95 protein-coding genes and 3 riboswitches (2 of these 98 running past the window's edge) are annotated in these 115,343 nt (G+C 65.0%); of the genes, 59 read left to right on the forward strand and 36 right to left on the reverse strand.

Annotated features, from left to right (window positions below):
- Together N551_RS0124995 and N551_RS0125000 are read left to right on the forward strand one after the other, a co-directional pair.
- Nucleotides 1-12,419, forward strand: the 3' portion of a protein-coding gene (locus N551_RS0124995; protein ID WP_027569225.1) for a leukotoxin LktA family filamentous adhesin. It extends 3,910 nt beyond the left edge of the window; only the last 12,419 of its 16,329 coding nucleotides appear in the window; its start codon lies off the left edge, out of view; the stop codon is at nt 12,417-12,419.
- An 11-nt stretch (nt 12,420-12,430) separates the two neighbouring features.
- Nucleotides 12,431-14,125, forward strand: coding sequence for a ShlB/FhaC/HecB family hemolysin secretion/activation protein (locus N551_RS0125000; RefSeq protein WP_027569226.1), 1,695 nt, complete (start codon nt 12,431-12,433; stop codon nt 14,123-14,125).
- A 128-nt stretch (nt 14,126-14,253) separates the two neighbouring features.
- Here N551_RS0125000 and bluB read toward each other — a convergent pair whose 3' ends face one another.
- Genes bluB through cobU form a run of 3 tightly spaced genes read right to left on the reverse strand, consistent with a single transcriptional unit; the run spans nt 14,254 to nt 16,173 of the window.
- Nucleotides 14,254-14,886 carry a 5,6-dimethylbenzimidazole synthase gene (gene bluB, locus N551_RS0125005; RefSeq protein ID WP_027569227.1) on the reverse strand — a complete coding sequence of 211 codons (633 nt, stop codon included), beginning with the start codon at nt 14,884-14,886 and terminating at the stop codon, nt 14,254-14,256.
- A gap of 4 nt (nt 14,887-14,890) precedes the next feature.
- The gene (gene cobS / locus N551_RS0125010; protein WP_027569228.1) at nt 14,891-15,673 is read right to left on the reverse strand and encodes an adenosylcobinamide-GDP ribazoletransferase; all 783 of its coding nucleotides are present in this window, start codon (nt 15,671-15,673) and stop codon (nt 14,891-14,893) included.
- The gene (gene cobU / locus N551_RS0125015) at nt 15,670-16,173 is read right to left on the reverse strand and encodes a bifunctional adenosylcobinamide kinase/adenosylcobinamide-phosphate guanylyltransferase (RefSeq protein WP_027569229.1); all 504 of its coding nucleotides are present in this window, start codon (nt 16,171-16,173) and stop codon (nt 15,670-15,672) included. Before cobU ends, cobS begins: the two co-directional genes overlap by 4 nt.
- 121 nt (nt 16,174-16,294) lie before the next feature.
- Here cobU and cbiB point away from each other — a divergent pair, with 121 nt between their 5' ends.
- Both cbiB and cobD read left to right on the forward strand, forming a co-directional pair.
- Nucleotides 16,295-17,236 (forward strand): adenosylcobinamide-phosphate synthase CbiB, encoded by a 942-nt coding sequence (gene cbiB, locus N551_RS0125020; protein ID WP_027569230.1) that lies wholly within the window; start codon nt 16,295-16,297, stop codon nt 17,234-17,236.
- Between the two features lie 11 nt (nt 17,237-17,247).
- Nucleotides 17,248-18,210 (forward strand): threonine-phosphate decarboxylase CobD, encoded by a 963-nt coding sequence (gene cobD / locus N551_RS0125025; protein WP_027569231.1) that lies wholly within the window; start codon nt 17,248-17,250, stop codon nt 18,208-18,210.
- Here cobD and N551_RS0125030 read toward each other — a convergent pair.
- Complete coding sequence (locus N551_RS0125030; RefSeq protein ID WP_027569232.1) at nt 18,199-19,647, reverse strand: cobyric acid synthase; 1,449 nt, start codon at nt 19,645-19,647, stop codon at nt 18,199-18,201. The two genes, cobD and N551_RS0125030, sit on opposite strands and share 12 nt — an antisense overlap.
- Before the next feature lie 9 nt (nt 19,648-19,656).
- A complete protein-coding gene (gene cobO / locus N551_RS0125035) occupies nt 19,657-20,292 on the reverse strand; it encodes a cob(I)yrinic acid a,c-diamide adenosyltransferase (protein WP_027569233.1) in 636 nt (211 codons plus the stop codon).
- A 40-nt stretch (nt 20,293-20,332) separates the two neighbouring features.
- Nucleotides 20,333-20,551: riboswitch (cobalamin riboswitch) on the forward strand.
- A 94-nt stretch (nt 20,552-20,645) separates the two neighbouring features.
- On the opposite strand from cobO, the gene N551_RS0125040 reads away from it, so the two are divergent.
- From N551_RS0125040 to cobJ, 7 genes are read left to right on the forward strand one after another with little or no spacing between them, the layout of a single operon-like run.
- Nucleotides 20,646-21,029, forward strand: coding sequence for a DUF1636 domain-containing protein (locus tag N551_RS0125040; RefSeq protein ID WP_027569234.1), 384 nt, complete (start codon nt 20,646-20,648; stop codon nt 21,027-21,029).
- Entirely contained in the window at nt 21,026-22,060 is a 1,035-nt protein-coding gene (cobW, locus tag N551_RS0125045; protein WP_027569235.1) for a cobalamin biosynthesis protein CobW, read from the forward strand. Before N551_RS0125040 ends, cobW begins: the two co-directional genes overlap by 4 nt.
- Nucleotides 22,060-25,308, forward strand: a complete 3,249-nt coding sequence (cobN, locus tag N551_RS0125050; RefSeq protein WP_027569236.1) for a cobaltochelatase subunit CobN — start codon at nt 22,060-22,062, stop codon at nt 25,306-25,308. Before cobW ends, cobN begins: the two co-directional genes overlap by 1 nt.
- Nucleotides 25,305-26,468 (forward strand): precorrin-3B synthase, encoded by a 1,164-nt coding sequence (cobG, locus tag N551_RS0125055; RefSeq protein WP_027569237.1) that lies wholly within the window; start codon nt 25,305-25,307, stop codon nt 26,466-26,468. Before cobN ends, cobG begins: the two co-directional genes overlap by 4 nt.
- On the forward strand, nt 26,468-27,097 hold the full coding sequence (locus N551_RS0125060) for a precorrin-8X methylmutase (protein WP_027569238.1): 630 nt from the start codon (nt 26,468-26,470) through the stop codon (nt 27,095-27,097). The genes cobG and N551_RS0125060 overlap by 1 nt, the downstream gene beginning before the upstream one ends.
- Nucleotides 27,098-27,829: a precorrin-2 C(20)-methyltransferase gene (locus tag N551_RS0125065; RefSeq protein WP_027569239.1), complete on the forward strand. Its 732-nt coding sequence runs from the start codon at nt 27,098-27,100 to the stop codon at nt 27,827-27,829.
- Nucleotides 27,826-28,560, forward strand: a complete 735-nt coding sequence (cobJ, locus tag N551_RS0125070; protein ID WP_027569240.1) for a precorrin-3B C(17)-methyltransferase — start codon at nt 27,826-27,828, stop codon at nt 28,558-28,560. Before N551_RS0125065 ends, cobJ begins: the two co-directional genes overlap by 4 nt.
- On the opposite strand, the gene N551_RS0125075 is transcribed toward cobJ, so the two are convergent.
- Entirely contained in the window at nt 28,536-29,282 is a 747-nt protein-coding gene (locus N551_RS0125075; protein WP_027569241.1) for a cobalt-precorrin-6A reductase, read from the reverse strand. The genes cobJ and N551_RS0125075 overlap by 25 nt on opposite strands.
- Between N551_RS0125075 and N551_RS0125080 the strand changes: the two genes are divergently transcribed.
- From N551_RS0125080 to cobT, 8 genes are all read left to right on the forward strand, one after another.
- On the forward strand, nt 29,281-30,462 hold the full coding sequence (locus N551_RS0125080) for a bifunctional cobalt-precorrin-7 (C(5))-methyltransferase/cobalt-precorrin-6B (C(15))-methyltransferase (RefSeq protein WP_027569242.1): 1,182 nt from the start codon (nt 29,281-29,283) through the stop codon (nt 30,460-30,462). The genes N551_RS0125075 and N551_RS0125080 overlap by 2 nt on opposite strands.
- Nucleotides 30,459-30,827: a cobalamin biosynthesis protein gene (locus tag N551_RS0125085; protein WP_027569243.1), complete on the forward strand. Its 369-nt coding sequence runs from the start codon at nt 30,459-30,461 to the stop codon at nt 30,825-30,827. The genes N551_RS0125080 and N551_RS0125085 overlap by 4 nt, the downstream gene beginning before the upstream one ends.
- Nucleotides 30,824-31,606, forward strand: coding sequence for a precorrin-4 C(11)-methyltransferase (cobM, locus tag N551_RS0125090; protein WP_027569244.1), 783 nt, complete (start codon nt 30,824-30,826; stop codon nt 31,604-31,606). The genes N551_RS0125085 and cobM overlap by 4 nt, the downstream gene beginning before the upstream one ends.
- Nucleotides 31,606-32,916, forward strand: a complete 1,311-nt coding sequence (locus N551_RS0125095; RefSeq protein ID WP_027569245.1) for a cobyrinate a,c-diamide synthase — start codon at nt 31,606-31,608, stop codon at nt 32,914-32,916. The genes cobM and N551_RS0125095 overlap by 1 nt, the downstream gene beginning before the upstream one ends.
- Nucleotides 32,913-33,644 carry a uroporphyrinogen-III C-methyltransferase gene (gene cobA, locus N551_RS0125100; RefSeq protein ID WP_027569246.1) on the forward strand — a complete coding sequence of 244 codons (732 nt, stop codon included), beginning with the start codon at nt 32,913-32,915 and terminating at the stop codon, nt 33,642-33,644. The genes N551_RS0125095 and cobA overlap by 4 nt, the downstream gene beginning before the upstream one ends.
- 45 nt (nt 33,645-33,689) lie before the next feature.
- Nucleotides 33,690-33,910: riboswitch (cobalamin riboswitch) on the forward strand.
- 36 nt (nt 33,911-33,946) lie between these two features.
- Nucleotides 33,947-34,624, forward strand: a complete 678-nt coding sequence (locus tag N551_RS0125105) for an energy-coupling factor ABC transporter permease (RefSeq protein WP_027569247.1) — start codon at nt 33,947-33,949, stop codon at nt 34,622-34,624.
- Between the two features lie 44 nt (nt 34,625-34,668).
- Nucleotides 34,669-35,418: a precorrin-6A synthase (deacetylating) gene (gene cobF, locus N551_RS0125110; protein ID WP_027569248.1), complete on the forward strand. Its 750-nt coding sequence runs from the start codon at nt 34,669-34,671 to the stop codon at nt 35,416-35,418.
- Between the two features lie 15 nt (nt 35,419-35,433).
- On the forward strand, nt 35,434-36,486 hold the full coding sequence (cobT, locus tag N551_RS0125115; RefSeq protein ID WP_027569249.1) for a nicotinate-nucleotide--dimethylbenzimidazole phosphoribosyltransferase: 1,053 nt from the start codon (nt 35,434-35,436) through the stop codon (nt 36,484-36,486).
- Here cobT and N551_RS0125120 read toward each other — a convergent pair whose 3' ends face one another.
- The gene (locus N551_RS0125120; protein WP_027569250.1) at nt 36,487-37,059 is read right to left on the reverse strand and encodes a histidine phosphatase family protein; all 573 of its coding nucleotides are present in this window, start codon (nt 37,057-37,059) and stop codon (nt 36,487-36,489) included.
- Nucleotides 37,060-37,131: 72 nt separating this feature from the next.
- A riboswitch (cobalamin riboswitch) is annotated at nt 37,132-37,334 on the forward strand.
- Between the two features lie 116 nt (nt 37,335-37,450).
- On the opposite strand from N551_RS0125120, the gene N551_RS39005 reads away from it, so the two are divergent.
- From N551_RS39005 to N551_RS0125155, 7 genes are all read left to right on the forward strand, one after another.
- A complete protein-coding gene (locus tag N551_RS39005; RefSeq protein ID WP_027569251.1) occupies nt 37,451-39,823 on the forward strand; it encodes a TonB-dependent siderophore receptor in 2,373 nt (790 codons plus the stop codon).
- A gap of 11 nt (nt 39,824-39,834) precedes the next feature.
- Nucleotides 39,835-41,262 carry a PepSY domain-containing protein gene (locus N551_RS0125130; protein WP_027569252.1) on the forward strand — a complete coding sequence of 476 codons (1,428 nt, stop codon included), beginning with the start codon at nt 39,835-39,837 and terminating at the stop codon, nt 41,260-41,262.
- A gap of 460 nt (nt 41,263-41,722) precedes the next feature.
- Nucleotides 41,723-43,732: a hydantoinase/oxoprolinase family protein gene (locus N551_RS0125135; protein ID WP_027569253.1), complete on the forward strand. Its 2,010-nt coding sequence runs from the start codon at nt 41,723-41,725 to the stop codon at nt 43,730-43,732.
- Nucleotides 43,729-45,309, forward strand: a complete 1,581-nt coding sequence (locus N551_RS0125140; RefSeq protein ID WP_027569254.1) for a hydantoinase B/oxoprolinase family protein — start codon at nt 43,729-43,731, stop codon at nt 45,307-45,309. The genes N551_RS0125135 and N551_RS0125140 overlap by 4 nt, the downstream gene beginning before the upstream one ends.
- Before the next feature lie 10 nt (nt 45,310-45,319).
- The gene (locus tag N551_RS0125145; protein WP_027569255.1) at nt 45,320-46,615 is read left to right on the forward strand and encodes an aminotransferase class III-fold pyridoxal phosphate-dependent enzyme; all 1,296 of its coding nucleotides are present in this window, start codon (nt 45,320-45,322) and stop codon (nt 46,613-46,615) included.
- Between the two features lie 136 nt (nt 46,616-46,751).
- Nucleotides 46,752-47,684, forward strand: a complete 933-nt coding sequence (locus tag N551_RS0125150; RefSeq protein WP_027569256.1) for an N-carbamoyl-D-amino-acid hydrolase — start codon at nt 46,752-46,754, stop codon at nt 47,682-47,684.
- A gap of 5 nt (nt 47,685-47,689) precedes the next feature.
- Nucleotides 47,690-48,358 (forward strand): flavin reductase family protein, encoded by a 669-nt coding sequence (locus tag N551_RS0125155; protein ID WP_027569257.1) that lies wholly within the window; start codon nt 47,690-47,692, stop codon nt 48,356-48,358.
- On the opposite strand, the gene N551_RS0125160 is transcribed toward N551_RS0125155, so the two are convergent.
- Nucleotides 48,355-49,017 carry an aspartate/glutamate racemase family protein gene (locus tag N551_RS0125160; protein WP_027569258.1) on the reverse strand — a complete coding sequence of 221 codons (663 nt, stop codon included), beginning with the start codon at nt 49,015-49,017 and terminating at the stop codon, nt 48,355-48,357. The genes N551_RS0125155 and N551_RS0125160 overlap by 4 nt on opposite strands.
- A 56-nt stretch (nt 49,018-49,073) precedes the next feature.
- Between N551_RS0125160 and hydA the strand changes: the two genes are divergently transcribed.
- The 13 genes from hydA to N551_RS0125225 all read left to right on the forward strand — a co-directional run bounded on the left by hydA (nt 49,074) and on the right by N551_RS0125225 (nt 64,651).
- A complete protein-coding gene (gene hydA / locus N551_RS0125165; protein WP_027569259.1) occupies nt 49,074-50,543 on the forward strand; it encodes a dihydropyrimidinase in 1,470 nt (489 codons plus the stop codon).
- Nucleotides 50,544-50,559: 16 nt separating this feature from the next.
- Complete coding sequence (locus tag N551_RS0125170; protein ID WP_027569260.1) at nt 50,560-51,534, forward strand: NAD(P)-dependent oxidoreductase; 975 nt, start codon at nt 50,560-50,562, stop codon at nt 51,532-51,534.
- Between the two features lies 1 nt (nt 51,535).
- Nucleotides 51,536-52,285, forward strand: coding sequence for an SDR family oxidoreductase (locus tag N551_RS0125175; RefSeq protein ID WP_027569261.1), 750 nt, complete (start codon nt 51,536-51,538; stop codon nt 52,283-52,285).
- On the forward strand, nt 52,282-53,718 hold the full coding sequence (locus N551_RS0125180; RefSeq protein ID WP_027569262.1) for an NAD(P)-binding domain-containing protein: 1,437 nt from the start codon (nt 52,282-52,284) through the stop codon (nt 53,716-53,718). Before N551_RS0125175 ends, N551_RS0125180 begins: the two co-directional genes overlap by 4 nt.
- A 120-nt stretch (nt 53,719-53,838) precedes the next feature.
- Entirely contained in the window at nt 53,839-55,458 is a 1,620-nt protein-coding gene (locus N551_RS0125185) for an ABC transporter substrate-binding protein (RefSeq protein WP_027569263.1), read from the forward strand.
- A gap of 25 nt (nt 55,459-55,483) precedes the next feature.
- Nucleotides 55,484-56,518, forward strand: coding sequence for an ABC transporter permease (locus N551_RS0125190; protein ID WP_027569264.1), 1,035 nt, complete (start codon nt 55,484-55,486; stop codon nt 56,516-56,518).
- On the forward strand, nt 56,515-57,363 hold the full coding sequence (locus tag N551_RS0125195; RefSeq protein ID WP_027569265.1) for an ABC transporter permease: 849 nt from the start codon (nt 56,515-56,517) through the stop codon (nt 57,361-57,363). Before N551_RS0125190 ends, N551_RS0125195 begins: the two co-directional genes overlap by 4 nt.
- The gene (gene nikE / locus N551_RS0125200; RefSeq protein ID WP_027569266.1) at nt 57,360-59,030 is read left to right on the forward strand and encodes an ABC transporter ATP-binding protein; all 1,671 of its coding nucleotides are present in this window, start codon (nt 57,360-57,362) and stop codon (nt 59,028-59,030) included. The genes N551_RS0125195 and nikE overlap by 4 nt, the downstream gene beginning before the upstream one ends.
- Nucleotides 59,031-59,171: 141 nt before the next feature.
- On the forward strand, nt 59,172-60,773 hold the full coding sequence (locus N551_RS0125205) for an ABC transporter substrate-binding protein (protein ID WP_027569267.1): 1,602 nt from the start codon (nt 59,172-59,174) through the stop codon (nt 60,771-60,773).
- A gap of 18 nt (nt 60,774-60,791) precedes the next feature.
- Entirely contained in the window at nt 60,792-61,733 is a 942-nt protein-coding gene (locus N551_RS0125210; RefSeq protein WP_027569268.1) for an ABC transporter permease, read from the forward strand.
- Nucleotides 61,730-62,653: an ABC transporter permease gene (locus tag N551_RS0125215; protein WP_027569269.1), complete on the forward strand. Its 924-nt coding sequence runs from the start codon at nt 61,730-61,732 to the stop codon at nt 62,651-62,653. The genes N551_RS0125210 and N551_RS0125215 overlap by 4 nt, the downstream gene beginning before the upstream one ends.
- Before the next feature lie 19 nt (nt 62,654-62,672).
- Nucleotides 62,673-63,662: an ABC transporter ATP-binding protein gene (locus N551_RS0125220; protein ID WP_027517118.1), complete on the forward strand. Its 990-nt coding sequence runs from the start codon at nt 62,673-62,675 to the stop codon at nt 63,660-63,662.
- Nucleotides 63,659-64,651: an ABC transporter ATP-binding protein gene (locus N551_RS0125225; RefSeq protein ID WP_027569270.1), complete on the forward strand. Its 993-nt coding sequence runs from the start codon at nt 63,659-63,661 to the stop codon at nt 64,649-64,651. Before N551_RS0125220 ends, N551_RS0125225 begins: the two co-directional genes overlap by 4 nt.
- Nucleotides 64,652-64,830: 179 nt before the next feature.
- Here the strand turns inward: N551_RS0125225 and N551_RS0125230 are convergent, their stop codons facing one another.
- The 11 genes from N551_RS0125230 to N551_RS0125280 all read right to left on the reverse strand — a co-directional run bounded on the left by N551_RS0125230 (nt 64,831) and on the right by N551_RS0125280 (nt 75,704).
- Nucleotides 64,831-65,118, reverse strand: coding sequence for a YciI family protein (locus N551_RS0125230; RefSeq protein WP_027569271.1), 288 nt, complete (start codon nt 65,116-65,118; stop codon nt 64,831-64,833).
- A 79-nt stretch (nt 65,119-65,197) separates the two neighbouring features.
- Nucleotides 65,198-66,172, reverse strand: coding sequence for a sugar ABC transporter substrate-binding protein (locus N551_RS0125235; RefSeq protein WP_027517121.1), 975 nt, complete (start codon nt 66,170-66,172; stop codon nt 65,198-65,200).
- Between the two features lie 42 nt (nt 66,173-66,214).
- Complete coding sequence (locus N551_RS0125240; protein ID WP_027569272.1) at nt 66,215-67,192, reverse strand: ABC transporter permease; 978 nt, start codon at nt 67,190-67,192, stop codon at nt 66,215-66,217.
- Nucleotides 67,189-68,139 carry an ABC transporter permease gene (locus N551_RS0125245; protein ID WP_027569273.1) on the reverse strand — a complete coding sequence of 317 codons (951 nt, stop codon included), beginning with the start codon at nt 68,137-68,139 and terminating at the stop codon, nt 67,189-67,191. The genes N551_RS0125240 and N551_RS0125245 overlap by 4 nt, the downstream gene beginning before the upstream one ends.
- On the reverse strand, nt 68,132-69,658 hold the full coding sequence (locus N551_RS0125250; protein ID WP_027569274.1) for a sugar ABC transporter ATP-binding protein: 1,527 nt from the start codon (nt 69,656-69,658) through the stop codon (nt 68,132-68,134). Before N551_RS0125250 ends, N551_RS0125245 begins: the two co-directional genes overlap by 8 nt.
- On the reverse strand, nt 69,655-71,049 hold the full coding sequence (locus tag N551_RS0125255; RefSeq protein ID WP_027569275.1) for an FAD-linked oxidase C-terminal domain-containing protein: 1,395 nt from the start codon (nt 71,047-71,049) through the stop codon (nt 69,655-69,657). The genes N551_RS0125250 and N551_RS0125255 overlap by 4 nt, the downstream gene beginning before the upstream one ends.
- 55 nt (nt 71,050-71,104) lie before the next feature.
- Nucleotides 71,105-71,989: an intradiol ring-cleavage dioxygenase gene (locus N551_RS0125260; RefSeq protein ID WP_027569276.1), complete on the reverse strand. Its 885-nt coding sequence runs from the start codon at nt 71,987-71,989 to the stop codon at nt 71,105-71,107.
- 14 nt (nt 71,990-72,003) lie between these two features.
- A complete protein-coding gene (locus tag N551_RS0125265) occupies nt 72,004-72,906 on the reverse strand; it encodes an NAD(P)-dependent oxidoreductase (RefSeq protein ID WP_027569277.1) in 903 nt (300 codons plus the stop codon).
- Between the two features lie 20 nt (nt 72,907-72,926).
- Complete coding sequence (locus tag N551_RS0125270) at nt 72,927-74,300, reverse strand: amidohydrolase family protein (RefSeq protein ID WP_027569278.1); 1,374 nt, start codon at nt 74,298-74,300, stop codon at nt 72,927-72,929.
- A gap of 4 nt (nt 74,301-74,304) precedes the next feature.
- The gene (locus N551_RS0125275) at nt 74,305-75,384 is read right to left on the reverse strand and encodes a maleylacetate reductase (protein WP_027569279.1); all 1,080 of its coding nucleotides are present in this window, start codon (nt 75,382-75,384) and stop codon (nt 74,305-74,307) included.
- Complete coding sequence (locus tag N551_RS0125280; protein WP_027569280.1) at nt 75,381-75,704, reverse strand: Dabb family protein; 324 nt, start codon at nt 75,702-75,704, stop codon at nt 75,381-75,383. Before N551_RS0125280 ends, N551_RS0125275 begins: the two co-directional genes overlap by 4 nt.
- A gap of 108 nt (nt 75,705-75,812) precedes the next feature.
- Between N551_RS0125280 and N551_RS0125285 the strand changes: the two genes are divergently transcribed.
- Nucleotides 75,813-76,736 carry a LysR family transcriptional regulator gene (locus tag N551_RS0125285; protein ID WP_027569281.1) on the forward strand — a complete coding sequence of 308 codons (924 nt, stop codon included), beginning with the start codon at nt 75,813-75,815 and terminating at the stop codon, nt 76,734-76,736.
- A gap of 27 nt (nt 76,737-76,763) precedes the next feature.
- On the opposite strand, the gene N551_RS0125290 is transcribed toward N551_RS0125285, so the two are convergent.
- The gene (locus N551_RS0125290; RefSeq protein ID WP_027569282.1) at nt 76,764-78,299 is read right to left on the reverse strand and encodes a hypothetical protein; all 1,536 of its coding nucleotides are present in this window, start codon (nt 78,297-78,299) and stop codon (nt 76,764-76,766) included.
- A 30-nt stretch (nt 78,300-78,329) separates the two neighbouring features.
- The gene (locus tag N551_RS0125295) at nt 78,330-79,505 is read right to left on the reverse strand and encodes a glycosyltransferase family 4 protein (RefSeq protein WP_027569283.1); all 1,176 of its coding nucleotides are present in this window, start codon (nt 79,503-79,505) and stop codon (nt 78,330-78,332) included.
- A gap of 282 nt (nt 79,506-79,787) precedes the next feature.
- Between N551_RS0125295 and N551_RS0125300 the strand changes: the two genes are divergently transcribed.
- Nucleotides 79,788-81,881 carry a GumC family protein gene (locus N551_RS0125300; RefSeq protein WP_027569284.1) on the forward strand — a complete coding sequence of 698 codons (2,094 nt, stop codon included), beginning with the start codon at nt 79,788-79,790 and terminating at the stop codon, nt 81,879-81,881.
- A gap of 54 nt (nt 81,882-81,935) precedes the next feature.
- On the opposite strand, the gene N551_RS0125305 is transcribed toward N551_RS0125300, so the two are convergent.
- The gene (locus tag N551_RS0125305) at nt 81,936-83,282 is read right to left on the reverse strand and encodes a lipopolysaccharide biosynthesis protein (protein ID WP_027569285.1); all 1,347 of its coding nucleotides are present in this window, start codon (nt 83,280-83,282) and stop codon (nt 81,936-81,938) included.
- Nucleotides 83,283-83,716: 434 nt separating this feature from the next.
- On the opposite strand from N551_RS0125305, the gene N551_RS0125310 reads away from it, so the two are divergent.
- Nucleotides 83,717-84,940 carry an NAD(P)/FAD-dependent oxidoreductase gene (locus N551_RS0125310; protein WP_027569286.1) on the forward strand — a complete coding sequence of 408 codons (1,224 nt, stop codon included), beginning with the start codon at nt 83,717-83,719 and terminating at the stop codon, nt 84,938-84,940.
- A gap of 34 nt (nt 84,941-84,974) precedes the next feature.
- Here N551_RS0125310 and N551_RS0125315 read toward each other — a convergent pair whose 3' ends face one another.
- Nucleotides 84,975-86,111 (reverse strand): GNAT family N-acetyltransferase, encoded by a 1,137-nt coding sequence (locus N551_RS0125315; RefSeq protein ID WP_027569287.1) that lies wholly within the window; start codon nt 86,109-86,111, stop codon nt 84,975-84,977.
- Nucleotides 86,112-86,331: 220 nt separating this feature from the next.
- Here N551_RS0125315 and N551_RS36235 point away from each other — a divergent pair, with 220 nt between their 5' ends.
- The 11 genes from N551_RS36235 (at nt 86,332) to N551_RS0125370 (ending at nt 97,701) form a co-directional block, all read left to right on the forward strand.
- Entirely contained in the window at nt 86,332-87,642 is a 1,311-nt protein-coding gene (locus N551_RS36235; RefSeq protein WP_035962326.1) for an O-antigen ligase family protein, read from the forward strand.
- Complete coding sequence (locus N551_RS0125325; RefSeq protein WP_027569288.1) at nt 87,639-88,664, forward strand: glycoside hydrolase family 5 protein; 1,026 nt, start codon at nt 87,639-87,641, stop codon at nt 88,662-88,664. Before N551_RS36235 ends, N551_RS0125325 begins: the two co-directional genes overlap by 4 nt.
- A gap of 956 nt (nt 88,665-89,620) precedes the next feature.
- Nucleotides 89,621-90,769, forward strand: a complete 1,149-nt coding sequence (locus N551_RS0125330) for an ABC transporter substrate-binding protein (protein WP_027569289.1) — start codon at nt 89,621-89,623, stop codon at nt 90,767-90,769.
- 211 nt (nt 90,770-90,980) lie between these two features.
- Nucleotides 90,981-91,685, forward strand: coding sequence for a GntR family transcriptional regulator (locus tag N551_RS0125335; RefSeq protein ID WP_035963101.1), 705 nt, complete (start codon nt 90,981-90,983; stop codon nt 91,683-91,685).
- Between the two features lie 51 nt (nt 91,686-91,736).
- The gene (locus N551_RS0125340; RefSeq protein WP_027569291.1) at nt 91,737-92,705 is read left to right on the forward strand and encodes an ABC transporter substrate-binding protein; all 969 of its coding nucleotides are present in this window, start codon (nt 91,737-91,739) and stop codon (nt 92,703-92,705) included.
- Between the two features lie 2 nt (nt 92,706-92,707).
- The gene (locus N551_RS0125345) at nt 92,708-93,463 is read left to right on the forward strand and encodes an ABC transporter permease (RefSeq protein ID WP_027569292.1); all 756 of its coding nucleotides are present in this window, start codon (nt 92,708-92,710) and stop codon (nt 93,461-93,463) included.
- Nucleotides 93,442-94,248, forward strand: a complete 807-nt coding sequence (locus N551_RS0125350; RefSeq protein WP_051462902.1) for an ABC transporter ATP-binding protein — start codon at nt 93,442-93,444, stop codon at nt 94,246-94,248. The genes N551_RS0125345 and N551_RS0125350 overlap by 22 nt, the downstream gene beginning before the upstream one ends.
- Nucleotides 94,249-94,255: 7 nt before the next feature.
- Nucleotides 94,256-95,077 carry an ABC transporter permease gene (locus tag N551_RS0125355; protein ID WP_027569294.1) on the forward strand — a complete coding sequence of 274 codons (822 nt, stop codon included), beginning with the start codon at nt 94,256-94,258 and terminating at the stop codon, nt 95,075-95,077.
- Between the two features lie 11 nt (nt 95,078-95,088).
- Nucleotides 95,089-95,748 carry a polysaccharide deacetylase family protein gene (locus tag N551_RS0125360; RefSeq protein WP_027569295.1) on the forward strand — a complete coding sequence of 220 codons (660 nt, stop codon included), beginning with the start codon at nt 95,089-95,091 and terminating at the stop codon, nt 95,746-95,748.
- A gap of 3 nt (nt 95,749-95,751) precedes the next feature.
- On the forward strand, nt 95,752-96,621 hold the full coding sequence (locus N551_RS0125365; protein WP_027569296.1) for a fumarylacetoacetate hydrolase family protein: 870 nt from the start codon (nt 95,752-95,754) through the stop codon (nt 96,619-96,621).
- A gap of 36 nt (nt 96,622-96,657) precedes the next feature.
- Nucleotides 96,658-97,701, forward strand: coding sequence for a 5-methyltetrahydropteroyltriglutamate--homocysteine methyltransferase (locus N551_RS0125370; RefSeq protein WP_197031191.1), 1,044 nt, complete (start codon nt 96,658-96,660; stop codon nt 97,699-97,701).
- A 50-nt stretch (nt 97,702-97,751) separates the two neighbouring features.
- Here the strand turns inward: N551_RS0125370 and N551_RS0125375 are convergent, their stop codons facing one another.
- Nucleotides 97,752-98,510 carry an SDR family NAD(P)-dependent oxidoreductase gene (locus N551_RS0125375; RefSeq protein ID WP_027569298.1) on the reverse strand — a complete coding sequence of 253 codons (759 nt, stop codon included), beginning with the start codon at nt 98,508-98,510 and terminating at the stop codon, nt 97,752-97,754.
- Between the two features lie 163 nt (nt 98,511-98,673).
- On the opposite strand from N551_RS0125375, the gene N551_RS0125380 reads away from it, so the two are divergent.
- From N551_RS0125380 to N551_RS0125405, 6 genes are read left to right on the forward strand one after another with little or no spacing between them, the layout of a single operon-like run.
- Nucleotides 98,674-99,933: an extracellular solute-binding protein gene (locus tag N551_RS0125380; RefSeq protein WP_027569299.1), complete on the forward strand. Its 1,260-nt coding sequence runs from the start codon at nt 98,674-98,676 to the stop codon at nt 99,931-99,933.
- 2 nt (nt 99,934-99,935) lie between these two features.
- Entirely contained in the window at nt 99,936-100,877 is a 942-nt protein-coding gene (locus N551_RS0125385) for a carbohydrate ABC transporter permease (RefSeq protein WP_027569300.1), read from the forward strand.
- On the forward strand, nt 100,870-101,718 hold the full coding sequence (locus N551_RS0125390; RefSeq protein WP_027569301.1) for a carbohydrate ABC transporter permease: 849 nt from the start codon (nt 100,870-100,872) through the stop codon (nt 101,716-101,718). Before N551_RS0125385 ends, N551_RS0125390 begins: the two co-directional genes overlap by 8 nt.
- Nucleotides 101,719-101,740: 22 nt before the next feature.
- Complete coding sequence (locus N551_RS0125395; protein ID WP_027569302.1) at nt 101,741-102,838, forward strand: Gfo/Idh/MocA family protein; 1,098 nt, start codon at nt 101,741-101,743, stop codon at nt 102,836-102,838.
- A gap of 10 nt (nt 102,839-102,848) precedes the next feature.
- Entirely contained in the window at nt 102,849-103,493 is a 645-nt protein-coding gene (locus N551_RS0125400; protein ID WP_027517159.1) for a ThuA domain-containing protein, read from the forward strand.
- Entirely contained in the window at nt 103,490-104,539 is a 1,050-nt protein-coding gene (locus N551_RS0125405) for a LacI family DNA-binding transcriptional regulator (protein WP_027569303.1), read from the forward strand. Before N551_RS0125400 ends, N551_RS0125405 begins: the two co-directional genes overlap by 4 nt.
- Nucleotides 104,540-104,563: 24 nt before the next feature.
- Here the strand turns inward: N551_RS0125405 and N551_RS0125410 are convergent, their stop codons facing one another.
- The 12 genes in view from N551_RS0125410 to N551_RS0125465 are tightly spaced (at most 41 nt apart) and all read right to left on the reverse strand, a layout consistent with a single transcriptional unit that may run on beyond the window.
- Nucleotides 104,564-105,190, reverse strand: a complete 627-nt coding sequence (locus N551_RS0125410; protein WP_027569304.1) for an FMN-dependent NADH-azoreductase — start codon at nt 105,188-105,190, stop codon at nt 104,564-104,566.
- 3 nt (nt 105,191-105,193) lie between these two features.
- A complete protein-coding gene (locus N551_RS0125415; protein WP_027569305.1) occupies nt 105,194-106,768 on the reverse strand; it encodes an isochorismatase family protein in 1,575 nt (524 codons plus the stop codon).
- Nucleotides 106,769-106,785: 17 nt separating this feature from the next.
- Complete coding sequence (locus N551_RS0125420; protein WP_027569306.1) at nt 106,786-107,634, reverse strand: MBL fold metallo-hydrolase; 849 nt, start codon at nt 107,632-107,634, stop codon at nt 106,786-106,788.
- A 41-nt stretch (nt 107,635-107,675) separates the two neighbouring features.
- Nucleotides 107,676-108,560 (reverse strand): amidohydrolase, encoded by an 885-nt coding sequence (locus N551_RS0125425; protein ID WP_027569307.1) that lies wholly within the window; start codon nt 108,558-108,560, stop codon nt 107,676-107,678.
- Nucleotides 108,557-109,678, reverse strand: coding sequence for a VWA domain-containing protein (locus N551_RS0125430; protein WP_027569308.1), 1,122 nt, complete (start codon nt 109,676-109,678; stop codon nt 108,557-108,559). Before N551_RS0125430 ends, N551_RS0125425 begins: the two co-directional genes overlap by 4 nt.
- Nucleotides 109,675-110,556 (reverse strand): MoxR family ATPase, encoded by an 882-nt coding sequence (locus tag N551_RS0125435; protein ID WP_027569309.1) that lies wholly within the window; start codon nt 110,554-110,556, stop codon nt 109,675-109,677. The genes N551_RS0125430 and N551_RS0125435 overlap by 4 nt, the downstream gene beginning before the upstream one ends.
- A gap of 7 nt (nt 110,557-110,563) precedes the next feature.
- The gene (locus N551_RS0125440) at nt 110,564-111,586 is read right to left on the reverse strand and encodes a xanthine dehydrogenase family protein molybdopterin-binding subunit (protein ID WP_027569310.1); all 1,023 of its coding nucleotides are present in this window, start codon (nt 111,584-111,586) and stop codon (nt 110,564-110,566) included.
- A 1-nt stretch (nt 111,587) separates the two neighbouring features.
- Nucleotides 111,588-113,183 carry a xanthine dehydrogenase family protein molybdopterin-binding subunit gene (locus N551_RS0125445; RefSeq protein ID WP_027569311.1) on the reverse strand — a complete coding sequence of 532 codons (1,596 nt, stop codon included), beginning with the start codon at nt 113,181-113,183 and terminating at the stop codon, nt 111,588-111,590.
- 11 nt (nt 113,184-113,194) lie between these two features.
- Nucleotides 113,195-113,671, reverse strand: a complete 477-nt coding sequence (locus N551_RS0125450) for a (2Fe-2S)-binding protein (RefSeq protein WP_027569312.1) — start codon at nt 113,669-113,671, stop codon at nt 113,195-113,197.
- Between the two features lie 5 nt (nt 113,672-113,676).
- Nucleotides 113,677-114,495 (reverse strand): xanthine dehydrogenase family protein subunit M, encoded by an 819-nt coding sequence (locus N551_RS0125455; RefSeq protein ID WP_027569313.1) that lies wholly within the window; start codon nt 114,493-114,495, stop codon nt 113,677-113,679.
- Complete coding sequence (locus tag N551_RS0125460; RefSeq protein ID WP_027569314.1) at nt 114,492-114,941, reverse strand: SRPBCC family protein; 450 nt, start codon at nt 114,939-114,941, stop codon at nt 114,492-114,494. The genes N551_RS0125455 and N551_RS0125460 overlap by 4 nt, the downstream gene beginning before the upstream one ends.
- A gap of 5 nt (nt 114,942-114,946) precedes the next feature.
- Nucleotides 114,947-115,343: the 3' portion of an SRPBCC family protein gene (locus N551_RS0125465; protein WP_027569315.1), read on the reverse strand. The gene runs 41 nt beyond the window's last position; 397 of the gene's 438 nt are visible here — the last part of the coding sequence; its start codon lies off the right edge, out of view; its stop codon occupies nt 114,947-114,949.

Below are 115,343 nucleotides of genomic sequence, written 5' to 3' on the forward strand. Positions count from 1 at the left end.
CGGCCAACATGTCGGGCGGGTCGTCTCAGGGAGCCGCGATCGGCGCCGCCATCGCGGCGGCGATGTCCAACAATGCCACGCTCGCCTATATCTCCGGCACCACGATGCAGAACCAGATGTCTGTGACGGTGCAGGCACTTAATGGCGGGTCGGAAACCGTCGTCGCCCTCGGCGTGGCCGGCGGAACGTCAGCTAATGCGCTCGCTCTGTCGGGATCCGTCGGCATCGTCACCGACAGTGCCAATGCCTATATCGAGAATTCGACGATCACGGGCTTCGCGACGGGGACCAACCGCGCGATCGAGGTCGATGCCTATCAGACCACGAACATCGCGATCGGCGGCGGTTCGCTCTATCTGTCGGGCGGCAAGGCCGGTGTCGGCATCGCGCTGACCTATGCGTCGATTGCCGATCCCTCGGGCGGTAATGCCACCGACGCGCATATCCGCAATACGTCGATCTCGAACTATGACAGCCTGCTGGTGCTGGCCGACAGCGCCAGCGTGATTGCGGCGGGTGCGGCCTCGGGCGGGGCAGGGAGCAACGCCAACGGACTTGCCGGGGCAATCGTCGTCGACGAGATTACGCCCACGACGACGGCGTATATCAGCAGCAGCGCGACGGTGAACATCAATGTCGGGCGCGTGACGGTGCTGGCGGACAGTGGCGCTGTGTCGGACCTCGATACGGCGCTCGGAAATCTGGTCAGGAAGTCGAACAGCGGTCATCTCGCATCGGACACGTGCACGGCCGCCGCCGGAAACGGCACGGCGAATTGCATAGATTTCAGCGCGGCGGCGCTCAACGGCGGCGCGGGTAACGGTCCGGGCGCCGGCATCGTCTCCGTTGCGGGCACCATCCAGGCCGGCAAGAACAATGTCGGCGCTTCGATGGTGTATGACACCATCGCGACGACGCATTCGGCCTATATCGCCAACGTCCGGATGTCGGCCCTCGGCACAGTCAGCGTGAATGCGGTCGACACCACGAAGATCCAGTCGGTCACGATCGGATTCGGTCTGGCGAGCGGCCAGTTTGCCGGCGTTGGCGGCATGACGATCAGCTCGATCGCCAATACTGTTTCGGCGGCTATCGGTAACAACCAGTCCGACACGACGCAATCGACCGTGACGGCCTCCAACATCTCCGTCACCGCGATCGAGAATTCCAGCATCACCGGAGCCGCCGCCGTCGCTGGCGGCTCGACGCAAGGCAGCGCCGCGGGCCTGGCGCTCGTCTACAGCAGCATTGCCAACAATGTCAGCGCCGGTGTCACCGGTTCCAAGCTGACCGCCTCGGGCAGTGTCGCCGTCAACGCGAACTCGAACGCCAGCATCTCGACAGTTGCCGTGGGTATCGCGATTTCTTCGCAGATCGGCCTTGCAGGCTCGGTCGCTACCAATCTGATGGGAACCAACGTCACCGCCAGCATTGCCGGCGGGGCCGACGTCATCGCGAACAACAACGTTGCCGTGCTAGCCGGCAATAATGACAAAGCGGGTGTTTTCGCCGGCGCCGTGTCCATCAGCAAGGGCGCGGCCGGCGGCGCGGGCTCGATGGTCACGAACAAGATCACCGGCACCACCGCGGCCTATATCAGCGGGACGACAACCAAAGTGGATGCGCGCGGAACCAGCACGAGCGACGTGCTTTCGGTCAACAGCGGCACGCTCGCGCACGCGATCGAACTCGGCGGCTTCAGCGCGCCCACCGACACCACGCCCGATCTGAGCGAGACCCAGGAGAGTGTACGCGGCCTCGCCGTCGTCGCCAGCTCGCACCAGGCCGTCGTCACCAACGTCGCCACCCTGTCTGCGGGCTCGGGCATCTCCATCATGATCAATCCGATCACCAATGTGATGAGCGGATCCACCAAGGCCTATATCGAAGGCGCGGCAATCGACACGCGGCTGGCAAATTCGACGCTGGACCCGCAGATCGACGTAGCCGCCAGCAGCTTCTCCTATTCGGGCGCGTTCGGCGCCGGCGTGGTGCCGCCAACCGGGAGCGGGGGCGGCGGTGCCACCATTCTCAGCACGACGATGTCGCGCGACACCGAGGCGTACATCACCAATGCGACCGTTGGCGGCGTGCAGTCGACGAGCGCAACAGTGGGCGCAGTCACCGTGAAAGCCAATGCCGAGCAGAACGCGTCATCGATCGCGGTCGGTTTCGGCACCGGCTCGGTCGGGCTGAACGTCTTCGTCGCAACCACCGAGGCCTATGTCGACGGCGGCTCCCTCACGGCGTCCTCGCTCAGGGTCAATGCCTACGATGCCACAGGTATCGCGTCGGCGAACGGCTCAGGCGCCTATGGCAGCCAGGCCGCGATCGGCGCGGCGTTCCTGGTTCAGGTCTCGGCGAACCGGACGGAGGCCTATGTCGGCGACGAGTTCCACTACCAGGGCAACGGTGCGGCGCACACGACCGCGGTCAATTTGAGCGGCGCGCTCGATGTCGAGGCAACGACGAAGAACCGCTTCCAGGCCTATTCGATCGGCGGGGCGCTTTCGACCGGCACGGCGGCGATCGCCGGCATGGCCAATATCGAGATCGCCAACAACACCACCATCGCGGGCGTTTACGACACCACGCTGCAGTCGCCCACGGGCGGCGCGGCTGGCGCGGTCACCATCAACGCCACCGAAGACGTCGCGATCAAGGAGATTGCCGGCGCGCTCTCGATTGCCGCCAGCGGATCCGGCGTTGGCGTTGGCGCGGCGGCCAACGTCATCGTCTTCAAGAGCCAGACCATTGCGGAAAGCCGCAACAGCAACCTCAATTCGTCCGGCGCGATCAATGTCGGGGCGCTCAGCACCAAGGAAGTGTTGTCCTACGCGGTCACCGCCGGCATCGGCGGCAGCGTCGGCATCGGCGCAACCGTCGGGGTCATCATCGTCGGCACCAACACCGCCGATCCGGATACGCAGGGCGAGCAGACCGGCCAGCTCAACCAGGGCAACAACGGCACCCTCGCGTCGGTGAACGCTGGCACCAATTCCTCGCACGGCAGCGACGCGGTCGCGAGCGGCACCTCGGGCAATCCGGGCAACGCCAACGCAACCTCGACCTACGACGTCAGCACCGTCCTGACCGGCGGCAATGACGGCGTCACCGCCCAGATCGCGGGCGGCAATGTGACCGGCACGCAGGTCAACGTCGCCGCCACCAGCGCCAACGCGACCAAGATGTTCCTGCTCGGCGCCGGCTTTGCCAAGAATGTCGGGATCGGTGCCGGCATCGGCTACACCAGCGTCAACAGCAGCGTGCTCGCCAATCTGAGCGCGATCGTTGCGGCGCCTTCCGTGACGGTCGCCGCGCGGGTCAAGGACGCCGACACCGGCCCTTATTCGGGCAAGACCGTCGACAGCGAGGCGATTGCCGGCGGTGCAGCGCTCTACTTCGGCGCGGATGCTGCCGTGGCGGTCGGCAACGTCGCCAACACCGTGACAGCCCAGCTCGGCGGCTCCGTCACCGGCACGGGCGGCACCGGCGTCGCCGTCATGGCGATGGACAGCTCGACGCAGAGCGTGACCGCGGGCGGCGGCACCGGCGGCCTTGCGGCCATCGGGGTATCGATCGCCACCACGGGACGATCCAGTTCGGTCGCGGCAAAGGTGCTGTCGAACGCGACGGTGAACAGCTCGACCCTTGCGGTTGGCGCGGGCGAGGCCGGCGCAATGTCGGCGTCCGCGACCGCGGTCGCGGGGGGCATCGTCGCCGGTGACGGCGCAGTCGCGACGGCAAAGGAAAATTCGACCGTTCTGGCCGAGATCGGTTCCAGCGCATCGATCACCACCTCCGCGACCGGCGTCGGCACGCTGGTCTCGGCATCGCTCACCCCCAATCTTTCGAGCGAGGCGATCGGCGTCGCGGTCGGCGGCGGCGCCATCGGCGTATCCGTCGCGGTATCCATGGTGACGGCCACCGTCACAGCCGATGTCGGCGACAACACCAGCTTCTCGGGCGGTGCGCTCGCCGTAACCGCGATGGCGCTGGTTCCGACGAGCGGCACGACGACCTACGCCTGGTCGCTTGCGGGCGGCGGTGGCTCGCTGATCGGCGCACAGGGCAGCTACGCCAGGGCGTCCGAGAACGCGACGGTGAGCGCGTATGGCGGCATCGGGATTACGCTTCCCAACGCCGACGTGGTCATCACGGCCCAGAACGACAGCAGCCAATACGCCCAGGCGACCGGCCTTTCGACCGGCTTCCTGGCAGTGGGTGCGACGGTCGCCCAGACGTCGTCGAGCGCGCACACTTACGCTTATCTGGGCGCCCCCGACGATATGGACGCGACCCATCTGAATCACGCCGACTACACCGGCATCCTGCAGATCACGGCGACCGGCAAGGACATCAACGTCTCCAATGCGACGGTTGGCGCGGGTGGCACTTATGCCGGCGCTGCCGCGGTCGCGACGACCAGTTCGACCGCCGTGACCAATGCGCGGTTCGACGGCGGCGCAACGGATGACACGCTGTTCTTCGGCGGCCTCAACATCCAGGCCAAGCACACCACGAACTATGCCGCCAGCGGCGATGCCTACCAGGCGTCCACGGCCGGCGTCTCCGGAGGCAGCGCGCAGAACGACGTCAACGCGACCACGACCGTCGACATTGGACCTCATCTGATCATCAACTCGGCCGGCGGCGACATGGTCGTCGTCGCCAACGACATCGTCAACCAGGCTGGTGGCGGCGCGCGGTCGGGCTCCGGTGGCGTGTTCGCGGGTGCTGCGGCACTGAGCAACACGCATGTCACCCAGACCGTCACCACCAATATCGGCGCCGGGACGGTGCTGAGCCTCAACGGCGATCCCCGGACATCGGCGGCGGTGATCAACATCGAGGCCTTCAACACGCTGAATACCAACGACACGGCGAGCCTGGCCACAGCCGCGTTCTTCGCCGGCGGCGGCGCCGAATCCAACATGACGGCGAACGCCACGCTCGCGGTCAACATCAATGCCCGCGAACTCTTCAGCGCCGGCAAGATCTATATCGGTACGGCTGCCAAGATGGCGGCGGCCAACAACGCCAATGCCAGTCTCTACGGCGCGATCGCCGGCGTCGGCGCCAGCACCAACAGCTGGGTTCATGCCAACCAGGCTGTCACCGTCGGCAACAACGCCAAGGTCGAGGCCTGGGGCCAGATCAACATTTTTGCCGGCATGTCGGGCGATACCATCATCTTCAGCAGCGTGCAGGCTACCGCGACGACGGTCGTCTACAACAACACCGCCATTCCGATCTCCACGCTTTACCGCGGCACGGCCAATGCCGACGACACCACGAGCCTGACGCTCGCCAACACCTCGAGCGTGCTCGGCGTCCAGAACATTTCCCTGGGAGCGACCCAGGGACAGGTCACGGCCTCCGGCAACGGCAGCAACTACAATCCGTATCTGGACATCTTCAGCGCCAAGAACAGCGACAACCACAGCCATACCAGCGGAACCGGCGACGTCGCACTCAATGGCCTGGTGGTAGCGGGCATCAACAACGATATCACCATTACGATCGACGTTGGTGCGGGCGCACCGACCGCGAGCACGACGAGTCCTTACTCGTCACTGCTGTCCGGCGGTTCGTCGACACCCACCCTCGAATATGTCGCCGACGTCGATCACTTCAACCCGATGATGAGCTGGAACCACCAGGTGGTCCAGTACACCATCGTCGGCGGCTTCAATCCCTACCAGAGCGTCGTCAACCAGCTCGCCACGCTGACCGGCCTGACCGAAACGCAGATCCGCTCACAGCTCGCGGCGGCGACGTCTGCGGCGCCTGCCACGATGTCGCCGTCCGGCACCGATCCGACCGGCGACTTCCAGCGCCAGATCAACGCGTTGATCCAGCAGGCACCGTATACCTCCGATGCCGCCGGCAACGCCTTCGCGTTCGGCGATATGCTGGTGTCCGCCGGCAACGTCTCGATCCTGGCGCAGAAGCTGACCGGAAACAGCGGCACGAACCCCGCAGCGCCGGCGGTCATCGCGCGCAGCTCGCCGATGATCAAGATCGAGAACAGGGGCCTCGACTTCATGGACCTGGCCAACCTCACGGTCACCAATATCACCAGAGGAAACATCACCTACCGCCAGATCGACCATGTCGACCCGGATTCGCACTCCAATGTGACCTTCACGGCCACGCCGAGCGCGACGTCGATCATCGACATCTCGGCCACCTACAACCGCCTGGATCCTTCCAGCGGGCTCGGCGTCGACCAGAACGGCAACCAGCTGACCCGCACGCCCGACATCTATTTCGACGGCGTCGTCAACAACGAGAACGGCCTGCTCAAGATCACCAACAATCTCGGCAGCATCGTCGCGTCGCAGTCGCTCAACGCCGCGACTGTCCAGATGGTGGCGCCCAACGGCTCGTTCGTCTTCCTCGGCGGCATCGGCAGCTTCTACACCTCCAACCACGATGTTCTCTCGCAATGGTCGGGTGTCGAATTCAAGCCGGGTGATAACGACACGCTGACGGCGGTGATGGCGGCGGCGACTTATCTCGGCGCCTATGGCGATTACGCGAACAGCCCGCATATCGGCGCGGGCGGCGGCCACCCGTATTCCTACTATTGCTGCGTCGACGGCAATAACGGCGTTCAGCAAACGGCGAGCAACAGCACCATCTTCACCGCGCGCATGCTGGATCTGTATTACGACGGCCTGTCGCTCTATTCGGCGATCTTCCTCCCAATGGGCCAGGGTGCGCCCGGCGCCGGTAACCCGAACGTCGGCGGCGTGCCTAACGCTGCTACGCTCGCCATCATGGAGGGCCCGACGGCTCAGACCATCTCCACCGCGCCGTGGGAGCGAAATACCTATACCGGGCAAGGCGTCTACAGCAACTCGACCTACGATTACACCACGACCTCGACAGACGCACAGGGCAACACCACCACCACCAACCACACGGCTACGTATTACTCGCCATTCAACTGCGCGGGGTGCTCTGCCTACTTCCAGGTCGTCAATATCCAGCCCGACGTGATCACGCCGAAGACCGCGTCTTCGAACTCGGCCGCGAACTCGAGCACGGGGACCAACCCGCCGGCTAACGCGCCCTTCATCTTCGGCAAGGCGATCATCATCTCGGCGGGGGTCATCAACATCAACGGCACCATCCAGAGCGGCACGAGCAGCGATTACTCGGTCGACATCGGAGGCTCCACGTTGACCGCCATCAACGACCTCAAGAGCCGCAATGCGGGCGCGGACTTTACCCAGGCCCAGGTCAACGCCCAGAACGGCAGCTATTACGACATCACGGCGTCCGCGACGACGGAGGCCGCCGGCGACATCAAGATCGGGGTGAAGTACAACGCTCTCACCGACCAGATCCTCGTGAACGGCGTGGTGCAGGGCTCGGGCGGCTACGTCTATCTGAACGGCAGGATCATCTCGACCTCGACCCAGGACGGTGTCTCCCAAGGCACGATCGCGGTCAAAGGTGGCGCCGGCTCGATCACGGTCAACAACACGACCGGTCTGCAGCTCGTCACCAACACCATCAATACCGGCGTGAGCGCGCCGAGCGTGATCGAGATCGTCGATCAGCTCAAGCAGCAGACGACCTGGTACGTCTACAATCCTTCCGCCGCGGGCGGCCAGCAGGTGTCGACGTATCAAACGAGCGGGGTCAATGCGAGCCACTACACCGACACGATGCTGACCGGCCTCAGCGGCACGGCAGGCATCCAGTACGCGACCAAGGCAAACATGTTCTACCAGTGGGTCGACACGGCGACGCTGGATCGTCCGACCAGCTCGACGCAGTTCGACTACGGATGGCACTATACGCCCAACTCGGCCACCGGGCAGAACTGGACCCGCACCATCAGCCTGGTTTCGGACGTGCAGCAGGCCCAGGGCGGCGGCGGCAGCACTGGCCCACAGACATCGAACTTCCAGGAAGTCGTCACCGCGACCGGTTCCTATCACACCGGTGGCGGCAACACCCATCCCGAGAAGTGCTGCGGCACGGACAACCAATATAACTGGTACCAGAACATCTATGATCACCTGACCTTGACGCTGACCAATACAGTCAAGGCGTCGAACCCGATCAACATCTCGTTCAGCGGCGGCGGCAACAGCACGGTTCTGGTCACTTCGAACTCCGGCATCGTCGTCAACGGTCCGATCAACAACCTCTCGGGCACGACGACGGTCAGCGCCACCGGGGCCAATTCGGCCATCACCAGCGGCACTAACGCGAACAACCCGATGATATCGGGCCGGAGCGTCATTCTCTCGGCGGATGGCGGCATCGGCACGATCGGCGCGAACGGTGTTCCCGTCCAGGTGCAGGTCTATGGCGGCAGCCTGACGGCCAGTTCGATCGACCACGACATCGCGATCGCGGCCGTCGGCTCGCTTTCGATCAACCAGGTGAAGGTGAATTCGGCAGGAAGCACGCCGCAGGGCAGCGTCTTTATCTCGGCGACCGGCGACATCAACTCGGCCTCGCCCTACGACGTCGCCAACCCCGTCGTGATCGGCAAGAACGTCGAGATCAACTCCACCGCCGGCGCGATCGGCGCGACGAGCGCCGTCATCAACGGCGCGAGCACCCTGACCAATATCAATCCGCTGGTGATCCAGGCGACGGGCACGACGCAGGCCGGCGGCACCGTCGACGGCGGGGTTCTCGACAGCGCATCGGCGACCGGCACCTACATCGTGCAGTCGAAGGGCGACCTGCGTCTCGGCACGGTCCAGTCGAGCGGCGGCCCGGTGTTCCTCGAGGCGGCCGGATCGGACGGCAACCAGGCCAGCATCCTGAACGGAAGGGCGGCGGTTGGTCTCACCCAGGCGCAGAGCCAGCATCTCCAGGACGTCTGGACCAGCCTCGACCTGCTCAGCGGCAACGCCGCGACCAATGCCGTCAACAGCTACCAGTCGATGGTGACGTCGGCCTATAACGACTACTTCCAGCTCAAGAACATCGCCTTCGCAAACGGCAGCACCTACAATCCGAGTTCGGTGGGATTGACGGTGCTGCGGGCGCAGGTGGCGGCCAAGCTCGGCATCGATCCCGCGAACGTCTCGACGACGGACATGAAGGTCGAGGCCACGACGCGGTTCATGAGGGACCAGTTCCTGCTCGGCAAGATCACGACCGACGAGCTCAAGACGTCACTGACGACATTGCTCGGCACGGCACCGACAGATCCGCTGGGGACCGTGTTCGGCAGCTCGTTGTCGTCGACGCTGTTCACGAAGCTGTTCGACGGCGTAACGACAGCCAATCAGCGCCTACCGAGCAATACGGCGCTGCAAACGGCGCTGAACACTTACAATGCGAACTACGCCTATGCGCTCGCGTCGACCGAGCGGGTCTACGGCATCATCACCGCGGGCGCGCAGTGGACGCAGAGCCAGCTCGCCTACACCGTCTCGTCGTCGGCCGTCGGCGCGGCGCCGCCGCCGATCGACGAGAACGTCGTGGCCAATGTCAGCGCCAACCAGATCATGCTCTACGCGCCGCACGGCTCGGTCGGCAATTCGGCAGCGCCTCAGACGTTCACATTCACCAGCGTCGATTCCTCGTCGCTGACGCCGGCGCAGAGGGGATTGCTCGCGACGGCCGGTCCGGGTCAGCTCACCGTCGGCGCGGTCACGGATCCGACCACCCACGTCGTGACCTATACGGTCAGCCTGTCGCAGCAGAACCTCGTCGTCGTCGACAACCCGATCGCGATCTCGGCCAAGGCGCTGACCAACATCTATCTCGGCAGCAAGAACAGCCTCACGCTCGGCGGCATCACCGCGAATGCCGGCCCGATCGCGGCCGCGCAGGCGAACGGCATCGAGGTGACCGGCCGCGGCGACGTCAAGCTCGACGCCGTGACCAGCATCACCGCCGCCGCCGGCGTGACCGGTACGCCCGTGATCTCCGGCGATATCGGCAATCTGACTCTGATCGCCGAGCACGGCAATGTCGGTGCCCCCGGCGCTGCCGGAAGCAATCCCTCGACCAACGCGAACGCGATCCAGATCGCCTTTGCCGACCCGGCCAACGACCAGCTCGACCAGGTCTCGTCGGCGCAGGGCATCTATGTGAAGCAGACCACCGGCGATCTCATCCTCGGCAACATCGCCGCCGGCAATGCAATCCAGCTCGCGGCGACCGGCAGCATCTACGCCGAGTCCGGTTTCACGGATCGTACCGCGATCCATATTCTCGGCACCGATCTCGATCTGCGCGCCGACGGCAGCATCGGCTTCAACGGCTCGACCTTCCAGCCGGTGCAGGTGAATATCTCCGGCGCCGTGACCGGCTCGGCGGTCGGCGATCTCAGCATCCTCGCGGTCACCGGCGACCTCGTGGTCGGCACCAGCGGCGCCTATGGGACGCTGACATCCGGCGGCGCACTGACGCTGAACGTTGCGCGCGGCGCGCTCACCATCAATGCCGACCTCGCCAGCGGTGGCCTGATGCAGCTCCTCGCCAACCGTGGCATGACCTTCGCGGCCGGCAACACCGCGGCGCCGGTGGTTGCGACCAGCAGCTCCGGCGGGGTGACGCTGGTGGCCGCGACGCTGTCGATGGGAGCTTACTCCGCCATCAACGCGGCCGGCGTGATCTCCGTGACCACCACCGGCGACGCGACCATCGGCCAGCTGAATTCGTCGTTGTCCTATGCGGCGGCCTCGGACGCGCCTTCGATCATCGTCACCGCTGGCGGCGTTGCCTCGCTCGGAGCGATCATCGACAATGGCGACGGCCAGACCAAATTCGTCGCGGCCGGCTCGGGCGCCGAAGTTTCGCTGAGCGCGTCCAACGGCATCGGCAACGCGGCGAGCCGGTTCATCCTCAGTGCCGCGCGGCTGTCGGCAAGCACGAGTGCCGGCGACATCTATCTGAAGTCTCTGACCGACACCGAGGCGGGCCTGCTCTCGGCGGTCAAGGGCAGTGTGGACATCCTCGGCACCGGCGGCCTGACGCTCGACCAGGTGCTGGCAGGTACGGATGCAGGCGCGAGCGGCACCTTCAGCGCCGTCGCGAACAACGGCAGCATCGTCATCGGCACCGCCGACAGCAGCGGCTCGCAGACGGTCCACGCCACCCAGAACGTGACGTTCAAGTCGCTCGCGGCCACCGGCTACAGCGGCGGCGACGTCGGCAACATCAATGTCACGGCCGACAACGGCTTCATCCTGGCGCAGACGGTGATGTCGGGCGGCGTGCCGACGCTGGGCTCGGTCTCGGCCAACGGCTCGGCAAGGCTGATCGCGGCGGGCACCAACACCGGTCATAACCTCACGGCCGCGACCGGCACCGCGGTCCTGAGCGGCACCGTGGTTCATTGGGATAGTCTCACGGCCGGCGGCACACTCGACGTCACCGCGACTGCCGGGGGGATTACCGTTGGCACCGCTATCAGCGGCGGCACACAGACCTTGCACGCCGTCAACGACATCGTCTTCAGCCAGCTCACCACGACAGGCATCCCGGGCGACGCTGGCGACCTCAACGTCAAGTCCGACACCGGCTCGCTCCGTGGCGGATCGATCTCGGCCAGCGGGGATACGCATTTCGATGTGGCCGGATCGGTCTCGCTCGACCGGGTCAGCGGCAATGTGATCAAGCTGACTTCATCGGGCGACCTGACCATTGATTGGGTCAGCGTGGTCAAGGAGCTCGATCTCGCCGCCGATACCATCAACGTCAAGGGCGAGCAGGTCCGCTCGAACCCGTCGGTTCCGCTGATCATGAACATCACCGGCCATAACGGCGGCGTCGCGACTTCGGCCAATATCTCGATCGATCCGGACAGCATCATCATCAACCAGTTCAAGGTGGTGGACGCGAACTTCTGGACTGATGCGCACGCGGTCGCGATCCTGAACGGCTATGTCCCGGGCCAGTTGATGCTGACCACGGCAACCCAGCAGGTGCTGCTCAACAACCGTACGCCGGCGCCGTCCAACTGGCCGACGTTGCAGCTCTACCAGCCGGGTGGCGTGTTCACGATGAGCCAGGTCGGGAATGCCAATGTCAGCAACGCCTATGTGGTGTTCTACACCGGCGACGTCTCGGCCACCGTTAGCAACTATGGGCCGACCCACACCTGCTGCTACGACTTCACCGGCGCCAGCATGGTGCGCAACATCCCGGTCGACGGCGAGGGCAGCGAGAACATCGAGACCTGGCTCGCGAAGAAGGACGGGGGGACGTTCTACCTGCTCGGTCTCTCCGGCAAGGCGCGGCTCGATGCGCTGCTGACGCCGCGGCCGGTCGAGACCATCGGCTCTGGTCCCGCCGTCAACATCGAGGGACTGAGCGACATGCGCAAGCTGCGCCGGCAGGGTCAGCGCGTGGGACGCGCCGGCTGGAAGGACGCGGCGATTGAGGCGGCGAAGCCGGCCATCGGCCGTCTCGCACAGGCATGGTAACGGGACCAGGGATGCGGATTTGGGAGGCAGCGTTAGGGCTTGGGCTGGCAGCGTCATGCATCGCCCCCGCGCGGGCGCAGATTCCGTCGATCAATCCCGGCGTGATCCAGAACGACGTCGACCGGCAACGCCGGCAGCTCGAACAGCAGAGCGCGCCGCCCAAGCTCAACGGGCCGGCGGTGATTGGCGGCGAGCGGGAGAAGTCCCAGCTCCTGAAGCCGGGCGGGCCGAAATTCCGCCTGCGCAAGGTCGAGTTCGACGCCTCCAAGTTCATCACGCCGGCCGAGCTCGATGAGATCGCGAAGAAGTATGTCGGCACGAACGTCGACATCGCCTCGCTGCTGCAGCTCGTCGCCGACATCAACGCCATCTATACCGAGCGCGGCATCGTCACGGGCATCGCGACGCTGCCCGAGCAGGATGCCAAGGGCGGCATCGTCCGCGTCAAGCTGACCGAAGGCCGGCTGCAGAAGACGACCATCGAGGGCAACAAACAGACCCGCACCGAATACATCCTTCAGCGCGTGAAGGAGCCCGAAGGCGAGGTCCTCGACGTTCCCAAACTCAATCGCGACGTGATCTGGTTCAACCGAACCAACGACGTGCAGATCAAGGCGCTGCTGCAGCCCGGCACGAGCTTCGGCCTGACCGATCTCCAGTTCGCCGTGATCGAGCCTCCGGTCGACACCTTGCAGCTCTTCACCGACAACCAGGGCGCGGAAAACACCGGGCGTTGGGAGGGTGGGGCCTTCTACAAGCGCCACGGCCTGTTCGGCGTCGACGACCGCCTGACCTTCTACGGCGTTCGTTCCGACGGCAATCTCAACGGCAATGTCGCCTACAGCATCCCGGTCAATCCCTGGGGCGGCCGCGCCGGCGTCAGCTATACCGAAGGCAAGATCAAGATCATCCAGGGACCGTTCGTCGCGCTCGACGTCACCGGACGCTCGAGCCAGGCCGCGGTCAATTTCAGCCAGCCGGTCTGGGTGACGCAGAACTGGCTGGTGCTGCTCAACGCCGCGGAGACCGAGGGCAAGACGGTCAGCCGCTTCGCCACCGTCGCCGTGACTCAGGATCATTACGACAAGGCCACGGCGGGCCTCTCGGTGACCAATTCCGGCAACACCTATTCGATCACGGTCTCGCCGGCGGTGAACTACATCACGTGGCAAGACCACGTGCTCGGCAATAATCGCACGTTCAACACCTATACCGGCTCGATGTTCGCGACCAGCGCCGCAGGGCCTGCAAATTTCAGCACCAATGTGCTGGCGAGCTGGCAGTACACGCAGGAAAAGCTGCTGCCGGGCGACCAGATCTTCTCGATCGGCGGTCCGACCACCGTGCGCGGTTATCCCTCCAACTCGGCGTCCGGCGACAGCGGCTATTATTTCAACGCGGAGCTGCACTACAATTGGTCGCAATGGCTCAGGGGTTTCGACACCTACATCTTCACCGACTGGGGTGCGGTGTATTCGACGTTCCCCGGGATCACCGAGTTGGGCTCGGTCGGCATCGGCTTCTCCTGGACCTACGCCTCGTTCATGACGTTCGAGGCGAATTACGCGACGCCGTTGAAGATGGCTGTCTCGACCCAGAACCATTACGAGGCCTATGGCCGCGTCATCTTCCGGCCGTTGTTGATGTTCCAGAAGCAGGAAAGTCCGGCGCCTGTCGCGGCAGTGGCCGGCAGGAGCAAGTCGTAGCTGAAGCTCTCTCCGTCGTCTTTGCGAGGAGCTCTTGCGACGAAGCAATCCAGACTGCTTCGGCGGCAAGATTCTGGATTGCTTCGCTGCGCTCGCAATGACAGGCGATGGACTGCGATGCGGTCTGATTAACGCCGCAACGTAAATTCTTCCGCGCCGCGCCGCTGCTCCCACTTCGCCTGTTCCAGCTCGGGCCGGTCGCATTCGACCTCCGGATAGCCAATGCAGAGATAGGCGATGAACTTCCAGGTGTCCGGGACGTCGAGAATGGCATGGATGCGATCTGGATGGAGGATCGATACCCAGCCAAGCCCGATGCCCTCGGCGCGCGCGGCGAGCCACATCGCGGTGATCGCCGCGACCACGGAATATTCCGTCGTCTCCGGCATTGTCGCGCGGCCGAGGCCGTGACCGACGTCGCTGGCCTTGTCCGCGAACACGGCGAGGTGGCCGGGAGCCTGTTCGAGACCCGACAGCTTCAGTGTGGCATAGCGCGCTGCGCGCTCACCGGCGTAGGCATTCAGCGCGTCGGCGTTGCACGCTTTGAAGTCGTCGATCACGGCGCGACGCCGTGCGGCGTCGTCAACGATGACGAAGCGCCAGGGCTGGCTGAGGCCGACCGAAGGCGAGAGACAGGCCGTCTCGATCAGGCGATCGACGGCGCCGTCAGGCAACGGATCACTCCGAAAGCGGCGCACGTCGCGGCGCCACACGAACAGCTCGCGCAAGTGTTGACGGAAGGTGTCGTCGAATTCGACCATCGCATCACCCTCCGATCTGGAAAGCTGCGGCAACCAGCAGGATCAGGATCTCGCCGGTCTGCTCGAATGCGCCGAGGATGTCGCCGGTCTGCCCGCCAATCTGGCGGATGGCAAGTCGCGCCAGCATCAGGCCGGCGAGGGAGAGCAGGATCAGGCTCACCAGCGCCTTGCCCGGCCCAAGCGCGAGCGTGAGCGCGAGGGTTCCAACAGCGAATGCGATCGCGATGCTGCGGCCCGGCGGTGATCCGGTGCTCGCCGACAGGCCGTCAGGTCGCGCAGGCGCGACCTGCGACATGAAGGCCGGCAAGCCCGCGCGGGCCGCTGTATGCGCAGCGCACAGCGCGAGCGCGACGGCCCACGGATTGGCGATCGCCGCGAGCGCGCTCCAGCGCAGGCCGAACGACAGGATCAGCGCGCAGACGCCATAGGTGCCGATCCGGCTGTCGCGCATGATCTCGAGCTTGCGCTCGCGCGTGCGGCCGCCGCCGAGCCCGTCGGCAGTATCGGCAAGGCCGTCCTCGTGCAGCGCGCCGGTGATGAGGGCGGTCGCGGCCAGCGCGAGCAAGGCGGCGAGGCTCGATGTCAGTCCGAACCGGCTGGAAATCGCATAAACCAAAGCGCCGGCAAGGCCGACCATTAGTCCCGCAACGGGAAGCGCCCAGGTCGCGCGCGCGATGGCGCCGTCGCCGGCTGGCTCCGACGATGCCACCGGCAGGATCGTGACAAAGGACGCCGCGATCCTGAGATCGGCGATGAGATCCCGCAGAAGCTCGGCGCGCGGCATCATTTCAGTTTCATCGGCAGGCCGGCGACGACGAACTCGGCCTCGTCGGCGACATCAGCGATGGTCTGGTTCATGATCCCGGCGGCGTCGCGAAAGCTGCGCGCCAGCGCGTTGTCGGGCACGATACCGAGGCCGACTTCATTGGTGACAAGGACGACGGGGCTCTTCAGGCGGAGCAGGGCGGCGGCGAGCTCCCTCACCTCGCGCTCCCAGTCGCGCTCCGCATGCATGAGGTTGGAGAGCCACAGCGTCAGGCAGTCGACCAGCCTTGCGCCGCCGCCATCAGTTGCGAGCAGCGACTCGACGAGATCGAGCGGCACTTCGCGTTCGATCCAGTCGGTTCCGCGGCGCGCGCGATGCATGGCAATACGCGTCTCCATTTCCGCATCGAGCGCCTCGGCCGTTGCGACATAGACCGGCTGCCCGGGAAAGGCGCGCGTGCGCGTTTCCGCACGTTTGCTCTTGCCGGACCGTGCTCCGCCGGTGATCAAAATGACGGCCATGAAGTCTCCTGTCGGCCAGCACTAATCACCAAACTTGGGCAAAGACAAAGCCGAAATCCGCCGGCCGGGGGCTTGCGCTCCGGCTGGGGTTTGCGCAACAGGGGCGGGACAGGAGGCGTGCGTGGGTTTTGCCGGTGCGATGGTCGTGGCGATGGCGGTGGATGCCCTGTTGGGCTGGCCGGCGTGGTTGTTCGCGCGGATCGGCCATCCCGTCACCTGGCTGGGCCAGCTGATCTCTGCCATCGACAGCGCCTGGAATCGGCCGTCCGATCCGCCGGCATTTCGCCGCGCCGCCGGCATCGCTGGCGCGCTCCTGGTGATCGCGCTCTCCGTCGCGCTCGGCTGGGCAGTTCAGTCCTTGCTTCCCTTGGGCTGGATCCAGATCGTGCTGGTCGGCGTCCTCGCCTGGCCGCTGGTCGCGCTGCGCTCCTTGCACGACCACGTTGCTGCCGTCGCAAATCCCATGCGGGCCGGTGACATTGCCGGCGCCCGAGACGCGGTCTCGCGCATCGTTGGCCGCGATCCCCTGACGCTCGACGAGGCCGGCATCGCGCGCGCGGCGATCGAGAGCCTCGCCGAGAATGCGTCCGACGGCATCGTCGCACCGGTGTTCTGGGGCGCGCTGTTCGGTCTGCCCGGCATTTTGGGCTACAAGGCGATCAACACGCTGGACTCCATGATCGGCCATCGCACCGAACGGCACGAAGCCTTCGGCTGGGCCGCGGCGCGCATCGACGATGTCGCCAATTTCATTCCGGCGCGGCTGACCGGATTTCTGTTCGTGCTGCTGGCGCCACGGCGATCCGAGGCGCTGTCGTGCATGACGCGGGACGCACGCCGTCATCGTTCGCCCAATGCCGGCTGGCCGGAAGCAGCCATGGCGGGTGCGCTCGGCGTGCGGCTCAGCGGTCCGCGGGTCTATCACGGCAGCACCACGAACGAGCCCTGGTTGAATGAAGGTGCGCGCGATCCGCTTGCCGCCGACATCGATCGGGGATTGACGGTTTACCGCCGCGCCATGCTGCTGCTCGCCGGCCTCCTTGCGATCCTGGCCTTCGCGTGAAAGAACAGCGCATGCGCGAGCACGGTGGAAATCTCGATCAGGCCCAGCAGCGCTTCGGCGGTCGCGCGGAAGACTGGATCGATCTGTCGACCGGGATCAACCGTCTGCCTTATCCCGTTGGCGAGGTGAGTTCGCGCGCGTGGAGCGCGTTGCCGTCGCGCGCCGAGATCGAGGCTCTGCATCGGGCGGCGCGGCACGCTTACCGCACGAGCGCGGCGGTTGTCGCGCTTGGCGGCGCACAGGCCGCAATTCAATTGCTGCCGCAACTCGCACCACCCGGCCGCGCGCGCATCCTCGCGCCGACCTACAATGAATATGCCGGGGTCCTCTCGGCCGCGGGCTGGGAGGTCCAGGAGGTCCGGGAGCTCGACGCGCTGGTCGGCGCCGACCTCGCCATTGTCGTCAATCCCAACAATCCCGACGGCCGATGTCATACGCCAAAGGGTTTGCTGGCCCTGCTGCCGCGCACCGGCCGTCTTGTCGTCGACGAGAGTTTTGCCGATGCGGCCCCGCAGCTATCGCTTGCATCCGAGGACCGGCCGGGGCTGCTGATCCTGCGCTCCTTCGGAAAGTTTTACGGCCTTGCCGGCCTGCGGCTCGGCTTCGCGCTCGGCAATTCGTCCGACATCGCCAGGATCGCATCGATGTCGGGGCCTTGGCCGGTCTCGGGAGCGGCAATCGCGATCGGTTGCCGCGCTCTGCGTGACGATGCCTGGGCCGAGGCCACGTCCGCGCGGCTCGCGCGAGACTGCGGTCGCCTCGACGGCATGGTGCAGGCGCAAGGCTGGACGGTCATTGGCGGGACGCAGCTGTTTCGTCTCTACGCGACGCCTGACGCGATTGCCGCGCAGGAGAAGCTGGCGCGTCGCCATATCTGGTCGCGCGTGTTCGCGCGAGAGCCGGCATGGCTGCGCCTCGGGCTTCCGGGCGGCGAATCCGAATGGTCGCGCCTGGCCGAGGCGCTAGCGCGCTAGCGCGAGCAGGCCTTCGACGTCGAGATGGGCTTCGATGTGATCGGCGAGCGCATCGAGCGCACTCTCGACCCTGGCGTGATAGGGCTCGTCGCCTGCGGGAATGTCGAGCTTCGCCAAGAACGCCTTGCGGAAATCATCCGACGTGAACAGGCCGTGCAGATAGCTGCCTTGCACGCGCCCGTCGCGCGAGATCGAGCCTTCCGGGTCGCCGTTCAGCCTTGCGAATGGCCGCGCGCGATCCGGACCATCGGTGCGACCCATGTGGATTTCATAAGCCTGAATCGGCTGATCCGTCGCGGCATGCACCGCCGCGACACGCGTCAGCGTCTTCTCCGAGCTCATCACCGTTTCCACATCCAGAAGCCCGAGACCCGGAGTGTCGCCGGCGGGGCCCTCGATTCCATCGGGATCGGTGACGCTGCGTCCCAGCATCTGATAGCCGCCGCAGAGGCCGAGCACGTGGCCGCCTCTGCGGTGATGCGCCAGAAGATCGATGTCCCAGCCTTGCGCGCGCAGAAAGGCGAGATCGCCGCGGGTGGATTTCGAGCCGGGGATGATGACGAGCCTGACGTCGCCGGGAATGGCCTCGCCCGGCCGCACCATCACGAGATCGACGCCAGGCTCGAGCTTGAGCGGATCGAGATCGTCGAAATTGGCGATCCGCGAGAGCGCGAGACAGGCGATCTTGCATTGGCCCGGCTTGCGCGCATCGCTCAGGCCCAGCGCATCCTCAGCCGGTAGCTCGCCGGCGCGCGCGAACCAGGGCAGCACGCCGAAGCCGCGCCATGCGGTCTTTTCTTCGATCAGCTTATAGCCGTCGTCGAACAGCGTGGGATCGCCGCGGAACTTGTTGATGACAAATCCCTGGATCATCGCGGCATCATCCGGGTCGATCACCTCCTTGATGCCGACGAGTTGCGCGATGACACCGCCGCGGTCGATGTCGCCGACCAGCACGACCGGCACGTCGGCCTTGCGCGCAAAACCCATATTGGCGATGTCGGCCTTGCGCAGGTTCACCTCGGCTGGGCTGCCGGCGCCTTCCACCAGCACGAGATCGGCGCGCGCCTTCAGCCGCTCGAAGCTCTCCAGCACCGCACCCATCAATGACGGCTTCATCGCCGCATATTCACGCGCACGCGCGGTCGCGATGCGCTTTCCCTGCACGATCACCTGCGCGCCGACATCCGTCTCGGGCTTCAGCAGCACCGGGTTCATGTCCGTGTGCGGCTCGACGCCGGCGGCGAGCGCCTGGAGCGCCTGAGCGCGGCCGATCTCGCCGCCGTCGACGGTGACGGCCGCATTGTTCGACATGTTCTGCGGCTTGAATGGGAGCACGCGCAGGCCGCGTCGTACAAAGGCGCGCGCGAGGCCGGCGACGATGAGCGACTTGCCCACGTCCGAGCCGGCCCCCTGGATCATCAATGCGCGCGCCATCGCGAGTTCTTAGAACTCGACGCCGGCTTGCGCCTTGATGCCGGAACGGAAGGGATGCTTGACCAGCGTCATCTCGGTGACGAGATCGGCGATCTCGATCAGCTCGTCCTTGGCGTTGCGTCCGGTGAGCACGACATGCGTCATCGGCGGCTTCTGCGTCGTGAGGAATTCGACGACCTCCGCGATGTCGAGATAGTCGTAGCGCAGCGCGATGTTGATCTCGTCGAGCACGACCATGCGAAGATTCTGGTCAAGGATCAGCTCTTTGGCCTTCTCCCAGCCGGCGCGGGCGGCGGCGATGTCGCGGGCGCGGTCCTGCGTCTCCCAGGTAAAACCTTCGCCCATGGCGTGGAATTGGCAGAGGTCGCCGAAATGGCCGGTGAGCATGCGGCGCTCGCCGGTATCCCAGGCACCCTTGATGAACTGCACGACCGCGCAGGGGAAGCCATGGGCGACGCAGCGGACGATCATGCCGAAAGCCGAGGAGGACTTGCCCTTGCCAGCGCCGGTGTGGACGATGATGAGGCCCTTTTCGCCGCTCTTGGTCGCCATGATCTTGTCGCGGGCGACCTTCTTCTTCGCCATTTTCGAGGCGTGACGGGCGTCGGTTTGGTCGCCCGTCTGGGTATCCGGTTCTGACGTCATCGGACGGGGTCCTTCGGCTTGACAAGAGGCGGTCGGGGGCAAATGGTGGCCCGGCGTTGGTTCCTGTCCTACGACAGGCGAAGAGGGAATGCGATAGGGTCCGAATCGGCAAGATTTGGTTCCAAAATGCAGCCGCCCCCGCGACCGTGACCGGAGAGATGCCCGAAGCCACTGATCCCCTTGGGATCGGGAAGGCGGGGATCGAAGGGGAAACCCTGCTCCGCAAGCCGGGAGACCTGCCAGCGCGGACGATTTTGGACCGGCGGACGGGGTGTTCCGCGACGGGGAAACGGGCCTTCGCAAGAACGGTTCGTGGGCCTCTTCGCTTCCCGCTGTTTATTCTGGAAGAAGCGATGACCGTCACACTTCATGTCTGCATCACCTGCCGCGCCGGCCAGACGCTTGGCGAGGGCGAGACGACGCCCGGCAAGCGCCTGCATGGTGCGATCCTCGAGGCCGGCGTGCCCGACGGCGTCAGCGTGGTTCCCGTCGAATGCCTGTCTGCATGCAACCAGGGTTGCTCGGTCGCGCTCAGCGCACCCGGCCGCTGGTCCTATGTCTATGGTCGCCTCTCGGATGCGCATGCGAGCGACGTGGTCGCGGGCGCCGCGGCCTATGCGGCCGCACCCGATGGCCTCGTGCCCTGGCGCAGCCGCCCGGAGATCTTCCGCAAGCAATCGCTTGCTCGCATTCCCCCCATTCCCCCCTTGGCCGTCGTGCCGGAGGCCGCCGAATGAATTCGCTCGCAAAAGTTCCGGTCACGATCGTCACGGGCTTTCTCGGCTCGGGCAAGACCACGCTGATCCAACATCTGCTTGCCAACGCTAACGGCAAGAAGCTCGCGGTGCTCGTCAACGAGTTCGGCAGCGAGGGCGTCGATGGCGAGATTCTGAAATCCTGCGCCGATGCGAATTGCCCGGAGGAGAACATCATCGAGCTCGCCAATGGCTGCATCTGCTGCACCGTCGCTGACGATTTCATTCCGACCATGGAGAAGCTGCTGTCGCGGCCGGTGCGGCCCGATCATATCCTGATCGAGACCTCGGGCCTGGCACTGCCGAAGCCGCTGCTCAAGGCATTCGACTGGCCGGAGATCCGTTCGCGCATTACGGTCGACGGCGTGATCGCGCTGGCCGACGCCGAAGCTGTTGCTGCCGGCCGTTTCGCGCCCGACCCAATTGCGGTCGAGGCGCAGCGCGCGGCGGACGGCAATCTCGACCATGAGACGCCGCTGTCGGAAGTATTCGAGGACCAGATCGCCTGCGCCGACATCGTGCTGCTGACCAAGGCCGATCTTGCGGGTGCGGCGGGGCTCGAAGCAGCCAAAGCGGCGATCACCGCCGAGATGTCGCGCCGCGTGCCGATGCTGGCGATTACCGACGGCGCGATCGACGCGCGCCTCATCCTCGGCCTCGGTGCTGCCGCCGAGAACGATCTCGCCGCGCGTCCCTCGCATCACGACGGCGAGGAGGATCACGAGCACGACGATTTTGCGTCCGTCGTGATCGATCTTCCTGAAGTCACCGATATCGACGCGCTGGTCGCATCCGTTCAGCGTCTGGCGCGCGAGCAGAACGTGCTGCGCGTCAAGGGTTACATCGCGATGGAAGGCAAGCCGATGCGCCTCTTGCTGCAGGCGGTTGGCGAACGCGTGCGGCACCAGTTCGACAAGCCCTGGGGCGCGGGTGCGAGGCGGTCAAAGCTCGTAGTGATCGGCGAGCACGGAAACATTGATGAAGCCGCGATCAAGGCGGGACTCGGTATCTGATGCACGTCGTCTTCCGCGAGAGCCGCGGTCTCGAGGAGACCGCGATACCAAGGGACATCGGCCAGGACGCGGCCGATCTCGTGGTGCTCTCGTATTCGGATTCCGATCTGGCGGCGTTCGCGGCCGGTTGGCGCCGTGGCCGCGACAGCCTGCCCTCGCTACGGCTCGTCAATCTCGCAGAGCTTCGTCATCCGCTCTCGGTCGACACCTATATCGAGCGCACGCTGGCTCACGCGCGCGGCATCCTCGTCCGTCTGATCGGGGGTGAGTCCTATTGGTCGTATGGGCTCGGGGCCCTGCAGCAACTGGCGAAGGAGCGCGGCATCGTGCTGGCGGTGCTGCCGGCCGACGGCCGCGACGACACGCGTCTGGATGCGTATTCGACCCTGCCGGTCTCGACGCTGCGGCGGCTCAAGGTGCTCTGCGACACCGGCGGCCCCGTCGCATCGCAAGCCGCGATCGCGCAGCTTGCGCTGGCTTCGGGCCTCTATGCCGGCCCCGTGATCGGCGAGATGACCATGCCCGAGATGGGCTTTTACGATCCGGCGCGCGGTGTCATTGCCGCGCCGGCGTCGGGTGAGGGCAGGCCGCGAGCGCTCGTGGCCTTCTATCGCTCCTATCTCACCGCTGCCGACACTGGCCCGGTCGATGCCCTGATCGCCGCATTGCGCGAGAAGGGGTTCGACGCGCATGGTGTGTTCGTCACCTCGCTGAAGGCTCCAGGCGTTGCGGATTGGCTAGGGGAATATCTCGCGCAAAATCCTCCGGCCGCGATCGTCAATGCGACGGCGTTCTCGGCGATGGGCGACGACGGCACGACGCCGTTCGATGCCGCATCCTGCCCGGTATTCCAGGTCGCGCTCTCCACGGCACGCCGCGAGGACTGGGCGAGTTCGCTCCGCGGCCTCTCGCCCGGCGACCTCGCCATGCATGTGGTGCTGCCCGAGGTCGATGGCCGCATGTTTGCGGGCGTGGTGAGCTTCAAATCGGCAGCGATGCGCGATCCCGATTTGCAATTTTCGCATCTGGCACACAGGCCCGACGGGGAGCGCGTGAAGGCCGTTGCCGCGCGCGTTGCGGCCTGGCAGCGCCTTGCGGAGAAGCCCGTCGCTGAGAAGGGGATGGCGCTCGTGCTCTCGAACTATCCGGGCCGTCCGCATCAGATTGCGCATGCGGTGGGTCTCGATGCGCTGGCGTCGGTCGACGCATTGGTGTCCGACCTCTCGGAGGTCGGCTTCGATGTTGCGCCGGTCCATGCGCTCGGCGAGACGTTGCTCAAGCAGAGCTTGAGCTGGAGCGTTGCCGACTACCGTGCTGCGCTGTCGCGCCTTCCGCAAGGCTTGCAGGATGATCTCGCGCAAGCCTGGAGCGCGCCGGAGACCGATCCCGGTTGCCGCGACGGCGCGTTCCATTTCGCCGCGATTCAGTGTGGCCGGTCGATCATCGCGGTTCAGCCGGAGCGTGGCGATGCGACCACGCGCGATGGCGACTATCACGATCTCGCGCGCACGCCGCGCCACGCCTATGTCGCGTTCTATCTCTGGCTGCGCGAGCAGGGCTGTGATGCCGTTGTGCATATGGGCGCGCACGGCACGCTGGAGTGGCTGCCCGGAAAATCGGTGGCGCTGTCGCAGGCGTGCTGGCCGGAAGCCCTGATTGGCGATCTGCCCGTCATCTATCCCTTCATCGTCAACGATCCCGGCGAGGCCGCGCAGGCCAAGCGGCGCCTGGGCGCCGTCACGATCGGCCATCTGCCGCCGCAGCTCGCGGCATCAGCGGTGCCGGACGGGCTGCGCAGGCTCGAACAGCTCCTCGACGAATACTCGACGGCCGATGGCCTCGATCCCGCCCGCCGCCAGCGCCTGATCGCCGCGATCCGTGACGAGGCGCGCGCGGCTGGCCTCGAGGACGATCTCGGCCTCGGTGCAACGGCCGCGCCCGCCGAAGCGATCCCGCGGATCGACCGTTTCGTCTGCGATCTCAAGGAAAGCCAGTTCGGCGACGGCCTCCACGTGTTCGGCCGTGGCGCCTGCGGCGACGCGGAGCGCGACGCTTTGCGGGCCGCGCTTGTAGGACAGCGCGTCGCGCCGGGGCCGTCGGGCTCACCCTATCGCGGGCGTCAGGACGTGCTGCCCACGGGACGCAATCTCTTTGCCGTCGATCCGCGCGGGGTACCGACGCCGTCGGCGCACGCGCAAGGCGTCAAGCTCGCGGAAGAGCTGCTGCGCCGTCATCTGCAGGATCACGGCGACTGGCCAAAGGGCCTTGTCGTCGATCTCTGGGGTTCGGCGACGATGCGCACTGCGGGCGAAGAGTTTGCCATGGCGCTGCATCTGGCCGGCCTCGCACCGCGCTGGGATCACGCCTCCGGCCGTGTGACCGGCTACGACATCATCGCGCCTGCCGAGCTTGGCCGGCCCCGCATCGACGTCACGCTGCGGGTCTCGGGCCTGTTTCGCGACGTCTTCTCAGGTCTTGCGCAATTGTTCGAGGCGGCAGCCGAGGCGCTGTCGGCCCGCGAGGACGAGGGCAACGAAAATCCATATCGCCATCGCACATCGCGCGTGTTCGCGCCGCGTCCCGGACAATACGGCGTCGGCCTCTCGGCAATCCCGGACGCCTTCACGCCCGAGACGCGCGAAGCCGCCGGCGAAGCCTGGCTCTCGGCATCGTCATGGGCGTTTTCGGCCGATGGCGAGATCAGGCTCGATCGTGCCGGTATCGAGAAGCGGCTCGCATCGGCCGATGCTTTTGTTCACGTGCAGGATTTGCCGGAAACCGATCTTCTGCTCGCGGCCGACTATGCCGCGCATGAGGCCGGCATTGCGGCGGCCGCAGCCCATCTCGGCGCGGCAGGACCATCGCTCTATCATCTCGATGCGACGCGGCCCGAGCAGCCGCATGCGCGTACGCTGACCGAGGAAATCTCCCGTGTCGTCCGCGCGCGCGCGGCCAATCCGGCCTGGATCGCCGGCATGATGCGCCACGGTTTTCGCGGAGCGGCCGAGATCACCGCAACGCTCGAGCACATGGCGGCCTTCGCGCATCTGGCCGGCGCCGTGCCGCCGCATCTGTTCGACCTCTACTACGATGCGACGCTCGGACATGACGAGGTCCGGGCCTTCATGGCCCGCGAAAATCCGGCGGCACTCGCGGCGATGGAGACGTGTTTCACGCGCCTGCATGAGGCCTCGCTCTGGCGAACGCGCCGCAATTCGATTGCGGCTGCGCTGCGGGAGGCGTCATGAGCGCTTCCGTGGTCAAGGGCTGGTGTCCCGGCGCGCTGCGCCCGATGCAATCGGGCGACGGGCTCGTGGTCCGCGTGCGTCCGTTCGGCGGACGGCTCGACGCGGCCCAGATCTCCGGACTGGCCCATCTTGCCGAACGCCATGGCAACGGCCTGATCGACGTGACCAGCCGGGCCAATCTCCAGATCAGGGGCGTCAACGAGACCAGCCACAGGCTGCTACTCGACGGGCTTGCGCAACTGGCGCTGCTCGACCCGGATGCTGAGACCGAATCCCGTCGCAACATCCTTGTGACGCCGTTCTGGCGTGCCGGCGACGCGACCCAATCGCTCGCCGCCGAGCTCGAGGAGGCGCTCGCCGACAGCTCGCTCGAACTTCCAACCAAGTTCGGCTTCGCCGTCGACGACGGCACCTCACGCGTGCTTGCGGGCGATTCCGCGGACGTGCGGATCGAGCGCGATCATTCCGGCGCACTGCTGGTCCGGGCTGATGGCGACAAACTCGGCCGCTCCGTCGCGCGTGGCGAGGCCGTGACCACCGCGCTCGCATTCGCCGACTGGTTCGTGATCTCAGGCGGCGCCAGAGGCGGGCGAGGGCGGATGGCGGCGCATCTTGCCACTGGCGCAATCCTGCCGGAGGCATTGCGCGGCGAGGCCGAGCCGGCGCCGATCATGGCGGCGGCGCGTCCCGGCCTCTATGCGCAAGGTGCGATGGTCGGCGTCGCCTTCGGGCAGATGGCGCATGCGACGCTCAACCAGTTCGCCGGTTGCGGACATGCGCTGCGCATGACGCCATGGCGGATGGTTTTGAGCGAGGGCAAGCGCGCGATGCCGAGCGTGACCGGTCTCATCACCGAGGCCTACGACCCTGCGCTGCGCGTCATCGCTTGCAGCGGTGCGCCACGCTGTCGCGAGGCGCATGCCGATACCCGCGGCCTTGCCGCGGCCCTGGCCCCGAACATCGGCGCGGCCGCACGGCTCCACGTCTCCGGCTGTGCCAAGGGTTGCGCCCATTCCGGTCCAGCCGCCATCACTCTGGTCGCGACCGGCGCCGGCTTCGATCTCGTGCGCGCCGGGTCGACGCGCGATGAGCCCATCCTGCGGGGGCTGAACCGCGACGACATCGTCAGAGATCCCTCCATCTTGATGGGAGGGCACTGATGCCGCACATTTACGAGACCGACGGCGCGGCGATCTACCGGCAGTCCTTTGCGACCATCCGGGCCGAAGCCGATCTTGCGCGCTTCACGCCGGACGAGGAGCAGGTGGTGGTGCGGATGATCCATGCCGCCGGCATGGTCGGCCTCGAAGCGCATATCCGCTTCACATCAGGCATGGCGGTCGCCGCCCGCGCGGCGTTGCAGAAGGGCGCACCGATCCTGTGCGACGCGCGCATGGTCTCCGAAGGAATTACGCGCGCGCGGCTTCCCGCCGCCAACGCCGTCATCTGCACGCTGGGCGACGAGACCCTTCCCGGGCTCGCGCAGTCCATGCGCAACACCCGTTCGGCTGCGGCCCTGGAGCTGTGGCGGCCGCATCTCGACGGCGCGGTCGTGGCGATCGGCAATGCGCCGACCGCGTTGTTTCATCTCCTCAACATGCTGGAGGACCGGAGCTGCCCGCGGCCCGCGGCGATCATCGGCTGTCCCGTCGGCTTTGTCGGCGCGGCCGAATCCAAGGCTGCGCTGATGGCCGATCCGAAGGTGCCGGCGCTCACGGTTGAGGGCCGCCTCGGCGGTTCCGCGATCACGGTCGCCGCCGTGAACGCGCTGGCGAGCCGGAGCGAATAGATGGGACGCATCATCTGCTGCGGTCTCGGCCCCGGTGATCCCGATTTGATGAGCGTGCGCGCCGATCGCACGGTGCGCGGCGCAAAGCATGTCGCCTATTTCCGCAAGAAGGGCCGGCCCGGCCAGGCGCGCCGCATCGTCGAGGGCATGTTGGCGGCCGACGTCACCGAATATCCGATGGAATATCCGGTCACCACGGAAATCGCCTTCGACACGCCTGAATATGTCCAGCTGCTTGCCGGCTTCCACGACGAATGGGCGGAACGTCTGGCCCGGCTGGCGCGTGCGATCGACGTCGTCGTGCTCTGCGAGGGCGATCCTTACTTCTACGGCTCCTTCATGCATCTGCACACGCGCCTGCAAGGCCGTGTCGAGATCGAGGTGATCGCCGGCATTCCCGGCATGGTCGGCTGCTGGAATGGCGTGGGACAGCCGATCGCGCTCGGTGATGACGTGACGACGGTGCTCATGGGCACGCTCGCCGAGGCCGAGCTCGAGCGCCGCATGCGCGATTCCGATGCGCTCGTGATCATGAAGACCGGGCGCAATCTGGCAAAGGTCCGCCGCGCGCTCGCTGCCGCCGGACGGCTGGACGACGCCTGGCTGGTCGAGCGCGGCACCATGCCGGGCGAGCGCGTGGTGCGGCTCGCGGAGATCGATGCCGCCGACTGCCCCTATTTCGCGATCGTGCTCGTGCACGGCAAGGGCCGGCATCCGGACGCCGCCGAATGACGGGCACGCTGACCATCGCGGGCCTCGGGCCGGGCAGCGATGCGCTGGTGACGCCCGAGGTCTCCGCCGCGCTTGCCGCCGCGACCGATATTCTGGGCTACGCGCCCTATGTCGCGCGCGTGCCAGCGCGGGCAGGGCTCACTTTGCATCCTTCCGACAATCGCGAAGAGCTGCAGCGCGCAAGCGAGGCGCTGCGGCTCGCGGCCGAAGGCGGGCAAGTCGTTATCGTGTCCTCCGGCGACCCCGGCGTCTTCGCAATGGCTTCTGCCGTGTTCGAGGCGCTCGAACAGGCGCCGCAATGGCAGGAGCTGCCGATCCGTGTGCTGCCCGGCGTCACTGCGATGCTGGCGGCTGCCGCGCGCGCCGGCGCGCCGCTCGGCCACGATTTCTGTGCAATCAACCTGTCGGACAATCTCAAGCCGTGGGCGGTGATCGAGAAGCGCCTGCGGCTCGCCGCGGAAGCCGACTTTGCCATTGCGATGTATAATCCGCGCTCGGCGAGCCGACCGGAGGGTTTTGGCCGCGCGCTTGCGGTGCTGAAGGAGGCCGGCTGCGGCGAGCGCCTCGTGATCTTCGCGCGCGCGATCAGCGCCGCCGATGAAAAGATCGAGACCGTCAGGCTGAAGGAAGCGACACCCGAAATGGCCGACATGCGCACGCTGGTGATCGTGGGCAACTCGCAGACACGCCGCGTCGGCCGCTGGGTCTATGCGCCGAGGCAGGTGCGATGACCGAGCCATTGCATGATCTCGGCCACGCCCTCGACCCGCAATCTTTCCGGCAGTTGCGGTCGTGCGATCATGATCACCGGCAGGCCGAGTACCCGCGCAGCGTCGATCTTGGCGCGCGCGCCGTCGCCGCCCGAATTGCGGGCGACGATCCGGGTGATGCTGCGTTTGCGCATCATCTCCAGCTCGGCCTCAAGCGTGAATGGCCCACGCGACACGATCACGTCCGCGGCAAAGGGCAGGGGCGCATCGGGCGGATCGACAAATCTCAGCGTGTAGGCGTGCTGCGGCCTGGTCGCGAACGGTGCGATGTGCTGGCGGCCGATCGCGAGGAACACATTTGCCGCCGCCTCGGGCAGTGCGGCGACCGCGGCGTTGACATCAGGTATTTCGATCCAGTTGTCGCCGGGCGCTTTGGTCCAGGGCGCCCGCTCCAGAGCGATCAGCGGCGTCCCGGTTTCCGCGCATGCTGCGACCGCATTGCGGCTCATCTCGGCGGCAAAGGGATGGGTCGAGTCGATCACGTGCGTGATCTCTTCCCGACGAATGTAATCGGCAAGACCGCCGACGCCGCCAAAACCGCCGATACGCGTCGGCAACGGCTGACCGGCGGGCGCGCGGGTGCGGCCGCCATAGGAATACACAGCGTCAATGCCGGCGCGCGCGATCTCCGCCGCGAGCAGGCTCGCGTCGGCCGTTCCGCCCAGAATGAGGGCGCGCGTCATGGCTGATCCCTGGCTGACCATCATCGGTATCGGCGAAGATGGCCTTGCCGGGCTGTCCGAGGCAAGCCGAAAGGCGCTCGATGATGCCGAAACTGTCTTCGGCGGTGAACGGCATCTTGCGCTTGCCGGCATAACCGGGCGCGGCCGTCCATGGCCGGTGCCGTTCGATGCAGATGTCGTGCTGAGCTGCCGCGGCCGCCCCACAGCGGTGCTCGCCTCCGGCGATCCGTTCTGGTACGGCGCCGGCGCGAGCCTCGCCGAAAGGCTGGGCGCCGGCGAGTGGATTGCGCATTCCGCGCCGTCAACGTTTTCGTTCGCCGCCGCGCGACTGGGCTGGCGCCTCGAAGCAATTGCCTGTCTCGGTCTCCACGCCGCGCCATTCGAGCGTCTCGTGCCGCATCTGGCGCGAGGCGCACGCATCATTTGCCTCGTGCGCGACGCGAAGGCGGCAGGCGATCTCGCGAAATGGCTGACGGCGCGCGGATGGGGTGCCTCGGCATTCTGGACGCTTACCGCGCTTGGCGGGCCGCGCGAAATTATCAACGCGCATCGCGCCGACAGTTTTGCAGGCGATCTTGCCGGGAGCCTGGTGACGGTGGCGGTGGAGGCGAGAGGAGCGCAGGGTCTTCCCCGCAGCTCGGGACTATCGGACGAACTCTTCGTCCATGACGGCCAGATCACCAAGCGTCCGATCCGTGCGCTCGCGCTCTCGGCGTTGGCGCCGCGTCCCGGTGAACGGCTGTGGGACATTGGCGCGGGCTCGGGTTCGATCTCGGTCGAGTGGACGCTGTGCGGCGGCACCGCGATCGCCGTCGAGGCGCGCGAGGATCGCGCCGCCAACATTCGCAGCAATGCAGCGGCGTTCGGGTTGGCACATCGGATCACAGTCATCACGGGAAAGGCGCCTGAAGTCCTTGCTGACCTGGACGCACCTGACGCCGTGTTCATCGGCGGCGGTCTCGACATCGCGATGTTCGACGCGGTCTGGTCGCGGCTCTCGCCCGGTACGCGGTTGGTCGCGCATTCAGTAACGTTGGAAACGGAAGCGCTGCTGGGTGAGCTGCACCAGCGCCACGGCGGTGAACTGATGCGCGTGGAGATTGCGCACGCCGCTTCCCTCGGCCGCTACCGGTCCTGGGAGGCGGTGCGGCCCGTGGTGCAATGGAGCGCGGTCCGATGAAGGTCGCCGGGCTCGGATTCAAAAAGGATGTCACGCTGGCCTCGCTGCGTGAGGCGCTTCTGGCGGCCGGTGGTCCCGAAGGCCTTGCAGCAGTGGCAACGGTCAGCGACAAAGCCGACGCGGAGGTGTTGAAGCAGCTTGCGCGCGAATGCGGCGTACCGATCAAGGCGATCGCCGCCGAAATGTTGGCCGGCATCGACACGCCGACGCAGTCAAACCTCATCGCGAAAAAGTTCGGGACGGGATCAGTCGCCGAAGCGGCAGCGCTTGCGGCAGCTGGACCTGGCGCGCGATTGATCGCGACGCGGGCGGTCTCGCAGGATCGCACCGCGACCGCGGCGATCGCGGAAGGAGACGGCGCATGACGGTGCATTTCATCGGGGCAGGGCCGGGCGCTCCTGACCTGCTGACGTTGCGCGGGCGAGATCTGATCGCCGCCTGTCCTGTCTGTCTCTATGCCGGCTCGCTTGTCCCCGAAGGCGTCTTGGCGCATTGCCCGTCCGGCGCGCGGATCGTCAACACCGCGCCGATGTCGCTCGACGAGATCATTGCGGAGATCGCTGCCGCGCATGCCGGCGGCAAGGACGTTGCGCGGCTGCACTCGGGCGATCTCTCGATCTGGTCAGCGATGGGCGAACAGCTTCGCCGCCTGCGCACGCTCGACATTCCCTACACGGTGACGCCCGGCGTTCCCTCTTTCTCGGCCGCCGCGGCTGCGCTGGAGGCCGAGCTGACGCTGCCCGGCCTTGCCCAGACGGTGGTGCTGACGCGCACGCCGGGCCGCGCCAGCGCGATGCCCGAAGGCGAGAAGCTCGCCGCCTTCGCCGCCACCGGCGCGGTGCTCGCGATTCATCTGTCGATCCATCTGCTCGACAAGGTCGTCGGCGAGCTGACGCCGCATTATGGCGCGGATTGTCCGGTCGCGATCGTCTGGCGCGCGAGCTGGCCCGACCAGCGCATCATCCGCGCCACGCTCGCAACACTCGACGTTGCCGTCGGCAGCGAGATGGAGCGCACCGCGCTCATCCTGGTCGGCAGGACGCTGGGCTCGGCGGTTTTTTCCGAGAGCCGTCTCTATGCAGCTGACTATGACCGCCGCTATCGCCCCGTGGGCGCCGAGCCGCGCTTTCCGGAGGTGTCGTGATGGCAGCAGGGCTCGTCATCTCCGCGCCGGCCTCCGGCGTCGGCAAGACCACGCTGACGCTTGCGCTCGCGCGCGCCTGGCGCAACAGCGGATTGCGGGTGCAGTGCTTCAAGAGCGGCCCCGATTATATCGATCCCGCGTTTCATGCAGCCGCGACAGGACGCGCCTCGGTCAACGTCGACAGCTGGGCGATGGATCGCGGGACAATCTCGCATCTCGTCAGTCGCGGCACTGACGCCGACGTCGTGCTGGCCGAAGGCTCGATGGGCCTGTTCGACGGCGTCGCCGCGCGTGGCGTCTGCGGCACCGGGGCGACCGCCGACATCGCGGAGATGCTGGACTGGCCGGTGCTGCTGGTGATCGATCCCTCGGGCCAGGCACAAACGGCGGCCGCGATTGCCGCGGGCCTTCGCGACTACCGCCCCGGTGTGCGCCTTGCGGGCGTCGTGCTCAATCGCGTTGCCAGCCCACGCCATGAAGCTCTCGTGCGGCGCGCGCTGCTGGATGCCGGCATCGCCGTCTTCGGCGCGCTGCCGCGCCATGCCGAGATCAGCCTGCCGAAGCGGCATCTCGGCCTGGTGCAGGCCGAGGAGCAGACGGAGATCAGCAAGCTGATCGACGAGGCCGCGCGCTTCGTCGCCGAGCATGTCGATCTTGACGCAGTGCTGCAATCGGCTGCCAGCTGGTCACCGCCATCTGCCGGGAGCGGCCTGAACGTGACGCCGCCCGGCCAGCGCATTGCGTTGGCCCGTGACGCCGCGTTCTCCTTCGTCTATCCGCATATGCTGGAAGCGTGGCGCGCGGCGGGCGCCGAGATCTCGACATTCTCGCCGCTCGCTGACGAGGGCCCTGATCCAGGCGCCGATGTGTGCTGGCTGCCGGGCGGCTATCCCGAGCTGCAGGCCGGCAGGATCGCGGCCAATGCGCGCTTCCGCAGCGGATTGCGCGCCTTCGCCGAGACGCGCCCGGTGCACGGCGAATGCGGAGGCTATATGGTGCTGGGCAGCGCTTTGACCGACGCCGACGGCGTCAGCCACGAGATGACGGGCCTGCTCGGCCTGGAGACGAGCTTTGCCAAACGCCGCATGCATCTGGGCTATCGTCTGGCCGAGCTCGCCGCACCGATGCCGGGTCATCAGGCGGGTGCACGCCTGCGTGGCCACGAATTCCACTATTCGACGATCGTCGCGCAACCCGATACGCCGCTGGCGGTCGTGCACGACGCGACAGGCGCCGTCATCGCCGAGACCGGCTCGCGGCGGGGACAAGCCACCGGCACGTTCTTCCACCTGATCGCGGAGGACCGGTGAGCGGTTTTGTGTCCTTTGTCTCCGCCGGGCCCGGCGATCCCGAGCTCCTCACGCTCAAGGGTGCCGCGCGGCTGCGCGAAGCTGATGTCGTGCTCTATGACGATCTTGCTTCGGGGGCGATCCTCGATCTGGCCCGGCCCGGCGCCAATCTCGTCGCGGTGGGAAAGCGGGCGGGACGGGCCTCGACCAAGCAGCACCACGTCAACCGCCTGCTGGTCGACTACGCCGTGACAGGCGCGCGCGTGGTGCGATTGAAGTCGGGCGATGCCGGCATCTTTGGCCGGCTCGAGGAGGAGCTCGAGACGCTGCGTGAAGCGGGCATCGGCTACGAGATCATTCCCGGCGTCACGTCGGCCTGTGTCGCCGCCGCGCAAGCCGGCATTCCGCTGACCCGGCGTCACACCTCGCGCCGCGTGCAGTTCGTGACCGGGGCAGACGTCACCGGCGAGCTGCCGCCAGACCTCAATTGGGCGGCGTTGGCCGATTCAGAGGCGACGACCGTGGTCTATATGGGCCGGCGGACGTTTCCGGCGCTTGTCGTCAAATTGATCGAGCACGGGCTCGCCCCAACCACGCCGGCGTTGTTTGCCGAATCGCTCGGCCGTCCCGATGAGCGGCTGGTCCGCACCACCATTTCGGAACTTGCCGAGCAGCTTGCGCGGGGCGGGGCGGCCTCCACGGCGGCCGTCATCCTGTTCGGCGCGCTGGCGGGGGATTATCCGTCATGACGGTCTCGGCCGCCCTTCGCCCCTTGACGCCCGGCTGGCGAAAGGGGCACACAGGAGACGCATGGTGCTCGACGCGGCGCAAAGCGCCGGAGCATAATCGGGAATGGGGATGGGCGGACCCAGTTGCGGCGCCCAAAACCCCAGCCGCCCCCGCGACTGTAAGCGGTGAGGGACTTCGATCAGCCACTGGGCCGCAAGGTTCGGGAAGGCCGGAGACTCCCAGTGAACCGCGAGCCAGGAGACCGGCCGTGCACGTTTTGAGGCCAAGGCCGTCGGGTGTGACGGCAAGAAGGATCTGAGCCATGCATATCGAACCCGGACTAGTCTCGGACGCCAAGCTCGTGCTGAGTTACGCAACCGGCATCGCCGTTGGCGGCGTTGCCTTGAAGCTCGCGGTCGAGACCGTGCGCGAGCAGGGCATCACGTCGTTCGCGGCGCGCACGCTCGCCACCACCGGCCTCGTGTTCGTCTTCTTCGAGATCCTGCCGCACTTCCCGGTCGGCGTCTCCGAAGTGCACTTCATCCTCGGCTCGACCTTGTTCCTGCTGTTTGGAGCTGCGCCTGCGGCCTTCGGCCTCGCGTTCGGCCTGCTGTTCCAAGGCATCTTCTTCGAGCCGCCCGACCTGCCGCAATATGGCATGAACGTCACCACGCTGCTGGTGCCGCTGTTCGGGATCCAGGCGATCGCCACGCGGATCATTTCGAGCAACACGGCCTATGTCGATCTGAAGTACCGCCAGGCGCTGGCGCTTTCGACGACCTATCAGGCGGGTGTCATCGCCTGGGTGGCGTTCTGGGCGATTTATGGCTCCGGCTTCGGCGCGACCAACCTCGCCAACATTGCGACCTTCGCGGCGTCCTATGCGCTCGTTATCGTGATCGAGCCGCTCGCCGATCTCGGCGTGCTGGCGCTGGCGAAGTCGCTGCGAGGCGTCACCGCGGCCGGCCTCGTCACTCCGCGTTTGCACAACGCGGCCTAGAGACAAGCGAAGGGCGGCCGGTATGGCCGCCCTTCGCAGCTACGATGCTCACGCTCTCCCTGATAGGCATCGGTTGCGGCGATCCCGAGCAGCTCACGCGCGCCGCGATCACTGCCATCAACGCGGCCGATCTCGTCCTGATCCCGCGCAAGGGAACCGCAAAATCCGATCTCGCCGATCTCAGGCGGACGATCTGCGCCGATGTGCTCACCAGCGACACGACTCGTATCGCCGAGTTCGATCTGCCCGTCCGCGACGCCGCTGAAGCGGACTATCGCAAGGGCGTCGACGATTGGCACGATGCCGTCGCCGCTGTCTGGTCGCAGACGATCGGGGACCATCTCGAAGGCGAGGGCAAGGTCGCGCTGCTGATCTGGGGCGATCCCTCGCTTTACGACTCCTCGCTGCGCATTGCGCGGCGGCTCAATCCCTCACCAAAGATCGAGGTCGTGCCCGGCATCACCTCGATCCAGGCGCTGTGCGCGGCGCATGCCATGCCGCTCAACGACATCGGCGAGCCGTTTCTGGTCACGACCGGACGCCGCTTGCGCGATGGCGGTTGGCCGGCAGATGTCGATACCGTGGTAGTGATGCTCGACGGCGGCACGGCGTTCCAGTCGCTTGATCCGGCGGGCCTGCACATCTGGTGGGGGGCCTATCTCGGCATGCCCGATCAGATCGTGATGTCCGGCGCGCTGGCCGAGATCGGCCCGCGCATCGTCGCGGTGCGGCAAGAGGCGCGCGAACGGCACGGCTGGATCATGGACAATTACATCCTCAAGCGCAGCCTGTGAGGCAAGCGAGGCAGCATGCTCCCCGAATGGGTCACCCAACAATGCCCCGACATCTCCGCAGTCCACCGCGAAGCGGCGGTGGCGCGGCAGGCGCAACTGACGAAACCGACCGGCGCGCTCGGCCGGCTCGAGCAGCTCGCAATCGAGCTTGCGGGTCTGCAAGCGACCAAGCAACCGCGCGCGGCGCGGGTGCCGATCATCATCTTCGCCGGCGATCACGGTATCGTCGCGCAGGGCGTCTCGGCCTATCCGCAGGAAGTGACCATCGCGATGCTGGCGAACTTCGCCTCCGGCGGTGCCGCGATCTCGGTGCTCGCGCGTGAGCTGGGCTCCAGCCTGGAGGTTATCGACGCCGGCACGCTGGCGCAGGAGGAGATGGCTGGAATCGTGACCGACAAGCCGCGCAGCGGCACGCGCGATTTCAGCATCGAAGCTGCGCTCACCCCCGCAGAGCTGGCATTTGCGTTCGAAGCCGGCCGACGTGCGGTGATGCGCGCGCAGGCCGGGCAGCCCGATGTTCTGATCTTCGGCGAGATGGGTATCGGCAACACCACGACATCGGCGGCAATCGCGGCGAGCCTGCTCGGCGTGGGTGCGGAGGAGATCGCGGGCAGCGGGACCGGCGTTGACGCGGCCGGCCGTGTGCACAAGGCGCGGGTGATCGACGCCGCGATCGCACGCCATGGCATTGCGGGCGCTTCGCCGGAAAAGATCCTGCGCGCCGTCGGCGGTCTCGAAATCGCGGCCATCTGCGGTGCAATTATCGCGGCTGCCCAGCGTCGCATCCCCGTGTTGATCGACGGCTTCATCGTGTCGGTGGCGGCGCTGGCGGCGGCGCGGCTCAACCCCTCGTGCCAGCCGTTCCTGCTGGCCTCGCACCAGTCGGCGGAGCAGGGCCATCGGCTGGTGCTGCGCGCGCTGAATGTGCAACCGCTGATCAGCCTCGATCTCAGGCTCGGCGAAGGATCGGGCGCGGCAATCGCGCTGCCGCTGGTGCGGTCGGCCTGTGCGCTCCACAATGGCATGGCGACCTTTGCGCAGGCCAATGTGCCTGATCGTCCGGCCTGATCAAATCGTCCGCTGATTGACGTAGACGACGCGCCAGCCGGTCGCGAGCCGGTCGATCCTGGTCAGCGACAGCGGATCGATCACGAAGCGCAGGGCAGCTTGTGGTGTCAGATCGAGCGCGATGCACAGCGCCGCGCGAATCGTGCCGGAATGCACGACGAGCGTTGCGGCCCCGGCGCCGACCCTTGACAGACCCAGCCGGACCCGCGCGACCTGTTCCTCAAAGCTTTCGCCGCCCGGCGGCCGTCCGCGCGCCGGATCGCTCCAGAACTGTGCATAGGCCTCGTCACCGGTCGCGGCGAGTTCGTCATGCCGACGGCCGGTCCAGTCGCCAAAGTTCTGCTCGCTGAATTCGTCCAGCTGCAGCGGCTCGAGCCCCAGCGCGCGGGCCGTTTCGACCGTGCGCCGCGAGGGGCTGGCATAGCTCGCGGCGTCGCGCGGCAGGCGCTGCCGCAGCGCCTCCAGCTGCGCGCGAGCGCCGAGATCGGCCGGCGCATCGGCCGCATGGATCGTCCCCGTGACGCCATCGACGGGCGCGTGCCGTATCAGCCAGAGGAAGGTCTCGCCTTCCATGCTTATCTCCAAGGAAACTGGTCGTTGTGGCAATAACGCCGCAACTGGCACATTGACTCCGTCTGGATCGTAATCCTAGATGCTCGCGACGGTTTCCCCGAGAGGGGATGAAAAGGGAATGCGGTGCGGGGACATTGTCCTCAATGCCGTGGCTGCCCCCGCAACTGTAAGCGGCGAATCTTGCATCACATGCCACTGGGTATCTCGGTCCCGGGAAGGCGACGCAAGGTAGTGACCCGCGAGCCAGGAGACCTGCCGTCAGCCGTGGTCACACGCGAAGATGTCGGTCGGGGAGTACAGACATTCGGCTTCATCGGAAGGCTTATGAGCCGGAAGATGGGACCTTGGTTCGCGGTGACGTGCCACTGACGTCACTCCGAGGTCCAAGACCGTGTATTCCCTTTGTATCGTACGACCATGCCGTTTCCTACTGGCATGCGCTTCTCTCACATCTTTCATCGCCATCGACATGCCAGCGGCGTTGGCGCAGCAGGCCCGCGAGCCACTGCCGCCCGTCGAGGTGCCGGCGCCACAATCCCGCAGGCAGGCCAGCCCGGCCGGACGTGACGCGCAGAGCTCACGCCGCGCAGCAGCGCGCCGGCCGGAGACTGCATCCGCAGTGCCCAAGCCTGTCGTGCCGACTGCGGCAGCACAGACGCCGCTCAATACCAATGCCGTGGCCGAAAGCGCCTCGCGCCTTGGCCTGACCGTTCGCGAAACGCCCGCGACCGTGGAGGTGATCTCGGCCGCAACCATGCGCGAGCAGGGCTACCGCACCGTCTCCGACGTCGCGCAGGGAGCGGTGGGCGTCACAGCTGGCGACAATCCGGCGGAGCCCTCGGCTTTCTCCATGCGCGGCTTCACCAACAGCCAGATCAACACGCTCTACAACGGCATCAAGATCGGTCCGCAGAACATGACCTCGCGGATCACCGACACGGCCAACCTGGAGGCCGTCGAATTCCTGAAGGGACCGGCCTCGCTGATGTCGGGCGAGGGCGCCGCCGGCGGCGCGATCAACTTCGTCACCAAACAGCCGCACACCGGTCCGATCCGGAACGAGGCGGATTTCTCCTGGGATTCGCTGAACTCGTTCCGGGCGCATTACGGATCGGGCGGCAGCACGAACGTGCAGGGACTGGACTACCGCTTCGACGTCAGTCGTTCTTCGCTCAACGGCTTTGCCGACGACACCAACACCAAGACGCTCGACGTCTCGGGCCAGCTCAACTACCGCATCTCCGACAGCCTCAAGGTTTGGGGCGCGATCGAATACCGCGAGGATCGCTCGAAAGCCTATTGGGGTGCGCCGCTGGTGCCGATTGCCTTCAGTGGTTCGCACGCGACGACGGGGATCGTGTCCGGCAATTACGTCTCGAACTACAACAAAACCAATCTCGGTGCGGTCACGATCGATGACCGCACCTTCAACACGAACTACAACGTCCTCGACAATCGCAACGTCGCGCAGGAGGTGTGGTTGCGCGGCGGTTTCGAGCTGAAGCTTGCGCCAGACCTGACGCTGAAAAGCCAGGCCTATGGTTATGGCGCAGAGCGCACATGGTTCAACAATGAGGTCGAGGCGTTCAATGCCAGTTCGGGCCTCCCTAACTCGAACATGGTGGATCGCGAGCGTTTCTACGTCGCGCACAGCCAGCGCTTGGTCGGAAACATCACCGACCTGATCTGGGATGCGAATATCGCCGGCTTCGACAACCGCCTGGTCACGACGCTATCGTCGAGTTACCTCGACTTCGTCAGGCCGGGCGCCGCAAATTTCCCCGATGATTCCGTCTCGCTGGTCAATCCCGATCGCGGCTATTACGGCCTGCTCACGACTAAGCAGCAGACCGCGCGGATCGACAACGAGGCGCTGTCGTTCGAGGACCGGTTGAAGTTGACACGGACCTTTGCGTTAGTCGGCGGCCTCCGCGTCGAGCATATCGGGCTCGACCGCAACTCGACGGACAAGACGGGCCTTGTGAATGCGGGTTTCCCGTTCTCGCAATCCTGGGTCCCGACGACGGGCCGTATCGGCTACACGTGGGAAGCCGTTCCGGGCCTGACCTTTTTCAGCCAATACGCGACCGGCGCCGACATCGCAGCCAACAACATCTTTCTGCTCAATCCGACCGATTCGCTCAACCTGACCACCGCGCGCACCTACGAGACCGGCGTCAAGCACCTGTTCTGGGACAATCGGGCGGAGTGGTCGTTCTCGGCCTATGACATCTTGCGCAAGAACGTCTATGCGGCGGCGGGCGGCATGCAGCTCAACCTCGCCGGGCGACAGGAATCGAAGGGCGTCGAGCTTGCCGCCGCGGTGCGTCCGATCGAGCCGCTGCGCCTCTGGGGCAACATCGCCTATGTCGACGCCCGCTATGCCGACTACGACTTCGTCGGCGGCTCGTTCTCCGGCAATACGCCGCCGAACGTGCCGCGCGTCGTCGCCAATGCCGGCGCGTCGTACCGTTTCTTCGCGCCCTGGGCGGTTGAGCTCGGCATCATCGGCCGCCATGTCGGCGACCGCTACAACACCGATGCCAACACCGTGACGCTGAAGGCCTATACCGTGGCCGATGTCTACGCCTTCGTCGACATCCCCAAGACGGTATTCGACGCGGTCGATCAGGCCCGCCTGAGCTTCCGGGTGCGCAACATCGCCGACAAGCGTTACGCGATCTGGGGCGATCCGTTCTATCCAGACCAGATCCTGCTGGGCGCGCCCAGGACCTATGAGATCTCGGCCGCGTTCAAATGGTAGGACGCTGACCGATGATGCGCGCGATCGTCCTGCTGCATCGATGGCTCGGGATCGCGTTCTGCCTGCTGTTCGCGATGTGGTTCGCGACGGGAATCGTGATGCACTTCGTTCCGTTTCCGTCCCTGACGGAAGCGGAACGCTTTGCCGGGCTCGTGCCGCTGGATGGCGCCGAGACGAGGCTTGCGGTCGCCGATGCTGTTGCCGCGAGCGGGATCGCGGATGCGACGCGCGTTCGCCTGATCCAGCGCAGCAACGGACCAGTCTATGTCGTTTCGGGGCCATCGCGCGCAGGCGCAGTCCTCGCCGCCCACGGGGTCGACGCGTCGGTCGCGTCTTCCGACGTCGCGCTGGCCATCGCGCGGGATCACGCCCGCAGCCGCGGGCTGGATGCCGCGCGGGCCGCGATCGTCGCACGCGCGGACTACGACCAATGGAGCGTGCCGAACGGCTTTGACCGCCACCGGCCCTTGTTTCGGGTTGCCCTCGGTGACGCCGGCGTGACGGAAGTCTATGTCTCCTCGCTCACCGGCGAGATCGTCCTGGATACGACGCGCCGCGAGCGCGGATGGAATCTCGCCGGAAGTGTCCTGCACTGGATCTATCCGACAGTTCTGCGAAGCAATTGGTCGCTGTGGGATCGGGTGGTCTGGACCTTGTCGCTGCTGGCCCTGATCGCAGCTTTGCTTGGCGCTGTGCTCGGGCTTGCGCGGATCAAACCTCGAGGCGGTCTGATCGGCTCGCCCTATCGTGGCTGGCATGCCCTGCATCATCTCATCGGCCTCGCGGCCATGGTGTTCGTACTGACCTGGATTTTCAGCGGCTGGCTCTCCATGGATCATGGGCGGCTGTTCTCGCGTGGGCAATTGACCTCGGCTGAATCCAGCGTGATGAACGCTTCACCGAACTGGGGGGCGGCTGCATCGCTCGATCGGCAGCCTATATCGCCGTCGACCCGCGAGATCGAATGGTTTGCCTTCAACGGCACTCTCTATCGGCGGGACCGGACGGGCCTTGCCGGCCAGACCTTGATCAAGGCAGGCGACGCGCCCCGCGATGAACCAACGGGATCTCTGGATGGGCAGGAGGTCCAGGGGCTGACCGCGCGCCTCGCGGCCGGCTGCGGCGCACCATCCGTACTTGCCGACAACGACGACTATCCCGCGCAGTCCAATGTCCCGGGCGCCCCGGTCTACCGCTCGTACTGCGGTGACCTCTGGTTCGACATCGACGGCGCCGACGGCAATTTGCTGCAAAGGCTGGATTCGTCGCGGCGGGCTTATCGCTGGTTCTACGGCGCGCTGCACACGCTGGATTTTCCGGTCCTGCTGACGCGTCCGTTGCTGCGCGACGGCTTGGTCGTCGGGCTCTGCACCCTCGGCCTTCTGTTCTCCATCACGGGCATCGTCATCGGCTGGCGCCGCTTGGTCGCGATGCGTTGAGCGGGCAAAATCACTGCTTACTGATCGTACAATAAAGAGAGGCTGAACCGACTGCCATGCATAGCTCGTGAGCAATCGCACGGCCCGTAGCGCCGGTCGATCGCCTGCAAATTAGACAGTCCGTGCGCGGCGTGTGGATTGCAGTGCAGCGGATGTCGCGTTTCGTCCGGGAAAACTCGTGGTGCGCCGCACTTATCTCGCGTGGAACGATCCGCACTGTCCTGCACTCCCCGCGGGCAGCGCTGCCCTAAAATGTGCCTTGGCGCGCCGCGCCGGTCGCGGGCTGCTCCAGTGCGTTGCGACAACTCTGACCTATCCCGAGCCCATCGCTCTGTCGCACGCTCGCAAGCGGTGGCATGACAGGGGATGACGATGAGCGCTCTCGGCTTGGGATTGAATTTCGCGACGGACGGGAACCACCCGCCGTCCGGTTCGAATGTCTTCCGCAGCTGATCCACACATGAGCGCTGACGAAAATCACTGGGAAGTCGGCACCGATATCGGCGGCACTTTCACCGACATCATCGCGATCCGACACTCCCCCGCGGAGGTACGGATCGCGAAAGTGCCATCGCGCCCGCAGGCTCCGGTTCAGGCGATGCTGGAGGCGATCGAGGCGGTGGGCCTGCGCAAGAGCGAGGTCAAGCGCTTCGTCCACGGCACCACGCGCGTGACCAACGCCATCGTCGAAGGACGGCTGCCGAAGGTGGCGCTGGTCGCGACCGAAGGCTTTGCCGACGTGCTGGAGATCGCGCGCTATCGCCGCCGCGATCTCTACCGTCTCGACATCCCGCCGAAATCGCCGCCGCTGGTGCCGCCGGAACGATGTTTTGGGCTTGCCGAGCGCCTCGATCACGAGGGGCAGGTACTGAAGGCGCTGGATGAGGCGGAGATCGAGCGCCTGGTGGCGTGGCTGAAAACAACCGGCGTGCAGAGCGTCGCGGTCGCGCTGCTTCATGCCTACGCCAATCCGGTGCACGAGAAGATGCTCGGCGAGCGGCTCAAGGGCGTCGTTGCCCACGTCTCGCTGTCGCACGAGGTCAATCCCGAGGCGCGCGAATACGAGCGGACTTCGGCAACCGTGTTCAACGCGGCCGCCATGCCGATCGCGGTGGAATATCTCAGCGAGCTGGAGCAGCGGCTGCCGATCGGCCCCGGCCTGCAGGTGTTTCATTCGGCCGGCGCCATGGTCCCGATCTCGGCCGTGAAGCGGCGGCCGCTGGTGATGGCGATGTCCGGTCCGGCGGCCGGCGTCTCGGCATCGGTCAGCATCGCGCGTCAGCTCGGCACATCGCGGATGCTGACGTTCGACATGGGCGGCACCACGACCGACGTCTGCCTGATCGTCGACGGCCAGGCCGAGATGACCGACGGCCGCATGCTCGGTGACAAGCCGCTGCGTCAGCCGATGCTTGCGGTTCATTCCATCGGAGCGGGCGGCGGATCGATCGTGCGCCATGGTCCCGGCGGCCTGACCGTCGGACCGGAAAGCGCCGGCTCCGAGCCGGGACCGGCCTGCTACGGCCGCGGCGGTACCGAGCCGACTATCACCGACGCTAACGCCGTGCTCGGCTATCTCAATCCCGAAACCAGGCTCGGCGACCGGATCGGAATCAATATCAAGGCAGCCAGTGATGTCATCGCGCCGATCGCGCGCGCCTTGGGGCTGAGCCTGACCGAAACCGCGCTCGGCATCATCAAGGTCGCGAATGCGACAATGGCGCGTGCGCTCCGCCGCGTCACCGTGGAGCGCGGCATCGACGGGCGCGACTGCACGCTGCTCGCCTTTGGCGGTGGTGGCCCGATGCATGTCGCGGGCCTTGCCGATCTCTACGGGATTGCCGAGGTGGTCGTTCCCAGCGCGTCGAGTGCGTTTTCGGCACTGGGCTGTCTCACCGCCGACTTCAGCTTCCTCCAGCAGCAAACCTTGCGTGCTGCGCTTGACGGCATCGACCTCGCCCGCGTGTCGGAGCGGATCGGGGTGCTGATTGATGATGCCTCGGCGCCGCTCATCGCCAACGGCGTTGCCACGACTGAAATTCGGGTCGAACTGGTGGCCTTGATGCGCTACGCGGCGCAGAACGACGCCATTCCGGTGCCGTTCGCGCGACCGCTCGAGATTATCAGGCTGAAGAAGGATTTTCTGGCCCGGCACCACGAGCTGTTCGGCTATGCGACGGGCGAGAGCTGCGTCATCGAATCCGTGCGGGTGCAGGCACGCCGTCCATCGACGACCGTCGTGAGCCGGCCGGCCGTCGCGGTCAGAACGGTCTCCAAAGGCGAGCGCATCTGCTCGTTCGATGGCTTTCACGACATCGCCACAAGCATCATCGACCGTGCCTCGCTGACCGAAATCGTCAGCGGCCCGGCCATCATTGAAGACGCATGGTCGACCGTGGTGGTCCCGCCCGGCTGGCAGGCAAGGCCTGATGTTTCAGGCAATCTGTTCCTGAGGCGGGGGGCCGCATGAAGCTCGATCCGTTCGTCGTTGAGGTCATTAGGCACGGGCTCTCGGCCGCGGCCGAGGAGATGAGCCTGGTGATGACGCGCTCGGCGCGCTCGCCGCTGCTGCGCGAGGCCGGTGACCTCTCGTCGGCGATCACGGACGGCCGCGGCGACCTGGTCGGGCAGGGGCGCGACATCCCGATCCATCTCGGCGCGATGGCCTACACGGTCCTCGAATTGCTGAAGGTGGTGCCGCGGGACAGCCTGAACGACGGCGACGCACTGATCTACAATGTCGGCCCGCTCGGCGGCAATCATCTCAACGACGTCAAGGTCGTGCGGCCCGTCTTCGTCGATGGCGAGATCGTCGCGTTCGCGGTCAGCCTCGCGCATTGGCCCGATATCGGCGGCACCTGGCCCGGCAGCTATTTTGCGAAAGCCATCGACACCTTCCAGGAGGCGATGCGCATTCCGCCGGTTCTGATCGCCACGGCAAGCGGCGTCAATACGCCGATCGTGCAGCTGCTCAAGGCCAATGTTCGGGATCCCGAATCCTGCGAGGGCGATCTTCTCGCTCAGATCGCCGCAACGAAAGCCGGTGAGAAGCGCATCGTCGAGCTCTGCCGCGAGCACGGCAAGGCGGTCTTCACGGCGGCGCAGTCGCGCCTGCACGATCTCTCCGAAATCGAGATGCGCGAGGCGTTGCGCGATCTGCCTGATGGCGTCTACGAGGGCGAGGATTATCTGGACGACGGCGGCGTCGATGACGCGCCTGCGCGCATTCATGTCAAGATCACCATTGCAGGCGACGAAGCTACCTTCGACCTCTCGGGAAGCTGCGACCGCGTCTCGAATTTCTGCAACACGACGTCGTTCATGGCGCGTTCGGCGGTGGCCTATGCCGCGCGCATCATGAGCGGGCGCGACATGAACCAGAACGCGGGCGCGTTGCGGCCGCTGACCATCGTCACGCGCCCGGGCTCGATCCTGGAGCCGGGGTGGAATGCCTCGGTTGCGGCCGGCAATCACGAGACCTCGATGCGCATCGTCGATGCGATCTTCCGCGCCATGCAGCACACCATTCCCGAACGTCTGTCGGCCGGTGGGGCGACCACGGCGGGCGTCCTGTTCTTCGCCGAGCCGCGACAGAACGGTTCATGGAAGATGCTCTACGAGGTCCACGGCGGTGGCGAGGGCGCGCGGCACGATCGGGCCGGCATCTCGGCGACGCGGGTGCATCTGTCGAACACTTCGAATACGCCGGTCGAGGTAATCGAGGCGAATTACGCGATCCAAGTCGAGCAGCAGGCCATTCGCTGGCGGTCCGGCGGCGCGGGCGCCCATCGCGGCGGAGACGGCGTCACTCGTAGCTATCGCATCCTGGCACCGTCGATGCATCTGACCACCTGCATCGAGCGCATGGTGATGGCGCCGTTCGGCATGCAGGGCGGCGAGCCCGGCAAGGCCTGCAGCATCTCGCTGATCCGGCAGGGCGCGAACGTCGCGATCGACGGCAAGTCGAACCTGGTGCTGCAGCAAGGCGATCTCGTCACGATCGAGACGTGCGGCGGCGGTGGCTATGGTGCCGAGGCTGCGCAATGAAGGGATTGCAATGAGCAGATTGTTGCGAACCGGGCTGAATGCCGGCGACAGCGCGCCCATGGCCGTGGTCGGCGGCGAGGGCGTTTATTTCCATCTGTCGGATGGTCGCAAGCTCATCGACGGCAGCAACACCGGCGGCGGCCTCGGACATCGTCATTCCGCGATGGTGGAGGCGATCCGCCGCGCCGCGGATACGCCCGTCGTGAACGAGGGGTGGACCTGGGTCGGCCGTGAGCAGGCCGCTGACGATTTGATGGCCACCGCGTTCAGAGGCGAAGAGGATTGGGTCGGCGCGGTGCGATTCTGCATCAGCGGCAGCGAGGCCAATGACATGGCGCTGTCGCTGTGCCAGGCGTTGACTCAGCGGTCCGCGCTGGCGACGCGCGAACGCGCCTATCACGGCATTACGGGCCTGTCGCGCAGCATGACGGTGCAGCCGCAATGGCATGGCGGCCTTGCGGTGCATTCAGGCGGCTCAAAGCTGCCGGCGCCGATGGCGCCGGTGCGGATATTGCCGGCGCCGCAGGGCGCGATCTACGGCGCGCCGGCCAACAATGTTCCCCCCAGCGAATATCTGGCCGATGCCACGCGCCTGCTTTCGGATACCGCAGCGACGATCATCGACTACACCCAGGGCGGCATCTACTACGACGGCGCCTATCAGGACGAGGTGGCGCGGTGCGCGCGGCAGGCTGGCTCCTACTGGATCGCCGACGAAGTGGTGACCGGCGCCGGCCGCGCCGGGCGCTGGTTCGCCTTCCAGGGCGCCGAAAGCCGTCCTGACATCGTGACACTCGGAAAATCGCTCGGTGGCGGCGCGGCGGCGGTTGCGGCGGTGGTGGTGTCGAAGGACGTCGTCGAGCGGCTCAAGGGCACGAGCTGGCAGAATTACGGCACGCTGCGCGGGCATCCCATCAGCATGGCTGCCGTCAGCGCCTATCTGAAGGTCGTCAACGATGACAAGATTTTGGAGCACGTGAGGGGCCTCGAAAAGCTTTTCACCCGCCGCCTTCTCGCCATCGCGCAGAAACATCCAAGCGTGCAGCGTGTGGCTGGGCAGGGGCTGCACTGGACCGTGGAGCTGCACGGGCCGGACTGGCGTTCCTGGCACGCCGACACCACCGAGGTGCCGATTGCCTCGCGGGTCGCGGAGCGGGCGCTGGAGGCGGGCGCCGTGATCGGGACCAGCGGCGAGCAGACTTCGCTGTTCCTCGCGCCGCCACTGGTGATCTCCGAGCATGAGGCCGGGCAGCTTCTGGATGCACTCGACCACGGTCTCGATGTTGCGGATGACGAGCAGACATGAGGTTAGATCGTGCAACGCACACTGTGCCGATCGGCAGGCACGGGCTGGAAAGTCCGGGCGATGCTGCGTTATGCTGCTCGCGCCGGCACGTGATTGAAACTTTATCTTCACACAAGACATCACCAGGAATTCGCTGATGCGTATCGTCAATGTTGCCGCCGCCCAGATGGGCCCGATCCAGAAAGCCGACAGCCGCGAGGCCGTAGTCAAGCGCATGATCGCGCTGATGGATGAGGCCAAAAGCAAGGGCGCCGACCTGATCGTCTATCCGGAACTGGCGCTCACGACCTTCTTCCCGCGCTGGTATGCGGAGGACCGGACTGAGTTCGACAATTGGTTCGAGCGCGAGATGCCGAACGCGGCGACGAAACCGCTGTTCGAGCGCGCGGCGCAGCACCAGATGGCGATGAATTTCGGCTATGCGGAGCTGACGCCGGACGGGCATCATTTCAACACTGCTGTTCTCACCGACAAATCCGGCAAGATCGTCGGCAAATATCGAAAGATCCATCTGCCGGGCCATGTGGAATACGACACGAAGCGCTCGCACCAGCATCTGGAGAAGCGCTATTTCGAGCCGGGTGATCTCGGCTTCAATGTCTGGCGCGAGCTCGGCGGCATCATTGGCATGGCCATCTGCAACGACCGGCGTTGGCCCGAGACCTATCGCGTCATGGGCTTGCAAGGCGTCGAGATGGTGCTGATCGGCTACAACACGCCGTCCGTTAATGCGGAGAGGAGCGATGAGGGCGTCGAGAAACGCCTTTTCCACAACCGCCTCTCGGCGCAGGCCGGCGCCTATCAGAACGCGACCTGGGTCGTCGCGGTGGCCAAGGCCGGTAACGAGGACGGACACCCGCTGTTCGGCGGCAGCCTGATCGTCGATCCCAATGGCGAAATCGTCGCCGAAGCGAAGACGGAGGAGGACGAACTGCTGGTCCACCCTTGCGACCTCGATGCCACCACCTTCGGCAAGACCACGATCTTCAATTTCGCGCAGCACCGCCGCATCGAGCATTACGGCCTGATCACCAGCCGTACCGGCGCGGTGCCGCCGCCGGAGACGTGACGTCGATGACTGGCCAGAGCACATCCGGCATATCCTTGCGCGAACTCGATCCGCGCGACCGCTACAAGCTGCTCTGCGGCGTGGTGGTGCCGCGGCCGATTGCGCTGGTGACGACGCTCGATGCCAACGGGGCGGTCAACGCCGCGCCGTTCAGCTTCTTCAACGTGTTTTCGGAGAGTCCGGCGCTGATCGTGCTCGGTCTCCAGCACAAGCCGGATCACAGCCCGAAGGACACCACCCGCAACATCCATCGCGACGGCGAGTTCGTCGTTCACATGGTTGATGAGGCGCTCTCCGCGGCGATGAATGACTGCGCTGTCGATTTCCCGTCCGGCGACAGCGAGGTCGCTGCGGCAGGGCTGGCGACGCTTCCCTCTGTAGACGTGAAGGTGCCGCGCCTCGCCGCGGCACCCTTTGCGCTCGAATGCCGGCGCCATGTCGCGCTGACCTTCTCGCCCGATCGCGAACTGCTGGTCGGCGAGGTCCTCCGGGTTCACGCCCGCGAGGGCCTCGTCGACGAGGCCAATATGTATGTCGACCTCGACGCCTACCGGCCGATCGGTCGCATGTTCGGCAATCTCTACACGACGCAGAGGGATACGTTTGCGCTTGTCCGCGAGAGCCACGCGCAATGGCTCGCGCGGCAGGACGCCAAAGAGCTGAAGGACGCCTAGTGGTTCGAGAACTGCACGCTACCCAGCGCCATGGTGACCGCCGCCTGTGTCGGGTCGATCACGGCGATGCCGAGCGCGTCTTCGAGGGGACGGCGATGGCGCGCCATGCCGGCGCAGCCCATCACGATGGCGCGAGCTCCGTCCTCGTCGCGCAGCGCGCGGCCGACCTCGATCATCTTCGCCAGCGTGCCTTCGCCCGAGGCGGTTTCCGCGACGCTCATGTTGAGCGGCCGCTCGCCGGCGAGGCGTTCGGTCAGTCCCATCTGCCTGAGATAGCGCATGTGCCGCGGGATCGAGCGCTGGGCGATCGCGATGACGCCAAAGGTCTCGGCGCGGGCCAGCGCGGTCAGCACGCCGCACTCGGCAATGCCGAACACGGGCCGGTCGGTGCCTTCGCGGCAGACCTGAAGCCCGGGATCGCTGTAGCAGGCGATGACAAAGGCAGCCGAGCTATTGTCGCCCTCGACCAGCCGGCGCAGCGGCATGGCGACGCGGTCGACATCGGCCTGGCTTTCAATGCCGAACGGTCCCTCGGCCAGCGTCTGGCAGACCAGCTCCGGCCCGTCCTCGAAACCGAGCGGCTTCAGCGCGTCCTCCAGCCCCTGCGTGACCGCAGGATTGGAGTTCGGATTGATGACGAGAATGCGCGGTCGGGACATGCTGGTCTTCCTGCAAAATTTCGATCACTTGGCTTGAGCCTATCATGGAGTGCCTCATGACTGAACCCACTTACGACCTGATCATTCGCGGTGGGCGCGTCGCGACGACGACCGACGTCTTTGAAGCCGACGTTGCCATCTCCGGCGAAACCATCGCCGCGATCGGCCGCGGGCTTCCGTCCGCGAAGCGCGAGATTGACGCCCGCGGCAAGCTGGTGCTGCCAGGCGGCGTCGACAGCCACGCCCATATCGAGCAGTTGTCCGCTGCCGGCATCATGAATGCCGACACGTTCGAGAGCGCGACCGTCTCGGCCGCCTTTGGCGGTACGACCACGGTGATCCCGTTTGCCGCGCAGCATGTCGGCATGAAGCTGCCGCAGGTGGTGGAGGATTATCACGCGCTGGCGAAGAAGGGCGCCGTGATCGACTACGCCTTTCACATGATCATCGCCGATGCCACCAAGGAAACGGTCGAAGAGCACATTCCGGCGCTGGTGAAGCAGGGCCATGCCTCGATCAAGATTTTCATGACCTATGACCGGCTCAAGGTCGACGACGAGCCGCTGCTGGACATCCTTCTTGCCGCGCGCCAGTCCTGCGCGATGCTGTGCGCCCATGCCGAAAACCACGGCATCATCGCCTGGATGGTGAAGCGCCTGCTCGCGCGCGGCTACACGATGCCGAAATACCACGCCGTCAGCCACGCGCGCGTGTCCGAGGCGGAAGCTTTCACCCGGCTGATCGGCATGGCGGCGCTGATCGACCAGCCGATCATGATCTTCCACGTCTCGACCGCCGAGGGCGCCAAGGTCATCCGCGACTCGCGCGGGCAGGGGTTGAAGGTGTTTGCCGAGACCTGTCCGCAATATCTGTTCCTGACCGCCGCCGATCTCGACAAGCCGGGCGCCGAGGGCGCCAAGTGGATGTGCAGTCCGCCGCCACGGACGCATGCCGACCAGGAGGCGCTGTGGCAGGCGCTGTCGCTCGGCGATCTCCAGACCATCTCGTCGGATCACGCGCCTTATCGTTACGACGAAACCGGCAAGCTGCGCGCCGGCCCCAATCCCAATTTCAAGCAGGTCGCCAACGGCCTGCCGGGCTTGGAACTGCGGCTGCCGTTGCTGTTCGACGCGATGGTGTCGAAAGGGCGGCTGGGCCTGGAAAAGTTCGTGGAGCTGACTTCGACGGCGCCGGCCAAGATCTACAATCTGCATCCGCGCAAGGGCTCGATCGCGGTCGGCGCCGATGCCGATATCGCGATCTGGGATCCCGATCGCGAGACCGTGATCGCCGACGAGATGATGCACGACCTCGCCGGCTACACGCCGTTTGCAGGGCGCAAGCTGAAGGGCTGGCCCGTGTCAGTGCTGTCGCGTGGCCGGGTGATCATCGACGGCAACAAGTGTCTGGCGAACCCCGGTAGCGGGCAGTTCCTGGCACGCAGCGGGGGCGAGGCGGCCAAGCCGACGGGACGGCTCGTCGCCGACATGGATCCGGAGCGGAATTTCGGGGCAAAGCTGCTGTGATGGTGGATCGCGCGCGATGAAGATCTTCATCTTCGGCGGCACCGGCTTTGTCGGCCTCAATGTTGCGGAGGCGCTGCTCGCGCGCGGGCATGACGTGACGCTGTATGACCGTGCAGAGTTGCCGCCATCCGCGCGGCGGTCTCTTGCCGACTACGGCGCCCGACTCAAAGCCGTGCAGGGCGATATCACCGACGCAGATGCCATCGATGCCCTCATCGCCGAAGGCGTTGATGCGATCGTGCTTGGAGCTGCGATCACCGCCGGTGACGAATTGGAGAGAGCATCGACCGCGCGCGTTCTCGAGATCAACGTGATGGCCCAGATCCCGATCCTGCTCTCCGCGATCCGGCATGGCGTGCGCCGGGTCGTCAATCTCTCCTCGGCATCGGCCTACGGCGCCACGGGTGCGCGGGTCGAGATTCTCGACGAGGAAACGCCTTGCGATCCGGTCTCGTTCTACGCCATCAGCAAGTTCACCTCGGAGCGATCGGTTGCGCGTCATGCCGAGCTCTTCGGCGGCGATTTCCTGAGCGTACGGCTGAGCGCCCTGTTCGGCCCGTGGGAGCGACCGAGCTCCGTGCGCGACACGCCAAGCCTCCAGTTCCAGATTTTGGCCGCGTTCGCCCGGGGCGAGCCGGCGGTCATGCCCGAAGTGGGCATGCGGGACTGGATCTACGCGCCGGATGCGGCCGAGGCCGTCGCACTGCTGATCGAAGCCGAGCGGCCGCGTCACCGGCTCTACAACATCTCCCGCGGAGGGCTTTGGCCTGCGCTGCAATGGGGCGAGGCCTATGCAGCGTTGCATCCCGGCCTGCAATGCCGGCTCGCGGCGCCCGGCGAGAAAACCGTCATCAAGCTGCATGGGGCCTATCGCGCGCCGCTGTCGGTGAATCGGATGGCGGATGAATTCGGCTGGCGGGCGAGGTTCGGCTGCGCCGAGTCGGCGGCTGCGATGAGCGCCTGGTTGACGCAGCACAAGGAGTGGATCTGAGATGCGGCTGCAAGGGCGCACGGCCATCATTACGGGCGCGGGTTCGGGTATCGGCCGCGCCAGCGCGAAGCTGTTTGCAGAGGAGGGCGCGCAGCTCGCTCTGGTCGATCGCGATGCCGTGGGACTTCAGGAAACGGTGAGCCTGGTGGGTGGAGCGACGGCGCATGTCGGTGACGTCGGCGATGCCAGCTTTGCCGAGACCGTCGTCGGAGAGGTTATGGCGCGACACGGTCGGCTCGACATCCTGATGACTGCCGCTGGCTTCTCCTGCGGCGGCACGGTGCTGACAACGAGCCCGGACGACTGGGATGCGGTGTTCCGCACCAATGTCGGCGGCACCTGGCTGTGGGCGCGGGCGGCCGTGCCGCAGATGCAGCGGCAGAAGAGCGGTTCGATCATCACGCTGGCGTCGCAGCTTGCGATTGCCGGCGGCAAGGGCAACAGCGCCTATATCGCCGCCAAGGGCGCGATCGTCAGCCTGACCCGGACCATGGCCGTGGACTTCGCGACCGACGGCATTCGCGTCAACGCGATTGCGCCCGGTGCGATCGACACGCCGATGCTTCGCCGCAGCTTCGCCCGTCATACCAATTCAGACGAGGTGCGCGAGGCTTCCCGCGACCGCCATGCCATGAAGCGGTTCGGCCAGGCCGACGAGATCGCGCAGACCGCGCTGCATCTCGCCAGCGATGCGTCCTCATTTACGACCGGCACCGTGATGGTGGTCGACGGAGGCTGGCTCGCGGCATGAGTGATGCGCTGACAGAGCTGGAAGTGAACGTTCGCGCCGATCTCGCGCGGATCGCGCATCCCGGTGCCGCCTGGCTCGAACCGAAGACAGGACCGGACGGCAAGCCGGCGCTGGATGTGCTCGTTGTCGGCGCCGGCCAATCCGGCATTGCCATCGGCTTCGGCCTGATGCGCTCCCGCGTCGGCAACATCCTGCTGCTGGACAAGGCCGAGGAGGGGATGGAAGGCCCTTGGCTCACCTATGCCCGCATGCCGACGCTGCGCAGCCCGAAAGATTATACAGGACCCGACCTCGATCTTCCGAGCCTGACCTACCAGTCCTGGCACGAAGCCCGCTTCGGCAAGGATAGCTGGCAGACACTCGACTTGATTCCGCGCGGACACTGGGCCGAGTATCTGCTTTGGTTGCGGCGCACGATCGGCCTGCCCGTGCGCAACGGCTGCGAGCTCTTGGAAATCCGGCCCGCGGCAGATGGTTTGCTGGCCGCACGCGTGAAACGTGGCGGCGGTATCGAGACGCTCTATGCGCGCAAGATCGTGCTGGCGACCGGGCAGGAGGGAATGGGGAACTGGATGATCCCCGAGCCGCTGCGCGAACTGCCGGCCGGCTCGGTCGCAACCGTCGCCGACGACATCGATTTCGAAAATTTTCGCAGCAAGCGCGTCGCCGTGATCGGCGCCGGCGCATCTGCCTTCGACAATGCGGCAACCGCACTGGAGGCTGGCGCGGCGGAGGTGCATCTGCTGTGTCGTCGGACGCAGATCCAGCTGATCCAGCCCTATCGCTGGCTGACTTTTCGCGGCTTCCTCCGCCATCTCAGCGATCTCGACGATGCGTGGCGCTGGCGCTTCATGCGCACCATCCTCGACATGCGCGAAGGCTTTCCGCAGCCGACCTATGATCGCTGCGCGCGCCATGCCAATTTCACATTGCACGAGGGCGCGCCGCTTGAGGCCGCGCGCGAGACCGGCAAGGGCATCGAACTGCAGACGCCGCGCGGCGTCATCGCAGCGGATTTCGTCATCTGCGGCACCGGCATCGACATGGATTTTTCCGGCCGTGGCGAGCTGAGGGCATTTGCCGGCAATATCGCAACCTGGGCCGACCGCTACGAGCCCCCGGAGAGCGAACGCAACGCGCGGCTCGGCCGCTTTCCCTATCTCGCCGACGATTACGCCTTCACCGAACGTGTCGCGGGCGAAACGCCGTGGATCTCGAATATCCATCTCTTCGCCATCGCCTCCACCATGAGTTTTGGTCCGTCGGGATCGTCGATCAACGCGATGACGACCGCAGTGCCGAAGCTGGTCAATGGCCTGACGCGCGGCCTGTTCCGCGCCGATGTCGAACGGCACTGGGCCTCGCTCCGCGCCTATGACGTGCCGCAGGCCGTGGTCACGCGGCCGGCGCGAAACATGGAGGAATCGCGATGATTGTCCATGCGCCGCCGCGACAAAGCGTCCACAAGAGCGCATCATGAGACTGGCGCGCAACTTGCTTCTTTCTTAACCTGTCCTGTCGGCATTCTTGTCGAAAATTTTTGGGGAAAACGAATGCGTTTTGCGTCTTTCAGGTCGGCATCCTCCGTGCTCGCCACCACCGCGTTGTTGCTCATCGCCACCGCGCCCTCGCAAGCGCAAACCAGGGCCGAGACGTTGCGCTATGTCACCGGCGCATCCGTCAACACGCTCGATCCCAACATCCCGGGCTCGACGCGCGAATCCTTCGCGCTGAGCATGAGCACCTACGATCGCCTTGTCGCGTTCGGCCGCAAGCAGCTCAACGGCAAATGGGTGTTCGATCTCGACAAGATCACCGGCGAGCTCGCCGAATCCTACGACGTCAGTCCGGACGGACTGAAGCTGACGTTCAGTCTGCGCAAGGATGCCAAGTTCCAGGACGGCTCGCCCGTGACCGCCGAGGACGTCAAATGGTCGCTCGATCGCTGCGTCACCGCGCCAATCCTCGGCAAGGCACAATTGCTGACGGGATCGTTGACGTCGGCCGACCAGTTCAAGGTGATCGATCCCCTCACGATCGAAGTGACGCTGCCGAAGCCCGACAAGCTCGCGCTACCGAATCTCGCCACGGTCTACCCGCTGATCATCAACTCGAAGGTCGCCAAGGAGCACGCGACCCCGGAAGATCCCTGGGCCACGGCGTGGCTGAAGGAGCACACCGCCGGCAGCGGTGCCTATGTCATCGAGAGCTTCAAGCCCGGCGAGCAGGTGATCATCAAGCGCAACGAGGACTGGAACCGCGGCTCGCCCGACAAGCCGGCGTTCTTCAAGCGCGTGATCGTGCAGTCCGTGCCGGAGCCCGCGACCCGCGCCAATCTGGTCGAGCGCGGCGACGCCGATCTCGTCGTCGATCTCCAGGCCAGCGACGTGCAGTCGCTCGAGGCCAAGGGCAAGCTCAAGGTGGTCTCGACGCCGCAATACAATTCGATCACCTTCGTCTCGATGAACAATCAGATCCCGCCCTTCGACAACGTCAACGTGCGCCGCGCCGTCGCGTTCGCGCTGCCCTATGAGGACATGTTCAAGGCTGCCCTGTTCGGCCGCGGCGCCCCGCTGTTCGGTGCGACTTGGCCGGATGGCAAGCCGCTGAACGGCATCTATCCGTTCCAGGCGCCGGTGAAGACCGATCTCGACAAAGCGAGGGAATATTTGAAGGCCGCCGGGCTCCCGGAGGGCTTTTCGACCACCTTCAGCTTCAACGTCGGCCAGGCCTCGACCGCGGAGCCGATGGCTGCTCTCGTGAAGGAATCGCTTGCCAAGATCGGGATCAAGGTCGACATCCAGAAGCTGCCGGACGCGCAGATGTCGACGCAGATCAACGAGAAGAAGCTGCCTTTGTTCACGGAAGGCATCGTCGCCTGGCTGCCCTCGACCGATTACTTCTACCGCAACTTCTACACCGGCAATCAGCGCTGGAACTACAGCTCGATCAACAATCCGGAGCTGGCGACTATCGCGCAGGAAGCGCGCTTCGAGCCCGATAAGGCCAAGTACGAGGAAGCCGGCCGCAAGCTCAATGCGATCCATTTCAGCGAGATGCCTCAGATTCCGCTGTGGCAGCCGAACCAGGACGCTGTGATGGCCTCGTCGATCGAGGGCTACACCTACGAATTCCATCGTCAGGTCGACTATCGCGACGTCAGTCGCAAGTGATCTCGACATGCAAGGGCCCTGAAAGGTGATGACCGGTTTTGGTGCGACGGTGGTGCGGGCGGGGAGGCGGCTTCTGTCGTCGCTGCCAGCGTTGTTCGGCGTGCTGGTCTTCACCTTTCTGCTGATGCGGGTCCTCCCCGGAGATCCCGCGGTGTTCTTCGCCTCGGGGCCCAACGCCGGCAAGGAGGAGATCGAGCAGATCCGCAAGCAGATGGGGCTCGACAAGTCGGTGCCGGAGCAGCTCGTGTTCTATCTCTCCGATATCGGCCGCGGCAATCTCGGCCGCTCCATGATGACGGGGCAGCCGGTCCTGAAGGACCTTCGCGAACGGCTGCCGGCCTCGCTCGAACTGACGTTCACGGCGTTGCTGATCGCATTGATTGCGGCGGTGCCGCTCGGCGTGGTCGCAGCCTTGAAACCGGGATCGCTGGTCGATCACGGCGTGCGGCTGTTCTGCGCGCTCGGCGTCTGCGTGCCGACCTTCGTCTCGGGCCTGCTGCTGATCTATGTGTTCTACTATCTGCTCGGCCTTGCGCCTGATCCGACCGGGCGGATCGACGTCTTCACCTCGCTGCCGCCGCAGCGCACCGGGTTCCTGTCGATCGACTTCCTGCTCGCGGGAGACATCGAGGGCTGGTGGGCGACCTGCAAGCAGCTGATCCTGCCCGCGCTGAGCATGGCCCTGTTCGTCATCGCGCCGCTGGCGCGGATCACCCGTGCCTCGATGCTGGTCTCGCTCGGCAGCGATTTCGTGCGCACCGCGCGCTCGGTCGGATTGTCCTGGCAGAAGGTCGTCGTCACCTATGCGCTCCGCAATGCGATCCTGCCCGTCATCACCATTGCCGGCATCGTGTTCTCGACCATGCTTGGCGCGAATGTCCTCGTGGAGAAGGTGTTCTCCTGGCCGGGCGTTGCCTCCTACGCGCTCGATGCGCTGCTGTCGTCCGACTATGCGCCGGTGCAGGGTTTCGTGCTGCTGATGGCTGGCATCTTCGTGCTGGTCAATCTCGTCGTCGACATCTGCTACGGCATCGCCGATCCCAGGGTGTCGATCGGATGACCAGCGCAACCCTCCGCCATTCGGTCTGGATTTTGCGCGGCAATCCGCTGACCGGTGTCGCCGCGGCCGGTGTCCTGCTGTTTGTCCTGGTCGCGATCTTTGGACCGTGGCTGGTGCCCTATGATCCCATCGTCTCCAACGTCTCGGAGGCCTTGCAGCCGCCGAGCGCGGCACACCTTGCCGGCACCGACCAGCTCGGGCGCGACGTGTTCAGCCGCCTCGTCGTTGCGGCCCGCCTCGACCTTGCCATCGCAGTCTCGGCGGTCGGCATCTCCTTCGTGATCGGCGCTGTCGTCGGCTCCTTCTGCGGCTATGCCGGCGGCAGGCTCGACCGTTCGGTCGGCCGCTTCGTCGACGTTATGATGGCCTTTCCGCTGTTTGTGCTGGCGATGGCGATGGTTGCGGCTCTCGGCAACCGGATCGAGAACATCGTGATTGCAACCGCGATCATCAATCTTCCGTTCTACATCCGCTTCGCCCGTGCCGAGGTCAACGTCCGGCGCAATGTCGGCTGGGTGGAGGCGGCGCGTTCCTGCGGCGAGAGCCATTTCTCGGTGGTGCTGCGCTTCCTGTTGCCGAACATCCTGCCGGCGATGGCGGTGCAAATCTCGCTCAATCTCGGCTGGGCGATCCTGAACGCTGCCGGTCTTTCCTTCATCGGCCTTGGCGTCAAGCCGCCGACACCGGAATGGGGCATCATGGTCGCGGAGGGTGCTCGCTTTATCTCGACGGGGCGGTGGTGGCTGGTGGCCTTTCCGGGCCTCGCGTTGATGATGGCCGTGCTGTGCTTCAACCTCCTCGGTGACGGGATGCGGGACATTCTCGATCCGCGCATGCGCACATGAGCGGGGAATTGCTCAGGATCGACGATCTCCACGTCGCATTCTCGACGCGACGCGGGATGGTGGAGGCCGTGCGCGGCGTGACGCTCAAGGTTGAGGCCGGCGAGATGCTCGGCCTCGTCGGCGAAAGCGGATCGGGCAAGTCGGTCACCGGATTTGCGACGACGCGGCTGCTGGATGCGGCCGGCCGCGTCACCGCGGGCAAGATACTGTTTCGCGGCCAGGACGTGACAAAACTCAGGGGTGATGATCTCCGGCAGCTCCAGGGCGCCGCGATGTCGATGATCTTCCAGAACCCGCGGGCGGCGCTCAATCCGATCCGCGCGATCGGCCTGCAGATCGCCGACGCGATCCTCACGCACAAGCGGATATCGAAGGACGCCGCCCGCGCCGAGGCGCTGGAGCTGTTGCGCGCCGTCCAGATCCGCGACCCCGAGACGCGGATGAACGCCTATCCGCACGAACTCTCCGGCGGCATGTGCCAGCGCGTCATGATCGCGATAGCGATCTCCTGCAATCCCGCGCTCTTGATCGCCGACGAGCCGACGACCGGACTCGACGTCACCACGCAGAAGGTGGTTATGGACCTCCTGGCGGAGATTGCCGCCGCGCGCGGCATGGCGACGATCCTGATCACGCACGATCTCGGACTTGCGGCGCGATATTGCCGCCGCATTGCGGTGATGGAGCGCGGCCGCATCGTCGAAGAGGCGAGCCCCAGGACGCTGTTCGGGGCGCCGCAGCATGCCTATACCAGGCGCCTGGTGGCGGCGTCGCCAACCGCGACCTCCGGGATCGCGGACCTCGTGACGGAAGAGGAGCGGGAAGGCTATGCGGCTGTCGTCAGCAGGCCTAGGCAGGAGCCCGTTCACGGGACTCCGCCGCTGCTGGAAGTGCGCAAGCTCGCAAAACACTTCGACGAGGGCGCTGCGGCGGTGGCGGACTTCTCCATGACGATGGCCGGCGGCGAGAGCGTCGGCCTCGTCGGCGAATCCGGCTCCGGCAAGAGCACGACGTCGCGGATGATCTGCCGCCTGATCGATCCGAGCGAAGGCGAGATCGTGTTCGACGGGCAGTCGATCGGCCACGTGGCGTCGCGCGACTTTCACCGCTCGCGCTTCCGCAAAGACATCCAGATGGTGTTCCAGGACCCGAACGAGAGCCTCAACCCGCGCTTCACCGCCTTCGATTGCATCGCCCATCCCCTGATGCGGCTCGACGGCATGCGTGGGGGCGATGCGCTGCGCAAGCGGGTGGAAGACTGCGCCGTTCGTGTGGGGCTGCCGCTGGATCTGTTGCCGCGCTTTCCGCATCAGCTCTCCGGCGGCCAGAAGGCCCGCGTCGGCATCGCCCGCGCCATCGCCTGCCGGCCGCGGCTTCTGGTGCTGGACGAGCCGACCGCCGCGCTGGACGTCTCCGTGCAGGCCGTGGTGCTGCAACTGCTCGATCGTCTGCGGCGGGAGAACGACATCGCACTGCTGTTCGTCAGCCATGATCTCAACGTGGTGCGCATGCTTTGCGACCGCACCATCGTGCTGCGCAATGGCGGCATCGTGGAGCAGGGCGAGAGCCGGGCGCTGTTCGACAATCCCAAGACCGACTACACGCGCAAGCTGGTCGAGGCGATCCCGCATATCGAGACCGGGCCAGTGCTGGCGGCCGCGCTTTGAGGTCTCGACCGGTCCCAATGGTGCGGATATCCCGCTGGCGAAGGTCCGGTTAGTGGCATACCATTTGCACGCCAATGAGCTCTGGTTTCACCTGTTCTTGGCCAACGATGGCCGGCATCACGGCACTATTGGGAGGATTTCATGGATCGCAGGACCGTATTGAAGGGGCTGGCCGGCGCGGGCGGTCTGGCATTGAGCGGCCTCTCGGCCCCGGCGATCGCACAAGGCGCCTCCGCGCGCACCCTGCGCTTCGTGCCGCAGGCAAACCTTGCCAATTTCGACCCGATCTGGGGCACGCAATATGTCGTGCGCAATGCCGCCGCGCTGGTCTGGGATACGCTCTACGGCGTCGATTCCTCGCTGCAGCCGCAGCGGCAGATGGTCGAGTCCGAGGAAGTGACCGACGATGGCACCACCTGGACGTTCAAATTGCGGTCGGGGCTCAAATTCCACGACGGCGAGCCGGTGCTGAGCAAGGACGTCGTTGCGAGTCTGACGCGCTGGGCGGCACGCGACCCGATGGGGCTGATGCTCAAGGCACTGCAGCAGGAACTCACCGCTGTCGACGACCGCACCTTCAAATGGGTGCTGAAGCAGCCGTTCCCGAAGATGCTCTATGCGCTTGGCAAGAACAACTCGCCTTGCGCCTTCATCATGCCGGAGCGCATCGCGCAGACCGACCCGTTCAAGCAGATCGGCGATTATGTCGGTTCGGGGCCGATGAAGTTCGCCAAGGGCGAATGGGTCCCCGGCGCGAAAGCCGTGTTCGAAAAATTCGCCGACTATGTGCCGCGGCAGGAGAAGGCGTCGTGGCTCGCCGGCGGCAAGCAGATGCTGCTCGACCGCGTCGAATGGATCGTGATGCCCGATCCGGCGACCGCCGCGGCCGCGTTGCAGAACGGCGAGATCGACTGGTGGGAGAACCCGATCGCGGACCTCGTCCCGGTCCTGAAGAAGAACAAGAACATCAGCGTCGACATCGGCGATCCCCTCGGCAATGTCGGCTCGTTCCGCATGAACTTCCTCTATCCGCCCTTCAACGACGTGCGGGCGCGGCGCGCGGTGCTAATGGCGATGAGCCAGGAAGACTATATGCGTGCGCTCGTCGGCGACGACAATTCGCTGTGGAAGTCGTTGCCCGGCTTCTTCACACCCGACACGCCGCTCTACACCGAGGCGGGCGGCGAGGTCCTGAAGGGCAAGCGCGATCTCGACGCTGCCAAGAAGCTGCTCGCCGAGAGCGGCTACTCCGGCCAGCCGGTGACGTGCCTGGTGGCGCAGGACCAGCCGATCACCAAGGCGTTTGGTGATGTGACCGCCGATCTCTTGAAGAAGCTCGGTATGAATGTCGACTTCGTCGCGACCGATTGGGGCACGGTCGGCTCCCGCCGCGCACAGAAGACACCGCCCGGACAGGGCGGCTGGAACATGTTCCACACCTGGCACGCGGGTTCGGACTGCATCAATCCGGCGCCCTACACCGCCATCCGTGCCAATGGCGACAAGGCCTGGTTCGGCTGGCCGAACAGCCCCGGCACCGAGAAGGAGGTTACGTCCTGGTTCGAGGCCAAGAACCTCGACGAGGAGAAGGCCGCGGTCGCTCGCCTCAACAAGGTCGCGCTCGAGGACGTCGTCTACGCGCCGACTGGGTTCTTCCTCAGCTACACGGCCTGGCGCAAGAACGTCTCCGGCATCACGAAAGGGCCGCTGCCGTTCTTCTGGGGCGTGTCGAAATCCGCATGACCCTGCGCTGAAAACCAGATGCTCTCCTACATCCTCCGGCGTATCGCCTCGACCTTGCCAGTGATGGCGATCGTCGCGCTGTTCGTGTTCAGCCTGCTCTACATCGCGCCGGGTGATCCCGCCGTGGTGATCGCAGGCGATCAGGCAAGTCCGGAGGATGTGGAGCGCATCCGTCAGAGCCTCGGCCTCGATCGACCCTTCCTGATCCAGTTCGGCAGCTGGGTCTGGCGCATTCTGCACGGCGATCTCGGCACCTCGATCTTCACCAATCTGCCGGTCTCGACCATGATCGGGCAGCGTCTCGGGCCGACGCTGTCGCTGATGATGGTCACGCTCCTGCTCACGATCGTGGTCGCGGTGCCGCTCGGCGTGCTGGCAGCCTGGAAGGCGGGAAGCCTGATCGACCGGGCCATCATGGCCTTTGCCGTGTTCGGCTTCTCCCTGCCGGTCTTCGTCGTCGGCTACGTCCTCGCCTACGTTTTCGCACTGGAGCTCGAATGGCTTCCCGTGCAGGGCTATACGCCGCTCGCCCAAGGCTTCTGGCCATGGCTGCAAAACCTGATCCTGCCCGCGATCGCACTCGGCTGTGTCTACATCGCACTGATCGCGCGTATCACGCGCGCCACCATGCTCGAAGTGTTGCAGCAGGACTATATCCGCACTGCGCGCGCCAAGGGCCTCGGGCAGGGCGGCATCCTGTTCGTCCACGCGCTGAAGAACGCGGCGGTGCCGATCGTCACGGTGATCGGGATCGGCATCGCGCTCCTGATCGGTGGCGCGGTCGTCACGGAGAGCGTGTTCGCCATTCCCGGCCTCGGCCGGCTCACGATCGACGCGATCCTGCGTCGCGATTATCCCGTCATCCAGGGCATCGTGTTGCTGTTCAGCTTCGTCTACGTCCTCGTCAATCTGATGATCGACGTCATTTATACGCTCGTTGACCCGAGGATCCGCTATTGACCGACACGACCGTCAATCCGCAAGCGCTGCCGGCGGGCTTCGTCCTCGCGCCGCAACTGCCCGAGATCCTCCGGCCGGTTACGATCCGGCGCGGCTTCGTCGGGCTGCTGCGCGGCCATCCCACCGTTGCCATCGGCGGCACGTTGCTGCTGTTGCTCGTCCTGATCGCGATCTTTGCGCCTTATCTTGGAACGGTGGATCCGACCGCGCTCGCGCCCGCCAAGCGCACCCGCGCGCCGTCGGCGGCCTTCTGGTTTGGCTCCGACGTGCTCGGTCGCGACATCTATTCGCGCGTGCTGTTCGGCGCGCGGGTCTCGCTCACCGTCGGACTGTCAGTTGCGATATGCGCGTCCGCGGTCGGACTTGCCATCGGCATCGTCTCCGGCTTCATCCGCTGGGCCGACGGCATCTTGATGCGCTTCATGGACGGGTTGATGTCGATCCCGCCGATCCTGCTGGCGATCGCGCTGATGGCGCTGACGCGCGGCAGCGTCGGCAACGTCATTCTGGCGATTACCGTTGCCGAGATACCGCGGGTTTCCCGTCTTGTCCGTAGTGTCGTGCTGTCGCTGCGCGAGCAGCCCTACGTGGATGCGGCGGTCGCCTGTGGCACGCGCACACCGATGATCATCCTGCGCCACATCCTGCCCAACACGCTGGCGCCGATGCTGATCCAGGCGACCTACATTTGCGCCAGTGCGATGATCACGGAGGCGATCCTGTCCTTCATCGGCGCGGGAACGCCGCCGACCATTCCGTCCTGGGGCAACATCATGGCCGAGGGCCGGGCGCTGTGGCAGGTCAAGCCCTACATCGTGTTTTTTCCGGCGGCGTTCCTGTCCGTCACGGTGCTCGCCGTCAACCTGCTCGGCGATGGCCTTCGCGATGCGCTCGATCCGCGCATGGCCAAGAGCCTCTGATGGCGAGGGGCTGATCGCGATGGCACTGCTCGAAGTCGAGAATTTGCAAACCCACTTCCGCACGCCCAGCGGCATCAACCGCGCGGTGGAAGGCGTGTCGTTCCATGTCAACGAGGGCGAGACGCTCGCCATCGTCGGCGAGTCCGGCTGCGGCAAGTCGGTGACCTCGATGTCGCTGATGCGGCTGATCCCGGAACCGCCGGGCAGGATCGCCGGCAGCATCCGTTTCGCGGGCAAGGACCTGCTGCAAATGTCGGATCGCGAGATGCGCGCGATCCGCGGCAACGACATCTCGATGATTTTTCAGGAGCCGATGACCAGCCTCAACCCGGTCCTGACCGTCGGGCGTCAAATCCGCGAAACGCTGATGATCCACCAGGGCCTGGACAAGCAAGCCGCGGAGGCACACGCGATCGAGATGTTGATTCTGGTCGGCATTCCCGAGCCGAAGCGCCGCGTGCGCGAATATCCGCATCAGCTTTCCGGCGGCATGCGCCAGCGCGTCATGATCGCCATTGCACTCGCCTGCAATCCAAAACTTCTCATTGCCGACGAGCCGACCACCGCGCTCGACGTGACGATCCAGGCGCAGATCCTGAAGCTGATGCTGGATCTCAAGCACCGGGTTGGCGCGGCGATCATCCTGATCACCCACGATCTCGGCGTGGTCGCCGAGATCGCCGAGCGCGTCATGGTCATGTATGCCGGCCGTAAGGTCGAGGAGGCGCCGGTGGCGGACCTGTTCCGTTCGCCGCGTCATCCGTACACGCAGGGCCTGCTCGGTGCAGTGCCGCGGCTCGGCTCGTCGCTGACCGGCACCGCGAGGCGGCTGGCAGAGATCCCCGGGCAGGTGCCTGATCTGCGCAAGCCCATCGTCGGCTGCGTCTTCGCCGGACGTTGCGCGCTCGCGACCGATCTGTGCCGGCAGTACGCGCCGGGGCTCGAAGAGAAGGGGCCGCGTCACGTCGCGGCCTGCCACTATGCGGCCAAGGGAGCGGTCGCGGCATGAGTCCCCCGCTGCTCCAGGTCAACGACCTCAAGAAGCACTTCCCGGTCAAAAAGGGCCTGTTCAGCCGCAAGTCCGAATGGGTCTATGCGGTGGACGGCGTGTCGTTCGAGATCGCGCGCGGCGAGACGCTCTCGCTGGTCGGCGAGTCCGGCTGCGGCAAATCGACGGTCGGCCGTGCGATCCTGCGTCTGTTCGACATCACGGCGGGGCAGGTCATCCTCGACGGTCAGCGTATCGACGACGCCCATCCGAGCACGATGCGCCAGATGCGCCGCCGCGTGCAGGTGGTGTTCCAGGACCCGTTCTCGAGCCTCAATCCGCGCATGCGCGTGCGCGATATCCTGGCCGAGCCGATCCGCAATTTCGGCCTCGCCAAATCCGCGATCGATCTCGAGACCCGCGTGACGGCGCTGATGGACACCGTGCGCCTGCCGCGCGAGGCGCTGAACCGCAGGCCGCACGAATTCTCCGGCGGCCAGCGCCAGCGCATCGGCATCGCGCGGGCGCTCGCCGCCGAGCCCGACCTGATCGTCTGCGACGAGGCGGTCTCGGCGCTCGACGTCTCGGTCAAGGCGCAGATCGTCAATCTGCTGCAGGATCTCCAGCGCGAGTTCGGCCTGGCGCTGCTGTTCATCAGCCATGACCTCGCGATCGTCGAGCACATGACCCATCGCGTCGCGGTGATGTATCTCGGCAAGATCGTCGAGGTGGCGCCGCGCTACGAGATCTTCGCCGCGCCAAAGCATCCGTACACCAAGGCGCTGCTCTCGGCCGTGCCGCTGCCCGAGCCGGGGGCCCAGCGCAATCCGATCATCCTCAAGGGAGACGTGCCGAGCCCGATCAATCCGCCGAGCGGGTGCCGCTTCCACACCCGTTGCCCATACGTGTTCGACCGCTGCCGGAGCGAAGAGCCGACATTGCGCGCGGCTGGACCCGAGCAGTGGGTGGCCTGTCATCTCGAAGATAGTGCAGCGGTGGCGAGCGGCTAGCCGTTAGGCCGGCGGCAAACCTTTCGATCGAGGCTTGGGGGCGACAATCGGGTGAGGATGGCACTCTGCTCCTGTTTTGCCCGACGAGTCAAAGACGTTTGCGACGAAAATTCATGTGTAAAAACAACCTCATTCTACTGTGCATGGGGTTGTTTTCGCGTTTTTTTGTTTAGCCGCCTTCAACCCTGGCGGCGCAGGAAGCCCGTGATCGTGATCTTTTCCCAGATATCGGCCGCTGCAAACGGATCGGCGCGATTGAAAGCCTCGACGTCGCCACGGCCCGCTGCCTCGATCAGGAACAGGCTGCCGATCATGGTCGCGCCGTCGTCGGAGACGAGCGGCCCCGACATCACGATCTTGACGCCGAAGCGCGAGGTGTCGCTCAGGAAAGCCTTGTGGGCGTCGTAATTGGCGAGCCGGGTCGGTAGCGCGCCGGCGCGGTCGAGGGCGTGAATGGCGAACAGCATGATGGTCTCCGTTTATGTCTCGTGTTCTTGGGACGGCCGCGGCTGCGGCCGTCCGAGCTTGTCGTGAAGGTGTGCTGACTTACTTGCCGCCGAGCTTGCTGGCTTCCTCGAAAGTCGGGCAGCTGCGCTGCTCCAGCGGCACGTCGAACGGCTGGTAATTGTCCTTGGTGATGACGGTTGGCTTCAGCACGATCTCGGCGATGACAGGCTGGTTGCGCAAGGAGCGGATCGCCATCATGGTGCCGAGGCAGCCTTGAAAAAATCCGTTGTAGTCGCCGCTCGCGAGCAGCTTGCCGGACTTGATCGCGTCGATCGCTTCCTTGGTGCCGTTGATGCCGATCACCTGCGCCTTGCGGTTGGCGCCATCGAGCGCCTCGATGGCGCCAACCGCCATGGCGTCGTTTGCGGCGAGCACGCCGTCGATCTGCGCGTTCGACTGCATCAGATTCTCCATCACCTGCAGCGCCTGGAGCCGCTGGTAATTGCCGGGCTGCGAGGCCAGCAGTTTTGCACCGGCATTTTCCTTCAGCGCGTCGTTGAAGCCGCGGACGCGGTCGACATTGGTCAGCGAGCCTTTGACGCCCTCGATGATGACGATGTTGCCCTTGCCGCCCAACGTCTTGAGCAGGAATCGCGCGGTCTCGAGCCCGAGGCTGTAATCGTCGGCGCCGACGAAGGACAGGAATTTGCCGCCGGCGGAACGATCGGTGATGTTGACGACGGGGATCTTGGCTTCGTTGATCTTCTCGACACCCGGCACCATCGCCTTGTAATCGACCGGCGTGAAGACGATGGCGCTCGGCTTCTTCACCACGACGTCCTCGATCTGGCTGAGCTGCTCGGGAATGCTGTCGGGCTTGGTCGGAATGTACTGCAGCGTCTTGGCGTTTAGCGTCTTGGCCATGTTGTCGGCGCCGACCCGCACCGTCTGGAAGAACGGGTTGGTCTGGTTCTTGGTGAAGACGGCGATGGTCTCGCCGTCCGCGCGCGCTTGCGTGGTGAGCGCGGCCGCCATCAGCAGCGGCAGCGCCAAATAACCCAGTGTCTGTTTCATGTTGCCTCCATCCCTCGTTTTGCTTGTTGGTCGTTCAAGAACTCATTGCGCGCGGCGGCGGGTCTTCATGTCGAGCCAGACCGCCAGAATGACGATGATGCCGGTGACCAGCGGCTGCCAGTTGGCGCTGACCGACAAGAGGTTCATGCCGTTCAGCACCAGCGTCAGGATCAATGCGCCGATGAAAGTGCCGAACACGGTGCCGACGCCGCCGAACAGCGAGGTGCCGCCGATCAGCACGGCGGCGATCGCAGGCAGCGTCAGGCTTTCGCCGATGTCGGCCTCGGCCGAATTGAGCCGCGACAGGAAGATGATCGAGGCGAGCCCGGCCATGGTGCCCGAGACGGCGTAGACCAGCAGCAGGCGGCGCGCGACCGGAATGCCGGAGAGCCGTGCCGCGACCGGATTGGCGCCGATCGCATAGATCTCCTGGCCCCAGATCGTGCGCTGCGCAAACAGCGTTCCGATCCCCAGGAACACCAGCAGCAGGTAGACCGGGATCGGCAAGCCGAAGAGATAGCCGCTGCCGATCTGGCGAAAGCCGGCCGGGAAGCCGTGAAGGGTTTCGCCCGCCATGTACCAATAGGTGAGGCCGTTCAGCACCCAGAGCATGCCGTAGGTGGCGATGAAGGAGGGGATGCGCAGCGCGGTGACCATGACGCCGTTGAGGAGCCCAACGATGCCGCCGCAGGCAAGCCCGGTGAGGATGCCGAGCGCCGGCGAGCCGGTCTTGTGGATCACGGTCCCGGCGATGCAGGCGGACAGCGCGACATTGGCGCCGACGGAGAGATCGAGGCCCGCGGTCAGCACCACCAGGGTCAGGCCGGAGGCGATGAAGAAGGTCAGGCTCGCCTGCCTGAGCACATTGAGGATGTTGCCGAGGCTCAGGAAGGAATCGCTGAGCACGGCGAGCACCGCACAGATCAGCAGCGCCGCGAGCAGGCGATAGAATACCTGGATCGCGTCCTGTGACAGGAACGAGCGGGGCGGCGCAATGGCGTCTTTGCTGATGTCGGTCATGCGCGGCTCCGCAGGCCGTCAAGGAAGAGGGCAACGATGACGAGGACGCCGACGCTCGCGACCTGCACCGAGGAGGGCAGCGAGATCAGGTTCAGCCCGTTGCGCAGCACGCCGACCGAGAGCACGCCGAGCAGCGTGCCGAGCAGCCAGCCATTGCCGCGCTCGAACGACGTGCCGCCAACGGCGACGGCCGCGATCGCATCGAATTCGAGACCGAGGCCCGCGGTTGGATGCCCGGAATTCATGCGCGCTGTCATCAGCAGGCCGGCGATGCCGGCCATGGCGCCGCCAATTGCATAGACCGCGATCAGCAGCTTGTTCGGTGAGAGGCCGGCGTAGCGCAGCGCCTCCCGGTTGCCGCCGAGCGCAAAGATATAGGTGCCGAAGCGGGTGTGATAGAGCAGGCCGTGAAAGGCGGCATAGGTCACCAGCGCCATCACGATCGGCACGGGCACGCCGAGAAGCGTCGCCGAATAGATGTCGCGCACACTGTGGGGGATGCCGACCACGCTCTGGCCGTCGCTGACGATCAGCGACAGGCCTTGCGCCATGCCGAGCGTACCGAGCGTCGCCACGAAGGGCGGGATGCCCACGATGGCGACCAGCCAGCCATTGGCGAAGCCGAAGGCTGTGCCGACGAGGAGTCCGGCACCTAAGCCCAGCAACATCGAGTGGGTTGCGAGCGAGACGATTGCGACGCAGAGCGAGGTCAGCGTCAGCACCGCGCCCATCGACAGGTCCAGCCCCTCGGTCATGATGATCAAGGTCATCGGCAGCGCGAGCATGGTCAGGATCGTCGACTGCACCAGCACATTGGAGAGGTTGGCGACCGACAGGAAGCCGGGCGCGATCGCGCTGAACAGCGCGATCAGCAGCACCAGCACGATGGCAACGCCGGGAATCCGTTGCAGCGGATTGGGTTGAGAGACGACCGCGGCCTCACGCATGATGCATCCCCAGTCGCACGATGTTCTCCTCTGTCAGCTCATTGCGCGCGAGGTGCCCGGCGATGCGCCCCTCGCGCATCACATAGGCGCGGTCGCAGACGTGGCAGATCTCGACCTGTTCGGACGAGATCATCAGCGCCGCCGCGCCTTCCGCGACTAGGCGGTCGATCAGGGCGAAGATTTCGGCCTTGGCACCGATGTCGATGCCCCGGGTCGGCTCGTCGAAGATGAAAAGTTTCGAGCCGGCGGCGAGCCACTTGCCGATCACGACCTTCTGCTGATTGCCGCCCGAGAGCAGACCGACGATCTGGCGCGCGCTGGGCGTCGCAATACGTAGCTGACGGATCAGGCCGTCGGACGTGCTCTGTGCCCGGCGCTGATCGAACAGACCGCTAGGGAACAGTTTTCGCAGCGCCGACACCACCAGATTGTCGCTCACTGATCGCAGCAGCGCGAGGCCTTCGCTCTTGCGGCTCTCCGGGATCAGCGCAATGCCGCGGCGGGCGGCAAGATCAGGCTCGCCGGAGATAGTCTTGCCGTCGAAAACAATCTCGCCTGATGTCACGGGATCGGCACCGAAGATCGCGCGCGCGACCTCGCTGCGGCCCGAGCCGACCAGGCCACACAGGCCGACGATCTCGCCGCGGCGCACCTCGATGTTGATGTCCGAGATGCCGGTGGAGGCGCTCAGGCCCTTGACCTCGAGCAGAACGTCGCCGGGTTTGTCGGCAAAATTGCGCGGATAGGTCATATCGACGTTGCGACCGACCATCATGCGGACGAGCTGGTCCGGCGTGACGTCGGCCGGGCGAACACCATCGATGCGACGACCGTCGCGCAGCACGGTGATGCGGTCGCCGAGCGCGAATACCTCGGCCATGCGGTGCGAGATATAGACGATGGAGACGCCGTCGGCCTTCAGCCGCGCGATCAGCGCGAACAGCAGCTCGGTCTCGCGATCGGACAGCGCCGCGGTCGGCTCGTCCATCACCAAGATGCGCGCGTTCTGGCTGATCGCCTTGGCGATCTCGACCATCTGCTGCTGCGCCACCCCCAACTTGTCGACGATGGTGGAGGGATCGATCTCGAAGCCGATCGTGCCGAGCACGCGCGCGGCGTCGGCCAGAATCCTGCGCCGGTCGATGGTGCCGGGGATACGGCCCTTCGGCTCGCGGCCGAGGAAGATGTTCTGGGCGATATCGAGATGGGGGACGAGGGAGAATTCCTGGAAGATCACGGCGATGCCGAGCTTCTGCGCGTCCGCGGCCGAGTTGATCGCGACCTGCTCGCCCTTGTAGTAGAACTCGCCGGCATCGGCGCGGTAGGCCCCGCACAGCACCTTCATCAGGCTCGACTTGCCGGCGCCGTTCTCGCCCAGCAGCATGTGGACTTCGCCGGGGAAGACGACAAAGGACACGTCATCCAGCGCCTTGACGCCGGGAAACTCCTTGCTGATACCGCGCAGCTCCAGCAGCGGCGTGGGGGCGGCGGGCTCGACGGCCAATGCGGCGGTGCTCATGCGCGCGCTCCGCCTGCAAAGATCTTTCCGGGGTTCATCAGTCCATCAGGGTCGAGCGCGGTTTTGATTGACCGCATCACATCGACGGCCTCGCCGAGTTCGTCGGTGAGATAGTCGATCTTGCCGAGCCCGATGCCGTGCTCGCCGGTGCAGGTGCCGTCCATGGCAATGGCGCGGGCGACCATGCGGGCCTGGAGCGCCTTGGCGCCCTCGACTTCTTCCGGCCTTGCCGGGTCGATCAGGATCAGCATGTGGAAATTGCCGTCGCCGACATGGCCGACGATAGGCGCCGTGAAACCGTGCTCGTCCGCATCGCGCCGGGTATCCGTGAGGCATTCCGCCAATCGCGAGATCGGCACACAGACGTCGGTGATCACGGCACGCGCGCCGGGGCGCAGGCCCAGGCCGGCATAGAGCGTGTTGTCGCGGGCGTGCCAGAGCCGGCTGCGGTCTTCCTGCGCCTTGGCCCAGGCAAAGCCATGGCCGCCATGGTCGCCGGCAATGGCTTGTGCAGCTTCAGCCTGCTCGGCGACGGAAGTCTCGGAACCGTGGAATTCGAAGAACAGGGTCGGAGCTTCGCGATAGCCGAGCTTCGCATAGGCGTTGATGCCGCGCATCATGACGTCGTCGAGCAGCTCGATACGCGCCACCGGGATCGCGGACTGGATCACGGAGATCGCGGTATCGACGGCGTCGTGCAGGGTGTCGAAGCTGCAAACTGCGGCCGAGATCGCCTGCGGCACGGGATGCACCTTCAGCGTGATCTCGGTGAGGATGCCGAGCGTGCCCTCGGCGCCGACGAACATGCGGGTCAGGTCGTAACCGGCGGCGGACTTGCGCGCGCGCCTGGCGGTCCGGATCACGCGGCCGTCGGCCAGCACCACCTCCAGCGCCAAGACATTGTCCTTCATGGTGCCGTAGCGCACCGCCATGGTGCCGGAGGCACGCGTGGACGTCATGCCGCCGATCGAGGCGTCGGCGCCGGGATCGATCGGAAAGAAAAGTCCAGTGCCGCGCAGCTCCGCATTGAGCTGCTTTCGGGTGATGCCCGGCTGCACGACGACGTCCATGTCGCTGTCGTGCACCGCCAGCACCTTGTTCATGCGTGCGAAGTCGAAGCAGACGCCGCCCGCGACCGCAGCCGCATTGCCTTCGAGCGAGGTCCCAGCGCCGAAGGGCACGATGGGCATATTCGCGCCAGCGCACAGCTTGACGATCTCCGCGACCTCCTGCGTGGTTTCGGGAAAGACGACGATGTCGGGCGGCAGGTTGCGATAATGCGACTCGCTCTGCCCATGCTGATCGAGCACGCCACGCGCGACGCTCGCGCGCGGGCCGATCATGCCCATGAGGCGATCGGCCAATATGCTCGTGCTGACCCGCGGTCCCATCCTTGCTCCCTGTCTGCCTTGTTGTCGGACTCTTGTCTGGTCCGCGATGTTCAGCTTAAGCGGCTCTTGCGCTGCTAGCGACCTGCTTCAGGCCGAAATCATAGTTGAGGTGAAAATACTCGCTGTCCACCATGCGACCATCGGGCGCACGGCCGGGCGGGCACCGCACAAATTCGCGGATCAGGCTGTCCTTGACGCCGAACACCACGTCGGAGTCGAGGTACTGGTCGCCGGCGACGAACACGTGGGTCACGAGTTGCTCGAAGCCGGGCGCCGAGATCATGAAATGCACGTGTGCCGGGCGCCAGGGATGGCGGCCCTGGACCTCCAGCATGTCGCCGACGGTACCGTCATGCGGGATCGGATAGGCGGCCGGCTTGATCGACCAGAAATTGAAGCGGCCGTTGGCATCCGTGTGGAAGCGCGCCCGCATCGCGAGGTCGCCGATCTTGTCGAGCTGCTGGACGTCGTAATAGCCATCATCGTCGGAATGCCAGACATCCACGACGGCGCCGGCAAGCGGCCGTCCGTCGACGGTCGACACCGAGCCGGTGACGAGCATCGGATCGCCTTCCATCGGGCCGGAGATGTCAGCGCCGTTGTCTTTCTCGGGCGACGCCTGCACGAAGAACGGACCGAGCACCGTGGTCTCGGTCGCGCCTTCCGGCACCGGATGGTTGATGGCGTCGACCAGCATGGAGACGCCGAGCGCGTCCGACAGCAGGATGAATTCCTGGCGCTTGTCGTCGCACATGTGGCCGGTGCGGGTCAGGAAGTCGATGCCGTATTCCCATTCCTTCTGGGTCGGTCGCACCTCGCGGACGAAGGCATGGAGGTGGCGCACCAGCGCTTCGCTGACCTGCTTGATCCGCGGGTCGGTCGCGCCCGCGATCCGTTCCAGCACCGCGTCCGTGATGGTGTTCTCGTTAAAATTGCGCATGGGTGTCTCCGCGATCAGAGTTTGGGCTCGCCAAGCCCGGACAGACGTTCCAGATGCTTGACGGTCGCGATGAAGTCGGCGTCGCCGTCGCCCTGCGCGACCAGCGAGCCATAGGTCTCGCGCACTTGGGCCGCGAGCTGAAGCGGCACGCCGACGGCGTGGCCAGCGCCGAGAATCAAGTCGAGATCCTTGGCCATCTGTTTGCAGGAGAAGGTCGAGTCGAAATCGCGGTTACGCAGCGGCGCGGTCTTGTACTTCACCATCGGTGAGGCGACTGCGCTGTCGTCGAGAACTTTCAGAATGTCCTGCCAGCCGATGCCGCCCTTGCGCGCCAGCGCCAGGCTCTCCGCCATCATGGCGGCCGACACAGCGATCATCAGATTGACCGCAAGCTTGGCATATCGCGCTTCCTCGCCGGGCCCGAGATAGGTCTGGGCGCGGGTGAAGGCGGCGAGCAGCGGCTTTGCCTTTTCGTAGGCGTCCTTCGGGCCCGAGACGAAGCAGCTCAGCGCGCCGGTGTGGACGATGCTGGCATTGCCCGAGACTGGCGCACGCAGGTAGAGGACACCGCGCGCCTGGGCGGCGGCATCGACCTCTGCGGAAGCCTCGACACTCACGGTGCTGGTCTCGATCAGGACAGATCCAGCAGCCATCGCGGCGATGAGGCCGGTGGAGCCGAGCAATGCGCCGCGCAAGGCCACGTCATCGGGCAGGGACGTGACGATCGCGGCCTTGCCGTCCACGGCTTCGGCCGGCGAAGCGGCAGTCGAAATGCCTTGCGCGCGCGCCTCGTCGAGCCGTGCGGCACTAGGGTCGTACGCGGTCACGGCGTAACCAGCCTTGGCGACGAGCACCGACATCGGCAGGCCCATCTTGCCGATCCCGATGAAAGCGATGTTCTTTGGCGTATCAGTCATTGTTGTTGTCCTTGACGCCTTCAGGCGGCGTGTCCCTGTCGTTCGATGTCGTGCACCAGTCGCCGGCCGGATTGCACGAGCAGTTCCTTCTTCGCCTCCAGGCCGTCGGCCAGCAGCCGACCATTCCGCTTCTTCCACACGCCGCCGATCATCACGGCCTCGATATTCGCAAGGCTGGTCTGCATCACCACGGTGGAGACGGGATCGTGCACAGGTACGAGGTTGAGATCGCTGGCATTGATGATGACGAGGTCGGCGAGCTTGCCCGGCGTCAGCGAGCCGATCTGGCCTTCGCGACCGAGCATGCGGGCGCCTTCCGTCGTGATCCAGCGAAGCGCCTCACGGACGGGGATCGTGGTCGTCGCCGGAATGGTGCCGCTGGCCTTGCGCGACTCCGCGTTGTCCAGTGCGCGCTGCATCGAGAGCCCAACGCGCGCGGCGGAGAAGAGGTCGCCGGCCAGCACGGATTCCAGATCGATGCCGATGGTCGGCCCTACGCCGCGCTTGAGCAGCCGTCCGGTGATCGGAAAGCCGTGGCCCTGGATCATCTCGTTCTCCGGCGTCACCGAGAAGGAGACGCCGAGATCGACCATCCGATCCAGCAGTGCGTCAGGCAGGTCGTTGCCATGGACGATGTTGGTGCCGGCGCCGACGAGACCCGCCTCGATCAGCTTCTCCCAGCCACCGGGCGTCTTGGCGGGACCGCCGCCCTGATGCATGGATGCGATCAGCTTGAGCTCGCGCGCCATGCCGAAATCGTGCATGGCGACGTCCAGCGTCGAATAATGCGGGCCGAGGATCGCGAGCCCAAGCGTGACCAGGCCGTCGCGGTCGGCGAGGGGCCCCGCCAGCAGTCGCTCGACCTCACGGCGTGGATGCGGGATCTCCGAGAAATGCGGCTCGCCCGATTTGGGCTCGGGCTTTGGCGAGCCGTGGAAGAAGGCCGCGCGGATACCGCTCTCGATCAGGCCGCGCACGGCGGCATCGGTATGATCAGGCGTCGGATTGTTGTGGCACCAATCGACCAGCGTGGTGGTGCCTTGGTTGATCTGGTTCAGCGCGCCCACCAAGGTCGCGATGTAAATGTCCTCGGGCCTGAAGACCGTAGCGAGCCCGGCATGCATGCGGCGGAAATATTCCAGCAGCGTCCAGTTGGCGGCATAGCCGCGCATGCCCGTCTGCCAGGTGTGCATATGGGCGTTGATCAGGCCGGGGATGACGATGCGGTCGGTACCGTCCACGATCTCGGTCTCGGCCGCACTGCCGCCGAGGTCGATCGATGGACGCACGTCAACGATGCGGCTGCCCTCGATCAGCACGTCGCCGATGTCGAGGTCGCCGATCGTGTGATCCATGCTGATGATCGTGGCGGATTTGATCAGCGTGCGCCGCATCGCTTCAAGCCACCGCTTTGCCGGTGACAGGCGGCTCACCGGCCCAGGCGTGCGCGATCAGGTCGCGGATGGCGTCGCGTTCGAGCGGGCGCGGGTTCCAATAGGCGTTGGTGACCGCGAGATCCGCGGCCTTGTCGATGCCGCTTTCGGGCATGCCGATGTCGCGCAATGCGACCTTCGCACCCAGCCGCCTCGCGAGCTCGAAAAGTCCCTGCGATGCATCGGCGGCGCCGATGGCGCGGGAGATCCTCGCCATCGCGTCGGGCACGGCCGGCGCGTTGTAGGCCAGCGCGTGCGGCAGCACGATGGTGTGGGTCTCGGCATGCGGCAGGTCGAAGGTGCCGCCGAGCGTGTGGCAGAGCTTGTGATGCAGCGCCATGCCGACGGTGCCGAGGCAGACGCCGCACAGCCAGGCGCCATAGAGCGCTTCGGTGCGAGCCTCGCGATCATCGCTTTTCGCGGCGATGGCGGGCAGCGCACGTGCCAACGCGCGAATGCCTTCTTCCGCCATCAGCGACGTGACGGGATTGGTGTCGCGCGCGTAGAGCGCTTCGACCGCATGCGCGATCGCATTGATGCCTGATGTCGCGGCCAGGCTCGCCGGCAGCGTCAAAGTGAGGTCGACGTCGTAGATCACGGTCTCGGGCAGGATGGCGGCGTCGCGTACCGTGGTCTTCAGCCCGTTCTCGGTCTGGCCGACGATCGGCGTCATCTCCGAGCCGGCATAGGTGGTGGGAATGCAGAGTTGGTTGATCCCGGTGCGTAAGGCCAGCGCCTTGCCGAGCCCGGTCGTGGATCCGCCACCGAGGGAAATGACGCAGTCGGCCTCGCACGCCTTCATCGCCGCGAGCGCCCGCTCCGTGACCTCGACCGGCGTGTGCATGGTCGCGCCCGGAAAGATGCCGGCGTAGAGCGGACCGAGCGCCGCGCCCAAGCTCTTGCCTTGCGCCTCCTGTTGCGGCGTTGTCAGCACCAGCGCGCGCTTGCCGCCGAGCCGCTCGACCTCGGTCTTGGCCGAAGCCAGCGTTCCGCTGCCGAACACGACGCGGCAGGGCAGGTTTTCAAAGGTGAACGTACCGATCATGTGCCGGTCTCTTTGATGGGATAATCGACCTGGAAGCGTCCGATCCGCAAGTCGCCCAGCGCCTCGCGCACCCGCAAATGTTCCGGGTGGGTGGCATAGGCCGCGAGCGCAGCGTGATCGGTGAATTCGGAGAACAGAACGACGTCGCAGGCGTAGTCGACATCGCTGACGTCGAGGCCGACTTCGATATGGGTGAGGCCGTCGATCCGGCCGCGCAAGCCCTCGAACAGGGTCTTGACCTTGACCCGGGCGGCGGCCCGCTCCGCGGGCGTCTCCCCGCGCAGCCGCCACATCACGATGTGCCTGATCCGGCCCGACATTTCCCTGTTTCCTCGCCTGCTATCCTGCTTGTGTTTGGTCCATTTTGACTTGCGGGATGTGGAAATAAAGCTCAATAATCGTAAGTCTCTTTTCCTGTTTGCGAAAAAATGGACCGCCTGCTCCAATTGGAAGTGTTCGCCAAGACGGCCGAGCTCGGCAGCATGTCCAAAGCTGCCGAAGCCCTGCGCATGTCGAATGCTGCCGCGAGCCGCCATCTCAGCGCGCTCGAGGAGCGCCTTGCGGTCCGGCTGATCGAGCGCAACACCCGTCGGCTGTGGTTGACGGAGGCGGGGCAGGTACTGCTGGAGCGCTCGAGCCGGGTTTTGAGCGAGCTGGCAGAGGCCGAAGACATCGTCAGCGATCGCGCGCTGTCGCCGCAAGGCACGCTGCGGGTCACGAGCTCGCTTTCCTTTGCGGTGATCTATCTGGCGCCGATGCTGCCGGCCTTCCGCGCGCGCTATCCGAAGCTCAACATGCAGATCACCACCGCCAACCGCTACTCCGATTTCATCGAGGCCGGCATCGACGTGGCGATCAGGACGCGCGAGCAGGAGCCGGATTCGAACATCATCGTCCGCCGCATCGGCCAGATGCGGCGGGTGCTCGCTGCTGCGCCGTCCTATCTCGCAAGCTGCGGCGAGCCGGAGCAGCCGGTCGATCTCGCGCGCCACAACATGCTGGTCTATAACCTCGCCAACGATCCCTATTCGCTGCGCCTGCGCAAAGGCAACGGCGCGCAGACTGTCCGCATCACGCCGACGCTCGACAGCAATGACGGGCAAGTCATCCGCGGCGCAGCACTGGCGGGGCTCGGCATCCTCATCCAGCCGCTCTATATCGTGCAAAGCGACATCGCGGCGGGCCGTCTCGTCCCGGTTTTGATGGACTGGGAGCTGCCGCTGCTGACGATGAACATCGCCTACCAGAACCGTGCCGGACTGCCCGCCAAGATCAGGGTCTTTTCCGACTTCCTGGTCACCCACATCCGCGAGCATTCGCAGCCGGGGATCTGGATCGACGCGGCGAAGTGAGCGACATTTTCGAATTCAGCCACCGCGCTAGCTGGCGGCGAAAGGATTGGTTCGCGGTGACAAATCAGTCGATGGAAATTTGCTGGTGAGGGCGCGGGTCTTGGGTTGGACACGCGATCCGTCGATCACCTCGAGCCGGCCGCAGCGGTTCAAGGTGTGCAACTTCCTGCCGGGCCATGCTGGCCCTGGCCGAAGAGAGTGGCGGATGATCTGCTTGAACGTCGTCGGCGAGAGTTCGACGATTTCCGCCAGGGCAAGCGCTGCCCCGTATCCGCCGGCACAGTCCTGGACCGGGCGCCACAATTCGTCATTGATGGTGACGAAATTCCCCGCAGGCCGCGTGGTCGCGCGATCGATCAGCACGGGATTGCTGGCATGCGGCAACCACGGGCCCATGAGGTGCTCGGCGTAATAGATCGCCAGCGAATCCGAATAGCCGCCGGTGCCGTCGCGCCAAGCCCCGAACAGATAGTTCAGGCGGTTGTGCCGCGTGATCGTGGCATCGGCCAGCTCGACGCCCGAAAGCAGCGTCGCATGCCGCTCCCATTTGTCCGGAAACCGAACGCATTTGTAGATGGCGACGTCCCCATTGGTCGAGCTCTCCGGGATCATCCACAACGCGCCATCGTCCTCGATCAAGAACGGATAGGAGAGGTGCCAAGGCTCGTTCAGCACGGGCACAACCTCTCCGACGGGACCGGCATCGTCGAACTCGATTGCCGAAATGATTCCTTTTCCAACCCGGTGATCGAGGTCTTCAAAGAAGACGAATGTTCGCCCCTGCCAGGTGATGGGGAAAGGATCGGCGTAGAAGTGGTTTCCGGGATCGGCAAGGACGTTCCAGCGGGACCCCGACAGATCTCCGGTCTGCCAGACGCCGGCGCCATCATTAAAGCGCCATCCGACATGCCAGTGCGGGGCATAGCAGCAGAGGCGATAGATCTCCTTGGCGATCGATGTCGCTAGGCCGCGCGCGACGTACGCCGCCGGCGGGCGGCCGTTACCAATTCGGGCCGGTCGTGCCATCAGCGGCACGATGCGCGGCCGTCCCGACAGGATGGCCGCCACCATGGTCAGGGTTCGCGCCATGACGGTCTCCAGTCCGCCGCTCAGACCGGCCGCGATTTCGGCGGAGGGGTGGCCGCGATCGAGGACGGCACCGTCGACCTCGTCGACGATTTCGATCACCGGCAGATCGCCGGCGAGAATGGCGGCAAGAGCTGCGTTTTCGCCTGCGACTCCATTGAACAGCGGGCGGAGATACTGCCGGGCGGAGCAGTTCGGATCCCGCGCGCCACCGGTGAAATCGACGATGACGTCTGCCGTGCCGGCGCGAGCCTGCATTCGTTCGGGACTGATCTTCAGCCTGTCGGTGCCGCTGTGCTTGCCCTTGTGCAACACCAAACGTTCGAGCTCGAACAGCATGTCGAGACCGGTCGGCCGCGGCTCCGCCGTTGCCGTCCATGCGATCTGGACCGGTACATCCCGGCCGTCAACCGACAGCGTGTCGCGGCCCATCCACTGCCGCGCATGCTCAATTTCACAGCGAAACTCGATGGTCATGTCGAGCCGATCCGTTTCAATGCGTCCCGATCAGATGACCTGGCCGAGAATTCGAACGTATTCCTCCACCATGGCGTCCACTGAATAGCGCAGCTTCAGGCCTTTGGCGTTTTGCCGCAGTTCGTCGCTCAGTTTTTGGTCCGTCAGGAGCCTGGAGACCGCGGCCGACAGCTTGGTATGATCGGCGGCATCGACGAACAGCGCTGTCGGCTTTCCCTCGACGGACAACACCTCGCGCAAGACCGGGAGATCGGTGACGACCGAGGGAACGCCGGCGTTTGCGGCCTCCACAGCGGCGAGGCCGAAGGTCTCCGCCTGCGTCGGAAATACGAACACGTCGAGAGCGGCGAGAAACTCCGCCATCTGGCGCGGGGTGATTTCGCCGAGCAGATGCAGTCTGTCCGATACTCTCAGCTCGTCCGCCAACTGCCGCAGCCGGGCCTCGTCGGCTCCCTGGCCGGCCAGTGCGAGGTGCCAGGAGGGTTGATCCGGCAGCAGCCGTATCGCCGCGTCGAGCCGCTTGTGCGGGTGCAATCTTGCTGCGCAGCCGAGCAGGGTGCTTTCCGGCGGCAGATTGAATTTCTGTCGCGCAGCTTGCTTCGTCAGGGTGAGCGCCTTGTCGTCGAAGCCGTGCGGGACGTGCACCATGCGCGCCCGATAAGCTTTGGGGTAGCGCGAATACTCGCGCTGCATGTCCTGCGAGTTGAGCGTGATGCGGTCGAAGAAGCCGAGGCTGCCCATGACGATGTCGGCGGTGCGGACCGGCCAGCTCATCGACAGCGCGGATGAAACCTGATTGGCGATGACAGGCACGCGGCAGATCAGGCGCGCCACACCGGCGCCGATGACATTGCCGAAGTGCTGAAAGGTCAGAACGGCGTCGGGCCTGGTGGCCCTGAGATGGCCGCCGAGCGTCCACAGCATTTGCAGCAGCGCCAGCGGATTTCCCGGCCGGCTCGACGCGCAATAGATGGTGTCGGGCGGCTCATCGAACGAATCCGACTTGCGGAAGAAGAACAGATTGGTGACGCGATAGCCGCGGGCGGTCAGCCCGGCGCCAAGCAGGCGCGAGATCTCCTGCGCACCCGCGTTCTCCGCCTGGGTCTGTACGAGAAGCACGTGCAGCTTTCGTCCGCCACCGTTGGGTGGCGCGAGTGCTGTCGCAGTGGTCTCGCCCAACGCCTTGTTTGGCTGGTAATGGAGCACGGATCCCGACCCACTAGAGAAACGAATTTTTCGCATTCTTAACTCCGTGCTTACCATGGAGGCCTCGCGCGGACACCGACTAGCAATAAACGGAGTTAATGTGCGCCCTGCCGCAAGGGCACGGTTCGCGAGGGAATTCCGCTGGTTCCGGACGAAGTGAAGCGAGCGCGTTAACCAATTGGTCATGACCGCGCCAGGCGCGGGTAACCCCGGATTAACCATAGATATTTACGTTGGAGCAGGCACTGAACAGTGTTCGCCAGTTGAATCCGAGTAAAATCCATGACGTTCGGTCGCCGCGCAGACCCGACAAGCTCCGGATCGACCGGTGTTGCCGCGTCGTGGCAGACTCAAAATGCGTCGAGCGGCGAGTCGCGCGAGTCCGCCGCGCGCTTGGGCGGTGCGCTCACGGCCGCGGGCGCGCTCTCCTTCATGCGGGACAACGCTCGCCGCATCCTGACGCTCGCTCTCGCGATTTTTGGCCTTGGCGTCGTCGTTCTCTTGGTGATCCCGGTGCGATTTGCGGCGACCGCGCTGGTCGTGGTCGATCCCCGCGAGCAACGCGTGACCTCGGAGCAGGACGTTCTGCCGGGCATCGGGCAGGATAGCGCCGCGCTGCAAAGCCTGGTCGAAGTGGCGAAGTCCGACGGCTTTCTCGAGCCGCTGATCGAGCAGCTCAAGATTCGGGATGACCAGGACATTTCCGGGGGGCATAGCGACCCCGCGCGCCTGCTCGAGAGATTCCGCAACCGCCTCGACATTTCCCGTCGCGGGCTGACCTATGTCATCGCCATCCGCTTCACCTCCAACCGGCCGGAGCGGGCGGCCTACTACGCCAATGCCATCGCCGAGGCGTTCGTCGCCAGCCAGGGCCGCAGCCGCACCGATGCGACCGACGAGGCCGCCGACTGGCTCAGTGGCCGGCTCAAATCATTGAACGAACGGTTGAAGGCGTCAGAGGACGCCGTCGCCACGTTCAAGCTCGAGCACAGGATCGTCAACGCGGGCAAGGATTCCACCACCCAGCAATTGCGGGTCACCGAACTGTCGCAGCAGGTTGCCGCTGCGCGGGCCCGGACCGAAGAGGCGAAGGCCCGCTACGAGCAGGCACAGCGCGACGTGAAGGCGAATGTCGATAGCCCCGTCAAGCAGGATCTGCTGAGCGCCCTGCGCGCACAGCGGTCGGCGCTCAATGACCAGATTGCGCAGAAGCGGGCGGTGTTCGGCGATCGTCATCCCGACCTCGTCATGTCGTACAGCCAGTTGACCGATCTCAACAGGCAGATCGAGGTCGAGCGGACGAAGGGCATCGATACCGCAAAATCGGAATACGAGGCCCAGCGCGAGCAGCAGAAGGCGCTGGAAGGCCAGATGAAGGCGGCGGAATCGCAGCTTCTGGTCGATGGTCAGGCTCTGGTCCGCCTCCAGGAGCTGCAGCGCGACGCCGAGGCCAACAGAAACATCTACGAGCAGTTCCTCTCGCGCTCCAAGACGACGAACGAGCAGCGCCTCTTGCAGAGCTCCCAGACGAAGATTGCGTCGTCCGCCATTCCGCCGCTGCGCTCGACCCTTCCACCGCTGTCTTTGCTGCTCGCCGCTCTCGCGATCGGTTCGCTGCTGACATCGACGGCGGTCGTTGCCGCCACGGGACGCGGATCGGACAAATCCGTTCCTGATACCCGCGACCCCGAGTCGGCTCCGCGCCAGCCCGCGACCTGGTCACGTCCGCCGGTGTGGGCCCGCATTCCCGACCTGACGCCTGGCGAAGTCCCCAGAAACATCTGGCAAGCTCCGGTGTCCGCGACGACCGAACTCGATCTCGGTCCCCATCTGCGTCCGCTGTTGGAGCGGCTGGAGAAGGTGCCGGGACCTCGTGGCAAGGTCGTCCTCGTGATGTCGGTCGGGCAGCGCGCCGGCGGCAACACCGTCGCGCGGTCGCTGAATCGATGGGCTGTGAACACTGGGAGGCTGAGCGTCCTGATCCGGGTCGAGCCGGATCTCGGCGGTGCCGGGGCCGGCCTCGCCAAGGGCCAGGCCGACGGCATGACCACTGCAGATTTCCGCAGCGTCGATGAGCTTCTGAGCGCCAGCAAGAGGCCGGGGCCGCCGCCCGCGGACGATATCCGTTCGGAGTTCGATCTGATCGTCGTCCACGCCACCTCCCTGGCGTTGCAGCCGGAAGCGGCAGCGCTGGCTGCTCACGCTGATCTTGTCATGCTGGTCGCGCGCGAAGACGCAGTCGACTCGGCCGCCATGCGCAGGGCGATCGCTGCGCTCTCCCGGTTTGCCGGCGTGCCGACCGGCATCGTCGTCAATCGTGTGCCGCCCGGCCCGTCCGCGTCGCGTCGCGGCGAAGTGCTGGGGCTGGCTGGTTGACGCCACCCGGCAACGGATTGCCGAGCCGCGCCATTGCCTCGGCTGACCAGAGATCTATTCGCCGGAGTCCGCGCCACGGACCGCGTAGGCGCTAGGCTTCGATGGCGAAAAGCGCAGAAGTCCCAAAATCGAAGGATCGACCCCGGTTCGCCGGCGACAGAGGATGTTGAGAGCGACGGTCGCGAGCGCCAGCGACACAGTGGCCGAGATCGCTGCGCCAAGAACGCCGAGCCAGGGAATGAGGACGAGAAATCCGACCAGCCGCAGCGCTACGTTTCCGGCAATCACGGGGACATACTCGCGCTCATAGCCGGTCAGCTGCAAGATCGCCGCAGAAGGACCGCCCGCCGCCTGGAACGCCGTTCCGATCGCGAGCACGATCAGGACCCAGTGCTGCGCAGCGAAATGTGGCCCGAACAGGTTGAGCAGATGGGGACCTACAACCCAGATCAGGAGAAGTCCGCTGACCACGCACACCGCGGTCACTTCCGCCATGAGCCGCAACGTTCGCTCGAATTCCTGGTGGTTCTTGCTGAAGTACAGCGAGGGGAGCCGACGTGCGCCAAAACTGTACAGTGCGGCCGACAGCATGGCGAAGATGTTGGCCAGGCGCGAAGCGGCAAAGTAAATTCCGGCGGTTGTCGGGTCCAGCATCCAATAGACCAGGATGACGTCGAAATACTGGTTCGCTGCTTCGAGGATGGACGCGACCCAGAAATGAAGCGCGCTCGATCTCCAGCGCGACGTCTCGGACCCCACCGCCGTGCCGCGGAAATCCGGCAGGGTTCGCGCAATCGCGATGATCTGTGCAATCAGTCCGACCGACATGGCAATCGTCATCACGGCGATCAATTCGGCGGGATCGAGCTGGCGATGGCCGCACATGATTGCGAGCAGGAACAGCACGACGCTGACGCGCCAGAAGAACTCCCTGTTTCCTTCCCCCATGAGAATGCTGACCAGCGAGCGAGCGATCTGGCTGCCAAGCATCAGTCCCGCATTCACGGCCGTGTAGGCCGACACCGCGATGACCAGCAGCCACGAGGCGCCCTTGATGTTCGCGCCGATCGCCATTGCGCCGATCGCGATCAGCATCGCGACGGAGGAAATCTTCAGGCTCGATAGCAGCACGCCTTTGGTGAGATCGGGCTGATTTCCCACCCGATACTCGTTCAGAAATCGCACGAGCAGCGATTCCTGGCCGACCAGACCGACGACCGCTGCCATCTGGGCCACCGAAAGCCAGGTCGCAAAGATGCCGAACCCATCGGGCGACATCGTTCGTGCCGCAAGCGAGAACAACGCGAACGCAAGCGCGCCGCTACCAACCTTGAGAAGGATGGTTCCGGCAACACCGCGCGTCACGTCGCGCCGCATGAACTGGACGATGGATTCGATCATGGAAATTTAAGAGGCAACTTTCCTTGAAGAGACACTTTCCGATTACTTGCGACAGCCTAGCATGGCCAAAAACCACGAGTGTTAATGAGCAGCCTCCATGATCCCGCCGACCGCCGCGATGTCGCGGCCATGTCTGTTGCTTCACTATGGAACATCGCTGACCCCATTGTCCCAGATAGAGCAAACTGCGGCCTGATCGCGTGGCGGCATAGCGCCGCATCGACGGCCGATGAGGCGAGATGAGCCGCTGGAATGCGGACCGGCTCGCCGGGAATGGGCCATCCCGAGCAAGGCGCGTGCCGGTTCTCATCGTGCCGGGCAGGTCTCCGCTGCATTAACCGAGATATCGAGAAATGATCGCGTTTGGTCCTGCGATGCGACATCAGGCGAGAGAATTGCACGGGCAATCATCGTTGACCGTGGGAGCCTGGACCATGACGGCGGACAGCAACGTGACGGAGCCGATTGCCGAAGCCGGCCCGCCGACGATCGGCGCCGACATCGCGATCGTGGGCGGCGGCCTCGCGGGCTCGCTCGCGGCGGCCGTGCTCGCGCGGGCAGGGCATCGTGTCGCTCTCGTCGACAAGCGCGCGGTCCATCCAGACGAGTTCCGGGTCGAGAAAATCGGCGGCCACCAGCTGGAGATGTTGCGTAAGCTGGGCTTCCTCGACGCGCTCGACAAGGTGGCCTGCCGATATGATCAGGTGCTCAATATCAGGGACGGCAAGGTGGTCGATGTCAGCGTCGGACGGGCTTACGGACTTCCGTATGCCGATCTCGTCGCCATGGCGCGCAGTCAACTGCCCGATCCGTCCAGCCTGATCGTCGACGAGGTCACGGCCGTCAACTGTAGCGGAGATATCCAGCATATCGAGCTCGCGTCCGGAAGGCGCATGACAGCGCGCCTTGTCGTGCTGGCCACGGGCATGGCGGGCGTTCTCGGCTACAAGCTCGGTATCAAGCGGCGGGTGCTGGCCGAGCGCCATTCGGTCACGTTTGGCTTCACGATCGCGCGCCGGGACGATGTGCCGTTCGATTTCGAGGCGCTAACCTGTTACGGCGAGCGCACGGCGGACGGCATCGATTATCTCAGCCTGTTTCCCGTGCGGGCCGGCATGCGGGCAAATCTCTTCATGTTCCGCGACCCGGCCGATCCTGTTATGCGCGAGCTGCGCCGCGAACCGGAAGCGACGGTGTTGCGCCTGCTGCCGGGATTGCGGCCTTACCTCGGCGATTTCCACGTGATCGACCGGGTGCAGAATTGGGTGATGGACCTGTCCGTCGTGGAAGGGCATCTCCAGCCCGGCGTCGTGCTCATCGGCGATGCCTTCCAGACCAATTGCCCGGCCGCGGGTACGGGCGTTGCCCGCCTGCTGGTCGACGTCGACCGCCTCTGCACTGAATATGCGCCGCGTTGGCTGGTGACCGAGGGCATGAGCCAGGAGAAGATTTCGGAATTCTATTCCGACCCTGACAAGATCGCGGCTGACCAGCAGTCGCTGAAGATGGCGCGCTTCCGGCAGGCCCTGACGTCCCGCAACGATATCGGCTGGGACGTGCGGCGGCGGCTGCACTTCCTGCGACGCACGATCACCCACCGGGTCGATCAAATGCGGCCAGGCTGGCTCTCGCATGTTCGAAGCGCGCTACGCGCCTGAGAGCCGTTGTATCGTCGGGGGGGCCTCGCGCCGGTCAGCGCGTGGGCGTTGACGTCCGCGTCGGCAGAAGCCTGAACTCCGACATTCGCTTGGCGGCCAGTTTGAGCCAGGGAGCCTGTTTCAGTGCGAACAAGGAAATGGCGCCCACGGTGCTGCCGGCCTGCGTGACCGCCCACATCGGCGAGGGCTGCGCGCCGAACAATTTCTTGTAGGGCTCGTCACCGATAGTGAAATCGAGCATCTGATCCCCGCGCTCGATGCAGTCCTTCGCGACCTGCTCGAACATCAGCGCGCCCAGGGACTGGCTCTTGTATCCCGCAATGTCGAAGGCGCTCATGATGACGAGGAAGCTGCCTTGATGGCAGAGCCCGAGCACGGCGGCGATCACCTCGCCATCCATCTTCATGGCATAGAGCCGGACAAAGGAGCCGAGGCCGCGCTGCGCCATCTCGGAATAGAAGCCGTAATATTCGGGGCGCTGGAGCAGATCTCCGTCGCCTTGCGCCTGAAAGCGCGGACCGCGGAATTTGCGCATCACGTCTAGCGCCTCGATCACGGAGGCGCTGTCGCCGCAGCATGAAAAACTCAGATCGCCCTTCTTCTGGAGCTGCCGGGACTTCTTTGCGAGCTCCTTCTGGTAGGAACGGTCGATCGCGCTGGCGCGCCATTGCTCGAACGGCGCGACAAGGACGGTCGCGTAGGCATTGGACTCCATCGCGACACGGCGGGGCGTAGCCAGGAGGTTCTCGATCGGAAGCCGTCCGTCCGGCAGCTTGGTCATTCGGAGCAGATCGAACGGGCGGACGAGGTACCTGATTTCCGCGCACGCACTCTCGTCCTTGAGCAGCTCGGAAAATACCTGCGGGCTGCACACCGGCGCCAGGTAGTCGGAGACGCGGAGGTCTGCGAATTCGATGGTCCGTATCGGGCCGCGCCGGATCCGCAGCAAGGGCAGCACCATCGCAAGGGCGCCCGTCGCGCGGTGGCGGACCACGACAACCAGAGGCGTTGCGCCTGCATGAGACGCGAGCCGGGTGTAGAGGGTGTCGAGCCAGAGCGGATGCTGGAACGCGGTGGCGGCCGAGTTGTCAAACAGCTCCGCGTAATCAGGCGACAGGAAGTCGAATCCCTGCTCGATGGCGATGTTGAACGTGCTGCTAGGTCTGTTCATGATACCAGGGAAACCGGATAGCTCGGGACGGTCGAGCCGGACCTGCGCTTTATAGCAGGGTCGTTACGGGCGAGACACCGGCGGCGTGCAGTTTGCATTAATGCGTCGCGCAAGGCTCATATCGTTAACAAAACATTAATTTCGCAACGGCGTCGCGTCGCAGCGATGGAGATCGACCTGCGCTAGCAAATTATTAACCGCGCTTAAGGAAGGTCATCTCATGGCCAGCCTGCAGACCGAGGTGGATTCCGGAGCACCCGGGAGCGCGATCTGGACGACGCGCAGCGTTGGCGTCGAGAAGATAGCCAGGTTCGCGATCACCTGTTCGATCACCATCAACGTGGTCGCATCGATGGGCATCTTCAACGCCGCGCTACTGCCGGCGGAGCTGAGCTTTCTGCAACAGGCCATAGCCCTTCTGATGTGGGCTGTCCTGATCTACGCAAGTGCATTCGTGCAGCCGCGCCTGCGGTTGCAGGTCAACCCCGATATGGCGGCGCTGGTCGCATTCTACGCCTTCGCAATTGTCTCGGTGTTCTGGTCCAGCCTGAGCGTCGCGGCGATCATGAAGAGCGCGGCGCTTGCGATGACGACGTTCGGTGCATTTTGCCTCGTCACGCGCGTCGACCTGGACGAAATCGTGAAAGCCACGGCCTTTGGGCTGTTCATATTGGTCGCCGCGTCGGCTTTCTGTGCGGTGGCCGTGCCCGACATCGGGATCGATCACAGCTGGATGCACAACGGTCAATGGCAGGGCGTCTACGAATCGAAGCAGACGCTCGGCTTCGTCGGCGCGTATCTGATGTTCTTGGCCTGCTATCGAAAGATGACGGGGCAGGGGTGGCTGGCATTCCTCGCGGTGTTCCTGCTGGCGTCAACCTGTGTCTTCGCGTCGGAATCGCGCGGCGCCGGCGCTGTCGCTCTGGCCGCCTGCGCCATGCTCGTGACCTCGATGTGGTCGGTCGGCTGCATGAGGCTCTATGCGCTCCTGCCGTTCGTCATGTGCATTCTGGCCGGACTTCTGATCCTGTATTTTTACGCGACGGGATACGACGCCATCCATATCGGCGATTCCAGTATCGATTTCACCGAGCGGACCTTCATCTGGCACTACGCGATCAGCCATTTCAACGATGCGCCGCTGCTCGGATTCGGCATCAACGGCTTCTGGACGGTCCCGTCGATCTACGACTATTTCGAACAGAACCACGGCTGGGTGCTCGACAATTATCATAGCGGCTACATCGCGATCCTGATGGAAACCGGATTTCTGGGGTATACGCTCTTTGCCACGAGCGTCCTCCTGTTCTCGCACAAGATCCTCCATCTGATTTCCGCTCGCACGATCGACCGATCGCATTGTGCCCTCATCATCGGATTTGTCGTCCTCAGCTTTCAGACCAATTTTACGGAGACGACGTTCCTTCGTTCGACGATGTTCACATCGGTGCTCCTGGTGGGCTTTTTCTTTGCGACGTGCAGGCCGGTGCGACCGGCGGAATTCCAGGCTTCAGGAATGGAAGCAGTATGACCGCCATGCGCTCGCGTTGGCCGAGAAGCTTCAATCTTGCGGCTATGTTGGTTTTCCTTGCATCGCTGTCCTCCCACGCCCAGGGGGCCGAGCAGGCCGCCTCCCGTGACACGCCAAAACTGGGTCGCGGTATCAACATTCTCGGCTACGATGGAATCTGGGAAGGCGGCGAAAACGCGCCATTTCGCCTGGACAATTTGACCGCGATCAAGAAGGCCGGGTTCGCGCATGTCAGGATCAATTTCTTCGGCTTCAAGTTCATGGGCCCGGGGAATGTCCTGGACGAGATCGTCCTGAGGCGGCTTGACGCCGTCATCGAGGAGGTTCTCGCGAGGAAGCTCGTTCCCATCGTCGACGAGCACGACACCCACCTTTGCCAGCGCGATGTTTCCGAATGCGCCGAGAAGCTCAAGGCGTTCTGGCGGCAGATCGCCGAGCGCTATGCCGGCAGATATCCGGCACTCGTCTTCGAGGTGTTGAACGAGCCTGGTGGAGAAATGACGTCCGCCAGCTGGAATTCGCTCCTCAATGAATGTCTCGGCATTATCCGCCGCACCAATCCCGAACGGCCGGTCATCGCCGCCGTTCTCAACACCGACGAGATCCCCGTCGACGAGCTGGTTCTGCCGGTCGACGACAGGCATCTCATCGTCACGTTTCATTATTACGCGCCGATACGGTTCACCCATCAGGGCGCGCCGTGGTCTCCGACGTTTTCGCGGATCGGGCCCCTGGATTGGGGCAGCCCGGAGGATGAAGCGAAAGCTGCCGCCGATTTCAGGAAGATGAGCCTCTGGGCGGAGAAAGAGCAGCGCCCGGTCTATGTCGGCGAGTTCGGAGTATACGAGCGTGCGCCATCCGACAGCCGGCAGAGATATTTGTCATTCGTGGCGAGAAGCGCCGACAGGCTCGGCTGGTCATGGGCCTACTGGCAGTTCGATCACGACTTCGCGGCGTTCGACAGTGCGCGCCAAGCCTGGAAGCCGGGTATCCTGCGTGCGCTGATGCCGCCGACGCGTTGAAATCGCGTCCCGAGTCCGCTCATTTCGCGGAAGGGGTGCCGGGGCCGGACCCGTCGGGCAAAACACCCGCCACCCCGTCGACCCCATCCCACAAAAATATTCCGCTTTACCGAAATTCGGAAACGGCGTATGTGTCGGCCGTCCCGGCTCAATCCTTGAGGGGCGATCTTGTGGTCGTCATGTTCGCGAGCCGGGCTTGCGGTGGACGCGGCAGCGTTCGGGTACGAGAGGCGTGGGCAGGGCGGATTGCTCTCCGTGAGCCCAAGGCTTCGTTCCGACGAGCGGCGCTGCTAGGCTTCGTCTCGTCTGTAAGTTTCCGGCTCCGTCGACAGGGCTGGAAAAACTGCGGCGAAATGGCGGGCCGTGCGTACGGCAAAACCGTGTGGTCCTGGCCGTCGTTGCTACGGTCAAGCTCTTGCGGATGCGGCACTTGCGTCAACCGGCGCGGCGCCGGTGACTTTCGCGAAGGCGAGGGAGGCCAAAAGGGACTCGGCTCCCGGGAGAGAACGGCATAAGCCGTCCAACCATCGCGCAGGGAAGGCCGAGTGATTGGCTACACCTGTATGCTGCTGTGCGGTTTCCTTGCGCTACATCTTCGCGCAGCGGACCGCGGGTGCCAGCCGGCACCCGGCCTTCCCTGCGCCCTCTTGGATTTGAGGGTGGAGTGACCAAGCAAAGCTCGGGCGAAACGCGCCGCGAGAACGCGGCTGTGCGTCCGCCCACCCCAATATTCCGGTTCGGGCACCGATGACTTGTCCCTAACGCTAGGGACAGACACGTTGCTGCGATCCGCTTAGCATGGCCCGCCCCGGTTGCTCGGGACCGCAGGAGGAAACGCGTATGTCGGACGACATGCCTCTTGAGCGGCGACCGTGTCCTGGGGAGCAATGCAAGCTCGAGTCGGGGCGCCTGATGCAGCCGGCGGAGTCATCGAAGCGGACAGGGAGGAACAGGACATGAAGATCGGTTTCGCGCGAGCCTCGCTTCTTGTGGCATGCGTCCTTTATGGACATGCTGCTCACGCGGACATCAAAATTGGAATCGTGATTTCGGCAAGTGGCCCGGGATCCGCACTGGGCCAACCGCAGCTCAAGACGGTTGCCGCTCTTCCGAAAGAGATCGGTGGAGAGAAGGTGACCTATATTGTCCTGGACGACGAGTCGGATTCGACCAAAGGGGTCCAGAACGCGCGCCGGCTGGTGATCCAGGACAAGGTCGACGTGCTGGTCGGTTCCTCTCTGACCCCGGTGACCATGCCGATGCTGGATGTCGCGCTCGAATCAAAGACGCCGCTGCTGTCGCTCGCCGCCGCTACCGCCATCGTTCAACCGATGGATGAGAAGCGCGCCTGGGCTTTCAAGGTCGTTCCCAATGATGACCTCATGGCGGCCGCCATCCTCAAGCATATCGCGACATCAGGCGTGAAGACGCTCGGCTATATCGGCGTTTCTGATGGATACGGCGAGGGCTACTACAAGGAGGTGAGCCGCCTCGCGCCCGCGTTGGGCCTGACTGTGACCACACACGAGGTCTATGCACGCGCCGACACCAGCGTCACGGGTCAGGCGCTCAAGGTGATGTCGACCAATCCCGACGCCGTCTTCATTGCTTCCGCAGGAACTCCGGCGGTCTTGCCGCAGCAGGCGCTCCGCGAGCGCGGATACGCTGGGAAGATATTTCAGACACACGGCGTGGCCAGTGAGGAGTTCATCAAGCTCGGTGGCGCGAACGTCGAAGGTGCCGTATTCGCGGGCGAGGCTTTTACCATTGCCGCCGATCTTCCCACGGGGGATCCGTTCCGTCGCTCGACGGAGGAGTTCGTGACCGCGTATGAAGCGGCGAACGGGCAAAAGCCCAACATGTTTGCTGCTCACCTCTGGGATGTCGTCGCGCTGATCGGAAAAGCTGCACCGGATGCGCTGAAGACAGCAAAGCCTGGCACAACCGAATTTCGCGCGGCTCTGCGGGACGCACTCGAGCGAGGGCAGAACATCTATCTCAACAATGGGCTGTCGAACATGAGCAAGGCCGATCACAACGGCTATGATGAGCGCTCGGCCTTCCTGATCAAGGTCGAAGGCGGGAAGTTCCGCCTGGCAAAGTAGCGGCGCGCCAATCAGTCTTGTACGAGGGGCGCGGAAAACCACGACTACGCTGATCCTGGTTGATGGTCCGTTTGGGATCCAGAGATGGTTGATCGGGGATAGGGGCGTACCATTCCCGGGCGTTCAGCAGAAAAAATCGATTTTCGATTTTCTATTGACCCCTCCGCGTTGCCTTGCCATCATTCGACCCATGGGTCCGCTTCAGTTTCATATGACCGGAAGCCCCGGAGATGGTCCGCGCAGCCTGACATCTGCGTTGCACGAGCGCCTGCGCGCCGACATCCTGGCGACGCGGTTGCTTCCGGGGCAGAAGCTGCATATCGCCGGCCTCGCCAAGCAGTTTTCCGTGAGCCTTGCCGCCGTACGTGAGGCACTTTCCCGACTGGTGGCCGACGGGCTCGTGCTGGCGTCCGACCAGCGTGGCTTCCGGGTGAGCCCGGTGTCACTCGCCGATCTCGCCGACGTGACGCAGACCCGGATCGATATCGAGGGCCTTGCGCTCCGTCGCTCGATCGAGCGCGGCGACGATGCCTGGCTTGCCTCCGTGAAATCCGCCTGGGCGGACCTGAAGGCGGTTCCCTATCGCTACCCCGACGATCCGACAGTGCATTATGAGGAGTGGGTGGTCCGCCATCGCATCTTCCATCGTGCACTGGTCAATGCCTGCGGCTCGCCGTGGCTGCTCGGCTTCCGCGACGTGCTGCACGAACAAAGCGAGCGATATCGCCGCCTCTCGATCCGCAGGGAGGTCGGCAAGCCGCGCGACGTCGAGGCTGAACACAAGGCGATTGTCGCTGCCGTCGTCAAGCGCGACGCGGATGCGGCGGTTCGCGCATTGGCAAAGCACTTCGGCATCACCAAAGAGTTTGTCGAGCTCGCCGCGCCTCGCATTGCGGAGGTGAACGGCGCGAACTGACGATCCGGAAAAATCCGGCAAAGAAAAACCGAGACCGGGAGGAAACAGATCATGAAACTAACTCGCCGCAAGGCGCTATTGGCGTCGCTCTTCGCAGCCGGCGTGCTCGCCGGCCCTGCCGCCGCGGCCGAAACCATCCGCGTCGGCCTGCCGACCAAGACTTACTGGCCGACGACGATCGCCGAGACGGCCGTGCGGCAGAAATTGTTCGAGAAGGAAGGCATCCAGGCCGAGCTCACGATCTACCGCAGCGGTGCAGAGACGTTCGAAGGCATGGCTGCGGGCGCGGCCGATATCATCCTCGATCCGCCCTCGCTGGTCTCCGCGGGACGCAAGAAGGGTGTGATGTCACGGATCGTGGCCAATGCAGCGATGGGAAATTTCGGCTGGCAGTTGATGGTCCCGACCAAGTCGACGCTCGACGTCAAGGGCCTCAACGGCAAGAAGGTCGCAATCACCGCCGCCGGCTCCGGTTCCGACCTGCTCGCACTGTGGACACTCCAGGACAAGAAAATCGATTTCACGCGCGTCCCGGTTGGGGGCGGCGGTCTGGTGCCGAACCTCTTGGCGGGCAACGTCGAGGCCGCCGTGGTCTATTCGCCGCTGAGCTTCCAGATCTCGAAGTCGGGCGAAGCCAAGTCGATCCTCGATTACGCCACGGCGGTGCCGCCGAACCTCACGGCAGGCTGGATCGTGCTCGACAAATTGGCGGAGACAAAGCCTCAGCTGGTTCAGAAGGCGGTGAACGCCCTCTATGGCGCGGTTGCGTTCATGCGTGCCAATCGCGATGTGACCGTCAAGCTGATCGCCGAGCTCTACGAAATGCCGGCCGAGATCGCCGCCTTGGAATACGACAATACGATCATGAAACTCGAGACCAGCGGCGACATGGGCGCGCCTGACGTGAACGCGGCCGTGCAGCTGTCACTGGACCTCGCCAAGCTCGGCGGGCTCAAGGACATCGTGCCGGTCGAGGACGTCATCTCGACCAGGTTCAAGCCGGTTCCAACCAAGCCGTAACGATGCAGAACTCGCTCGCCATCAAGCTCGCACGGATCGCGATCGTCATCGCGGTCCTGGCGCTATGGGAGTTGCTGTCGCGCACCGGCATCGTCAATCCGCGCCTGCTGCCCTCGGCGTCCGACACGTTTGCGACGCTAGGCGACCTCCTGCAGCGCGCGGCCGTGCGGAAAGACCTGATGGTGACCGCGACCGAAGTGCTGGCTGCGTTCGCGCTAGCCGTCCCCTTCGGTGCCGTGATCGGCTTCCTGGTTGCGGAGAACCGTTACTTCGCTGACGTGGCCAAGCCGCTGCTGTTCTTCGCGTTCAGTATCCCGAAGTCGATCTTCCTGCCGATGTTCATCCTCGTATTCGGCGTCGGCTTCGCCCAGAAGGTCGGCTTTGGCTACTTCTCCACGATCTTCATCGTGATCATGTCGACGACCACGGCGGTGGAGTCGGTCAAGGTCGAGCATCTCACGGTGGCGCGCTCCTATGGCGCAACTCCGATGCAGGCCGCGTTCCGGGTCTATCTGCCGAGCATGCTGCCAGTGCTGCTGGAGGCCCTGCGAATCTCCATGATCTTCAACCTCACCGGCGTGATCCTTGCCGAGATGTACGCCTCTCGCGACGGCATCGGCCACCAGATCGCGACCTGGGGCGAGAACTTTCAGATGAAGCAACTCCTCGCCGGCGTCGTGATGGTCGCCGCGATTGCCATGACTTTCAACGAACTTGTCAGATGGGTGGAAACGCGATGCAGCCATTGGCGAACGTGACCCTGTTGAAGCCTCCCGCGCGCGCCGGCGCGATCGAGGTGAAGAATGTCGGCCAGGTCTTCAAGACCAGGTCCCAGGACGTGGTTGCCCTCGAAGACGTTTCGCTCGATATCAAGCCGGGTCGCTTCGTCGTGCTGGTCGGCCCGAGCGGTTGCGGCAAGTCGACGCTCTTGATGATGATGGCGGGCCTGCGCCAGCAGACCTCGGGCACGATCACGATCAATGGCGCGCCGATTCCGCAGCCCGATCCGGACAGGGTCGGCGTGGTGTTCCAGGAGGCGAGCCTGTTTCCCTGGCTGACGGCCGAAGACAATGTCGAGTTTCCGCTGGCCCTGCGTGGCGTGCCCAAGGCGGAGCGCCGCGCCAAGGCGCAGGATGCGCTCACGCTGGTCGGCCTCGACGGATTCGGCAGGCGCCATCCGCACGAGCTCTCGGGCGGCATGAAGCAACGCGTCTCGATCGCGCGCGGGCTGGTGCAGGACCCGCCGGTGCTGCTGATGGACGAGCCGTTTGCTGCGCTCGACGAGCAGACCCGCATGACAATGGGTGACGAGCTGCTGCGCATCTGGGCGGCGACAGGCAAGACCGTCGTCTTCGTCACGCACAGCCTCACCGAAGCGGTTTATCTCGCCGACGAGGTGATCGTGATGTCGGCGCGGCCCGGCCGCATCGTCGATCATCTCCAGGTCCAGCTGCCGCGGCCCCGCACCTACGAGATGCTGAGCGGCGATGCCTTCGGCAGCTTGCGCGACCGCATCTGGCGGCATATCCGCAAATCGGCATGAGGCGGAGATGAGCGCCAAGCTGACTGCGAAGATAAGTGCGAAGACACTGCGATATCTGATCGTGATCGGCCTGATTGCGCTGTGGGAGCTGCTGCCGCGCACCGGTCTCATTCCCGAGCTGTTCCTGCCGTCCCTGTCATCGACGCTGATGGCCGGATGGACCGAGGCGCCCGAATACGGTCATGCGCTCGCAGTGACGCTCTACGAAGTCGTGGTCTCCATGGCCTTCGCCTGCGGCGGCGGCATCCTGCTCGGCGCTATCGTCGGCAGCCTGCCGGGTCCGCGCGTCCTGATCATGCCGATAGTGTCGAGCCTCTATGCAGTGCCGCTCGTGATCCTCTATCCCGTCTTCACGGTGTGGCTCGGCATCGGCTCGGAATCCAAGATCGCCTTCGCCTCGATTTACGGTTTCCTGCCAACGATGCTGGCCACCGCCGCCGGCATCCAGACCATCGACCCTCAGCTCCTGCTCGCGGCACGTAGCATGGGCGCCACGCTGAGCCAGCGGCTGGTTCGCGTCATCATTCCCGCGGCGATTCCGACCGTGCTGTCGGGGCTCCGCGTGGGAGGCGCGCTGGTCATCGTTGGCGTCGTCGTCTCGGAGATGCTGATCTCCTCGGCCGGCATCGGCTATCTGATCTCGCGCTACCGCACGATCCTCGACAGTCCGCACGTGTTCGCCGGCGTCCTCCTCGTGCTCTTCATGGCGATCGCCTTCAACGCCGCGATCCGGTGGATCGAGCGCAAGGCGGCGATCTGGCAGACCGGCACGCGCGCTGGTCAGGCCAACGATGACATCGCTTCGGGCGCGATGCAGCCGGCGACCTGAGGGAATTTCGCGTGTTCGATCTGACCCTGTCATTCGACAACGGCCCCGATCCCAACGTGACGCCGCGCGTGATCGACATTCTCGGAGAGCGCGGCATCAAGACCACGTTCTTCGTCATCGGCGAGAAGCTCGCCGATCCCGCGCGGCATGGCCTTGCGATGCGCGCGCACGGGGAGGGACACTGGATCGGCAATCACACCTTCACCCACAGCGTCCCGCTCGGTGAGCAGCCGGATCGCGATACAGCGAAGAGCGAAATTGGCCGCACACAGGCCGCGATCGGTGATCTCGCCCATCCACAGCGCTGGTTCCGGCCGTTCGGTGGCGGCGGCAATCTCGATACGCGGCTGCTGAAGCCATCCGTCGTCGACTATCTCACCTGCCACAAGCATAGCTGCGTGCTCTGGAATGCGATCCCCCGCGACTGGGACGATCCTGACGGCTGGACCGAGCGCGCCGTTGTCCAGTGCAGCCGGCAGCCCTGGACGCTGATGGTCCTGCACGATCTTCCGACCGGGGCGATGGACCATCTTGAGCGGTTCCTCGACCGCGCCGAGGCGGCCGGTGCCCGCTTCCGCCAGGATTTCCCGCCGCAATGCGTTCCGATCCGCGACGGCGCGATCGCACTTCCGATCAACGACTATGTTTCCTCCATCGAAGAGAGCGTTTGACTGATGAAAATCGCAAGTTTCACGATCGCCGGCACAGCGAGCTTTGGCATTGTCACCGACAAGGGCGTCATCGATGCGGGCAAGCGTCTCAAGACCTGTCCGACGCTGAAGACGCTGCTTGCCAAGGGATCGCTCGACGAACTGAAAAAGCTTGCGGGCGAGAAGCCCGACTACGCGCTGCAGGACCTCACGCTGCTGCCGACGGTCCCTGATCCCGACAAGATCTTCTGCATCGGCGTCAATTACGCCACCCATCTGGCCGAAAGCGGCCATCCCACTCCGCCACACCCGATGATCTTCACCCGCTTCGCCAACAGCCAGGTCGGACATGGCCAGCCGATGATCCGGCCGCTTGAATCCGAGCGCTTCGACTATGAGGGCGAGATGGCGGTTGTCATCGGCAAGGCCGGCCGCCGCATCTCGCGCGACGCCGCGTTGAGCCATGTCGCCGGTTATGCCTGCTACAATGACGGTAGCATCCGCGACTGGCAGCGCCACACCTCGCAATTCGCGCCCGGCAAGAATTTCGCCGGCACAGGCGGCTTTGGGCCCTGGATGGTCACGACCGACGAATTGACCGACGTCAGCAAACAGACCTTGATCACGCGGCTGAACGGCGTCGAGGTACAGAAGGCCCCGATCTCCGATCTCGTCTTCGACGTGCCGGCGCTGATTGCTTACTGCTCGACCTTCACCGAGCTCGCGCCAGGCGACGTCATCGTTACAGGCACGACCGGCGGTGTCGGCGCTTATCGCAATCCGCCGCTGTGGATGAAGGGCGGCGACGTCGTGGAGATCGAGATTTCCGGGATCGGGATTCTCCGCAATCCCGTCAAGGACGAAGAGCCGGCTAAGGCGACGCGCGCAGCCTGATTGGCTGCGCTCGACAACAACAAGAAGGAGACCCTCATGCCGATGCCAACGCATATCCTCCCGACCACGGTGGTCGGAAGTTATCCGCAGCCGGAATGGCTCGTGAATCGCGCCATGCTGTCGAAGGTGGTGCCGCGCACCCGCCTGCACGACATGTGGCGGCTGCCAGCGGAACATCTGGAGGAGGCCCAGGACGATGCGACGATCGTCGCGATCCGCGACATGGAGCGTGCCGGCATCGACATCGTGACCGATGGCGAAATCCGCCGCGAGAGCTATTCTAACCGCTTCGCCACGGCGCTCGACGGGATCGACGGAGACAATCCCGCGATGATCGTGGCGCGCACCGGTAACACCCAGACCCCGGTGCCGCGCGTCGTCGGCCCCGTGAAACGCAAGGGACCGGTCGAGCTGCACGACATGCAGTTCCTGCGCAGGAATACCGATCGTGCAGCGAAGATCACCCTGCCGGGCCCGTTCACCATGAGCCAGCAGGCCAAGAACGAGTTCTACAAGGACGACGAAGAGCTCGCGATGGCCCTTGCGGAGGCCGTCAATGCCGAGGCGCTCGATCTGCAAAGAGCAGGCGCAGACGTGATCCAGCTCGACGAGCCCTGGGTGCGGAACAATCCGGATTCTGCCAAGCGCTACGCCGTCAAGGCAATCAACCGCGCGCTGAAGGGCATCACAGTGCCGACCGTCGTGCATCTCTGTTTCGGCTATGCGGCGGTCGTGCCGGGCTCGAACAAGCCGGCCGGCTATTCGTTCCTCGCCGAGCTCGACGATACGACTGCCGACCAGATCTCGATCGAGGCGGCGCAGCCAAAACTCGACCTCGGCGTTCTGAAGGACCTCTCCTCAAAGAAAATCATGCTCGGTGTGCTCGACCTCGCAGACCCCCAGATCGAGAGCGTCGATACCGTCGCCGACCGCATTCGCAACGGCCTGAAATATGTGTCGCCCGATCGTCTCGTTCCCGCGCCCGATTGCGGCATGAAATACATGCCACGCGTCGTCGCGTTTGGAAAATTGAAGGCGATGTGCGATGCGGCGGCCAAGGTTCGGCAGGAGCTTGGTTGACGAGGTTCGAGCCGTTCGCCAGCGATTGCACGATCTGGGTCTGGTCCGCCTTAGACCCAGCCGCCATCGACGATGTAGTGCTGAGCTGTGCAGGCGGAGGCCTCGTCGGAAGCGAGGAAGATGGTGAACTTCGCGACCTCGTCCGGCACGAGCTTGCGCTTCAGGCATTGTCGTTGCATCAGCTCGACTTCGCCCTGTGGCGTCATCCATTTATCGAGCTGGCGCTCGGTCATGATCCATCCCGGCGCGATTGCGTTCACGCGGATGTTGTAGGCGCCGTAATCGCGCGCCAGAGAGCGCGTGAGACCGATCACGCCTGATTTGCTGGCGGTGTAGGCGGCCATGCCGCCCTGTCCGGCGATCCACGACACCGAGCCGAAATTGACGATGGCGCCGGCGTTCGCCGCCTTCATGTCCGGCAACACGGCCTGCGCAGCAAAGAACTGGTGCTTCAAGTTGACCGCGATACGGTTGTCCCAATATTCCGGTGTCATTTCCTCGGTGCTGTGCCGCTCGTCATGCGCGGCATTGTTGACGAGGATGTTGATTGCGCCGTGCATGTTGCGCGCCTCCGCGACGCCGGCACGTAACGCGGCGATATCGGTCAAGTCGACACGCATGAAACGCGCGCCAAGCCCTTGACTCGACAGCTCGCGTGCCAGGGATTGGCCCTCATCGACTTTGATGTCGAAGAACACGACATTAGATTTCTGCTGGGCGAAGCGCCGCACGATCGCAGCGCCAATTCCAGATGCGCCCCCGGTGACGAGAACGACCTTGCCGGCGAGGTCGGAATAAACGGCAGCCATGGATATCCCTCGATTTGCGTTGGGGCAGCGCGACGCGCCGCCCGACTCTCCCGCGCACCTTAGCGATCTCCTTCGTGAGGTGCATAGATCAGAATTTCAGTTGCGTACCTCAAAAATCGAAGGCAGGATTGCACCAAGAATAAGAGCCGCTGGGAGGAATGTGATGAGACTGCTCGGGAAACTGGGACTGGCCGTTGTCGCATGCCTGTTCGGAGCGAAACTCGCTGCGGCCGATACGACGGTGAAATGGCTGCACATCGAGGCCAATCCGGCCCAGGTCAAAATCTGGGAGGAGGTCGCGCGTGCCTATGAGGGGTCGCACCCGGGCGTCAAGGTCGAGATGCAGTTCCTCGAGAACGAGGCCTACAAGGCCAAGCTGCCGACCATCCTGCAATCCAAAGACCGGCCCAATATCATCTTCAGTTGGGCCGGCGGTGTCCTGAAGACGCAGATCGAGGCCGGCGTGCTCGACGACATCACCGATTCTGTGAAGGGCTACAGCGACAATCTCACACCCGCGGCACTCGCCGCCTTCACCAGCAACGGCCGGGTTTATGGTCTGTCCACGGCGCTCTCGCAGGTCGGCTTCCTCTGCAACAAGGAGCTGATGGCCAAGGGGAAGGTCGATCCTGCCGGGATCAAGAGCTGGGACGATCTGCTTGCTGCCGTGAAGGCGTTGAAATCCGCCGGCGTGACCCCGATCGTGGTCGGCGGCGCCGACAAATGGCCGCTGCACTTCTACTGGACGCATCTTGCGGTGCGCATCGGCGGCAAGGCGGCGTTCGATGCGGCGCTGCGCGGCGAGAACGGCGGCTTTGCCGGGGAAACCTTCCAGAAATCCGGCGAGCTGTTCAAGCAGCTCGTGGATCTCCAGCCGTTCCAGAATGGCTTCCTGGGTTTCAAGAACCCGCAGGCGGTCGGCTATTTCGGGGACGGCAAGGCGGCGATGACGCTGGCGATCAGCACGGTCTATCATCTGCAGCGCGCTCTCGCCGCCGACAAGGTCGGATTGACCGAGGACAAGATGTGCTGGTTCGACTTCCCGGTCGTGACCGGCGGCAAGGGTGCGCCCACCGATACGCTCGGCGGCATCACCGGTTGGCTGATTACGAAAGGCTCGCCGAAGGAGGCTGTCGATTTCCTGAAATACTTCGTCTCCAAAGAGGTGCAGACGCGGCTTGCCGCCGGCAACTTCATCATCCCAGTGGTGAAGGGCGCGGACGCAGGGCTGAACAACAGCTTCATGAAGCTGATCGCCGCCAATCTGGCGAAGTCGAACTACCACCAGAACTTTTATGACCAGAGCCTGGGTCCGTCGGTCGGCCGCGTCGTCAACGACGTCACGGCCGAGATCGCCGGCGGCAGCATGAGCCCGCAAGAGGCCGCCAAGGCGATCGAGATGGCGTGGAAGCAGGGCAACTGACGGTGGCGCGGCGGACCGCGAGCGTGTCGACGATCGGCGCTGCTGGCGAGATGGTGCCCCAGGTCACGGTCCGTGGCCCGAGTTGGGACGGCAGGTTGACGGTGCTCGTCCTGTTCCTGCCGCCGGCGCTGCTATTGTTCACGTTGTTCGTTGTGCTGCCGATCGGCGAAGCAGCCTGGTATTCGGGCTTCAACTGGAACGGGTTCGGCAGGCCGACCAACTGGATTGGCTTGGACAATTACCGCTTCGTGCTGGAGACCCGCGCCTTCTGGCTCGCGCTGCGTAACAACGGGCTGATCATCGCTGTTTCGCTCGCCATCCAGCTGCCGCTTGCGCTCACGCTGGCCTTGATGCTCGCCGAGCGCTTTCGCGGGGCATTGGCGCTGCGCATGCTGTTCTTCATGCCCTATATCCTGGCGGAGATCGCGACCGGGCTGATCTTCAGCTTCGTCTATGATGGCGACTACGGCCTTGTGGCGTCGATCTGGCGCAGCTTCGGCGCCGAGCCTCCGCATCTGCTTGCCTCGACCGATACGGCCATGCTGGCGGTGCTGATCGTGATCGTCTGGAAGTACTTTGGCTTCCACATGATGCTGTTCATCGCAGCGCTCCAGGGCCTCGACAAGAGCCTAGTCGAGGCGGCGCGTATCGACGGCGCGACCCGATCGCAAGCCTTGCGGCATGTGGTCATCCCGCTGCTCTATCCGACGATAAGGCTCTCCGTGTTCTTCGCCATCGTCGGTTCGCTGCAGCTGTTCGACCTCGTCATGCCCCTGACGCGCGGCGGGCCAGCGGACTCCTCGAACACCATGGTGAGCTTCCTCTACAACAACGGCATCTCGCGCATGCGGGTCGGCTACGGCAGCGCCATCGGGGTCATCCTGTTTGCGATCTGCGTGACCTTTGCTTTCACGTACAAGCGATGGTTCATGCGCGATGAGTAACGCGAAGGCCATCCGCGCGCCGTTCGATCCCTCAATGCTGTTCAAGATGGTGTTCCTCGCCGTCGTCGCCATCATCGTAATGGTGCCACTGCTCGCGACCTTGTTCGGTGGCTTCAAATCGCTCGGCGAACTGCGCGTCAATCCGTTCGGCCTGCCACGTCACTGGGAGTGGCAGAACTATGCTGACATCCTGTTCTCTGCACGCTACTGGCAGCTTTTGCGCAACTCGCTGATCATTTCGACCCTCACGGTGGCCCTGACCCTGATCGTCGCCTCGATGGCGGCGTTCACCTTCGCCCATATCAGGTTCTATGGCAGTTCGATGCTGCTGAGCTACCTGACGCTGGGCCTGCTGTTTCCGGCCGCGACGGCGGTGCTGCCGCTCTTCATCAAGGTGCGCGACCTCGGGTTGCTCGATACATATCTCGGGGTAGCCCTGCCGCAGGCGGCCTTCGGTCTTGCGATGAGCGTGCTGCTGCTGCGGCGTTTCTTCAAGGACATCCCCTACGAACTGCTGGAGGCCGCGCTGGTCGACGGCTGCAGCTATATCAAATTCTTCCGCTATGTAACGTTGCCGTTATCGCGGCCGATCCTGGCGACCGTCGGTACCATCACCTTCGTCAACAGCTGGAACGCCTATCTGCTGCCGCTGGTGATGCTCAACACCGACGCGCTCTATCCCTGGCCGCTCGGCATCATGGTTTATCAGGGCGAGTATTCGTCCGAGTGGCATCTGATCCTGGCCTTCATCACGCTTACCATCCTGCCGACGATCATTCTATTTCTTCTGGCGCAGAAACACATCGTCGCAGGCCTCACCGCCGGTGCGGTCAAGGGATGAACGGTACCTCACGGAGATCACAATGAGAAAAGTAGGCATCGGCATCATCGGCTGCGGCAATATCAGCACCGCTTATCTGAAGGCGGCCCAGCGCTTCGCAGTCATGGAAATCAAGGCGCTCGCCGATATGCGCAGCGATGCGGCAGAGCGGCAGGGCGCCGCCTTCGGGCTGCCGGCAATGCGGGTTGATCAGCTGCTCAAGCGAGACGACGTCGAGATCGTCATCAATCTCACTGTGCCACTCGCCCACACTGACGTCAGCCTCGCGGTGCTGAACGCCAGCAAGCACGTTCATTCCGAGAAGCCGCTCGGCATCAACGTCACGGAAGCCCGCAAGGTGATGGACCTCGCCGCGCAGAAGAGCCTTCGCGTCGGCTGCGCGCCCGATACGTTCCTTGGCGGTGGGCATCAGACCGCGCGCAAGCTGATCGACGATGGCGCGATCGGCACGCCTGTGGCCGGCAGCGCGTTCTTCGGCTGCCCCGGCCACGAGCGTTGGCATCCGGCGCCGGGTTTCTACTATTTGCGCGGCGGCGGGCCTATGCTTGACATGGGTCCGTACTACATCACCGATCTCGTGCAGCTGCTCGGCCCCGTGGCGAGCGTGATGGGCTCGACCGCGCGTCCGAAATCCGAGCGGCTGGTCACCAGCCAGCCGATGAACGGGACGTTGATTCCGGTCGAAGTTGCGACCCATGTCGCCGGCACGCTCGAATTCGAGAGCGGGGCGGTCGTCTCGATCGCGATGAGCTTTGATGTCCCCAAGCACCGGCACGCGCCAATCGAGATCTATGGCGACAAGGGCAGCATGCTCGTGCCCGACCCGAACCGCTTCGGCGGCGAAGTACAAGTCGCCAAGACCGGCGGCGACTGGGAGCCGGTGCCGCTGACCCACGGTCATGTCGATGGCGAGTTCCGTTCCATTGGCGTCGCGGACATGGCCTCCGCGATCCTGAACAACCGGCCGCATCGCGCCAGCGGCGCGCTCGCGTTCCACGTACTGGAGGTGATGGAAGCGTTCCAGACCTCTGCCGACGAAGGGCGACGCGTCAAGATCGAGAGCTGCGTCGAGCGGCCGGCGATGCTGCCGGCCGGGCGTGAAACCGGACAGATCGACTAAGGACAGAAACATGCGCAAGGCAATGATTGTATGGGGCGGTTGGCCGGGGCACGATCCCGATCTCTGTGCTTCGATGATCCGTGGTTGGCTGAAGGCGGAAGGCTTCGAGGTGCGGACCGAAACCACCACCGCCGCGTTCGCCGATCCCGCGATTCACGACCTGTCGCTGATCATCCCGATCTATACCATGTCGACAATCGAGAAGGCGGAAGCGCTCAATCTCTGCGCTGCGGTCCGCAGCGGCGTCGGGCTCGCCGGCCATCATGGGGGCATGGGCGACGCATTCCGCGATTCCGTCGATTACCAGTTCCTGTGTGGCGGGCAGTGGGTTGCGCATCCCGGCAACATCATCGACTACAAGGTCGACTTGACGAAGCCGGATGATCCCATCATGAAGGGCCTGAAGAGTTTCGAGCATCGTTCCGAGCAATACTACATGCATGTCGACCCCGCCAACGAGGTGTTGGCGACGACGACCTTCACCGGCGAGCACGCGCCCTGGATCGAGGGCGTGGTGATGCCCGTGGTCTGGAAGAAGCGATACGGCGCGGGCAGGGTGTTCTATTCCTCGCTCGGCCACCGCGCTTACGAGCTCGACGTACCGGAGATCCGGACGTTGATGACCCGTGGCATGTTGTGGGCGGCGCGCGAATGACAGCCGTTGCGACCCAGTCGGTGGTTCGCGCTACGCTTGAAGACGTCGCGCGCACGGCGGGTGTTTCGCTCGCCACGGTCGACCGCGTCGTCAACCGGCGCGAGGGCGTGCGCGCCAAGACCGTGGCGCGGGTCGAGGCCGCGGTGGCAAAACTCGGCTATCGAGCCGACGTCGCGGCCGCTCGGCTTGCCCGGGGGCAGACGTTCCGCTTTGCCTTCGTGCTGCCGACCGGTAGCAACAGCTTCATGACCAACCTGACCGAGCAGGTCCAGCGCACCGCGGACTGGCTCGCCGGCCAGCGCGGCTTCATTGATATCCTCCGTGTTGACGTGTTCGATCCGGACGTACTCGCCGCCGCGCTGGAAAGTCTCTCGCCTGCCTATCAGGGCGTCGCCGTGATCGCGCTCGATCATCCCAGGGTGCGCGCCGCGATCGACGAACTCACCGCGCGCGGGGTCGCTGTGGTGACCCTAGTGTCGGACGCGCCGAGCTCGCGCCGTCTGCACTATGTCGGCATCGACAACCCGGCGGCAGGCCGCACCGCTGCAACGCTGATGGGACGGTTCCTCACTGGTCGCGAGGGGACGGTTGCCGTGATCGCAGGCTCGTTGTCGCTGCGCGATCACACCGAGCGGCAGTTCGGCTTCCACCAGATCCTGTCCAGCGAGTATCCGAACCTGATCGCGCTGCCGGTAATCGAGGGCCGCGACGACAGCGAGCGCACGCGGGAGCTCGCTGCGGCACTGCTCGCGCGCCAGCCAGATCTGCGCGGCATATACTGCTGTGGCGCCGGAAACCGTGGCATCGCCGATGCGCTCGAGGCCTCGGGACGGGCGCGTGAGGTGGTCTGGATTGCCCACGAGCTGACTCAATACACGCGGCGTTTCCTGGTCCGTGGCACCCTCGATGCCATCATCAACCAGGATCCCGGCCACGAGGCCCGGTCCGCAGCGCGAGTCCTGCTCGCGCATTGTTCGGGTGAGCCCATCAGCCCCGACCAGGAGCGCATCCGCATCGACATTTTTCTGCGGGACAATTTGCCGTAACCTTCGAATGGCCTGCGGGGTGCATCAGATGCTCGCGGCCATTACGGCCAGACGTTGGTGGGCTCTTTCGCGGGCCGCCTCAATGGACTGTTGCGGTCCGGTGGTTGGCCCGATCGGAATGAAACGGACATTGTTGATACCGACAAAACGCAAAATTTCGCGCAGGTAAGGCGTTGCCATGTCGATGCGCCCGCGGTTCATTCCGGTGGCGAAATCGCTGCCACTGGCAATGATGACGATGGTCGGCCGGTCTTTCAGCAACGGGATGTATCCAAGGGATGGGTCGAACCGAAAGGTGAGCCCGGGCTGGACGATGACGTCGAAGAATTGCTTGAGCTTATAGGGAATGCTGAAGTTCCACATCGGCGTCGAAATCAGCACCCGCTCGGCGAGCGCTAAGCGCACCGCCATCCGCTCGGCTTCCGCGAAGCTGTCCCGCTGCGCGTCGTTGAAGGCTTGCGCCTTCATCCGTGCATACTTGGCTTCGACAATGGGGCCTGAAAACTCCGGCAGGCGCTCCCGCCAGAGATTCATGACGTCCACGTCCCAGTCGGGCCGAGCTCGGCGAAAGCCGTCAAGGAAAATGCGTGCGGCGGCGCTTGACCAGGAGTCGTCGCGGGGCGAGCAGGACAGGTGCAGGAGCTTCGCCACCGCTCATCCCAGCGCTTTGATGACCGCATCGGCCTTAGTCACGACGGCGACGTTCTGCATGGCGAAGTTGATCGAGGCAGCGTGCCAATCCGCATTCATGGTCGAGCAGCAATCCTCAGGAACGATCATGAAATAGCCCTTGTCGGCACCGGTCCGTGCCGTGTGCTCGACCGACATGTTGGTCCATGCGCCGGTGTTGATGATCATGTCGCGGCCGCTGGCTTTCAGGATCGTTTCGAGCTTCGTGCCTTCCCAGGCGCTCATTCGCACCTTCTCGACCACGAAATCACCGGGCCTCGGCTCGAGACCTGACACCGGTGCCGCCCCCCAGCTTCCGCGCACCATCGCCTTGCTGTCGACGAGACCCTCGAACAGCGGCGCATTCAGCGTCACGCCGGGCGCGCCGGGTTCGACGACGAACCAGACATGAATGATGGCGACGCCGCGCGCCCGGGCGGTTTCAGCCAGGCGGCGGACATTCTCGACGACGTGCTGCTGCTTCGCGTGACCTGGTGCGCCGGAATCGGCGAACGCGCCCCCATCCATGATGACGTCGTTCTGGAGATCCTGGATGATCATGGCACAGCGTCGTGGGTCGAGCTGCATCTCGCCGTCGGCGAGGACGGGTGCAGCGGAAGCAGAGCCGGCTGCTGCAGTGCCGCTGCCTCGCTTGCCGCTCATATAGGGCTCGTGGCGCGGGCCGACCTTGGTCGGGATCGCATAGACCGAGTGCGTCGAAGTCAGGTACAACGTGCGGAAATCCGGCCCGCCCCAGGTAAGGTTGGCGACGAGTTCGGGCAGGCGGAGCTTGCCGAGCAGCTCGCTCCGCGGCGAATAGACCCAGACCCCGCCGGGTGCCGTGACCCAGACGTTGCCGTGCTGGTCGCACTTCATGCCGTCGGGCAAGCCGGGCTCGAGTTCGGAGCGGATGCCGCTTGCGAATACCCGCGCGATCGACAGCGAACCGTCGGAATTGACATCGAACACGCGGATCAGTGCCTGCACGGTGTCGTTGACATAGAGCAGTTTCTCGTCGGGCGAGAAGCACAGCCCATTCGGCTGATCGAACAGATTGCGCTCCACGACCAGCTTCGGCTCGGCGCCGGGCACGACGCGATAGACGCCCTGGAAGCCGAGCTGCCTTGGCCGCTCGACGCCATAGACCGGCATGCGGCCATACCAGGGATCCGAGAAATAGATGGCGCCGGAGGAGTGCACACAGACGTCGTTGGGGCTGTTGAGCTCCTGTCCCCCAAAGTGCGAGGCCAGCACCTCGCGCCGTCCGTCTGGCCGCTCGCGGATCAACGACGATGTCGCGTGCTCGCAAACGATCAAATTGAGTTCGGCGTCATAGGTCATGCCGTTGCATTTGTTCGAGGGACGCTTGACCTCGGCGATGCCGCGCCGCGCATCCCAGCGCCGGCGCACGTCGCCTGGCATGTCCGAGAACAGCAGATAATGATCGACCGGATGCCAGATCGGCCCCTCCGTAAAGTCAAAACCGGTGCCGATCTGCGCGACCGGCGCATAAGGATCGATCAGGGTCTCGAATTCGGAGCGCAAGGTGACGTGCGTCATCGTCCATCCTCTGGCGTCTAGGCCGGAAACCAGTTGCGCTGGGGCAGGGACTGCACGATCGGCCCAGGCACCTGGTCGTGCAGCCTGCCGACGACGTTGCCGCCCTCGATCTTGGCGGGACGGTCGTGGACCGGCAGCAGATAGCGCGAATTGCTGAGCAGCTTTTTGATGGCGGCCTTCTCGGCCCGCTTGGTGGTGCCGTGGTTGCCCGTGGTGCGCGGCTCCCAGTCGTGGATCTCGTTGAAGGGCGTCACGATCTGGTCGTTGAAATCATAGATCACGTCGCCGCAGATGGTGGCGATGCCGTCGGCGGTTTCGACGATGATGTTCATCGAGCCCTCGGTATGCGCATTCGCTGCGTCGCAGTAGACGCCCGGCATCAGCTCGATGGGGCCTGTGATCTCGAGGTCAAGAAAGCGCAGCGCACTCTTGGTGTGCAGACGGTCGATCAGATGCTTGATATCCGGCGCCGGATATTGTGGATGCATCAGGCCGGACACGGAATACTCGAGCTCCCGACGGTTGAGGACGACGGTCGTGTTCATCGGAAACAGATCGTCCTTGCCGGCGTGGTCGATATGCAGATGGGTGTGGCAGACGAATCGCACATCGCCCATCCGCACGCCGTGCCGCGCAAGCTGGTTCTCGATCATGTGCTCGTGATACTGCAGGCCGCGCATCCCCAGTGTTTCCATGATCTGGTTCGAGCGGTAACCCGTGTCGACCACGACCGGATATTTACCGCCGAGGATCAGGAAGCCGAGGGTGAGGACACGGCGGGTCCGGCCGCAGTCGTGGCCGAGAACCAGAAAGCTCGATTCCAGCTCGATGTCGCCATAGTCCAGGATCTTGATCTCCAGCGGCATTCCGTCCCTCCCTGTATCCGTTTTGTTCGTTTCCTCAGCCCTCAAAGCCGATAGACGCGTATGGCGGTGGTTCTGAAAATGGCTTCGCGCTGATCATCGCGCAGCGGCGCCGCGGCGGCACGGAAGGCATCGATCAGCTCGCGGTAACTGGTCCACAATTTCTCGATTGGGAAATTCGAACCGAACAGGCAGCGTTCGGCGCCGAAGATCGCGATCGTATCGATCAGGACGGATGCGATATGCGCGGGGTCGTTGCGGTGGATGAAGGTTCCGAGCCCCGACAGTTTCGACACGACGTTCGGGCATGCGGTGAGGCGGGCCATCCCGGCGCGCCACGCGGCGCGGCCTGAGGGTGAAAGGTCCTCCAGCATGCCAGCGTGCTGCAGGATAAAGGTCACCTTCGGGCAGGCTTCCGCAAGGTGTGCGGCGTCCGGCATCTGCGGCGTGAACACCTGAAGGTCAAAGCTCCAGCCATAGTCCGCTAGCCGGGCGATGTTGCGCTGGATCACGGGATCGGTGCAGAGATCCGGCCGCGCGGCAAAGCGATAAAGCGGGTTCTCGTGCCAATGAAGTTGCATGCGGACGCCGCGCACGAGGGCATAGCGCTTCAGGCGATCGAGTTGTGGACGCACGTCGTCGACTGAAAAATCGGCGTAAGCCACGATGGCATGCGGCCAGCCGTGCTCCTCGGCCGTCTGCTGCACCCAGGCGGCCTCGTCCTCGTAGCGGTCATGGGCCCAGTTGGTCTGGACATAGACCGAGCGGGTGACGCCGCTGCCTTCGAGGTCGCGGAGATATTCCTCTATCGGGTAATCGCGCCGGATCGGCTCGTACGGACCGAAGATGCGCGGCTGCATCGGACCCACCAGCCAGGGCAGGTCGGCCTGGCGCCAGATATGATGGTGCCCATCGACGATGTCGGTCACGCAACTCTCCTTTGTCCCAGCGCCAGCACATGCGCGACGATCGACGCGCTCGATCCTCCATCGACGAGGTCGTCGACGAAGCGCTCGATCGCGACCAGCGCTTCGGTCTGCGGGCGAAAACCGGGGCCGGACGCGAGCGGCGTCAGCCAGCTCACGCGCCACGCGCGGCGCGATAGTTTCGCGACCGCATCGCGCAACGCATCGGGTTCGCCCCGCTCAAGGCCGTCGGAAACGATGATCACGGCGGCGCCCCGCGCGTATCCGGCGAAGCGGGGCACGGCGAGAAAGGCCCGCAGCGCGTCGCCGATTCGGGTGCCGCCGTCCCAGTCGCTGACTGCATAGGCCGCGGCGTTGAGCGCTTGCTCGCGCCGCTTGAGACGCAACGGCCGGGTGATGCGGGTCAGCCGCGTGCCGAAGGTGAAGACCTCGACGTTGGGCGCCGCCTGCACCAGGGTGTGCGCGAACTTCATATTCTCTTCGGTGCGGGTCTTCATCGAGCCAGAGACGTCAATCAGTAGCAACACCTTGCGTGGACGCTGCCGCCGCTTCAAACGTCCCAGCCGGAGAATTTCGCCGTCGCTGCGAACGGAGTCGCGTAGGGTACGGCGCAAATCCGCGTAGGGCCCGCTGCGAGCCCGCATGCGGCGATGGCCGCGCCGCTTCGGCAGGCGCCTCGGCGCCTCGCGGGCAAGCCGGCGCAGCGCATCGGTGGTCGAGAGCTGCGCAAAGCGGCGCTCGACCAGGGCTTCGGCGCGCGCAGCTGCGAGACCGGACTCGTTGGCCTCGTCCGACAACAGCGGCTCGTCGTTTCCACGAGCCTCCTCTTGCAGCCGAACTGTCTCGTCGTCCTCACCGTCATCGACGCGCTCGATGGCCTCGTTTCCGCGAAAGTGCAGATCGAACAGCCGGTCGAACGTTGCGCGACGCTCCGGGGGAGAGGCCAGTGTCGCGAGGGCTGCCTGCCGAATGTCTTCCAGGCTGCGGGGGCCGAGCAACTGGATCGCGGCCAGGAACGATGTTGTCTGTTCCGGCGCGACGGCAAACCTGTTCGTTCGCAACAACCCGACGAACGAGATGAAAACGCGCGCAGCGCGCGGCAGTTCGGGTTCGGCGCTCATGCAGAGGCCTCCGCCAGCAGGGCGTCGAGGCGCGGCGAAATGAAGTGCAGATCTTCCTCGTCTTTCAGGGCAACGCCGATCGAGCGCCTGAAGGCATCGGGCCAGCGCGCGCCGCCCTTGTGCAGCAGTGTGGCAGCCTCAGCCCAGTCGACGGCTTCGGCGATCCCGGGCGCCTTGCTGAGCGGCTCGCGTCGCAGCTTCTCGACGGCCGCGACGACGGCGCGCGCGGTCCCCTCGGCGACGCTGGAGGCCCGCATCATCACGATGCGCGCTTCGCGCTCGGCCGAGGGATAGTCGATCCAGTGATAGACGCACCGCCTCCGCAACGCTTCGTGAAGATCCCGCGTGCGGTTTGAGGTCAGGACGACGACCGGCCGTTCCGAGGCGCGCACGGTACCGCGCTCTGGGATCGAGATCTGGAAGTCGGACAGAAACTCGAGCAGGAAGGCTTCGAACTCCTGGTCGGCGCGGTCGATTTCGTCGATCAGCAGCACTGTTGAGTCAGGCGCGCGCAGCGTCGCCAGCATCGGTCGCTCGATCAAAAACGTTTCGCCGTAGATGTCGATGCTCTCATCGCCGGCCTGGCGGATGGCGAGCATCTGGCGCGGATAGTTCCATTCGTAGAGTGCGGCGGACGCGTCGATGCCTTCGTAGCACTGCAGGCGGATCAGGCGGCGGCCGAGGACGGCGGCAATGGCTTTGGCGGCCTCGGTCTTCCCGACGCCCGGCGCACCCTCGAGCAGCAATGGCTTGCCTAGTGCCAGCCCGAGATAGGCGGCGGTCGCCAGTCCCTCGTCGGCGAGGTAATAGGCGGCCCGAAGCGCCTTCTCCAGTGCCTCGGGGCTGTCGATGCCGACGATGTTGCTGCGGACGGCCATCGAGACCTCAGCGCCGCGCCTGAGGGCGCGCGCCGCCCTCGGCCTTGATCGCGCGCAGCACCTTCTCCGGCGTAATCGGCAGATCGTCGATGCGGACGCCGACGGCGTTGAAGATGGCATTCGCAACGGCCGGCAATACGGGATTTGCGCACATTTCCCCGGGGCCCTTGGCGCCGAAGGGGCCATCGGGAGCGGGGCGTTCCAACACGGCGATGTCGTGGGGGCAGATGTCGCCAGGACCGGGCATCACATATTCGACGAAGTCGCGAGGGCCGTGGACAGGGTCGGGATAATAGGGTTCAGGCGTCTCGTAGAGCGCGTGACTGACGCCCATCCAGGCGCCGCCAACGAGCTGTTGCTCGACCAGGCGCGGGTTGAGCGCGCGGCCGAGCTCGTAGGCAGAGTCCATGCGGATCATCGTGACCTCGCCGGTCTCGTCGTCGACCTCAACCTCGGCGACAAGACAGGCATGGGCGTAGCAGGTCGCCGGCGACATCTCGCCGGTCTCGGGATCGACATTGGACAGAGGAACGAGAAAGATGCCACGGCCGGCGATGGTCTTGCCTTGCTTGAACTGCGCGGCGATGGCGACGTCTTTGGTGGAGATCGAGCGGTGCGGCGCGCCCTTGACGTGGATGTTGCCACGCCCGTCGGTTTCGAGATCGGCGGCGTTGACCTCGAGTTCCTCGGCGGCGGCCTCCATCATCACGCCGCGCGCCTCGCGCGCCGCCGCCATCACGGCATTGCCGACGCGATGGGTGCCGCGCGAAGCGAACGAGCCCATGCAATGCGGGCCGGTGTCGGAATCGGCGGTGTCGACGTAGACGTCCTCGACGGGTACGCCGAGCGTCTCTGCGCAGATCTGCCGCGTGATCGACTTCATGCCTTGGCCGAGATCGATCGAGGATAGCGCCACGGTGAATTTACCGCTCGGATTGGAGTGAACCAGGGCCTGGCTGGGATCGCCGCCGAGGTTCATGCCTATGGGATAATTGACCGATGCGATGCCGCGTCCGCGATGTCGGGTCATCTCAACGCCTCCTGGTGCCGAACACGGATGAGAATCGGCCCGCCCCGTGCGAGGGCGATGCCGGTCGCGGTGGCTGCGGCGGGAACGGCGCCGGCGGTGGGGGCTCGCGCGGCGGTTCGCGCAACGCGGCCGTCGGCAGGCGATCATAGCTCGTGCGCTGCTGCGCTGGGGTGGTCGTCCTCGCTGGGGTCTCGGCAGGCGTCCGCGGAATGGCGGCGCGGCTGCCGCCGCCGTCCTTGCGGGAGGAGGCGCGCTTGAACTCGTCGCGGATCGGCCATTTGGCTTTCTCCGCGGCGACCTGGACGCACTCGATCAGCGCCGTGTTCTTGGCCTCGCGCCGATGCGCCTTCATGTCACCGTCGCGATAGGCATTGAGAATGCGGAACTCCATCGGATCCATGCCGACGAGGTTCGCGAGCTTGTCCATCTGGCACTCGATCGCAAAATCCATTGCGGTGACGCCGAAGCCGCGCATCGCGGTTGCCGGCGTACGGTTGGTGAAGACGCAGTAGACGTCGCCATAGACGTTGGGGATGGTGTAGGGCCCTGGCAGATGGGCCGCGCATTTCACCGCTGCATAGCTCGAGAGCCGCGTATATGCGCCGCTGTCGAAATACGCGCGGATCTTTCGCGCGACGACACGGCCGTCACGCATCACGCCATCCTTGATGTAGATGCGCTCGGCGCCGCGCGGCGGACCGTATTGCATCTCTTCTTCGCGTCCGAACACGTAGCGGACGGGACGTCCCGTCAGCATCGCACCCAGGATGCATAAAGGTTCGGTCAACGTGTCCACCTTGCCGCCAAAGCCGCCACCGACGGTGCCGCCGATGAAATGAAAGGTGTTGGAGGGGACGTCGAGGATCTTGGCGCAGGTGTCGACCGAAAAGAACAGCGCCTGCGTCGACGTATAGACGACATAGCGCCCGTTGGTGTCGGGCGCCGCGATCGACCCGTTGGTTTCGGTCGGCGCGTGCTCGATAGGCGACATCTGGTAGCGCTGCTCGAGCACGTGATCGGCGGTCGCGAGTGCGGCATCGGCATCGCCGAAGCGGAGTTTCTGGTGATCATATGTGTCGTGATAAATGAAGGCATTCTTCGGATAGGTGTCGTTGACGACGGGCGCGCCGGCCTTCAGCGCATCTTCGACGTCGAACACGGTTGGCAACGGCTCGTAGTCGATGCGGACTTTCGAGATAGCTTCAAAGGCCTCGCGCTCGCTGTCGGCGACGATGGCCAGGATCGGCTCCCCCTTATAGCGGACCTTGTCGACGGCGAGCGAGGGCTCGTCGTCCTTGCCGAAATTGATCAGGCTCAAGAGCGTATTGAGGTTGCGGGGTACGTCGGAGCCGCGGATGATCCGGCGCACGCCGGCTGAGCGCTCGGCGTCAGCGGTGTCGATCCGCCGGATTCTTGCATGCGAATGGATCGAGCGGACGACTTTCAGTTGCAGCATCCCCTGGAGCTTGTGGTCGTTGAAATAGCTCGATGTGCCCGTGACATGGCCGAGCATGTCCTGGCGCTGCGTGCCCTTGCCGATCTCCTTGAGATTGTCGTCGCGCTCGTCGGCGAAAATGTCTTTGCGCAGTTCCAGCATGATCTGGTCCCTCAGGCGCTCACCCGGCCGCCGGAGGCGGCGAGGATGGCGTTGATGATCGGCTCGTAGCCGGTGCAGCGGCAGATGTTGCCGGAGATCGCCTCGACGATCTCGGCGCGGCTCGGAGAGGGATTGTGATCGAGTAGTGCCTTGGCGGCCATCAGCATGCCCGGCGTGCAATAGCCGCACTGGGCAGCAAAATTCTCGGCAAAGGCGCGTTGCAGCGGGTGGAGGTTGGGTCCTTGCTTCAGGCTATCCAGCGTCTCGACGGAGCGGCCGGCGACGGTCTCGGCCAGCGTCAGACAGGAGAGATGGAGCTCGCCGTCGATCAGGACGCTGCAGGTGCCGCAGCCGCCCTGGCCGCAGCCGAATTTCGGCGTCATGTCGCCGATCAATTCGCGAAGCGCGACGAGCAGGTTGGTGCCGCCGTCAACGAAAATGGCAACATCGCTGCCGTTGTGACGAAATTGCAGGGCAGTCTTGGCCATACGATCTATTCCTGACCCAAAAGAAGACGACGCAGATGGACCCCGACGATCTCGCGGCGATACCAGGCGCTGCCGAGCGCGTTGTCGGATGGCGATGTTCCCTCCGCAGCTGCCGAGGCTGCGGCCGCAACGGTCGCGGCATCGAGCGCGCGGCCTTCGAGAGCGCGTTCGGCCGCCCGCGCGCGTATTTGCGTCGGCGCCATCGATCCCAATGCAATGCGTGCCCCGGCGATCCGTCCGCCACTGATGGGCAGATGTGCGGCGAGCGTGATGACCGAGCCGCCCTTGGGCTTGATCCGTGCGATCTTGCGGTAGCGGAAAGCCTCTGGGTTTGTCGGTCGTGTGCACGACACCGACAGCACGAGCGTGCCCGCCTGCCTTTCGCGCGACTGCAAAAATTCCTCGATTGGAATGTCGCGCGATCCAAAGCCGCCTTGCAGAGCCACGGTGGCATCGAGCGCAAGCAGGGCGACGGTGAAATCGCCATAGGGGCTGGGCGCGAACAGATTGCCGCCCACCGTACCCATGTTGCGCACCGCCGGGCCACCGATCGAGCGGGCGGGAGCGTGCAGGAAAGCAAGGTCGCGCTCGCCCAGAATCCGGGCGAAAGTGACGCCAGCACCCAAGGTGATCCGCGGGCCGGATGGGTCGATGCGCGTCAAGGCATGGTCGTTGGCGCGCACCACGGTCGAGACCGAGATGTCACCTTCGTTCAGTGCGCGCATCACGAGCGTGCCGCCGCCGAGATAGCGCGCGTTACGATCGGACGACAGCGCGGCGGCGGCCTCGCTCGAGCTCATGAAGGTCTTCACCGTCACAGTCATGTTGATACAGCCTCCTTGAGGTACCGGCGGATCGCTTCGAATCCCGCTTGGTAGATATCTTCCGCGACCATGTGGGTGATCCGGTCCTTGTCCCCGGGCCGTGTCGAGAAGCGGGATTCCCAGTGCCAGAAGGTACGGTCGCCGTCCGTCACGGGCAGCAGGCGGACGTGAGCTACGTAGTTGAACATCGGGACCGGCGTATCGAGCAGGCAATAGCTGAAGGTCTGCTCCAGATCCGACAGCGTCAGCAATTGCTCGCGCAGCTCGGAGCCGTCCTGCAGCTTGAAGCGCCTGACACAGCCGATCTTGTCCGAAGCCTGCGCGCGCTCGATCGTGGAGGTCGCAACCGCCGGATGCCAGCGATCGTGCCCGTTGAAATCACGCAGCAGCGCCCACACGGAGCCGGTCGGCGAATCCAGAATCGTGCTCTTGACGATGTGCGGCACGGCGCTCAGCCTCCGAACTGGCGTTTGAGGGCGTCGAAGCCGCCCTGGAACACGCCGCCGCCGATATTCGCGACGAGCTCCGCCTCCCGCTCGGGTGCGCAGTCGAACTCAGCGGTCCATTCCATGAAGGTCTGGTCGCCATCCGTGACCGGCGTCAGCCGAAGCGTCGCGACGTAGTCCTCGACCCCCATCGGGGATTCGAGGATCGAATAGGTGCAGAACATGTCGTAATCGGACAGGCCAAGCAGCTTTTCCCGGATACGATCGCCGTTGCGCAGGCGAAAATCCCTGACGCAGCCGACCTTGTCGGAGGGCTCGCCGCCCTCGATGCGGCTTTCCGCAATCGCGGGATGCCAGTTCGGCAGACCGTTGAAGTCGCGTACCCGCGCCCAGACGCGATCG

The sequence above is a fragment of the Bradyrhizobium sp. URHA0013 genome, assembly GCF_000518345.1.
Classification (GTDB): Bacteria; Pseudomonadota; Alphaproteobacteria; order Rhizobiales; family Xanthobacteraceae; genus Bradyrhizobium.

Bases quoted from the DNA above. Each gene is read 5' to 3' on its own strand.
- N551_RS0125250 (WP_027569274.1), bottom strand. From the start codon at position 69,658: ATGAGCACCGCCGCATTGGCCGTCGAGCCCGCCGCCCCCACGCCGCTG.
- cobG (WP_027569237.1), top strand. From the start codon at position 25,305: ATGAGCGCTTCCGTGGTCAAGGGCTGGTGTCCCGGCGCGCTGCGCCCG.
- N551_RS0125305 (WP_027569285.1), bottom strand. From the start codon at position 83,282: ATGATCGAATCCATCGTCCAGTTCATGCGGCGCGACGTGACGCGCGGT.
- N551_RS0125195 (WP_027569265.1), top strand. From the start codon at position 56,515: ATGACCAGCGCAACCCTCCGCCATTCGGTCTGGATTTTGCGCGGCAAT.
- N551_RS0125445 (WP_027569311.1), bottom strand. From the start codon at position 113,183: ATGCTGGAACTGCGCAAAGACATTTTCGCCGACGAGCGCGACGACAAT.
- N551_RS0125330 (WP_027569289.1), top strand. From the start codon at position 89,621: ATGAAGATCGGTTTCGCGCGAGCCTCGCTTCTTGTGGCATGCGTCCTT.
- N551_RS0125275 (WP_027569279.1), bottom strand. From the start codon at position 75,384: ATGATCGGTACGTTCACCTTTGAAAACCTGCCCTGCCGCGTCGTGTTC.
- N551_RS0125080 (WP_027569242.1), top strand. From the start codon at position 29,281: ATGGCTGATCCCTGGCTGACCATCATCGGTATCGGCGAAGATGGCCTT.
- N551_RS0125345 (WP_027569292.1), top strand. From the start codon at position 92,708: ATGCAGAACTCGCTCGCCATCAAGCTCGCACGGATCGCGATCGTCATC.
- cobO (WP_027569233.1), bottom strand. From the start codon at position 20,292: ATGACGTCAGAACCGGATACCCAGACGGGCGACCAAACCGACGCCCGT.
- N551_RS0125205 (WP_027569267.1), top strand. From the start codon at position 59,172: ATGGATCGCAGGACCGTATTGAAGGGGCTGGCCGGCGCGGGCGGTCTG.
- N551_RS0125225 (WP_027569270.1), top strand. From the start codon at position 63,659: ATGAGTCCCCCGCTGCTCCAGGTCAACGACCTCAAGAAGCACTTCCCG.
- cobT (WP_027569249.1), top strand. From the start codon at position 35,434: ATGCTCCCCGAATGGGTCACCCAACAATGCCCCGACATCTCCGCAGTC.
- N551_RS0125030 (WP_027569232.1), bottom strand. From the start codon at position 19,647: ATGGCGCGCGCATTGATGATCCAGGGGGCCGGCTCGGACGTGGGCAAG.
- N551_RS0125255 (WP_027569275.1), bottom strand. From the start codon at position 71,049: ATGGGACCGCGGGTCAGCACGAGCATATTGGCCGATCGCCTCATGGGC.
- N551_RS0125380 (WP_027569299.1), top strand. From the start codon at position 98,674: ATGAGACTGCTCGGGAAACTGGGACTGGCCGTTGTCGCATGCCTGTTC.
- N551_RS0125260 (WP_027569276.1), bottom strand. From the start codon at position 71,989: ATGCGCAATTTTAACGAGAACACCATCACGGACGCGGTGCTGGAACGG.
- nikE (WP_027569266.1), top strand. From the start codon at position 57,360: ATGAGCGGGGAATTGCTCAGGATCGACGATCTCCACGTCGCATTCTCG.
- N551_RS0125095 (WP_027569245.1), top strand. From the start codon at position 31,606: ATGGCAGCAGGGCTCGTCATCTCCGCGCCGGCCTCCGGCGTCGGCAAG.
- N551_RS0125120 (WP_027569250.1), bottom strand. From the start codon at position 37,059: ATGGAAGGCGAGACCTTCCTCTGGCTGATACGGCACGCGCCCGTCGAT.
- N551_RS0125340 (WP_027569291.1), top strand. From the start codon at position 91,737: ATGAAACTAACTCGCCGCAAGGCGCTATTGGCGTCGCTCTTCGCAGCC.
- N551_RS0125365 (WP_027569296.1), top strand. From the start codon at position 95,752: ATGAAAATCGCAAGTTTCACGATCGCCGGCACAGCGAGCTTTGGCATT.
- N551_RS0125430 (WP_027569308.1), bottom strand. From the start codon at position 109,678: ATGAGCGCCGAACCCGAACTGCCGCGCGCTGCGCGCGTTTTCATCTCG.
- N551_RS0125085 (WP_027569243.1), top strand. From the start codon at position 30,459: ATGAAGGTCGCCGGGCTCGGATTCAAAAAGGATGTCACGCTGGCCTCG.
- N551_RS0125160 (WP_027569258.1), bottom strand. From the start codon at position 49,017: ATGTCCCGACCGCGCATTCTCGTCATCAATCCGAACTCCAATCCTGCG.
- N551_RS0125450 (WP_027569312.1), bottom strand. From the start codon at position 113,671: ATGGCCAAGACTGCCCTGCAATTTCGTCACAACGGCAGCGATGTTGCC.
- cobN (WP_027569236.1), top strand. From the start codon at position 22,060: ATGCACGTCGTCTTCCGCGAGAGCCGCGGTCTCGAGGAGACCGCGATA.
- N551_RS0125325 (WP_027569288.1), top strand. From the start codon at position 87,639: ATGACCGCCATGCGCTCGCGTTGGCCGAGAAGCTTCAATCTTGCGGCT.
- N551_RS0125175 (WP_027569261.1), top strand. From the start codon at position 51,536: ATGCGGCTGCAAGGGCGCACGGCCATCATTACGGGCGCGGGTTCGGGT.
- cobW (WP_027569235.1), top strand. From the start codon at position 21,026: ATGAATTCGCTCGCAAAAGTTCCGGTCACGATCGTCACGGGCTTTCTC.
- N551_RS0125180 (WP_027569262.1), top strand. From the start codon at position 52,282: ATGAGTGATGCGCTGACAGAGCTGGAAGTGAACGTTCGCGCCGATCTC.
- N551_RS0125150 (WP_027569256.1), top strand. From the start codon at position 46,752: ATGCGTATCGTCAATGTTGCCGCCGCCCAGATGGGCCCGATCCAGAAA.
- N551_RS0125155 (WP_027569257.1), top strand. From the start codon at position 47,690: ATGACTGGCCAGAGCACATCCGGCATATCCTTGCGCGAACTCGATCCG.
- N551_RS0125355 (WP_027569294.1), top strand. From the start codon at position 94,256: ATGAGCGCCAAGCTGACTGCGAAGATAAGTGCGAAGACACTGCGATAT.
- N551_RS0125105 (WP_027569247.1), top strand. From the start codon at position 33,947: ATGCATATCGAACCCGGACTAGTCTCGGACGCCAAGCTCGTGCTGAGT.
- N551_RS0125210 (WP_027569268.1), top strand. From the start codon at position 60,792: ATGCTCTCCTACATCCTCCGGCGTATCGCCTCGACCTTGCCAGTGATG.
- N551_RS0125140 (WP_027569254.1), top strand. From the start codon at position 43,729: ATGAAGCTCGATCCGTTCGTCGTTGAGGTCATTAGGCACGGGCTCTCG.
- cobJ (WP_027569240.1), top strand. From the start codon at position 27,826: ATGACGGGCACGCTGACCATCGCGGGCCTCGGGCCGGGCAGCGATGCG.
- N551_RS0125405 (WP_027569303.1), top strand. From the start codon at position 103,490: ATGACAGCCGTTGCGACCCAGTCGGTGGTTCGCGCTACGCTTGAAGAC.
- N551_RS0125130 (WP_027569252.1), top strand. From the start codon at position 39,835: ATGATGCGCGCGATCGTCCTGCTGCATCGATGGCTCGGGATCGCGTTC.
- N551_RS0125075 (WP_027569241.1), bottom strand. From the start codon at position 29,282: ATGACGCGCGCCCTCATTCTGGGCGGAACGGCCGACGCGAGCCTGCTC.
- hydA (WP_027569259.1), top strand. From the start codon at position 49,074: ATGACTGAACCCACTTACGACCTGATCATTCGCGGTGGGCGCGTCGCG.
- N551_RS0125435 (WP_027569309.1), bottom strand. From the start codon at position 110,556: ATGGCCGTCCGCAGCAACATCGTCGGCATCGACAGCCCCGAGGCACTG.
- N551_RS0125350 (WP_051462902.1), top strand. From the start codon at position 93,442: ATGCAGCCATTGGCGAACGTGACCCTGTTGAAGCCTCCCGCGCGCGCC.
- cobS (WP_027569228.1), bottom strand. From the start codon at position 15,673: ATGATGCCGCGCGCCGAGCTTCTGCGGGATCTCATCGCCGATCTCAGG.
- N551_RS0125335 (WP_035963101.1), top strand. From the start codon at position 90,981: ATGACCGGAAGCCCCGGAGATGGTCCGCGCAGCCTGACATCTGCGTTG.
- N551_RS0125230 (WP_027569271.1), bottom strand. From the start codon at position 65,118: ATGCTGTTCGCCATTCACGCCCTCGACCGCGCCGGCGCGCTACCGACC.
- cobD (WP_027569231.1), top strand. From the start codon at position 17,248: ATGCGCGAGCACGGTGGAAATCTCGATCAGGCCCAGCAGCGCTTCGGC.
- N551_RS0125060 (WP_027569238.1), top strand. From the start codon at position 26,468: ATGCCGCACATTTACGAGACCGACGGCGCGGCGATCTACCGGCAGTCC.
- N551_RS0125455 (WP_027569313.1), bottom strand. From the start codon at position 114,495: ATGACTGTGACGGTGAAGACCTTCATGAGCTCGAGCGAGGCCGCCGCC.
- N551_RS0125245 (WP_027569273.1), bottom strand. From the start codon at position 68,139: ATGCGTGAGGCCGCGGTCGTCTCTCAACCCAATCCGCTGCAACGGATT.
- N551_RS36235 (WP_035962326.1), top strand. From the start codon at position 86,332: ATGGCCAGCCTGCAGACCGAGGTGGATTCCGGAGCACCCGGGAGCGCG.
- cobU (WP_027569229.1), bottom strand. From the start codon at position 16,173: ATGGCCGTCATTTTGATCACCGGCGGAGCACGGTCCGGCAAGAGCAAA.
- N551_RS0125300 (WP_027569284.1), top strand. From the start codon at position 79,788: ATGACGTTCGGTCGCCGCGCAGACCCGACAAGCTCCGGATCGACCGGT.
- N551_RS0125310 (WP_027569286.1), top strand. From the start codon at position 83,717: ATGACGGCGGACAGCAACGTGACGGAGCCGATTGCCGAAGCCGGCCCG.
- cobF (WP_027569248.1), top strand. From the start codon at position 34,669: ATGCTCACGCTCTCCCTGATAGGCATCGGTTGCGGCGATCCCGAGCAG.
- N551_RS0125400 (WP_027517159.1), top strand. From the start codon at position 102,849: ATGCGCAAGGCAATGATTGTATGGGGCGGTTGGCCGGGGCACGATCCC.
- N551_RS0125280 (WP_027569280.1), bottom strand. From the start codon at position 75,704: ATGTCGGGCCGGATCAGGCACATCGTGATGTGGCGGCTGCGCGGGGAG.
- N551_RS0125290 (WP_027569282.1), bottom strand. From the start codon at position 78,299: ATGACCATCGAGTTTCGCTGTGAAATTGAGCATGCGCGGCAGTGGATG.
- N551_RS0125420 (WP_027569306.1), bottom strand. From the start codon at position 107,634: ATGCCGCTGGAGATCAAGATCCTGGACTATGGCGACATCGAGCTGGAA.
- N551_RS0125220 (WP_027517118.1), top strand. From the start codon at position 62,673: ATGGCACTGCTCGAAGTCGAGAATTTGCAAACCCACTTCCGCACGCCC.
- N551_RS0125375 (WP_027569298.1), bottom strand. From the start codon at position 98,510: ATGGCTGCCGTTTATTCCGACCTCGCCGGCAAGGTCGTTCTCGTCACC.
- N551_RS0125145 (WP_027569255.1), top strand. From the start codon at position 45,320: ATGAGCAGATTGTTGCGAACCGGGCTGAATGCCGGCGACAGCGCGCCC.
- bluB (WP_027569227.1), bottom strand. From the start codon at position 14,886: ATGGTCGAATTCGACGACACCTTCCGTCAACACTTGCGCGAGCTGTTC.
- N551_RS0125370 (WP_197031191.1), top strand. From the start codon at position 96,658: ATGCCGATGCCAACGCATATCCTCCCGACCACGGTGGTCGGAAGTTAT.
- N551_RS0125440 (WP_027569310.1), bottom strand. From the start codon at position 111,586: ATGACCCGACATCGCGGACGCGGCATCGCATCGGTCAATTATCCCATA.
- N551_RS0125000 (WP_027569226.1), top strand. From the start codon at position 12,431: ATGCGGATTTGGGAGGCAGCGTTAGGGCTTGGGCTGGCAGCGTCATGC.
- N551_RS0125135 (WP_027569253.1), top strand. From the start codon at position 41,723: ATGAGCGCTGACGAAAATCACTGGGAAGTCGGCACCGATATCGGCGGC.
- N551_RS0125240 (WP_027569272.1), bottom strand. From the start codon at position 67,192: ATGACCGACATCAGCAAAGACGCCATTGCGCCGCCCCGCTCGTTCCTG.
- N551_RS0125235 (WP_027517121.1), bottom strand. From the start codon at position 66,172: ATGAAACAGACACTGGGTTATTTGGCGCTGCCGCTGCTGATGGCGGCC.
- N551_RS0125390 (WP_027569301.1), top strand. From the start codon at position 100,870: ATGAGTAACGCGAAGGCCATCCGCGCGCCGTTCGATCCCTCAATGCTG.
- N551_RS0125170 (WP_027569260.1), top strand. From the start codon at position 50,560: ATGAAGATCTTCATCTTCGGCGGCACCGGCTTTGTCGGCCTCAATGTT.
- N551_RS0125415 (WP_027569305.1), bottom strand. From the start codon at position 106,768: ATGACGCACGTCACCTTGCGCTCCGAATTCGAGACCCTGATCGATCCT.
- N551_RS0125270 (WP_027569278.1), bottom strand. From the start codon at position 74,300: ATGCGGCGCACGCTGATCAAATCCGCCACGATCATCAGCATGGATCAC.
- N551_RS0125040 (WP_027569234.1), top strand. From the start codon at position 20,646: ATGACCGTCACACTTCATGTCTGCATCACCTGCCGCGCCGGCCAGACG.
- N551_RS0125065 (WP_027569239.1), top strand. From the start codon at position 27,098: ATGGGACGCATCATCTGCTGCGGTCTCGGCCCCGGTGATCCCGATTTG.
- N551_RS0125395 (WP_027569302.1), top strand. From the start codon at position 101,741: ATGAGAAAAGTAGGCATCGGCATCATCGGCTGCGGCAATATCAGCACC.
- cobM (WP_027569244.1), top strand. From the start codon at position 30,824: ATGACGGTGCATTTCATCGGGGCAGGGCCGGGCGCTCCTGACCTGCTG.
- N551_RS0125285 (WP_027569281.1), top strand. From the start codon at position 75,813: ATGGACCGCCTGCTCCAATTGGAAGTGTTCGCCAAGACGGCCGAGCTC.
- N551_RS0125315 (WP_027569287.1), bottom strand. From the start codon at position 86,111: ATGAACAGACCTAGCAGCACGTTCAACATCGCCATCGAGCAGGGATTC.
- N551_RS0125185 (WP_027569263.1), top strand. From the start codon at position 53,839: ATGCGTTTTGCGTCTTTCAGGTCGGCATCCTCCGTGCTCGCCACCACC.
- N551_RS0125265 (WP_027569277.1), bottom strand. From the start codon at position 72,906: ATGACTGATACGCCAAAGAACATCGCTTTCATCGGGATCGGCAAGATG.